The sequence below is a fragment of the Embleya sp. NPDC005971 genome (assembly GCF_040629175.1).
GTDB lineage: Bacteria > Actinomycetota > Actinomycetes > Streptomycetales > Streptomycetaceae > Embleya.
In genome coordinates, this window is the sequence record NZ_JBEXUX010000015.1 from 56,214 (window position 1) to 169,344 (window position 113,131).

Below are 113,131 nucleotides of genomic sequence, written 5' to 3' on the forward strand. Positions count from 1 at the left end.
ACCCGAAGGTGCGCGGTCGCAACACCGGGTTGTCCGGGAACAGTCGCATGATCAGGTAGGCCAGTGCGACCAGGACCGGCAGTGCCATCGACCAGTACCGGGACGCCCCCGGGTCGTCCCGGCCGGCGACGATCATCGGCATCAGACCCAGCAGCACCCAGAAGAGCAGGTACCACCGGTGCAGGTTCCAGATCCGGAATCGGTCGATGGACTGCGGCCGTTCGGACATGCCGATCAGCCTACTTTTTCGGTCGCACGCACCCCGGCGGCGGGGCCCTGCGCGCTGCTCCGGCGCATCCCGATCGACGGCCACCAGCTCCGGTCGCCCAGCAGCAACATCGCGGCGGGCAGGATCATGATCCGGATCACGAACGCGTCCAGCAGGACGGCCGCCGCCAGGCTGAAGCCGAACTGCTTCATCTCGATCAGATGCAGACCCATGAAGCTGGCGAACACGGTCACCATCACGAACGCGGCGCTGGTCACCACGCCGGCCGAGCTGCCGATTCCCTCCAGTACGGCCTGCCGGGTCGGCACCCCGCGCAGCGCGGCCTCCCGGATCCGGCTGATCACGAACACCTGGTAGTCCATCGACAAGCCGAACAGGATCACGAACAGGAACAGCGGCACCCGGGAGCCGATCGACCCGGTCGAGGTGAAGCCGAACAACCCCTCGGCCCAACTGTTCTGGAAGACCACGACCAGCAGCCCCAACGCGGCACCGGCGGACAGCAGGTTCAACAGCACACCGACCAGGCCCAGCACCACCGACCGGAACGCGAACACGGTGATCACGAAGGTCACCAGGAGCAGCGTCGCGATGATCAGCGGCAACTTCCCCTTCTGATGCTCGGGATAGTCCGCGTAGCGAGCCACATCGCCGGTCACCGCGATGTCGACGCCGGCCAACCTGCCCACCGTGGCCGGCACGTAGTCCCGGCGTACCCGCTCCAGCGAGTCCTGCGCCGCATCGGCACCGACGAAGTGCGGTACGCGCAGTTCCAGCATGGTGATCCGGCGGTCCGGCGAGGTGCGCAGCTCGTCGATGTGCGCCAGTGCCGGGTCGGCCTGTGCCCGTCGCTGCAACTCGCGCAGCGCGCCCGCCACCTCGTCGGCGCGGCCGGCGTCGGCTCGGACCACGACCTGGTGCATCGACTTGAGTTCCGGGAACGCCTGGTTCTGCCGGTGCCAGGTCTCCATCGCGGGCAGGCTGCGGGAGTAGGTCTCCCGGCCGATGTCGGTCAGTTTCAGGTCGGCCAGCGGGGCGGCCAGGGCCAGCATGCCGAGCACGGCGACGGCGAGCGTGGCACCGGGGCGGCGGCTGGTGAAACCCAGCACGGCCGAGGTGATCCGGCCGGCTCCGGCGCGCGGTTCCCGGCGCACCGGTACGGCCCGGCCGCGCCGGCTCGCACGCTCGGCCCGGCGGGCCGCCCGACGCTCGGCTCGGGTGCCGAGCTCGACCAGCAGCGCGGGCAGCACGGTCAGCGACCCGAGCACCGCGACCAGGCAGACCACGATGGCCCCCGTGGCGATCGAGGAGAAGATCACGTCGTCGGCGAGGAACAGCGTCGCGCTGGAGGCGGCGACCGCGAGCCCGGACACCACGACGGCATGTCCGGAGGTGGCGGCGGCCAGTTCGACCAACGCCCGCGAGTCGAGTCGGCCGCCGGAGCGGGCCCGTTCCTCACGTTCGCGCTTGAGGTAGAAGAGCGCGTAGTCGACGCCGACCGCCAGGCCGATCAACAGGATGACGTTGGTGCCGACCCCGGCGTCCGGGAACACGTGCGACGCGAGCATCGACAGCCCGATCGACGCCGCGATCGAGGACAGCGCGAGCAGCAGCGGCACGGTGGCCATCGCCGCCGAGCGGAACACGATCAACAGGGTGAGCAGGGTGACCGGCAGCGCGATCAGTTCGGTCCGCGAGAGGTCCTCGCCCCGCTGGCCCTGGACGTCCTTGCTGATCGAGGGGCCGCCGGTCTCCGCGATCCGCAGGCCGGGGTATCCCGCCCGCACCTTCGCGGTTTGCGCCAGCAGCGGGTCGACGTGGTTCTTCCCGTCCAGCTCGGCGCCCTTCATGGTGACGTCCACCCGGATCGCCGTGCCGTCCGCCGAGCGCACCGGCGCGGCCACCGACGACACCTCGGGCAACCTGCCCATCCGGTCCACGATCTCGCCGGCCGCGGCGGTCGCGGCGCGTACGTCCAAGGGTCCGGTTTTCGCGGTGATCAACACCCGCTCCATCGGCCGCTGTTGCAGCCCGCCCTCGGTGGCCAGCGCCTCGCCGCGACCGGCCTCGCCGACCCGGAAGTCGTCCGCCGTGGCCGCGTTGCCCCCGACGGCGATGCCACCGCCGAGGCACAACGCGACAAAGAGAACCCAGCCGGCGATGGCTCGCCAGGGGTGTCCGGCGCTCCACCGCGCCACCCGAACAGGAAGATTCGTCATGCCCGAAATCCTGGTCGCCGGGCCGGTATCGCGGACAGGCTCGACCGATGGAACCCCTCGTCCACCGATCGGTGGACAAGGACCGAGGAACCGGCGGTCAGGACCCCGTCTTCTCGGACCCCGTCTTCCACCGGGTGACGTTCACGGAGAACGTCCGCAATCCCCCGGCACTCGACGGCTCCCGGATGTCGGTCACCCACACCAGCACCACGGTCTTGCGGCTCGTCTCGACGCAGAACCCCATGTCGCGCGCCACCAGGTTCGAGTTGAGCGCGGAGAGCGGCAACGTGTCCGGCAGCGACGCCACGCGGGCCGCGCCGCGGCACTCCTCGACGGTCGCGTCGGGCTTGGCGACCAGGCCCGCGACGGCTCCGGTGTCCAGGAACCGCAGCTCGGCCGTGAGAGAGTCGTTCGAGTCACCGCCCGAATCCGAGTGACACGCCATGTACTTGAGCGTGACCGGCGGCGACACCGCGCTGTCCGCGCACGAGCGTGGTCACCTCGGCACCGCGCCGGCAGCCCTCGATCACCTCCGCGAGCGAAGGCCGGTCGGCGGGATCCTTGGCCAGGCACGCGTCGAGCACGCCCCGCAGCGGCTCGGGGCACGTGCTCAGATCCGGCGCCTCGCCGACGATCCGATACATCAGGGCCTGGGCGTGGCCCTGCCCGAAGGGATGGTCGCCGGTCGCGGCGTAATGACCCACCAGCGCGAGCGAGAACACATCGGACGGGAACCCGACCGGCCTGCCCTGCACCTGCTCCGGCGACATGAACGCCGGTGTGCCGACCGCGACATCGGTGCCGGTGAGCGCGGTGGTGTCGGCCGCGCGGGCGATGCCGAAGTCGATCACCCGCGGTCCGTCCGAGGCCGGCAGCACGGTGGACGGTTTCAGATCACGATGGATGACACCCGCCGCATGCACCGCCTCCAGCGCCTCGGCCACCCCGGCGACCAGCAACAACACCGTCTCGACGGGCAGCGGCCCGTGCACCCTGACCGCCTCCGACAACGGCGGCCCCGCGACGTACGCCCCGGCCGGCCACGGCAGCGGGCCATCGGTGTTGCTGTCCAGCACCGGCGCCGTGTACGGCCCGTACACCCGCCGAGCGGCCTGCACCTCGCGCTCGAACCGCCGACGAAACTCGGGATCCCGCGCCAGATCGGGCCGCACCACCTTGAGCGCGACCGGCTGCCCACCCCGCGTACGACAGGTAGACGCTGCCCATCCCGCCCTGGCCGAGCCGACCCCGCAGCCGATACCCGGCAACCTCCCGAGGATCACCCGGCAACAACGGATCCAACATGCGCAGTCCCCCGTTCGACCGATCCCGATCCCGGCCCCGCGAGGCCGCCGGCCGAATCGAGCCCGGCCCCGATTATGGCCACCCACCCGACCCCACCCACCCACGCCCCGGGACGACCCCGTACGGGCGGAACGACCGCGAGGTCCGACCACCTCGCCCCCGCGCGCCGCAGGCCGGCGCACCCACACACAAGGGCGGCGGCACCCGAGTTGCCCCGGGTACCGCCGCCCACCTGCGTTTTCGCGCATCCGCATCGCTTCCTGCGGAGGACGTGGGATTCGAACCCACGAACAGAGTCACCCCTGTTAGCAGTTTTCAAGACTGCCGCCATCGGCCACTAGGCGAGTCCTCCAGCTCCGCGACCTGGTTGGGGCGCGGGCGGCATCAGTCTCTCATGAGCGGTGGCTCGGATCACTGGGGATTCCGGGCGGGCCCACGGGTGGCCGGAGGCGGGGGTCAGTTGTCGCCCACCCGCTGACCCAGGGTGACCTCGGTGGTGGCCTCCTTGCCGTCGCGCTGGTAGGTGACCTTCACCTTGTCGCCCGGACGGTGGCTCCAGATCTCGCTGAACAGGTCCTCGTAGGAACCGATCGCCCGGGTGTTCAGCTTGGTGATCACGTCGCCGGCCTTCAGGCCCGCGTTCGCCGCCGGGCCGTTCGCGGTGACCGGGTCCTGGCCGTTGGTGCCCTGCGCCATGATCTTGGCGCCGGTGCCGGTGTAGCGCGAGTCGGGCAGGACGCCCATCTGTGCGTAGACCGGCTTGTTGCCCTGGATCAGCGTGTCCGCGACCCAGCGGGCCTGGTTGACCGGGATCGCGAAGCCCAGGCCGATGCTGCCGGACTCCTGCTGCTGGCCGAACGGCGACTGACCGCCGCCGCCGGTCGAGCGGATCGCCGAGTTGATCCCGATCACCTCGCCGGCCGCGTTCAGGAGCGGACCGCCGGAGTTGCCCGGGTTGATCGCCGCGTCGGTCTGGATCGCGTTCATGTACGAGACCTTTTGCTGGTCGCCGGAGGCCACCGGGCGGTCCTTGGCGCTCACGATGCCCGTGGTCACCGTGTTGGACAGGGTGAACGGCGCACCGATCGCGATCACCGGGTCGCCGACCGCGACCTTGTCGTTGTCGCCCAGCGGCAGCGGCTGGATGCCGGCGGGCATGTCGTCGACCTTGATCACCGCGAGGTCGTAACCCTCGGCGCGGCCGACGATCTTGGCCGGCTTGGTGGTGCCGTCGGAGAAGGTCACGCTCAACTCGCCACCGGCGGCGGCCAGCGACACCACGTGGTTGTTGGTCAGGATGTGGCCCTGCTTGTCGTAGACGAAGCCGGCACCGGTGCCGCTCTCGGTGCCCTGGCCGGACACCTTGCCCTTGGTCTTGATCGTCACCGTGCTCGGGACCGCCTGCTTGGCGATGCCCGCCACGCTCGTGGGCGAGCGGTTCAGCGAGGCCGGGTCCACCGGAGAGGAGGACGGGCCGACGCCCGCCGAGGCCGGCTTGTCGTCCCGATCCACGATCCACGCGCCCACCCCGCCGCCGACGCCGCCGGCGAGCAGCGCGGCCACCACGGCCGCGACCAGGATTCCGGACGGCCGACGCTTGGGCTTGGGCGGTGCGCCGAAACCGGGGTAGCCCGGGTAGCCCGGATAGGCGCCGGTCCCCCCGAACGGCGGAGCCCCCGCCCCACCCGCGGCGGGTCCGGCCGCGAACGCGGCGGGCACCTCGGCCGTCGGCTCACCCACCGGCGGCAGCGCCGCGGTCGGCGCCCCGACCTCCCCGTACGCCCCGGCCTCCCCGTGCGGCTGTCCCACGGTCGGCGCCCCGACCGGCTTGGCCGGCACCTCGGTGCGGAACTCCGGCTCCGCCGCCGGGCCGACCCCCGGCTGCGCCGCCTCGGACCCGATCCCCGGCTGCGCCGGCAGTGGTGTGGCGGAGGACGATCCGTGGCCCTCCCCCGGCACCGGTGAACCGACTTCGCCGCCGGTCACGTCGCGGTCGTCGCTCACGGTCTTCCTCCCACACACATCGGAATGTTTGATGAGCACAGACTCCCCGACGCCCTGTCTGAACACCGTAAGCGCCGGACGCGCCGGCCGCCCCTCCCCCTTATCCCGGGGTTATCCGTGCAGGTCCGGCCACGCGCGTCGGCACGGAAATCCCGGCGGAATCACCGAGGATCGGCCCCGAAAGCACCCCGACGACCCGATTCGGGAGCCCGTCCGGGCGCGGGACACCGTCGCCGGACACCCGGCCGTCACCGTGCGCTCACCTCGGGATGGCACGATTGTTCCGTGTCCACCACCGGGGCGCGCCCACTGCGCGCCAACGTGCAGGTCGTCGCCCACCGAGGCGCGTCCGACACCGTCCCAGAGCACACGCTCGCGGCCTACCTCCAGGCCATCGAGGACGGCGCCGACGCCCTGGAATGCGATGTCCGCCTGACCGCCGACGGCCATCTGGTGTGCGTCCACGACCGCAAGGTCGACCGCACCTCCAACGGCAGCGGGATCGTCTCGACGCTGGAGCTCGCGGACCTGTCCGCGCTCGACTTCGGCTCCTGGAAGGAATCCGGCGTCGAACGCGAACGCCCCGACGAACCGGAGGCCCCCGACTGGGACCGCCGCTCGGTGCTCACCCTGGAGCGCCTGCTCGAACTGGTGGTGGACTCGCCCCGCACGGTGCGCCTGGCGATCGAGACCAAGCACCCCACCCGGTACGCGGGCCTGGTCGAGCGCCGCCTGGTCGATCTGCTGGAGCGGTTCGGGCTGACCCGGCCCGCCACCGAGGACCCGTCGCTGATTCGGGTGATGAGCTTCTCCCAGCTGTCCCTGCGCCGGATGCGACTGATGGCGCCCGAGCTGCCCACCGTGTTCCTGATGGAGCACGTGCCGCTGCTGTTCCGCGACGGCACATTGCCCCGCGAGGTGCGCATCGCCGGCCCCAGCATCGACATCGTGCGCGCCCACCCGCGCTACGTCGCCCGCCTGCATCGGGCCGGGCACCGGGTGCACGTGTGGACCGTGGACGCGCCCGAGGACGTCGAGCTGTGCCTGCGGCTCGGCGTGGATGCCATCATCACGAATCGGCCACGACAGGTACTGGCCCAGGTGTCCGGTTAGACCCCATTGGGGGGCGTACGCTGGTGGCCTTTCGAGACGTTATATCCGTCTTGGCGGGATCACATACCCCTATACGCCCCCGAGCGAGTCTCAGCGCACAGCGCCCCGCCGTTTCCCGTCCGTCGGCATCGGGCATCTCAAGCCCGACGCGCGCGAGAGACCTGTGCGCAAGGCAGACGTGTGCACTAAGGAGGCCGGGGGTGGCAATGGTCGTGGCCCGTGGGGTGCCCGATTCCGCGGCGGTGTTGGTACCGCACGCTCCGGTCGGTGTGTCCGCGGCTCGGCACCGCCTGGCCATCGATCTCGACGAACGCGGCATCGCCGGGGCCGTCGTGGACGACGCGGTGTTGATCCTTTCCGAATTGTTGAGCAACGCGCTGCGCCACGCCCGCGCCCTGCCGTCCGGCAACGTGCGCGCGGCCTGGTGGGTGCGTCCCGACGGGTTGTTGGCGATCGAGGTCACCGACGGCGGCAGTTCCACCCGGCCCCGGCAGGCCAGCCCGTCACTGAGCGCACACGGCGGTCGCGGTCTGTCCATCATCGGCACGCTGGCCGCCGACTGGGGCGTGCGCGGCACGCCGGACGAGGTCACCGTGTGGGCGCTGGTCCCGATCGAGTCCCGCGCCGCCGACCACCTGTGGGACGAATTCGACCTGGACGCGGTCGACCCGCTCGACTGAACCCGGCGCGCCCCGGTGCCGCCCGCCCCCGGTCGACCGTCGCGTCGTGCACGCGTTCGAGCGTCCACTCGTGCTCGCGGAACTCAGTACCCTCGGACCTGGTGAGTCGTCGACCACCATCCCCCCGACACCGAGGCGGAGAGACCGCAGCATGGGCAAGAAGGCCGCGCTGAAGGGCCACACCGGCAACAAGACCCAGACCGCAGCCGCCACGGGATCCGTCCCGGTCGTCGGCGGTCGCGAACCGTGCCCGTGCAACTCGGGCCGCCGGTACAAGGCATGTCACGGGCGCGAGGCATCCGTCGCCGCCGAGACGCTCGTCCTGCGTCCCTTCCAGGGGCTGCCGAACGAGTGCGACTGGATCGCGCTGCGCGAATTGGTCCCGGCCGCGACCGCGCGGCTGACCCTGACCGGCGAGCACGCCGACCAGGTGGTCACCCTCGCGACCGTGCTGCCGATGGCCTGGCCCGCGCTGCGGCGCGCCGACGGCGCCATCCTGGTCGGGCTGCAGACCCACACCAGCTCGGGCGACGTCAGCCGGGACATCGCGCACGCCCTCGAACGCGCGCTCGCCCAGGAGGACGGCACCTCGGTCGCTCCCGGCCCGCTGCCCGAGTCCGGCGACCGGCTGCAGGACCTGCTCGACCTGTCCAAGCCGCTCGAGATCACCGTGCACCCGGGCTTCGACTTCTGGGTGGACGACCCGGCCGCGATGAACGCCGAGGTGAGCGCGTCGCTGGAGCGGGCCAACGCGGCGGCCATGCCGACCGTCCGGCTGACCTCGGTGGACGCCGCGTACTGGTGTGGCACCACCGAGAAGAATCACCTGCGCTGGGTCATGCCGCACGCGGAGGAGGAACTGCTCGACGCCATCGCGCGGCTGCACGCGGCCGGCGAGTCGAGCCTGGGCGAGGGCACCCGCTTCGTCGGCTCGTTCCGCGCGCACGGGCTGCTCGTCCCGGTGTGGGACCTGCCGACCGCGATGACCGCCGAGGACGTGGAGAAGCCGGCCCGCGAGTTCGGTGAGCGTCTCGCCGCCGCGATGGCGGACACCAGCCCGCTGACGCCGCGTCAGCGCAGCGCCCGCAACGGTCTGCTGAACCGCCAGATCACGCTGAACTAGGCGACCCCCGGCCGACCCGCCTCGACGTGGGTCGGCCGGGACGAGGGCCGAACGCCCCGGGCACCGGCCACCCGGGGGAACGCGCCTATCGGGATTCCGGGGACACGAGCGCCGGCGGCCGGGTGCCGGCCGCGTCGCCGTCCCGCTCGTCCACCCCGCCACCGGGCCGGCACACGTCGACGTTCGCGGCCGGCAGTTCGATCACGACGGTCAGGCCCGCGCCCGGTTCGGTCTCGACCCGCACACTGCCCCGGTTCGCGGCCACCCCCGCCCAGACGATGGCCATGCCGAGCCCGCTGCCCGTACCCGAACCACTGCCCGAGTCGGCACCGCCCGCCGTACCGGTACGGCCGTGCTCACGCGCGGCCCGGAAGAACCGGTCGAAGATGCGCTCGGCATCCTGCGGTCGCATGCCCGGTCCCTCGTCGCGCACCCGCAACACCGCACGCCGCTCGCCGTCGTCGCCCGCGGTCTCGGACACCGACACGTGCACGTCCGCCGACACCGGCGTGTGTGCCCGGACATTGGCCAGCAGATTGCCGACCACCTGACTCAGCGTCGCCTCGTCGGCCAGCACCACACAGGTGTCCGGCGCGTCCGTATGCACCCGCCGAGTCGCCTGCTGCGCGGACAGATCGGCGACCGCCCCGCGCACCATGCCCACCAGGTCGATCGGGCGCGGTCGCAACTGCGGGCGCTGGTCCAGCCGGGCCAGCGCGAGCAACTCGTCGACCAGCCGGGCCATGCGCTCGGCCTCGCCCCCCATCCGGTTCAGGGCCCGGGTGCGCTCGTCCTCCGAGACGAGCATGCCCTTCTCGTACAACTGCAGATAGCCGCGAATCGCCGCCAACGGTGTACGCAGCTCGTGCGACGCGTCGGCCACGAACCGCTTGAGGTGCGTCGCCGCGTGCTCGCGGATCTCGAACGCCGACTCGACCTGCTGCAACATCGCGTTCAACGCGGTCCGCAACTGCTCGACCTCGCTGAACGACCTCTTGCGCGCCGCCACACGCGCGGACAGGTCGGGCCGGTCCGGACCGCCCTCGGCGATGCCCGACGCCGTCTCGACCATGTCCTCCAACGGCCGCAGCCGCCACCACGCGAGGCAGTAGATGGAACTGCCCAGCAGCACCAGCAGCACGCCGCCGACCATCAGTTCGAAGTGCACGACCCGGTCGACCACGGCGTCGAGCTCCTCGGTCGAGCGGGCCAGCAGGATGTAGCGGCCGTCGCCGAGGCGCACCGCGGCGGACCGGTAGGAATCCCCACCGAGCGAGATGCCGCGCGGCCCGGCATGCGGCATCAGGCCGCGCCCGTCCCGAAACGTCGACGCCAACGCGCGTTGCAGGGCATCCGGCGCCCGGTCGGCGATCGGCAGGGCCACGCCCCGCTCGTCGACCAGCACGAAGACCTTGCCGTGCAGCCCGGCCGACATCAGCACATCGCGCATGCCCGCGGTCGGGCCCGGTTCGGACAACTGCGCACTGGTGATGCCGGTCCGCTCGATGCCGGTCCGGCCGGTGGACAGGTCCTCGTCGACGCCCGACTCCAGATAGTGCCGAACACCCATCATGCTGAACCAGATCAGCAGCGCCAGGCCGGAGGCGAGCAGCGCGATGCTGCTGAGCGCCAGCGTCGCCCGCATCGCCACGATGTGCGGACGCTTGCGCACCGGCCGCGGCAGGAACCGTCGACGGACCCGGCCGGCCCGCCCACTCTCGCCGTTGCCACCACCGGCGGACCTGCCCGCGTCCCCCGGCCGTTGCCCCGGTGCGCCCGGCCCCTCGGTCGACTCGCCCACGTCGCTCCGCTTCATCGGCCCGCCCGTCATGCGCCGTGGCCCGCCGGTCGCAGGCCGTACCCCACGCCCCGCCGCGTCGTGATCAGGGGCGGCCCGTCCGGCACCAGCGGATCGAGCTTGCGGCGCAGATAGCTGATGTACGTCTCGACCACCGTCGACTCCACGACGTGCTCGTACTTCCAGACCTCGCGCAGCAGTTGCTCCTTCGGCACGATGCGATCGCCGTGCCGGATCAGATGGCGCAGGAGGGCGAACTCGGTCGGGGTCAACTCCACGCCGTGCCCGCCCCGGCTCGCGGTGTACGTCGCCTCGTCCAACTCCAGGTCCCCGTGCCGTAGTACCGGCGGACGCGGGACCGGCGGCGCGGCCTCGTCCGGCGCCGGCCGGGTGCGCCGCAGCACCGCGCGGGTGCGAGCGACCAACTCGTCGACGTTGAACGGCTTGGTGATGTAGTCGTCGCCGCCCAGGGTCAGCCCCTTGACGACATCGGCGGGCGCGTCGCGGGCGGTGAGGAACACGATGGCGACGTCCGGTCGTTCGGCGCGCAACACGCGGCACACCTGGCGTCCGTCGCCGTCCGGAAGGGAGATGTCCAACAACACCACGTCGGGCCGCTCCCGGCGGGCGGCGGCCAGGGCCGTGTGTACGCCGTCCGCGGTGACCACCTCGAAGCCGTGGAACCGCAGGGTGATGGCGAGGACGTCGCTGATGCTCGGCTCGTCCTCGACCACCAGGACCGTGGCACCCGCGCGTGGCTGACTGCTGCTCATCTCCCCAGTATCCGGCGGAAGTTTGCGGAAGTTCGGGGGACAGATTGTGAGCTTCCTGTGAGTCCGCCGCCGGCTCGCCGGACCGCCCGCGCGTCGACCGAATCTGGCCTGGAGACGCACGACCGGGCCTGGCGGCCCGCATGAGGAAGGAAACGGCTATGGCGGCCTGGGCGCGATGGTGCCTCAATCACCGGTCGACGGTGATCCTACTCTGGGTGGCCGCACTGTTCGGATCCGTCGCGGCGAGCGTGACGGCGGGCAGTGCGTACTCCAATGTGTTCAAGATCCCCGGAACCGAGTCCTCCAGCGCGTACGAGCGCCTGCAGAAGGCGTTTCCGGACACGGCGGGCGACGTGGACAACGTGGTGTGGCGGACCGAGCAGAGAACCGTGCACGATCCCGCCGTCCGCGAGCGGATGAGCGCGCTGCTCGCCGACATCGCGCGCATGCCCGACGTCGGTCGGGTGGTCGGCCCGTACGACCCGGCCGGCGCCGCGCAGGTCAGCGCCGACGGCCGGATCGCGTTCGCGCAGGTGACCTTCGTCAAGCAGCAGTTCGAGCTGGACACCAAAGACCTCAAGCACCTGATCGAGCGCGCCGAACAGGCGCGGGCACCGGGGTTGCGGGTCGAGCTGGGCGGACCCGCGATCGAGGCCGCCCAGGAGCCGCCGGCCGGGCTCGCCGAGGGCGTGGGCATCATCGCGGCGGGCGTCATCCTCTTCCTCGCCTTCGGATCGTTGTTCGCGATGCTGCTTCCGCTGGTCAGCGGAGTGTTCGCGGTCGGCACCGGGATATCCACGGTCGTCCTGCTCAGCCACGTCACCGACATCCCCGAGACCGCGACGCTGCTGGGCAGCCTGATCGGGCTCGGTGTGGGCATCGACTACGCCCTGTTCATCGTGACGCGGCACCGCAACGGCCTCAAGGCCGGCCTCGCCCCCCGGGAAGCCGCGGTGCGGGCGTTGGACACCTCCGGCCGAGCCGTCGTGTTCGCCGGCGGCACGGTGTGCGTCGCGCTGCTCGCGCTGTTCACCGTCGACATCGCCCTGTTCGACGGAATCGCGGTCGCCACCACCCTCGTCGTGGTGCTCAGCGTGCTCGCGTCCGCCACCCTGCTGCCCGCCCTGCTCGACCTGCTCGGCACGCGGGCGCTCAGCCGCCGCGAACGCCGGGCCCTGGCCGCGCAATCCGCCGCCGGCACCGTGCACAGCGAGGAAGCCGGGCGTACCGCCGTGCGCTGGGCGAGCCTGGTGCAGCGCCGGCCGCGCACCCTGGGCCTGGTCGCACTGGTCGTCATGGCGGCCCTGTCGATCCCGGCCCTCTCGCTCCGCCTGGGCACCAACGACCAGGGCAACCAGCCGACTTCGCAGACGGTTCGACAGGCGTACGACCTGCTCGCCAAGGGCTTCGGCCCCGGCTTCAACGGCCCGCTGCTGATGGTCGCCGAGCTGCACGGCCCGCAGGACCGGCAGGCACTGGACGCCCTGATCGCCGACGTCCGCGGCACCCGCGGCGTGGTGCGGGCCGACGAGGTCCCGGTGCCCGCCGACGCCGGCGGCCTCGCCGCCGGCACCCGGGTCGTGCAGGTCGTGGCCGCGACGTCCCCGCAGGCCGAGGCCACCGACAAGCTGATCGACACGCTGCGCGACCGGACCGTCCCCGCCGCCGCGAAGGGCAGCACGCTCAAGGTGCACATCGGCGGCGACACCGCGCTGCAGAAGGACTTCGCCGCCGTGGTCGGCGATCGTATGCCGGGCTTCATCGCCCTGATCGTGGGGCTGGGCGCGCTGCTCATGCTGGTCGCCTTCCGCAGCCTGCTGGTGCCGCTGACCGCCGCGCTGATGAACCTGATCGCCGCGTGCGCGTCGTTCGGCCTGCTGGTCGCGATCTTCCAGTGGGGCTGGGGCATGGACCTGCTGGGGCTCGGCAAGGAGGGCCCGATCATCTCCTTCCTGCCGGTCATCATGTTGCCGCTGCTGTTCGGGCTCTCGATGGACTACCAGGTGTTCCTGGTCAGTCGCATGCACGAGGAATGGCTGCGCACCGGCGACAACGCCCGGGCGGTACGGGTGGGTCAGGCCGGCACCGGGCGGGTGATCAATTCGGCCGCGCTCATCATGATCTTCGTGTTCGGCTCGTTCGTCCTCAGCGGCGACCGCGGCGGCATGATGGCGGGCCTCGGCCTGGCGGGCGCGGTCGCGCTGGACGCCTTCATCCTGCGCATGTTGCTCGTCCCGGCCATGATGCATCTGCTCGGACGCGCCAACTGGTGGTTGCCCGGATGGCTCGACAAGCGGCTGCCACACCTGGCGGTGGACCCGCCCGACCGGCCCGTGGACGGCCCGTCGGGGGACGCCGAGGGCAGCGCGGACAAGGTGCTCGCACCCAGCCGGTAGCGAATCGGGGGCCGGCGTCGGTGTCCCCGGCGCTCGGCACCCACCGGGTACGACGATCGCCCGCACGCCCGACCACGGGCGTGCGGGATCGGTCGGGGAGGGTCGACGACCGGCCCCGGATTGGAGATCCGCCGGCTTGTTGTTACCTTTGATCCAGCTCGGTCGCTGATGCATCCCCCGTCTTCAGCGGCCGGGCCTCTCACTTTTCCGGGGTCTTTTCCCGGTCCCACCGACCCGGTTTCACGGGCGCGTCGGGGTGGTGCGGGTCAGCGCTGAGCGGTCGCCGAGCCCGAACGCAGCAGCTTGGTCAGGCCGTCCTTGGAGGCCAGCTCGGCCACCGCGGACCAGCCGTCGAGGCCCTTGGGCGCCCGCACCCGCGGGGTGTCGCAGCGACCCGCGTCGTCCTTGGCGGCGACCGTGCAGTTCACCCGCAGGGTGTTGCCGTCCGGCTGCAGGACACTCATCACCAGCAACAGCGGTTCGGGCGTGGGGTTTCGGTAGTAGACCCGGCCCCAGACCTCCGAGCCGTCGCGCTCGACACACGTCTGCGCGCGCACCGCCTTGGCGCCCTCGACCGCCTTGCCACACACGCTCTCGGTGCCCGCGGCCGGCAAAGTGGCGCTTCCCGCCGAGGACTTCGCGGTGGGCTTGCCACCGATCAGTTCGAGCAGGCCGGCCGAGCCGGAGCGATCGCCGTCGCCGACACCGTTGCCGAACTCGGCGGCCTTGACGGCGCTCGGGCGGGTGGTCGGCCCCGAGTCGGCGGTGTGGCGGCCCTTGTCCGGGCCCGCCGAGTCCGCGGAGGCGGCGGCGAGCGGAACGATCAGGGACAGACCCACGACCGCGCCCAGAGCCACCGTGCGGATGTGACCCGTGCGTGGGCGCTGCATGGTGTCTCCTAGCGCGCGAAGCCCCCTTCACGCGCGGCCCGACGAGCGGGAAGTGTTGCGCGGAACGGGGCCGGAATGATCGGCGCGCCGAGCCTATCGCGCCGCCACGACGTGCAGCGATCACCACATGTTGCGGTTACGCCACAACGATCACTCCATCGCGTGACGGCGCGCCTCGATCAGGCTCTGGGCTCGGCGTGTTGGCAGGTGTCCACGAGCGTGCGGACCAGGTCGGCGACGGCCGGCAACCACGGTCCGCCGGCCGTCGGATCCCCGGAGGGAGCCGGTGGCCGGGCCCAGCGCAACACACCGCCCTGCACCCGGGACGGCGGCAGCGCGAGATAGCCGCCACCGCCGTGGAAGCGCAGGGTCGAGGGCACCGTGCCGTACCGATCGAGGCCGTATCGGTCCAGCAACTCGCCCAGTTCGCCCAGCTCGTACGGCTCGACCAGGAACGCGTAGCGGCCCGGCGCGGCGACGACCGGACCGGTACGCACACCGAGCCGGGCGAGTTGGTCGAGCGAACGGGCACCGGCTTCCGACGGCACACTCAACGCCGCCACCCGCCCACCCGTCGCCAGGATCACCGACGCGTCCGGTGTCTGTTCCCACCACCAACGCGCCATGCGTTCGTCACACGTGGCCGCGAGCAGGGGAGGTTCACCCGGATGGGCGCCCGGCACGCGACAATCGGTCGCACCACAACGACACACGCCCGACCAGCGGTCGTATCCGACGCCGGGCACCACGGGCCAGCGCCATCTCGCACACGTCAGCACGGCCGACATCAATGCGGTGCGTTCCCTCCGTCGTCTTCCGAGGATCTCGCGCAGCATGCGCTCGTTCCTTTCCGTGAACGTGGAAGCACTATGCGTGATACTCAGGTACTCCGCAGCCGACCATGACGAGGCCGCTTGGCGGCACATGGCGCGAGGTGGCGCAGGGGTGGCGAATTACGGCGCCCGGTACGGGTGTTGCCCTCGCGAATCGGGCCTCGGGCGGGAGATGGGGGCTCCCGAGCGGACCCTCGTGCCATCCGTTGCTGCGGTTGCGCTGCGGTTGGGTCTGTTGGTCTCTGCCTGGGGCGGCACCGCGTCCGATGCGACGCCGCGCCTGTTCCAGCTCTCCTCACCGAGGACGACGAACGGCCGGCCCTCGGAGGTTCCGCAGATGTCACGAGACCGCGATCACAGGATCCTGGGGGCATCCCCGCGATGTGGCTCTCTTCCGTTGTACCCCCAACGGCGTTGACCTTCACGCCGCCGCGCCGCGTCGTTGGGCAGGACGGGTGGAACCGGCCGGTATCCGGGTCGGCTCGTAGGATCACGCCATGGCGGAGCACACGACCGGCACACCGACCGGCGACACGGCCGTGGTGATCCCGGCTTACGACGAGGCACAACGAATCTCGGCCACGGTCGAGGCGGCGCGATCGATCGCCGGCGTGGATCTCGTGGTGGTGGTGGACGACGGTTCGCGGGACGACACCGCCGCCGCCGCACGGGCGGCGGGCGCGGTGCCGGTGCGCCACGGGCGCAATCGCGGCAAGGCCGGCGCGATGGAGACCGGTGCCGCCGTGGTCGCCGCGATCGACCTGCGCGAGGGCCGGGAACGGCCGCGTCACCTGCTGTTCCTGGACGCCGACCTGGAGCACACGGCCGCCGCCGCGGCACCGCTGATCGACCCGGTGCGGTCCGGGACGGCGGCGATGAGCATCGCGGTGTTGCCGCCCCAGCTTCGCGCCGGCGGCGGCCACGGCTTCGTGGTCCGGGCCGCCCGGGACGGGATCGCCCGGGCCTGCGGGTTCACCGCGACGCAGCCGCTTTCCGGCCAGCGCTGTCTGACCCGGGCGGCGTTCGAGGCGGCGCTGCCGCTCGCGGGGGGCTTCGGCGTCGAGACCGGGCTGACCATCGACCTGGTCCGCAAGGGTTTCCCGGTCGAGGAGGTCGAGGTCGAGTTGCACCACCGGGTGACCGGTACCGACTTCGCCGCGCAGCGCCATCGGGCCCGGCAGTACGCGCACGTGGCCCGGGCCCTGGCCGAGCGAGGCGCGGCGGGCGCGTTGCCCGGGGCGATCCGCGGTCGTGGCTGAACCGGTGGCGGCTCGGCCCGCCGCGGCGCGTCGCCCGTCGATGTTTCACGTGGAACACCCGTTTGGGGCGCTCGCCGTCGGCTTGTGCGCGCTGGCGATCGCCCTGATCGTGCTGACCGGCCTGCTCGGGCCCTCGGCCGCGCAGCCGCCGTTGCCGGGTGGGCCGTCCTGGCTGCCGCCGTACCGGTTCACGGCCCGGCCCGCCGCCGGGGTGGTGACCGGTCTGTTGCTCGCGGCGGCCCTGTCCGGGGCGATCGGCCTCGCGCTTGCGCTGCGCGCGCTGGGCCGGGGCTGGGCGCCGGACCCGGGTCGGCTGACCCTGGGCGGCGCGGTGGCCGCGCTCGCGGTGGTGTGCGTGCCGCCGATGGGCTCGGCCGACCACCTCGTCTACGCCGCGTACGGTCGCCTCGCGGCCACCGGTGGTGATCCCTATCGGGACACCGCGGCGACGCTGGTGCGCGACGGCGACCCGGTCGGTGTCGCGGTCGAGGCGCCGTGGACCGACGTGCCGTCCGTGTACGGGCCGGTGGCCACCGCGGAGCAGTGGTTCGCGGCCCGGATCGGCGGCACCTCGGTGCATACGATCGTGCTGGTGTCGACCCTGCTCGGAGCGGTCGCGTTCGTGCTGACCGGGCTGCTGTTGCAGCGCGCGGCCGGCCCGGATCGGGTCGCCCGGGCCCGGGTGGCGATCCTGTGGTCGCTCAATCCACTGCTGCTGTTCGTGGCGGTGGGCGCCGGCCATCTGGACGCGTTCGCGCTGGTGTTCGCGGTCGGCGCGCTGCTCGCGGTGCGCCGCTCCCCCGTGCTCGCGGGTGTCCTGGTCGGCCTGGCCTGCGCGGCGAAGGTCTCGCTCGGGCTGTATGTACTGGCCCTGGCCTGGGGCCTGCGCGGGCGGCCGAGGGCGCTCGCCGCGATGATCGGGTCGGCGCTCGTGGTCGGCGTCGCGACCTATCTGCCGGTCGGCCTCGGCGCGTTCGATCAAATGCGCGAGAACACCAAGCTGGTCTCGCTCGCGGTGCCGCTGCGACTGGTGCTGAAACCGCTGGAGTCGGCCGTCGGCCACGACACCGCGCGTTCGCTGATCGGCCTGCTCGGCTGGCTGCTCGGCGCGCTGGTGGTGTGGCTGCTGGCCCGAACCGCCGCCCGGGCGCGGCCGGCGGCGATGGCGCACGTGTTGCGGGACAGCGCCGCGGCCGCCGCGCTGTTGTCCCTGGCCTGGTTGCTGACCACGCCGTACAGCCTGCCCTGGTACGACGTCGCGGCCTGGGCGCCGCTCGTGTTGCTCGCGCCCTCCGCGCTCGACGGGCTGCTGTTGGCCCGCAGCACGCTGCTGGTGTGTGCGTACGTCCCCGGCCGGGTGGTCCCGCTGCCGGACGCGGTGGACACCCTGCAGCGCACCCTGCGCGGCACCGTCGGCCCGTGGGCGGGCGCGGCGATCCTGGTCGCGGTGGTGCTGGTCAGTCGGCGCGCGGGCGTCCCTCCGATGCCGCGATCACCGCGATGGCCAGCGGCGCGGCGATCGTGAGCGCGACCGCCGGGATCTGGATGCCGGAGTCGTTCACCGCGTAGCCGACCACCGAGGTCAGCCAGCACGCGATCAGTGTCGAGCGCAGCCACGGCACCGCCTCGAAGGACCGGGCCAGGGCCGGCGCGCGCCACTTGGCCGGATCGCGCACGGCGAGGATGAGCAGCACGAACACGACCGGGATGATCAGCGTGAACGGCGTGGTGAACGAGTGCAGGTTGCCCATGATCTTGCGGTGCAGGGTGTCGCCGGCATCGCCGTCCACGATCTCCTGGACGAACCGCCCCAGGTGCGAGCGGCTCGCCGCCGGGCGAAGCCAGTCCAGCACGGCGATGGTGCCGATCACCACGACCGCGCCCAAGCCGACCAGGGCGACCTTGGCCCACGAGATCCGGGTGCCGGTCAGCAGCAGGCCGAGCACCGCCAGGCCTGGGATCAACGCGAGCACCCCACCGAAGTCGCTGCCGAACGCGGGCCAGCCGTCGGCCACCACCGCGACCGCGCCCACCACCGAGAGCACCACGATCGCCGCCCGTCGGCGGCCTGCGGCGAGCAGCCGGCCCATCGGCCAACCGACGGCGAGCAGCACGGCCATCGCGAAGATCGTCCAGGCGACGTTGCCGAAGCCGTAGAACCGGCCCGCGACCAGCGGGGACAGGCCGAACAGGGTGTTCAGTTGCAGTGGTGAGCCGAGCATCACGTCGCCGGCCAGGATCACCGCGGTGGCTGCGGCGACCACGCCGGCCGGGCCGTACGGCTGATTGCGCCAGGGGCCGAGCAGGGCGAACGCGGCAAGCACGGCGGCGAAGGCGACGGTGAGCCCGAGCAGCGTCCAGGCCGGGTCGCCGGCCTGCTCCCAGGGCACCAGTCCGACCAGGAAGGATCCGCCGGGGACCGCGCCGAAGAACACCCCGATCCCGGTCGCGGCACGTATCACCGTGTGCCGGGCCCGGGTTCGTCCGCTGCGGCCGAACCGCACGGCGAGCCACAACGCGACCGCCGCGCAGGCGATCGGCAGCAGGGTGAGCCAGGTGAAGAAGTACCAGACCTCGCGCACCGTACGAGATGCCTGGGCTCCCGCGTCGAACAGGCGCAGCTCCTCGATCGCGGCGCCGCCGGAGGGACCGGCCACCCGCGTGTACACCGCGCCCACCAGCTCGCTCGGCGCGTCGATGCCCAGCGGCGCGAGCAGGCTCGGAGCCAGGTCGGTGAGCTGGACCAGGCCGTCGTTGCGGGTCGAGGTCGCGGTCAGGTAGCCGGAGTCGAAGGTGGTGCCCGACCCCGTGCCGGGGCCGCCGACCAGGAGCGCGCGCAGGTGCGGGGTGCCGGTGTCGTCGGCGAGGCCGGCCACCACGAGTTGGCTGCGCGGCGGCAGCGCGGCGGCGATCCGGGCCACCTGGGCGTCCACCACCCGCAGCCGGTCGGCCCGGTCGACGCCGGGTCCGGTCAGGCCGCCGAGGTCGACCAGGGTCAGTGCGGAGCGCTCGATCAGCGCGGCGTCCACGGCGGCCGGGTCCGGCAGGTAGGCGCCGCGCACCCGGCCGGTCGGGTCGGCGCTCGCGTAGGCCGCGCCGGGGCCGACCGAGGTGACCGCGCCGCCGTGCTCGGCGACCGAGGCGGCCAGTCGGCCGTACTTGGGGTTGTAGCCGAACTTCTCGTTGCGCTTGACGATCGCGCGCATGTTCGGCACCGTCGCCGTGCCGTCCGGGGCCAGGGTCGGCGGCGGCGGCTCGGCGCACGGTTCGGCGCTCTTGGCGCTGGTGCGGGCATCCGTCGAGCGGGCCCCCGCGCCCGTGGTCAGCCACCCGTCGACGGGACACGCCCGCGGATGCACGGTGCGTACCGACATCGCGGCCGAGGTCGCGTGCCCGGCCAGGTCGGCCAGCGCCGGTGTACCGCGACCGTCGATGTCGGCCCAGGTCAGGCCCGGGATGCCGAGCAGGACGACGTGGTCGGCGGCGGCGGTGCGGGCGGGCGCGGCGCCGGCCGACCCGGGCAGCGCCGACAGCGCGACCACCGCCGTGAGCAGCGCGAGCAGCAACCGGAGGGGACGAGCGATCACGGGTGCCTGCTCCTCGACGTACGCGGCCTACACGGGGACGGATGATCGCCCCAGGCTATGCGCCGCGCCCCGCTGCCATGTTCACGGCAGCAGTCCGGCCGCGTACGCCGCCGCGGTCGCCGCGCCCATCACCACCTTCACCGGTCGGCCCAGCGACGCGGCCGCGGCGGCCACGTCCTCGTACTCCGGCTGGGCGTTGACCACCCTGCCGTCGAACATCGCGGTCTTGATCCGCACCGGCAGGCCCTCCACCTGCACCGTGCCGAACTCGCGGGCCAGCGCCCGCTTGGCCACCGGCAGGACCCGCGCCCCTATCGTCGAGGTCTCCACGAACACCGTGTGCAGCGCGGCGTCCACCCGATCCGCCGGGACCAGCACGCACAACGTGTGGGCGGGGCGGCCCTTCTTCATCAGGATCGGCACCAACCACGCGTCGCCCGCGCCGATCGCGAGCAGCTTGCCCAGCACCGCCGGCCACAGGCGCGGGTCGAGGTCGTCCACGTTGGTCTCGATCAGCACGTCCTCGCCGGTCGGTCGCAACCGGTCCGCCTCGTGCCGCTCGCCGAGCACGACCCGCAGAATGTTGGGCACCTCCTCGATCCGCCGGCTGCCCGCGCCGCTGCCGTCCGCGGTGATCCGCAGGGCCGGCATCGGTCCCCAGGTCCGGCACACCGAGGTGAGCAGGGCGGCGCCGGTGGGCGTGCACATCTCGTACGGGGCCGGGCCCGCGTAGACCGGGGCGGCGGCCACCCGCATCAATTCGAGCACGGCCGGCACCGGCACCGGCAACACGCCGTGGGCGGCCCGTACGCTGCCGCTGCCCAGCGCGACCGGCGACCCGACCGCCTCGTCGATGCCCAGCGCGTGCAACGCGGTGCAGGTGCCGACCACGTCGGCGATCGCGTCCAGCGCGCCGACCTCGTGGAAGTGCACCTCCTCGGGCAGACATCCGTGCGCGCGGGCCTCGGCGTGCGCCAGACGGCCGAACACGTCGTGCGCCCGGGCGTGCACGGGCTCGACCAGATCGGCCCGGTCCAGCAGGTCGCGGACGTCGTTCCAGGTGCGATGCACGTGGCTGGGCACGGTCTTGACCCGGACGTGCGTCGCGACCAACCCGTGTCTGTCGGTGCGTTCGGCGGTGATCAGAATCGGTTCGACGCCCACCGCGTCGACGGCTTGCTGGACGGCCTCCAGCGGGGCACCGGCGTCGATCAGGGCACCGAGCAGCATGTCGCCGCTCGCACCGGCCTGGCACTGGAACCATGCGATGGCCACGCGGCTACCTCCCGTCGCGGCCACTGTCGCAGCCGACGGGGGGTCCTGCCGGGAAACCGATGAAGCGACCGAAACCGACCGCTTTCTTGCGTTTCACGGTTGCCCGGCTTCGGCGCCCGCCTGCCTACGACGTGCCGCCGGTCCGGTCCCCCCGGGCGGAGCGCGCCACCCGGGCCGCGAACACGCCGGCCCCGAAGCCGTTGTCGATGTTGCACACCGCGACCCCGGGCGCACACGAGTTGAGCATCGCCAGCAGCGCCGCGAGGCCGCCGAAGGACGCGCCGTAGCCCACGCTCGTGGGCACCGCGAGCACCGGCACCGACACCAGGCCCGCCACCACGCTGGGCAGTGCGCCCTCCATGCCGGCGACCACGATCAGACAGTCCGCCGCGTCGAGTTCGGCGAGCACCGCGAGCAGCCGATGGATGCCGGCCACGCCCACGTCCTCGATCCGCTCCACCTCGGCACCGAACAACCGCGCGGTGAACGCGGCCTCGCCCGCCACCATCGCGTCCGAGGTACCCGCGGAGACCACCCGGACCAGGCCGCGGGTCGGCGGGGGCGGGCCCACCGCGACGCAGGTGCCGCCGTCGTCGGTGTAGGTCTCGCCGGGAAACGCCGCCCGCACCGCGTCGACCACGTCCGCCGAGGCGCGGGTCGCGAACGCGGGTCGCCGACTCGTCTCGCGCAGTCGGCGAAAGAGCGCGACGGTCTGTTCGGGGGTCTTGCCGGCCGCGAAGACCACCTCGGGGTCACCGGTGCGCAGTTCCCGATGGGTGTCCACCCGGGCGAATCCCAGGTCCGCGAAACCCTGTGCGGGCCCGCGCACGAGATCGTCGAGGGCCTCGTCCACGCCCGCCTCGCCGGCGGCCACGCGGTCGAGCAATTCCCGTAACTCGGCCCGGTCCACTTCCCCGATCGTAACCTTCCACCGGAACTTCCCCGTCCGGCACGGCCGTTGGTGGTCCGTGCCGCTTCGTCCGCAGCTCGCCGGGAGCCGCCGCACAGGTGCTACGACACCGGCACCAGCGCGTCCTTGCGCCAGCGCAGCGTCTTCTCGAAGCGCAACACCGCACCCCGCCTGGGATGGTTGCTGAGCTGCACGTGGTCGGTCATCGCCCGGATCAGCATCAGCCCGCGACCGTTCTCCGCGCCCGGGCCGACCGTCAGCGCCGAGCCGCGCAGCCGCTCGGGCGGAAAGCCCGGGCCGCCGTCGATGATCTCCACCCGACAACAGTCGCCGGTGATACCGGCACGAATCTGATATTCCGAATACGGTCCGCCTCGGGCATGTTCCACCACATTCGCGCACGCTTCGGACAACGCGAGGCCGATCTCCATCGCGATCTCTCGGTCCACCCCTGCGGTCTCCATCGCGCCGACCAAAAGCCTGCGCGCCATCGGCACGCTCGCCGCATCCCGTGGCAGGTGGACAGTCCACCTCATGTCCATGAGCGGCCTTTCGACTTCTCTGGGAGTCCGGCTGAATCCGGCGGATCACACACCTGGTTTTATTGCCGCCGCTCGGTCCCGGTATGCGCACATCACTTGATCGGTCGTCAATAGTCCGTGAAGACGATTCGTTCGGGCGTATCCGGGCCACGCCGGTGCGCGTCCGGGGTGGCGTCGGGGCCGCGGCGGGCGCCGGACGGACATTGTCGGCCCGGCGCACGCGATGCCGTCGTGCGATGAGACGATGGGGCGTCATGCAGGCCGTGTCCGTACCTTTCCGCGCTGTGCGCGCCGCCGTGTTCGCGGCGGTCTGCGCCGCGCTCGCGGCATGCGGTCACGCGTGGATGTCGACCGCGCCGCTGCCGCTGTGGGCGCCCGTCGCCGGCTTCGGTGTGGTGTTCGTCTCGGCCTTCGCCGGCGCCGGTCGGCAACGCTCGCTCGGCTCGATCACCGCACTGCTCGCGGTGGGCCAACTCGCACTGCACTCCCTGTTCGCCGCGGCCGCGAGCGCCGCCGTGCCCACCGGCGCGGCCGGGACCGGCGGCTCGGGAACGAGCTTCCTGCTGGACCGACTGTTGTGCGGCCCGCGCGACTCGGCCGGGCACATCCTGATGCCCTCGGGCTGGACGTCCGAACAGATCATCACCGCGGCGCGGGTGGATCCCGCCATGTTCCCGACCCCGGCGTCGGGCGGGCACCACCACATGTCCGGGTCGGGCCCGATGTTGCTCGACGGCGGCGCCGCGATGCTGGGCGCCCACCTGGTGGCGGCCCTGCTCACCGGTTGGTGGCTGCGCCGCGGCGAAGCCGCGCTGTTCGCGCTGCTCGAACTGGCCGCGGCACCGCTGCGGGTGGTGCTCGCGGTCTTGTACGGCCCGGTGGTCCCGGTCGCACAGACGCCGGGCCGGGTCCGGCGGACCGGCGCGGAGCCGCATCCGATCATCCATCGAACGCTGCTTCGGCACGCGGTGACCCGGCGCGGCCCGCCGGCGGAGTACGCGCTCGCCTGCTGATCCCGGGTGACCCCGCTCGAACGGGTGCCGGATCGGCGGTGGCGCGCGTCCGCCTTCCTGCCGTCCCCTCCCGGACCGAGGTCGACCACGTGTGTCCTCGGCCGGATCACCCATGGAGCAGACACCCCATGACCATGACCACCACGCGCCGCAGGTTGTCCGTGATCGCCGCCTCGGTCGGCGCCGGCATCCTCGTCTTCGCGGGCTCGGCCTCCGCGCACGTGAGCGTGCAGCCGGGCACCGCCGACCAGGGCTCCTACGCCAAGGTCGCCTTCCGGGTCCCCAACGAGCGCGACGACGCGGGGACCACCAAGCTCGAGATCACCCTGCCCGCCGACAAGCCGCTCACGTCGGTGCAGACCCGGGCGATGCCGGGCTGGAAGGCCGAGGTCGAGAAGACCAAGCTCGCCACGCCGATCGACAACCACGGCAAGCCGCTCACCGAGGTGGTCAGCAAGATCACCTGGACCGCGGAGGCCGGCACCCGGGTGAACCCGGGCACCTTCGAGGACTTCGAGGTGTCCATGGGCAAGCTGCCCACCGACACCGACAAGCTCGTCTTCAAGGCCGTGCAGACCTACGACAGCGGCGAGGTCGTGCGCTGGATCGACCTGGCCGGCGCGGACGGCAAGGAGCCGCAGTACCCGGCCCCGACCCTCAAGCTCACCGCCAAGGCGGGCGCCGCCGGCACGCCGTCCGCCGCCGTCTCGGCCAAGCCCTCGACCGACGCCAAGGCGTCCGTCGCCGCGGTCGCCGAGGACAAGAGCGACGACTCGACCGCCCGCACGCTCGGCGTGGTCGGCATCGTGGTCGGCGTGCTCGGCCTGGGCGCCGGTGTGTTCGCCGTCCTGCGCGCGTCGCGTCGGAGCACCTCCGCCTGATCCTCGTGGTCCCGCTTCGGGCCGAGGTCCTGCCACGGTTCCGGGCGCGAACTTCCCGGCCCGGGTACGGGCACCGATGCCATCGGTGCCCGTACCCGGGCCACCGGGTCCACGCCGACGCCGAACGCGTCGGATGCGGGCCCTCGGCAGCAACGACCTGGAGAACGATGAGCAACGCAACGCAATCCCGCGGCCGGACCCGCCGCACCGGCCTTCGCCTCGCCGCGCTGGTCGCGGCCGGGCTGCTCCTGGCCACGGGGTGTGGCGACTCCGACAAGTCCGCCGACGGCTCGCCGGTGAAGGTGCGCGAGGCGAACTCCAAGTACAAGGGCATCGCGGTCGACCCGCCGTGGAGCAAGCCGGAGCTGACCCTGACCGACACCTCCGGGCAGCCGTACGACTTCCGGGCCAAGACGGCCGGGCGCACCACGCTGTTGTACTTCGGCTACACCCACTGCCCGGACGCGTGCCCCACGGTGATGGGCGACATCGTCCGGGCGCTCGGCAAGCTGCCCGCGCCGGACCGGGCCACCGTGGACGTGGTCTTCGTGACCACCGACCCGGAACGCGACACCCAGGCGGCGCTGCGCGAGTGGCTCGACTCGCTGGACAAGTCCTTCGTCGGCCTGACCGGCCCGTTCGACAAGATCCAGGCCGCCGCCCGCCAGGTCGGCGTCTCCATCGACCCGCCGACCGTCGGCCCCGACGGCAAGGTCGTGAGCACCCACGGCACCCAGGTGATCGCCTTCGCGCCCAACAACGAGGGGCCGGTCATGTACAGCGCGAGCAGCGGACTGCTGCCGGACGGCACCGCGAACGGGAACTCGTCCGACGACTTCGCCCATGACCTGCCGCTGCTGATCCACCCCGAGGACGCCAAGAAGTGAAGCTCTTCCCGCTCCCCCGCAAGGCCGTACCACTCGCCGTCGGCGGCGTACTCGCGCTCGGGATCGGCGGTGTGCTGGTGGCCTGCGCCGATTCCGGATCCGGCGACTCCACCGACCGCAAAGCCGCCGCCCCCGCGAACGCGGGCGCCGCCAAGGGCATCCCGCAACTGCGCATCGTCGACCCGTACATCCCGCAGCCCTCGTCGGCGGACGTCGCGGCGGGCTACCTGGTCGTGCAGAACGACGGCGACACCGCCGACCGGCTGCTCTCGGTGACCAGCCCGCTGTCCGGCGAGGTGATGCTGCACCAGACCAGCGGCAACTCGATGCAGCACATCCCGGGTCTGGACGTCCCCGCACACGGCAAGGGCGTGCTGGCGCGCGGCGGCAACCACATCATGTTCATGAATCCGAACAAGGCCGTGAAGAAGGGCGACACCGTGCCGCTCACGCTGACCTTCCAAACCACCGGGCCGGTCACCGTACAGGTGCCCGTACTCGGGGTGACCGAACGCCCCGGGGACGCGCCGGCCCCGGGTGCCTCGTCGGCCGCCCCCGCCGCGGATCCCGCGGGCCATGCGGGTCACTGACCCGGCCGGCCGCCCGGCCGCCGTCCCCGCAGCGCCCCCGTCCCGGGCCGGAACCGGCGGCGGGGCCGGCCGCCGTGCGCTCGCGTGGCTGCTCGCGCTGCCCCTGTTGCTGGCCGCGCTCGTGCTCGGCGGAGCCGGGGCGGCGTCGGCGCACGCCGTGCTGGAGTCGTCCAATCCGGCGTCCGGTTCGACGTTGTCGACCGCGCCCGCGACGGTCACGTTGAGATTCAGCGAGGGCGTGGAGATCGGCCTCGGCGGGGTCAAGGTGTTCGACCCGACCGGCACCCGGGTCGACAACAACCAGACCAAGCACGGGCCGGACGGCGACACCAGCGTGGTCACCCCGCTGCGCGGCGGCCTGCCCACCGGTACCTACACGGTCGCCTGGCGTGCGGTCTCGGCCGACTCGCACCCGATCTCGGGCGCGTTCACCTTCAACATCGGCCAGGCGTCCGGCGGTGTGCAGGTCTCCGACCTGACCGACCAGGGCTCCACCGCGACCGACGTGCTGGAGCGGGCCTCGACCGGGGTCGCCTACCTGTCCTTCGCGGTGCTCGGCGGCGCGGTGCTGTTCCTGCTGCTCGCCCGGCCCGGCGCGATCGGCCGATTCCGGGTCTGGCTGCTGCTCTTCGGTGCGTGGGGCGGGCTGCTGCTGGCCTCGCTCGCGGTGCTGATGTTGCACGGCCCGAACGCCTCCGGCCTGGGGCTGTCCTCGGCCTTCGACGCGGAGGTGCTGCGCGCGACGCTGGACACCAAGCTGGGCAAGGCGATCGCGGTCCGGGTGTTGCTGCTCGGCGCGGCCGGCGCCCTGCTCGGCTGGCTGATCGCCTCGCTCGCGCACGCGGCCGACCGTACCCGGCACATCCTGGTCGGCGTCTGGGCCGTGTTGTGCACCGCGATCGCGATCACCTGGCCGATCGCCGACCACGCGTCGGTGGGCCGTCAGGTGGAACTGGCGATGGCGGCGGACACGCTGCACCTGTTGGCGATGTCCACCTGGCTGGGCGGGCTCGCGGTCGTGGTCACGCTGATCGTGCGCCCGGGCGAGCCGGCGCCGGAGGCGGGGCTGGACGTGCCGACGGTGCGGATCTTCTCCCGGACCGCGTTCGCCTCGGTGTGCGCGCTGGTGGCGACGGGGTTGTACGCGAGTTGGCGGCAGGTGGGCTCCTTCGCCGCGCTGTTCGACACCACGTTCGGTCTGCTGCTGGTCTTCAAGGTCGACCTGGTGCTGCTGATGCTGGCCGGTGCGTGGGTCTCCCGGCGCTGGCTGATGCGCCGGTTGGCGGCGGGCGGCAAGGGTGTGGCGGGCGGGACCACGGCCAAGTCCTCGGGGGGCGGCCCGAAGTGGGCCGTGTTGCGCAAGGCGGTCGCGATCGAGGCGGCGCTGGCGATCGCGGTGCTGGGGGTCACCACGGTGCTCACCGACACCGAACCCGGCCGCACCGCGCACGAGCGCAAACAGTCCGAGGCGGCGGGCCCGGTCAGTCGCACCGTCCCCTTCGACGCCGGCGGCGCGGCGGGCAAGGGCAAGCTCGACATCACCGTCGACCCGGCCCGGGTGGGTCCCAACGAGCTGCACATCTACCTCTCCGATCCGCTCGGGCGGATCCGTGAGGTGGAGGAACTGACCGTGTCGATGGCGCTGCCGGGCAAGGGCATCGACGGCGCGGACGTGCAGGTGCGCCGGGGCGGTCCCGGACATTGGCTCGGCGATCTGTCGATGCCGATGGCGGGACGCTGGGAGTTGTCCTTCGCGATCCGTACCTCCGATGTCGATCGCATCACCGTGACGGTGCCCGTGGAGGTCGAGTGAGGCAGCTACGCCGCCTCGTGCTGCTGTTGGTCGGGGTCTTGGCCTGCACCTGGCTTGCCCCGGCGGGCAGCGCGTTCGCGCAGGAGTTGTCCGGCCAGGGGCCGAGCAATTTCCACACCGTGATGACCTCGCCGAGCGGGCTCGATCCGGGCCTGACGGTGCGGGTGATCGAGAACGGCGCGCGGATGGAGGTACGCAACACCGGTCCGCGGGACGTGATCGTGCTCGGGTACATGAGCGAGCCGTTCCTGCGGATCGGCCCGGGCGGGGTGTTCGAGAACCGCCAATCGCCCGCCGTGCAACTCAGCAGCGAACGCTGGGGCTCGGTCGACGAGAAGTCGAACCTGCAACCGACCGGCGCCCCGCAGTGGCACCGGATCTCCGCCGAGCCGGTGGCCCGCTGGTACGACCAGCGGGTGCACTGGATCGTGCAACAGCGGCTGCCGCCACGGGTGATGGCCGATCCGGATCGCGCCCAGCGGATCTCCACCTGGACCGTGCCGATGCGGATCGGCGACCGGGAGGTGGCCGCCACCGGCGAACTGCGCTGGGTGCCCGGGCCCAGCCCGTGGCCGGGCATCGTCGGGTCGATCGGGCTCGCGCTGGTGGTGCTCGCGGCGGTGTGGCTGCGGCCGGTCCGTCGGCGGGCCCTGCGCGGCTACGGCGTACTCGCGGGGGTGGTCGCGGCGGCGAGCGTGCTGCACCTGGCGCTGGTCGCGGCGGCCCGGGCGGGCGGCTTCGGGGCCTGGGCGGGCACGTTCCTGGCCGGCAACCTGCTGCAACTGTTGTCCTGCGCGGTGGCGTTCGCGGGTGCGGCGCTGCTGGTCCGGGGGCGGGTCGGCGGTGCGTGGTTGGCCGCGCCGGCGCTCGGCGTGTTGGCGCTGCGGGTGGCCGGCTACGACCTGCCGGTGTTGTGGCGCTCGTCGTCGCCGTTCGTGGGCGGGCTCGTGCTGGACCGGGCGCTGACCGTGCTGGTGCTCGGCGCCGGCCTGGGTGCGGCACTCGCGCTGGTCGTGGTGGTGCGCCGGGGGCCCTCCCCGGCCCTGCCGGGCGGCGTGGCCGTGGTGGACGTGGTGGATGTGATGGACGGTGAGCGGGATGCCGAGTGCGTCCGCGAGCCGCAGGAACCTGCGAAGGACGACGTGATGAGCAGCCCGGAATCCTCCGATCGAGCGAGCAGCGGTTCCGCCGTCTCGCGCCGCCGCTTCGTCGGTGTCGCGGGCGCGGCCGGCGCGGGCGGCCTGGTGGTCGGTGCGGCCGGCGGTGCGGCCGCCCTCGCCGGCGAGTCCGACGGCGACGCCGGCCCCGCGCTGGCCCGCGTCGGCACGGCCGTCGTGCCGTTTCACGGGAAACATCAGGCCGGCATCACCACCCCGGCCCAGGCCAAGGGTGTCTTCCTGGGCTGGGACCTGGAACCGGGTGCGGACCGGGCGGCGGTCGCCGCGCTGATGCGGCGCTGGTCGGACGCGGCCGCGGAGCTGACCTCGGGCCGACCGGCGGCGGGCGACGGCCAGGTCGCGGCGGACGCCGGGGCCTGCTCGTTGACGGTGACCTTCGGCTTCGGCACGACCCTGTTCGACAAGGTGGGGCTGGCCGCCCGACGGCCCGCCGCGCTCAAGCCGCTGCCGCCGTTCCCGGACGACGCGTTGGACCCGGCTCGCGGCGACGGCGACCTGTTCGTCCAGGTGTGCGCGGACGACGGTCTGGTCGCCTTCGGCGCGGTCCGCGTGTTGCAGAAACTGGCCAAGGGGGTGGCTCGGGTCCGCTGGCAGATGAACGGCTTCTCCCGCTCGCCCGGAGCCACGGACAAGCCGAGGACGCACCGGAACCTGATGGGCCAGATCGACGGCACCAACAATCCGAAGCCGGCCGATCCCAAGTTCGACGAGAAGATCTTCGTCGCCGCCGGGGTCGGTCCCGAACAGGGCTGGGCCACGGACGGCACGTATGTGGTCTTCCGCCGGATCCGGATGTTGCTCGACACCTGGGACGACCTGGACAAGGGCCATCAGGAGCGGGTGATCGGCCGGGCCAAGGACACCGGCGCGCCGCTGACCGGTGGCGGCGAACACAGCGCCGCCGACTTCGGCAAGCGCGGCCCGAACGGCGAACTGGTGATCACCGCGAACGCGCACATGCGGGTGGCGGCACCGGAGTTCAACCGAGGGGCGACGATGTTGCGCCGCGGCTACTCCTATCACGACGGGTTCGGCACGGACGGCGCTCCGGACGCCGGGCTGCTGTTCGTCGCGTGGCAGCACGATCCGGACGACGGCTTCGTGCCGATCCAGCGCAAGTTGGCTCGTGGCGACGCGCTGTCCCCGTTCCTGCGGCACGAGGCGAGCGCGCTGTTCGTGGTCCCGCCGGGGTGCGCCCCGGGCGGGTATGTCGGTCAATCCCTGCTGGAGGGCTGAGGGCGATGCGACGTCGATGGTTGGCGGGGGCGCTCGCCCTGCCGCTGCTGCTCACCGGCTGCGGGAGTTGGGGCGCGGAGGGCGGTCCCGGTTCGTACATGAGCGAGGCCGAGGCGACCGCGGCGGCGTCCGAGGGGGTCGCGGCGCTGGGCGCCGACGGGGTGCAGCGGATCGAGTTGCGGGTGGACGACAAGCTGCGCTTCTCGCCGTCGGTGATCCGCGCCCGGACCGGGCCGTTGGTGATCACGCTGGCGGACACCGGGATCACCCCGCACCAGATGATCCTGCCCGGCGGTGCGCCGGTCGCACCGTCCGAGGGCGGCAAGTCCCAGGACATCAAGCTGAGTTTCGGCCGGCCGGGCTCGTACACGTTCAACTGCATGTACCACGTGGGCACCGGCATGGCGGGCACGATCGAGATCACCGAGTAGCGGCTGCTCGGCTTCGATCGGCCCGCCTCGCGGCGGTGCGGCGGCAGCGACGGATGCCGCTCAGGGGATCAGCACGATCTTGCCGGTGGTGCGGTTCGCCTCGGCCAGTTCGTGTGCCTTGACCACCTCGGCCAACGGGAACGTCTCGGAGACGATCGGGCGCAGGTCGCCGGCGTCCACCGCCGCCGCGATCAGGGCCAGGCGTTCGGGGTTGGGGTCCAGGTCGAAGGTGAGCCCTCGGCGGCCCGCCGCCTCGGCCTTGGCCGCCGTGACGTCGGCGGCGGGCGGGTTGGTGATGTTGAGCAGCAGGCCGCCGGGGCGGAGCGTGGGCAGCGAGCGGTCCTCGTAGTCGCCGCCGATCAGGTCGAGCACCACGTCGACGTCGCGGACCGTCGTGCCGAAGTCGGTGGTCGTGTAGTCCACCACCTCGTCCACCCCCAGCTCGCGCAGCAGTTCGTGCTTGGCCGCGCTCGCCGTGCCGATCACGTACGCGCCCCGGGACTTGGCGATCTGTACCGCCAGGTGTCCGACCCCGCCCGCCGCCGCGTGGATCAGCACCCGTTGGCCGGGCCCCACCTCGGCGCCCTCGACCAGGGCCTGCCACGCGATGGACGCGGACAGCGGCAACGCGGCGGCGTGCACGTGGTCGAGCGAGGTCGGCTTGGGCGCGAAGGACGCCTCCGAGGCCACCACCAACTCCGCGTAGCCACCGGCCGGGTGCGGGAAGTCCGGGAGGCCGTACACCTCGTCGCCCACCGCGAGGCGTCGCACCCCGTCGCCCACACCGGCGACGACGCCGGAGACGTCCCAGCCGAGCGTGAACGGCGGCACCAGCCACATCCCGCCGGCCCGGATCTTCACGTCGATCGGGTTGACCCCCGCGGCTCGCACTTCGACCAGTACCTCACCCGGTCCGGGCGTGGGTATCGCGGTCTCGATCAGCCGGAGAACCTCCGGGCCGCCGAGCTTGTCCTGATGCACGGTGATCATCTTCGTCGTCATGTGGGCAAGCATCGGCGTGCGGGTACACAGTTGTGAAGAAGGCACTTTCCTGGTACCTGGGTACCTCATGCATACCCCTCCTGACCTGCGCCCTTTCGGTGGTGCCGATGTCTATCTCAGCGACTGCGCGTCGCGCGCAGTGCTGCACCTGATCGCGAACAAGTGGGTGGCGCTCGTCGTCGGGGCGCTGCATCCGGGGACCCTGCGCTATGCCGAACTGCGCCGCCGATTGGGCGGGATCACCAAGAAGATGCTCACCCAGACGCTGCGCGACCTGGAGCGCAACGGCCTGGTCCGGCGCACGGTCCATCCGACCGTCCCGCCGCAGGTCGAATACTCGCTGACCGCACTCGGCGAGAGCGTCAGCGGCCTGATGCAGGAGATCCGGACCTGGTCGGAAAGCCACATCGAGGAGATCGCCGCGGCGCAACTGGCCTACGAGGAAGCGGCGTCGAGCCGCCCCGCGGCGGTCTGACCGTCGCTGCCGCCGCCGATCAGCGCCGATCCCGCGCTTCGCGTTCCGTAGCAGATCTATGTGTGCCCGAGAGCGGACCTACGTACGCCCGAGCGCCTGGAAGCGCCGCACCGCGAGCGGCAGGAAGATCGCGGTGATCAGCAGCGGCCAGAGCATCGCCATCGACAACGCGTGCTGCTCGATCCAGCCGCCGCCGTGTGGTGCCGGGTTCCCGAACAGGTCGCGGATCGCGTTCGCGGTGGAGGAGACCGGGTTCCACATCGCCACCGTGCCCAGCCACTGCGGCATCATCGACGGCGGCGTGAAGACGCTGGAGACGATGCCGAACGGGAAGGCCACCGCGAACAGGCTGCCCGCCGCCTCCGCGTTGGGCACCAGCAGACCCAGGTAGACCCCGACCCAGGTCAACGCGAAGCGCAACAGCAGCAACAGCCCGAAGGCGGCCAGGGTTTCGGGCAGGGTGCCGTCCGGGCGCCAGCCGACGACGAGCGCGATCGCCGCGAGCACGGCGAGGTCCAGGCTCGCGCCGAGCACATCGGCCACCCCACGACCGGTGACCACCGCCGAGGGTGCCATCGGCATCGAGCGATAGCGGTCCATCACCCCGAGTTGGCGGGTGAACGCGACGATGCTCGCGGTGTTCATGAACCCCTGCGCCATGGTCATCGCGAACATCCCGGGCAGTGCGTAGTCCTGGTAGTCGACCGCCCCGCCCACATCCATCGCACTGCCGAAGACGTACACGAACAGCAGCACGGACACGATCGGGAAGCCCAACTGCCAGGCCAGCGCGCTGGGTTGTCGGGCGATGTGCACCAGCTCGTTGCGCACGACGGTCAGACAGTCCGTGATCGCCCAGTACAACCGGCGCTCGGGCGCCTGAATCGGTCCTGCCATGGTCGCGCTCACGGACGGATCGCCTCCTCGACGGGTGCGGCCTGCGGCCGGTTCGGTGTGGACCCGGTGGACGGCGAGTCCGGCTCGTGGGCGCGCCGGCCGGTCAGTCGGAGGAAGACCTCGTCCAGGGTCGGCCGGCGCACACCGATGTCCTCGATCGCGATCCCCGCGTCCTGGCAGGTCCGGGCCACGTGGGTGAGCGCCGCGACCCGATCGCCGACCGGCGCGGTCACCCGTCGTTCCTCGCGGTCGGTCACCGGCTCGCCGCCGCCGTCGGCCACCCGGGCCACCACCTCGACCAGGCGCGGCAGATCGGCCGTGTCGCGTACGACGATCTCGATGCGATCGCCGCCCAGGTCGCGCTTGAGCCGGTCCGGCGTGTCGTCGGCGATCTTGCGGCCGCGATCGAGCACCGCGATCCGGTCCGCCAACTTGTCGGCCTCGTCCAGGTATTGCGTGGTCAACAACACGGCGGTGCCGCCCGCGAGCAACGAACGCACGGCCTCCCAGACCTCGTTGCGCCCACGCGGGTCGAGGCCGGTGGTCGGCTCGTCCAGAAAGAGCACGTCCGGCGCGAGAATCATGCTCACCGCCAGGTCGAGCCGCCGACGCATGCCGCCGCTGTACTGCTTGACCCCCCGGTCGGCGGCCTCGACCAGGCCGAAGCTCTCCAGCAGTTCGTCCGCCCGGCGGGCCGCCCGGCGGCGGTCCAGATGGAACAGCCGTCCGAACAGGGTCAGATTGCGCCGACCCGTCACCGCCTCGTCGACCGCCGGGTGCTGGCCGACCAGCCCGATGTGCCGACGCACCCGGCGGGGATCCCCGGTCACGTCGTGGCCGGCGACCATGGCCCGGCCGCCGTCCGGGCGCAGCAGCGTGGACAGGATCCGGACCGCCGTGGTCTTGCCGGCCCCGTTCGGGCCGAGCAGTCCCTGCACGGTGCCGCGCGGCACGGTCAGGTCGAAATCGTCGAGTGCGTACGTGTCGCCGTAGCGCTTGGTCAGGCCCTGCGCGAGGACCGCGGGGCCCGTTGTCCTGATCGGCCGTTCCGGCTGTGTGCCGAGCGACGTTCCCATCGGTCTCCTTCCCGACCTCCAGTAAACCGAGTACACCGTACCCGATTGCGCGTACGGCGTACTCGGTTTTCGCGGACGGGTTCTGTCGGGACGTCGAGGGGGCGGCGCACCGACCTCGGCGGCCGGTCCGGCTCCTACGATGGGGACACCATGACGAGCACCGACCACACCGGCAGCGGCGACCTCGCCCGCAGCCTCGAGCTGCTGTGGGGCGTGGACCGCAAACCCGCCCGCGGCCCCAAGCCGGCGCTGACCCTGGACCGGATCGTCACGGCCGCGATCGCGGTGGCCGACGCCGAGGGGCTGGACGCGGTCTCGATGCGGCGGGTGGCCGCCGAGATCGGGTCCGGCACGATGTCGCTCTACCGGTACGTCCCGGGCAAGGCCGAGTTGATCGACCTGATGGTCGACAAGGTCAACGCACCCGGCGACTGCGCCGAATTCCCCCCGGGATCGGGCTGGCGCAACGCACTGGAACAGGTCGCGCGCGGCATCTGGCAGATGTACAACCGGCACCCGTGGTTGCTCGGCGTCGATCAGGCCAGGCCGGTCCTGGGCCCCAACTCGCTGCTGGCCCTGGAACTCACGCTGGCCGCGATCGGGGACGCGGCGTTGTCGGACCGGGAGAAGATGACGATCCTGTCGATCATCGACGGCGGCTACGTCAGCGGTATGGCACGCACCCACTTCAACACCGTGCACGCGGAGCAGCGCACCGGCGTCAGCGACGAACAGTTCTGGGCCGCGCAGGCCCCGCTGCTGAACGCGGCGATGACGAGCGGGCGCTATCCGAGACTGGCCGCGCTCGCCGAGGACAGCTTCACCCAGGACGGCGAGGCGGTCTTCGAGTTCGGCCTGCGACTCCTGCTCGACGGCTTGGAGACGTTCATCGACCGCCGATCCTGACGTCCGGTATCCGTCCGATGTCGGATTCGACGGACCGGTCCCCCGAAGCGGAACCGGCCGGCATCATCGTCGGTGCTCGGCTACGGGGAACGGGGATCATGAACTCCAGAATGCTGCGGAAACGGGTCGCGCTCGGGACGGGGATCGGGGCGGTGGTACTGGCGCTGGCGCCGATCGCCCTGGCCGCCCCGGCGACCGGGGCCGCCGGTGCGTCGGTGACCGTGACACCCGGCACGGCGAAGCCCGGGGACGTGGTGGCGATCCGCGGCGCCGGACTGACCGGCTGCGCGCTGAACAAGGTGGACGTATATCTGCTGTCGGCCAACGGTGGCAGTTCCGGGCAGTACCAGGACCTGCTCGCGGCCGACCTGCCCGTGGACACCGCCCACGGCGGCTCGATCGCGTTCCGACACGAGGTTCCGGCCCCGGTCTACAGCTCGAACGCGGCGGGCAGCATCCCCGGGCCGGTGAACCGGATCGCCGTGCGCTGCATCGGCGAGGAGGAGAAGGTCCTCGCGCAGACGCCGATCGAAATCGACACGTACCGGCCCGAGGAGACCCGCAGGGCACCGGCCGACCTGTCCGCGAAGCGGCTGATCCTGGAGCCGGCCACCGGGGCGCCGGGCACCGAGGTCACACTGTGGACGGACCTGCACTGCGGCGTCGACAACGCGAGCGACGACGCGCGGGTGACCTGGGGTGGGCGGGACCTGACCAAGCTCAGCGTGCAGTCCACCGGGAATCGGGGCGAGGCGTACCGCTTCAACGTGCCGGACGGGCCGAATCGCGGCCCGCAGCCGGTCACCGTGAGCTGCTTCGCGCAGGGGCCGACCATGCCCGACAACGGGGTCACCCTGCGTACCGACTTCCGGGTCGCCCAGCCGGAGTTGACCCTGACGCCCACGCAGCCCACCGCCGGGCAACCACTGCGGATCGCGGGCAGCGGATTCGTCGCGTGCGGCCGACCGGTCGACGGGACCGGCACGCTGACGGTGCGTCATGGCACCACCGAGCTGGGTACGGTGCCGGTCGCCGCCGACGGGCGGTTCGCGGGCGAGCTCCGGGTGCCGCGTGAACTGCCGGGCGAAGACGGGACGTTGACAGTCGCCTGCACGGCGGGTGCGGGGTACGACGGCGACTTCTCGGTACGGGTCGCGGTCCTCGGCGCGGCCGCGAGCGCGACTGCGGCGGACCGGTCCGAGGCGGCGATGAACCTGCCGAGCCCGAGCATGTTGTTCGACGAGCCCCGGCCGGTGCTGCTGGCCGGCGCGACGGCGGTGGTGGCCCTGCCCGTGCTGGGCTTCTCGGCCGAACTGTTCAACAAGACCTGGGAACGCAACCACCTGCGGATCCGACGCCGGCTGCGCCCGGGCGCGGCGCGGCCTCGATCGCAGCCGCGAGTACCCGAGTTGCAGGTGCTCGCCTTCATCCTGCTCTCGGCCGCGTTCTGCGTCGCGGTCGAACCGGGCACGGGCTGGAACGCGGGCACCGCCGCACTCGCGCTGGCCCTGGTGGCGGCGGTACCCCTGGGCGTACTGGCGTACGAGGGCTCGGCGGAGGCATACCGACGCCGCGTCTCGCGCATCCGGGCGCTGCCTCGGCTGTTGCCGGGGGCGCTGGGCGTCGCCCTGGTCCTGGCCGCGGCCTCGCGCCTGCTGCATCTGACGCCCGGCTACGTATACGGCCTGTTCCTGGCCTTCACCTCGGCGGGCCTGCGGCGGATGTCACCGGCCGACGAGGGCCGGGCAGTCGCGCTGGGCTCGTGGTCCCTGGCGGGCCTCGCGGTGGTCGCGTGGGTGTGGCGCATCCCGGTCACCCACGTCCTGAACGAATCGGACGGCGCGCCCTTCGGCTGGGTCTTCGCCGAGGACCTGCTCACCCAGTGCTTCGTGGCCGCGGTGGTCGGCCTGGTCTTCGGCCTGCTCCCGATGCGATTCATGGACGGCCACGCCCTGTGGCAATGGAACCGCTGGGCCTGGGCCGCCATCTACGCCCTGGCCATGTTCCTGTTCGTCCTCGCCCTCCTCGACCCCACGGGCGCCGCCGACGGCATCACCAAGGACATGTGGCTCCGCTCCACCATCCTCTTCACCACCGCCGCACTCACCTCCGTGACCTTCTGGGCAATATTCCGCCTCCGGCCACCTAGGACAATCTGACACAAGGCGAGGAAACCCGAACGATTACGCGATTCATCTCCCCAATTGCCTTGACCCAGATTACGTAGTCGTCTTCAGGGTTCTTGGCTCGGATGAGCGTATTATCGACCTCCGGCGGTGCGGCGAAGTCAAGAATCTGCCACTTCTGGAGCAGAAGATACTTGCGCAGCCGGTCAACGGCGGCTCCAATCTCCACCACAGGCAAATCGTCAATTTGCCAAAAATGCGTGACTACTTGCAGGTTAGAGCTCTCAGTCGCCGACTGAAATTCACAGGAAGTCGGGTGAATATCATCCGCATCGCCGTGCCTCCCATGCAAGGCAAGGCCATCGAAAACACGACTTGAGTACCCCCGAAGCGTCCGGTCTGTTTCAGCCCGACTCACGCCACCGTCCAAGTTCTCCGACAGCCCACATCCGACCACAAGAGAAGCCAGAAGAAGAAAGCGCAGGAAGCTCCTCACGGCCGCTCTCCCCACTCCAGGCGAACATCGTGATAGTTTCCCGTAATAATTGCCGCCTGGTTGTTCAAGCTCATCGGGTCAGACGTCGACCAATATTCACTGTGCCCGCTGGAACCGTCGGAGGTGAATCGATTTGCGCCAAACGCTCGAACATCAGGAGTTACGCGCCTATGGACCCTGCCATTCTCCGACATCGGCGCATGCGCCCCCGCGCCAAAATCGGTAACGAGATCACCTTCTGCCGCTCCCACCCATACGTGCCTCGGTGAGATACCGAGGTCTTGCGCTCTAGTAACATGCATACCTGGACTGCCAGCCACGACAATATCCCGCGCAAAGAGTCCACCGCTGTGATGCGCCGCTTGCCCTACAACCACTGATCCGTAGCTATGCCCAATTACGGTGACATGATTGTTTGAACTAATGCCCTGAGCTACTCCCACTCCCCGCAAAAAGCGCGCAAAAACCGGCGCGGCCTCATCCGCATTGGATGTTGACATGGCATGCACCAGGGTGTCGGGGGCGTCATAGTCGATCCAAGCAATGGTGGAAACTTCACCGCCTTGAGACTCCTGCCGTGCTGCCAACCAAAGACTCCGCATCCTGCCGACATCCACGCCAATTTTCGCCAACCCCGATCCCGTCCCCGGGACGTAAACCGCCGTGTGGGCCGCCGTGTCCGGGTTGCCGATGGCGACGATCGCGCGGCCGTCGCCTTTGGCGCTGAAGCCCATCAAGTACAGGTCGCCGCCGGAGCGAAGTGTCGCCTCCAGGCCCTCGATCGCCGCCAAGCGCTCCTTGAGCGCCGTGACGCGGAATCGCCACTTCGCATCGTCCGTGCGCCCCGCCGCATCCCGCTTCGCCCGCGCGGCGGCCAATTCCGCAACCAGCGCGACCTTCGTCTCGGCCAACGCGACCCGATTGGCCCGGTCGCGAACCTCCGTCGGCAACCCGTCCATCGCCCCCAACACCGCCGGATAGCCGGCCAGATACATCGCCCGCTCGGACGGATTCAGCCCCGCCCACCACTTGGCCGCCGCGACGGGATCACCCTTCGGAATGGTGGCGAGGTCCAGGCCCGCCAACGCCGTCACGCACGCGCCGTCCGCAGCCGTATCCGCCCAGTCGGCCGTCCCGGTCGGATGCAACCGGCCCAGCGCCTGCGCACACTGCGCGTCCACCTCGGTCGCGGCCCGAATCGACGTGGCCAACCGCCGCTCCAACTCGTGTCGTCGCGAGTTCATCGCCCCGTCCGCACGCCGTGTCGGATCGGCCGGCTCCACCCGCCCGTCCTCGAACACGGTGAACCCCGAAGCAGCGGCCTCCGCCAGCCCCGCCCACAACTCCTGCTGCGCGACGCGGAGTCGGTCGGCCGCCGTGTCCAGGACGGTCAGCACACAGCGGGCCTCCTGCGCCGCCACCATGACCTGCTCACCCCGCGCGGCCACCCCCCGCTCCGCCGCATCCGCATCCGCGCCCTCCCAGCGCGAGGCCCGCAACGGCCCATCGACACCCGTCGTCGCCCGCCCGACCAACCCGTCCAACGCGGACGCCAGTTCGGTCCACTCGGCCACCGCCCGATCAAGCCCGCCCAAAGCGGCGTCGCGCAGTTGCGTCAGCGTCACCATCGGCGCCGCGCCTCCGCGAACGCACCCGCCGCCGCCTGATCGGTGCGATCGTGCGCGTCGGCGTTCGCCGTCAGCACCTCACCCAGCCCGCCGTACCCATCCGCGAGCGCCCGCAGGTGATCCGCCCACGCCGCCGTCAACGCGCCGGCCGCCGCCGCAACCGCGAACCCGGGACACCCGACGACCGCCACCCCCGGCTTGCCGGCCGCCTGCCGCAACGCCCCGGCCACCTCACGAGCCGCCGCCGCCCCCTGCCGCAGCGCCCCCGTCTCGACCCGAACCCGCGCCGAGCCGCCCCCACCGACACTGCCCCCACCAGCCAAGATCCCTCCCAGCGACCGCTCTATTACCTACTGCAACCAAACGATACCCATCGAAATCAACCGCCCGACCACCGAATTCCGCGAATCCCCCAAGAGCGAACAGATTCACCAACCAACGCGTAACCAGATCGCAAGCCGACTCGTTCATACGTATGGGCGAACGAAGTGAGCCGTTCGGGGGACGCGGGGGGTGCCGCAACAAAAGCCGACGGCGCACCAAGCACGATCCCGCTCGCCCGAAAACCGCAGGTCAGACGGGTTCCGCGTCAAAAGGACATGGAACTAATCAGAATAATTCACAACAAACGAGCCAGGAGTCGAAGTGAGCCACCCGAACATCGTCGAGATCTTCACCTACGGAACCCACGGAGGGGAAAGCCAAGTGCGCGTCGTCATGATCGACGACGACCCATGGTTCTGTGCCCGCGACGTGTGCGCAGTGCTGGAGCACACCAACTCACGGATGGCGGTGACCAACCTCGATCACGACGAGAAGACCAGCATCCGTGTTGAGAAAACCGCAGGTCAGAGGTCTTCCGTAAGCAATCCTTACGGAACCTCCGACCCGGGCGGCAACCCGAACATGACCTTCATCAGCGAGGCCGGTCTCTACTCACTGATCCTGCGAAGCAACAAGGCAACGGCCAAGCCCTTCCGACGCTGGGTCACCCACGACGTCCTCCCCACCATCCGTCGCACCGGCCGCTACATCCCCGCCACCAGCGAAAACATGGATGACCTGCTCTCCCGCGCGATCGGCTCGATCACCGATCTCGCCGCCCGTACCGGGGACCTGACCAAAGCTGTGGAGATCAACACGATGGCCGTGTCCCGCCTCACCGCCGGGTTCGAGTCGGCGACCCAGTTGTCCACAGCTACTGCTCACACGACCCCTCCCACCTCGGAAACCCACAACCCGGCCCAAGTTCTCCACAGCGATTTCCACAGGGTTATCCACAGGCCCGTCCCCCTCCCCACACCCGGTGATCGACGTCGCCTCACCCCCGAGGTCGTCGCCGAGTGTCGGCGCTTGGCGCGGGACGGGGTGTCGGTCTATCGGCTCGCCCGCCGGCACGGCGTGAGTGACTCGACCATGCGCTCGGCGGTGCGCGGCCAGACCTACCGCTACGTGCCCGAGCCCCCCGTGGGCCCCTGACCCGACTCCGTCCGCGCCGGCCCCCGCCCCGCGCGACCGCCTCGATGGTCCAGACCACCGCCACCACCCGCGCCGAAGCAGCCCCCGCGCCCCGATCACCTCCACCGCCCACGCCGGCAGTGCCATCGCCCAGCCGAGCGGCCGGCCCACGCAAGCCCCGGCAGGGTCACCGACCCGCCGTCCCGCCCCGGCCCGAAGCCCGGACCGGAACCCCGACCCAGCCTCCCGGCGACTCCCCCCTCGCCGCGTCGCAACCGGTGAAACCCCAGGTCAGAGCCGATTCACGCACACCGTGACGGCATGTCGAATCCCCGGGCGCCCGCCACCCTCACCGGCCCCGTCACGGTCCCCGTGCCCCCGCTCGCGCCGCCCGCGATCGGAATCGGCCCAACGCCCCGACCGGCGGCGGACCGAACACCCAGCGCAAGCCGGGTGCGGCCCCCTCGCCGTCACGATCGGCACCACTCCTCGAAACAACCATCGGTTCGCCGCCACCCACCCGGCCACCGACAGGGACCCCGACGGTGCGCGTCCCCACCCCGCACCGACCCACGAAGCCGACCCGCCCCAGCACGCGTGTGACGACGAACAGCCCCGCCGACAACCGCCCCGTCGCCCGAACCCCGAACCCCACCAGCACCCGGTCGAAGCCCCGTCGCGCCACCCCCACCACGACCGGCCCGGCGACCGGGAGCAGCCCGGCGACGCCCCCGGGCCCGCAGTCCCCGACAACCAGCCTCGCCGCGTTTTCCACAGGCTCACCCGCACCCTCGCGGCGGCACCACACACCGCGACCGTCCACACCACGGAACACGACCGGAGCACGCCGGCCGGCTCAGTACAGTGACGACATGTCCGACGCCCGCACGCCCGCCGCCGCGCCCCGCTGGACCTACCTCGGCCCTGCGGGCACCTTTACCGAGGCCGCCCTGCGCATGCTGCCGGGCGCGGAGCACGCCGAGGTCACCCCGATGGAGTCGGTGCCCGCCGCCCTGGACGCGGTCCGCCGCGGCGACGCCGACGGTGCGGTGGTCGCGCTGGAGAACTCGGTCGAGGGTGCCGTGTCCATCACGCTGGACGAACTGGCCACCGGCGCCCCGCTGGTGATCACCGCCGAGATCCTGCTGCCGATCGCCTTCGCGCTGCTGGTCCGTCCCGGGGTGACCCTGGCCGACATCAAGACCCTTTCCAGCCACTCGCACGCCCAGCCGCAGGTGCGCAACTGGCTCTCGACCAACCTGCCCGACGCGCACTGGTACTCGTCCGCGTCCAACGCCGACGCCGCCCGCCTGGTCCAGGAGGGTCGCTACGACGCGGCCCTGGCCGGCGAGTTCGCCGCCGGGCCCTACGGCCTGGTGCCGCTGATCACCGACATCCACGACGTCGAGGGCGCGGTCACCCGGTTCGTCCTGGTCGAGCGCCCGGACCGGCCCACCGTGCCCACCGGCGCCGACCGCACCACCGTGGTCGCGTACATCGTGGACGACCACCCGGGCGCGCTCCTGGAGATCCTCCAGGAGTTCGCCGTCCGCGGGGTCAACCTGACCCGGATCGAGTCACGGCCGACCGGGGACGGGCTCGGGCACTACTTCTTCTCGATGGACGCCGAGGGCCACGTCGCCGACGCCCGGGTCGGCGAGGCGCTGATGGGGCTGCGGCGGGTGTGCGCGGCGGTGCGCTTCCTCGGGTCCTACCCGCGCGCCGACCGGGTGCGTCCGCAATTGCGCCGGGGCACCTCGGACGCCGAGTTCGCCAACGCGAGCGAATGGCTGGCCCGCGCCCGCGGCGGTGGCGGGATCTGAATCGGTACGGCGCCGCCCCTCAGGGCACCCGCACCGTGAGCGAGCCGGGCCGGATCCGCACCGCGAGCCGGGTGCCGGGCCCGATCGCATCGCCGTCCAGCTCGCGCGGCTCCGGCCGATCGGTCTCGATCAGCACCCGTCGGCCGGTGAAGTGCTCGATCGGGCGCAGCCGTTGCTGCTTGACCGGCACCACGGCCGGCTCCTGGGAGCGGCGCCGGCCTATCACCCGGACCGTGGCGTGTGCCCAACCGGTCATCCCGTAAGGCGCGAACACCACCACGTCCAACAGCCCGTCGTCCGGCGCCGCTCCCGGCAACAACTGCATGCCGGCCTGGAGCGCGCCCACGTTGCCGACCAGCACCATCCGGGCCCGTCGCCGGATCGGCTCACCGTCGTCCACGGTCAGCGTCACCCGCATCCGCCGATCGCGCAGGTGCCGGGCACCGGAGACCACGTAGGCGGGCCAGCCGACCTTCTTCTTGAGCGCGTCCGGCGCGTCCGCGACCATCGCCGCGTCCAGCCCGATGCCGGCCATCGCGGTGAAGCAGCGCGGCTCGGTGCCCGCCGTGACGGCGAGTTCGTCGTCCGGGTCCACCGTGCCCAGGTCGATCCGCCGATCCCGCCCGTGCATCGCCACATGCAACGCGTCGGCGATGTCGATCGGCAGGCCCAGGTTGCGCGCGAGCAGGTTGCCGGTGCCCGCCGGGATCACCGCGAGCGGGGTGTCCGTACCGGCCAGCGCACCGGCGCACTCGCGGATCGTGCCGTCGCCGCCCGCCGCGATGACCAGGTCGACCCCCTCGGCCAACGCCTTCGCGGTCACCCCGGCGCCCGGATCGAGCACCGTCGTCTCCAGCCACAGCGGTTCGGCCCACCCGGCGTCGTACATGATCCGGTCGATCCGGGTGCGCGACTCGGCCACGTCGAGCTTGATCGGATTGACCACCAGCGCCGCCCGCGGCAGCCCGCCGTCGGCCCCCTGCGGGGCCTCGCGTCGCCGGGACCGATAGCCCCAGACCGACTTCGGGGACAGCAGGGCGCGGTTCATCACCACCAGCACGACGCTCGCGTACACCATCGACAGCAGCACGTCGCTGGGGTGGTGCATGCCGCGGTACATCCGGCTCCCGGCCACCGCGAGCGGTATCGCGCCGAGCAACACCCAGACCAGGACCGCCGGCCGGCGCCCGCGCAGCCGACCGGTGAGCAGCACCGCCAGCCCGCCGTACAGCGCGAACGCCGCGCCGGTGTGCCCGAACGGGAAGCTCGACGTCGCGGCGGCCGCGTCCAGGCGCGGGACGTCCGGGCGATCGCGCGCGACGAAGAGCTGGACGAGGAAGAACACCAGCGCCTGCCCGGCCACCGAACAGGCCAGGAACATCGGACCGCGCCAGGAGTGGCCGACGATGCGGGCCACCACGACCGCGAGCAGCGTGGTGGCGATGATCACACGGGTGTCGGCCAGTGTGGAGAACAACCGCGTGACGTCGTTCCAGCCGCCCGAACGATGCTCGGCGAAGGTGCGATCGAGGTCGTCCTCGACGGTGAACGGCCAGACGCCGTCGAGGGTCTTGGTGATCAGCAGACCGAGGCCGACCATGACGAACGTCAATATCGCGAGGGGCAGGACGATACGGCGCAGGAACCGTCCTGCTTCGGTGAGCATGACCGACATTCTTACCCGGCCGTGCTTCCTTCAGTTCCGCCGATCCGAGGAGTGCCCGTCGGTTCCGGGTCGAATGTGTGAAATCTCCGGATCGAGGTCGTGCCCCTCGATCTCCGGTTCCAGGCCCTCCTCGGTCGCGTCCACGTCCCGTAGACCGGCGTCGCGGCGCCACCATTCGAAGACCGCGGAGGTCGCGGCGAGCACGATCAGGCCGAGCACCCAGCCACCGACCACGTCCGTGACGTAGTGCACGCCGAGCGCGACCCGGGTGAAGCCGACGCCGATCGCCGAGCCGATCGCGACCACCCAGGCGATCGGCCGATACACCCGAGGTATCAGCGGCAACAGCGCCAGCAGCAGCACCCCCGGGCCGACCACACCCATCAGCGCGTGCCCGGACGGGAAGGACCAGCCGCCTGCGTGGTCGACCGGGTTGGGCAGATTCGGCCGGGCCCGGGTGAAGACGAGCTTGAGCCCCGCACCGAGCAGGCCGCCGATCACCATGGTGGCCACCGCCCACACCACCAGTCGGCGGGCGCCGCGCCACCAGAGCCAGACGCACATGACGGCGACCAGCAGCCGGTACATGTTCGGATCCCAGACCCAGTCGCTGAGGATCCGCAGCGCGTGTTGCCAGTCGGGATGTTCGCGGACCCAGTCGTTGAGGCCGGTCGCGACGTCCTTGTCCAGGTCGAGCAACGGCGACCACTTGGTCTCCACCAGCAGCGCGAGCAGCCCGAACGGCACGGCGCCCACCAGCAGCGCGAGGGCGACCAGGGTCAGCCTGAGGCCGAATCGCCGGTCCGGGTCGAGGCGCTTCCTGGTCCAGGTGGGAGTGCTCATCTCTCATTCTTAGCCCGGATTCGGGCCGGCACGTGTGTTTGCGGGTGGTCGGCTTCGTCGCACTCGCGAAATCCGTTGGCGGGGCCCCGGTAGGCTTTGGCCGTGATCGACCTGCGACTGCTCCGTGAGGATCCCGACCGTGTCCGCGCTTCGCAGCGCGCCCGCGGCGAGGACGAGACCATCGTCGACGCGCTGCTCGCCGCGGACGAGCTCCGCCGCTCGTCCGGTTCCCGGTTCGACGCGCTGCGCAACGAGCAGAAGTCGATGGGCAAGCAGGTCTCCAAGGCCAAGGGCGACGAGCGGCAGGAGCTGCTGACCCGGGCCCAGGCGCTGGCCGCCGAGGTCAAGACCGCGGACGCGGAGCAGGCCGAGGCCAAGGCCGAGACCGACCGACTGCTCAAGGCGCTGGCCAACCTGATCGACCCGGACGCGCCGGTCGGTGGCGAAGAGGACTTCGTCACGCTCGAGGAGATCGGCACGCCGCGCGATTTCGCGGCCGAGGGCTTCGAGCCGCGCGACCACGTCGAGCTGGGTCGGATGCTCAAGGCGATCGACGTCGAGCGGGCCGCGAAGGTGTCCGGCTCGCGCTTCTACTACCTCACCGGCGTCGGCGCGCTGCTCGAACTCGCGCTGGTCAACATGGCCATCGCGCAGGCGACCGAGGCCGGCTTCACGCCGATGTTGACGCCCGCCCTGGTGCGTCCGCACGCGATGGAGGGCACCGGCTTCCTCGGCCAGGCCGCGGAGAACGTGTTCCACCTGGAGGCCGACGACTACTACCTCGTGGGCACCGCCGAGGTGCCGCTCGCGGCGTACCACATGGACGAGATCATCCCGGCCGCCGAACTGCCGCTGCGCTACGCGGGCTTCTCGCCGTGCTTCCGCCGCGAGGCGGGCACCTACGGCAAGGACACGCGCGGCATCATCCGGGTGCACCAGTTCGACAAGGTGGAGATGTTCTGCTTCGTCGCGCCGGAGGAGGCCGAGGCGGAGCACCGGCGCCTGGTGGCGTGGGAGAAGGAGTTCCTGAACCGGCTCGAACTGCCGTACCGGGTGATCGACGTCGCGTCCGGCGACCTCGGCGCCTCGGCCGCGCGCAAGTTCGACATCGAGGCGTGGATCCCGACCCAGGGCAAGTACCGCGAGGTCACCTCGACCTCGAACTGCACCGAGTTCCAGGCCCGCCGGCTTCAGGTGCGGATGCGCGACGAGCAGGGCACCCGCCCGCTGGCCACGCTCAACGGCACGCTGTGCGCGGTGCCGCGCACGATCGTGGCGATCCTGGAGAACCACCAGCAGCCGGACGGCTCGGTGGTCGTGCCGGCGGCGCTGCGTCCGTTCCTCGGCGGCCGTGAGGTGCTGGAACCGGTGCAGGCGTGACCTTCTCGCTGGTCGCCACCGACCTGGACGGCACGCTCCTGCGCGAGGACCACACCGTCTCGGCGCGCAACCGTGCGGCGCTGGCCCGGGTCACCGCGGCCGGTGCGAAGCACGTGATAGTGACCGGGCGCGCGGTGTCCTGGACGCGTCCGGTGTTCGAGGCGTTGGGCTACCGGGGGCTCGCGGTGTGCGGGCAGGGCGCGCAGGTCTACCACGCGGGCGAGCAGCGGCTGCTCACGTCGGTCACGCTGGACCGGGCACTGGCCAGGCTGGCCACCGAGCGGTTGACCGAGGAACTGGGCGACGTACGGTTCGCGGTCAGCCGGGACGGGTTGACCGGCGAGGTCGCGGTGGAGCGCGGTTATCCGTACAACCCGGTGTTGCCGGTGCACGTGCTCCGTGACCGCGACGAGCTGTGGTCGGAGCCGATCCTCAAGCTCTACCTGCACCACGACGACTACGACGACGACCGGCTGACTGCGTGCGCCCGCAAGATCTGCGCCGGTCTGGTGGACGTCACGCATGCCGGCACGAACATCGTCGAGTTGTTGCCGCTGGGCCTGAGCAAGGCGGTCGGCCTGTCCCTGGCCGCGCGCAGGCTGGGCGTCAAGGCCGCCGACACCATCGCGTTCGGCGACATGCCCAACGACGTCACCATGTTCAAGTGGGCCGCCCACGGCGTGGCCATGGCCAACGCCCACACCGAACTGCTCGCCGTCGCGGACGAGGTGACCCTGTCCAACATGGACGACGGCGTCGCGGTGGTCCTGGAGCGGCTGTTCCCGGCCTGAGTCAGCCGACGGGTGGCCCGGCGGGCACCGAAACCTCCCGCGCCACGCGCACGTGGATCGGCCGCGAGGCGCCCACCCCGCAGACCAGCGCGCACCCGGACAACACCAGCATCAGCACGATCGGCACCGTCCACCCGCCCGTGGCCTGGTGCAGCGCCCCGGCGGCCAACGGCCCGAACGCGGCGAGCACGTAGCCGACCGCCTGCGCCATCCCGGACAATTGCGCGGCCGTGTTCGGATCCGGCGAGCGCAGCACGATCAGGGTCAGCGCGAGCGACACCGCGGCGCCCTGGCCCAAGCCCAGGATGGCCGCCCACGCCCACGCCCCGCCGGTGGGCGCGACCATCAGCCCCACATAGCCGACCACGATCAGGCCGACCGAGCCGAACACCAGCGGGCTCTGGTTGCGCATCCGACCGGCCAGGATCGACCCGACGAACGAGGCCGGGATCTGCACGAACGTGCTGAACGCGAAGATCGTCGCCGCGGTGCCCTTGCTCATCCCGTTGTCGGTGAGGATGGTCGGCATCCAGGCGAGCAGTACGTAGAACAGCAACGACTGCAGGCCCATGAAGCCGGTCACCAGCCAGGCCAACGACGACTTCCACAGGCCCGGCACGTGCGGCATCGCGGCCGGGACACTCCCGCGCCGGCGGCGCACGTGCGGCAGCCAGACGGCCACCGCCACGAAGGCCAGGAGCGCCCAGACGCCGAGCGCCGGCTGCCAGCCGTGTCCGATGGTGTTCTCCAGCGGCACGGTCGCACCCGCCGACACGGCGGCGCCGAACACCATGGCGGCGCTGTACACGCCGATCATCGCCGCCGCCCGGTGCGGGAACTCGCGCTTGACCACGCCCGGCATCAGCACGTTGAGCACCGCGATCCCGGAACCGACCAGCGCGCCGCCCGCGAACAGCGCGGTCAGGTCCGGAACCACGCGCAGCAGGATGCCGAGGCCGACCACGACCAGCGCACCGAGCAGCACGAGTTCGGTGCCGTACCGGCGGGCCGCGATCGGCGCGAGCGGCGAGATCAGGCCCAGGAACAGCACCGGTATCGCGGTGATCAGGCTGCCCGTGGTCGCGGACAGATGGAACACCTCGCGCAGTTCGCCCACCAGTGGGGACACGCTGGAGAGCCCGGCCCGCATGTTGAGCGCGATCAGCACGATGCCGGCGAGCAACAACGCGCCACCGGTCGCCCGGGCGGTGCCGCCGGCGACCTTGCCGGTCGGGGGTATGCGCAGCTCGGTCGTGCTCATGCGTCGTGCTCCCTGCGGTGGTGCTTCGTCGGGTCGTGCAGCAGTGCGTCGAGGGCGAACACGGCGGGTTCGAGGATGCGGCGCACGGCCGACTCGGCCGCGTCCGGATCGGCGGCCTCGATCGCCTCGGCCAGCGCCACGTGCAGGCCGTGCGACGCGTCCGGGAGGGTGCCGTCGCCGACCACCGTGCGAATGGCGCGCCACAACGAGTCGCTGAACCAGCGGTAGGTGGCGACCATCGCCGAGTTGTGCGACGCGATCGCGATCGCGGTGTGGAAGGCCACGTCCTGTTCGACCAGGTCGTCCAGCTCGCCCTCGGCCGGCTCGCCCCGGTCGAAGTCGTGCGGCTCCGGGCTGTCCGCGCTGCCGTCCGCCGCGCCGCGACGGATCAGTGCGCGGCGGATCCGGTCCAGGTCCTCGGCGGTGCGGCGCTGGGCGGCGAGCCGGGCGGCCTCCACGTCCAGCGCACGGCGCATCTCGAAGATGTCCCGCAGGTCGGCGTGCTCGATCCGGCGGACCAGGTCGCCGGGGTCGGTGGTGGAGCGTACGTAGGTCCCGTCGCCCTGGCGCGACTCCAGCATCCCGGCGTGCACGAGCACGCGGATGGCCTCGCGCACGGTGTTCCGACCGACCCGCAGCCGTTCGGCGATCACGCTCTCGCTGGGAATGCGCGCGCCGACCGGCCAGGTGCCGGCGGTCAGTTGGGCGCGGAGCTGATCGATCGCATCGTCGACGAGGGAACGTCTACCGGCTGCCTGGAGCGACATGGACTCTCCCGAATTCGTGGGGTTGCCCAGTCATCCTACAAGTAGCTGCACAATGCATGCACCGGGGATCGCTCAGCGGCCCGTCGTCGCCGGGACGATCCGGAAGTCCCGCCGGAAGACCAGGTTGTGCAGGTCCGCGGCGGCGATCGCGCGCAGCGTGGGCAGTTCCTCGGCGGCGTCCTCGGGAGTGAACACGTTCAGCGGCCAGTCGCCGACCGTGCCGCCGCGCAGGTGCGGGTGGTGGAAACCGGCGCCGTAGTACGCCCGCAGGAGGATCGGCGCGAGGCCGGCCGCGCGTTGTCGCGGCCAGGACAGCTCCCAGACCGCCTCCAGGCCGCCGTCCCGCGCGGGTCGCACGCCGGTGGCGGTGCACTCGCCGGTGCCCAGCAGCAGATCGTGGTCCAGGTCCGCCAGGGCCCGGCGGGCGTGCGGGTCGAGCAGCGCGACGGCCGCGCGGAACAGCGCCTCCTTGTCCGCACGCGAGACCGCGTCGCCGTGGGTGCCATCGCGCAGGTCCGCGAAGTGCCGAAGCAGAGCGCCGTTGTTCATCGGTTCCTCCGGGTGGGTCGGGCCGCGTGGTGGGTCGCCGCGTACGCGGTGCCCAGGCGGTGTCGAAAGCTCGGGTCGGTCAGGAAGGCGCCGTGGCCGGTGCCGGCGGGTTCGTGCAGTTCGACCGGGACACCGGCGGCGCGCAGTCGTCGGGCGTGGTCGCGCACGTCGTCCACGACCGGGTCCAACGCGCCGGCCGCGAGGATCGCGGGGGCGACCCCGGCGAGGTCGGCGGCCTCGCGCGGGGTGCTGTACAGCGCTCGCGCGCCGACGGCGGCCGGGTGAACCGACGCCTGTCCCCGGTACGCCCGCCAGGCCGAGCCGAGCGCGGCCCGGGACGGGAAGGCGGTGGGTCGGCTGCGGTAGGACTCGGCGCGGCGGTCCGGGTCGATCGGCGGGTAGGCGAGCAGTTGCGCGGTGAGCGGCCGGCCCCGGTCGCGCCGGACCAGTGCGGCGCAGGCGGCGATCGTGGCGCCCGCGCTGTCCCCACCGACCGAGAGCGGCTCGGCGCCGACCCGGTCACCGGCCCAGTCCAGCACGGTGAGCAGGTCGAGCAGGGCGGCGGGGTGCGGGTGTTCGGGGGCCAACCGGTAGTCGACGCCGACCACCGTGGTCGAGGCGACCCGGGCCAGGTGGGCCAGCGCGGGCGCCCAGTCCTCGGTGCCCCCCGAGTGCCAACTCCCGCCGTGCGCCCAGACCAGGAGGCCGGCCGTGCCGGGGCCGCCGGCGAAGATCCGGACCGGGACGTCGTGGTCGGCACCGGGCAGGGTGATCGCCGGCGGCAGGGTGTCGAAGGCGGCGTGGGTCGCGGTCATGACGGATCTCCTCGGTCTGCTCGGCGGCACTGGGTCGAGACTCGCCCGGCCATCGCTCAGGTGGCCGAGCGCCCGGTCCGACGCGGGGCCAGGAACAGGCCCGCCAGCAGCGCGCCGAGCAGGACCAGGGCCGAGTCGACCAGGATCGCCACGCCGACCCCGGACAGGACCGCGTCGGGTCCGGTGCTGCCGAGCGAGTTCATCCGCGCGGTGGCGATCGCGCTCATGATCGGGATGCCCATCGTGATGCCCACCTGCTGGGTCATCGTGGCCAGACCGGTGGCCAGGCCCTGTTCGTCGTCCGGCAGGCCGGAGGTCGCGGTGATCATGAAGCCGACGATCATCAGCATGTTGCCCACACCGCCGACGAAGGTCGCCGCGAGCAGCAGCCAGATCCAGCCGCCCGAGCTGCCCAGGGCGACCAGCGACACGGTGGCCAGGGCCTGGACCACGCCGCCGGCGACGATCGTGGTGCGGGTGCCGAACCGGCCCACCACCCGGCCGCCGAGGGTGCCGCCGAGGACCGTGCCGATGCCCAGCACGCCGAAGGCGAGCCCGGTGGCCAGCGGCGAGTAGTCCAGGACCTCCTGGAGGTAGAGCGTGAGCAGGAAGACCAGCGAGGTCTCGGTCACGAACGCGATCAGACCGGTGAGGTTGCCCCACAACACCGAGCGGCGCTTCATGATGCCGACCGGGACCAGCGGCGAGGCGGCGCGGCGCTCGATGAACCAGAAGGCGACCAGGAGCACGACGCCGGCGACCAGCGAGCCGAGCGTGCCGGCCTCGCCCCAGCCCTCGGCGCCCGCCTGGGTCAACCCGAAGACCAGGGCCAGCAGGCCGCCGGTGACCGCGATCGCACCGGGCACGTCGAGCCTGGGCCGGTGGGTCGGCCGGGCGTCGGTGATCACCGACGGCGCGAGAATCAACACCAACGCGGCCACCGGCACGTTGACGAAGAAGGCCCAGCGCCAGGACAACATGTCGGTGAGCAGGCCGCCCAGCACCGCGCCCGCGGTGAATCCGGCCGACATCAGCGCGCCGTTCAGGCCCAGCGCCCGGTCCCGCAGCGGCCCTTCCCGGAAGGCGGTGGTCAACAACGACAGACCCGCCGGAGTCACCGCCGCGGTGGCCAGTCCCTGGAGCACCCGGGCGGTCAGCAACATCTCGGGCGACGTGGCGAAGCCGCCGAGCGCGGAGGAGGCGCCGAGCAGCGCCATCCCGCCCAGGAACAGTCGCTTGCGGCCGAACAGGTCCGCGACCCGGCCGAACAGCAGGGTGAAGCCGGCGGCGGTCAGCGCGAACGCGGTGGCCACCCATTGCAGGTTGTTCAGCGAGAAGCCGAGGCCCTCGCCGACCACGGGCAGGGCGACGTTCAGGATCGAGAAGTCCACCGCGATCATGAACTGGGCGCCGAGAAGGAGGGTGAGGATCAGCTTCTGCCGGCCGGTCATCGAGCTGCGCTCGGTGTCGGGTACGGCGGTGGGTGGGGCCGCGACCGGCCTGTCGGTGTGCTCGAGCGTGGACATGTGAATCTCCCGAGATGCTCTAACGGGTCTACTTTCCCGTTAAGATGCTCCGAAGGTAGCACGCTGGAACGACTTAATGGAACAGGAGTCCCGTTATGACCTCGGACGGTCTCGCCGGCGATCCCCCTCCCGGCTCCGCAGGCCATCCCCCGGCGCCGGGAGAGGGGCCGGCCGACCCCGGCACGGTCCGCCCCGGCGGGCGCACCGCCCGGGTCCGCGAGGCGGTGCTGCGCGCGGCCGGGGACGCCCTCGCCGAGCGCGGCTTCGCCGGCCTGGACCTGGCCGACGTCGCGCAGCGGGCCGAGGTCGGCAAGACCACCGTCTACCGACGCTGGGGCAGCACCACCGCGCTCGTCGCCGAGCTGCTCGTGGACATGGCCGAGAGCTCGGTCGCGCGCACCGAGACCGGCTCACTGCTCGGCGATCTGCGGGCCAACGCGCACCTGGTGCGCCGCACCCTCACCGACGAGCGGCAGGGCGCGCTGTTCAAGGCGGTGATCGCCGCGGCGACCTGCGACGCCCGCACCTCGGACGCGCTGCACGCGTTCTACGCCACCCGGATCAAGGAGTGGGCGCCGTGTGTGGAGGCCGCGATCACCCGCGGCGAGGCGCCGGCCGGAACGGACCCGCACGAGGTGATCCGGGCCGTGTCGGCGCCGCTGTACTACCGACTGCTGGCGAGCGGCGACCCATTGGACGAGGCGAGTGCGGAACTCGCCGCGACGGCCGCCGCCGCCGCGGCCCGGGCGGGGGCGTACGTGCGCTGACCGAACCGCGGCGCCGGCCCGTCGCGGGGTCGGCGCCGCGGGCACGTATGGTCGAGCGATGCGTTTGAGCACTGTGATCCTCCCGATCCACCGCTGGACCGAGGGCCGAAAGGTGTGGCGTCGCGCCGAAGACCTCGGGTTTCACGCCGCCTACACCTATGACCACCTGTCCTGGCGCAGCTTCCGCGAGCTTCCGTGGTTCGGGGCGGTACCCACCCTCACCGCCGCCGCGACGGCCACCGAGCGGCTGCGGCTGGGCACCATGGTCACCTCGCCCAACTTCCGCCACCCGGTCACCCTGGCCAAGGACCTCGCCGCCATCGACGACATCAGCGACGGCCGGTTGATCGCGGGCATCGGCGCCGGCGGCACCGGCTTCGACGCCACCGCGCTGGGCCAACGGTCGTGGTCCCCCCGCGAGCGGGCCGACCGGCTCGCCGAGTTCGTCCCGCTGATGGATCGCCTGCTCAGCGAACCGGCGGTGACCCAGGAGGGCACCTACTACACCGCGCACGACGTGCGGATGATCCCGGCCGGCCGGCAACAGCCCCGGGTGCCGATGTACATCGCGGCGACCGGTCCCCGAGGCATGCGCCTGACCGCACGGCACGGCGAGGGCTGGATCACCTACGGCGACCCCCGCGGCCCCAAGGACGTCTCGGCCCAGGACTGCCCGGCCGTGATCGCCGAACAGCTCGCCCGCCTCTCCGACGTCTGCGCGGCCGAGGGCCGCAAGCCCGACGAGTTGGCGAAGGTGCTGCTGCAGGGCTCGACCCTGGAGCGACCGCTGGACTCGCTGGACGCGTTCGTCGACTACGCGGGCCGCTACCGCGAGCTGGGTATCACCGAACTGGTGCTGCACTGGCCGGTGCCGGACTCCGTCTTCGCGGCCGACCCGGTCGTCTTCGAACGCATCGCCACCGAGGGACTGCGCCAACTCGACTGAGCGATCCGGTCCCGCGCACCGGGCGCCCGGACACCGCGCCCGGCCCCGTGGACCCGACGAATCGTTTCTGAGCGAGGATGTACCCGTGACGATCACGAATCGCCCACGCCTAGTGGCCACCGACCTCGACGGCACCATCGTGCGCGACGACGGGTCCATCTCCGAACGCACCCTCGCCGCGCTGGAACTGGTCGAGTCCGCCGGCGCCGAGGTGGTCTTCGTGACCGGCCGTCCACCGCGCTGGATGAACCGCGTCGCCGAGGTCACCGGCCATCACGGCCTGGCCATCTGCGGCAACGGCGCGGTCGTGTACGACCTGCGCGCCGAGCGGATCGTGGGCACCCACACGATGGACGTGACCGCCGCCCGCAAGGTCACCGAGCTGCTTCGCGAGGCGGTGCCGGACGTGTGCTTCGCGGTGGAGACCGAGACCGGGTTCATGCACGAGCCGGACTACCCCGCGGTGGAGCGCGACGTGTCGATCGTGCACGCGGTCGGCCCGGTCGAGGAACTGTTGACCGGGCCGGTGCTCAAGCTGCTCGCCCGGCACCACAGCCTGGACCCGGACGTGTTCCTCGCGCTGGCCCGCGAACGGGCGGGCGCGTACGCGGAATTCACCCACTCCTCGGCGATCGCCCTGGTGGAGATCAGCGCCTTGGGCATCAGCAAGGCCAGTACCCTGGCCTGGTTCTGCGCGCAGCGCGGGATCCGTACCGAGGACGTGGTGGCGTTCGGCGACATGCCCAACGATCTGCCGCTGTTGGCCTGGGCCGGACAGGCGTACGCGGTGGCCAACGCGCACCCCGACGTGCTGGCCGCGGTGGCTCGGCACACCGGCAGCAATCAGGAGGACGGCGTCGCCCAGGTCCTGGAAAAGTTGTTCGGCTGAGTCGGGCCGGCGCCGGTCGGTATCGGTGTACGCACCGGCCGACTCCTCGAACGCGTGACAACAAAAACACGCTTACGCGTGAAGGTTGCACAGTGTAGTTACTCGATTGCTTTCCGTGACATAGATTGGCGCCGTGTACACCCCCTCCCGGCCAGGGTCCCCACTGGCTGTGACGATCGACCGTTACCGGGTCGGCGAGGCTCTCTCGTTCCGGCCCATCGCCGAGGGCCTCCTCAACCGAGGCTACGAGGTCGTCACCACCAGGGGACGCTGGTTTCTCAAGCACTATCTGGACCAACGACCCGACACCATCCGCTTCCAGCACCACATCACCCAGCGGCTCGCCGTCTGCGGGATACCCGCGCTCCCGCCGGTGGCCGACCGGCGCGGGCGCACCGTGCTCACCTCGCGGGGCCGCTGGTTCGCGCTCTACCCCTGGGTGGAGGGCACCCACCGACGCGGCACCGAGCTCGACGCCCGGGGCTGTGCCCGGGTGGGTGCGCTGCTCGGCGGCGTGCACGTGACGTTGCCCAAGCTGCTCCCGCCTGTCCAACAACCGCTGCTGGTGCCCACCGCCGACCCGCACGAATCGTTGGCCACCGTCGAGCGCCTGCTCACCCGGATCCGCACCCGATCCGAGCCGAGCGCGTTCGACCGGCTCGCCGAACTGCGGCTGATCGAACGGCGCGCGATGTTGCTGCGGCACGCGCACCGACGGCCACGCGACCACGAGGCACCGCGCACCGGCTACGTGCACGGCGACTTCCACCCGCTGAACCTGCTGTATCAGGGCACCGAGCCGGTGGCGATCATCGACTGGGATCGGCTGGCGGCCCTGCCCGACACCGAGGAGCTGGTGCGGGCCGCGCTGATCTTCTTCACCGACCCGATCTCGGGCACCCTCGACCTCGATCGGGTCCGCGACTACGTGGCCGGCTACCGAGGCGTGGTCGACCCGGGACCCACCCAACTCGCCGCCGCCGTGCACCGACTGTGGTGGGAACGACTGAACGACTTCTGGATGCTCACCCGGCACTACCTCGAACACGACCCGCGCTGTGCCCCGCTGTTTCCCGCCTCCGCCGCACTGATCGTGTGGTGGACGATGGCCTACGACGAGGTCCTGAAGGCGTTCCTGGGCTGACGACCGACCCGGTACGCGAAAACCCGCGGGCGCCACGATTCGTGGCGCCCGCGGGTTCGCAGGCTCGGATCAGGGGGTCGTGCCGGTGCCCGGATTGCCCGGACCACTGCCACCGCCACCGACCGGGTCCGGCGGCTTCGTCCCGCCACCCTTGGTCGGTGTGGTGGACGTGGTCGGGCGCGTCGTCTCGGACGGCTTGGTCGGCGGTGGCGAGGTCGGCGGGTGCGTCTGGCCCGTGGTCGTCCCGCCCGGATCCCGCGTGTTGCCGAACGTCGGGTTCGAACGCCACGTCTGCGTCGGAGGGGACGTGACCGTACCCGACGTCGCCTTGCCCGCGTCGGGCTTGTTGCTCGTAGCCGGCTGGGCGACACCGTTGTCGCTCGTCGTGGCGGCGGGCGACTCCCGCTTCGTCGACGGACTGTCGCCGCCCCCGAACCCCTTGGCCAGGAACACCGCCCCGACCGCCACCAGGACCACCGCGAGCGCGGCCACCAGGAAGACCGGCAGCCTGCGCTTGGGCGGCGGGTCGTGCGGCAGGATCGGCAGCGGCCCGGTGCCGCCGTCGTTGGCGGACTGCCCGGGCAGCGTGCCGGTGCCGGGGTGCCCCGCGAGCGGCGGCATCGCGGCGGTGGCCTCGGCCGAGCCGGAGTGCGCCGAGCCCACCGCCGTACCCGCGGCGGCCTGGCTCCACGAACCGAACTCGGGCCGCGGCGCCTGCTGGGTCGGCACCCGCGGCGGAACCGCGACCGAGACCTGCTGACCGGCCAGCGCCCGGCGGATGTCCATCCGCATCTCGTCGGCGGTCTGGTACCGGTCGTCGGGGTTCTTCGCCAGCGCCTTCAACGCGATCGCGTCCAGGTGCGGAGGCACCCGCGGATCCATCATCGACGGCGGCCGGGGATCGTCCTGGACGTGCTGATACACCACCGACAGCGGCGTATCGCCGTTGAACGGCGGGCGCAGGGCCAGCAGTTCGTAGAGCAGGCAACCGCTGGAGTACAGGTCGCTGCGCGCGTCGACGGTCCGGCCCAGGGCCTGCTCCGGCGACAGGTACTGCGGCGTGCCCATGACCATGCCGGTCTGGGTCATCGTGGTCGCCGCGCTGTGCATCGCGCGGGCGATGCCGAAGTCCATCACCTTGACCGCGCCCGAGTTGGTGATGATCACGTTCGCGGGCTTGATGTCGCGGTGGATGATGCCGTGCCGGTGGCTGTACTCGAGCGCCTCCAGGATGCCCTCGGTGACCCGCAGGGCCTGCTCCAGCGGTATCGGGTTGCCCTCGCCGAGCAGTTCGCGCACCGTGCGGCCCTCGACGCACTCCATCACGATGAACGGCACCAGCTCTTCGCCGACCCGGTCCTCGCCCGTGTCGTAGACCGACACGATCGCGGGATGGTTCAGCGACGCCGCGTTCTGCGCCTCGCGGCCGAAACGCGAGCGGGCCACCGGGTCCTGCGCGAGGTCCGGGCGCAGCGTCTTGACCGCGACCGTGCGGCCCAGCCGTACGTCGTGGGCCATCAACACCTCGGCCATGCCGCCGCGACCGAGCTGGCGACCGAGTTCGTAGCGGCCGGATCCGACCGTCTTCACCTGTGTGCCGGACGCCTCGTGCTCGTCCGGTCCCTGCGGCGGGGTCATCGCTCCTCGCCCTGTGCGTCGGGGCGGCCCGCCCGGGGCCGCCGAACTGGGGCGATGGAGTCCGCCGCGTGCAGATCGGAGCGGAAAACACCACGGGAGCGGGGGAGCACGACGGTTCCAACGATCGGCCGGCCACAAAGGCACGCCGACTCGGACGTCAGGGTGGTGGCCGGGGACTCGGCGATCATCCTCGGCAGTCCCCTCACGTGGCGCCCGGGGGTGAACCCGCGCCGAAGTGCAGATGAAATGTGGTGCTTCCTCGGTTCAAGTCCCGAAACGATACCGGGATCGGTGGTACTCCCGGGTGAAGAGCCCATGGTAACGGGATTCCGGCACCCCGGCCGATGCCTTGGGCGGCTGCCGGCACCGGACCGCGCGATCGTGCCCGTCGCGAATCAGCGCAACATCAGGATCGACGCGAGCACGGCCAGCACACCCAGCACGGTCGCCGCGAACGCGGCACCCGCACCGCTCCTGCGACCGTAGGCTCCCGGCGCACTGTGCGCGCCCGCCGAGCGGGCCCTGGGCCCGAACCCGGACAACATCCGCACCCACGGCGGACCGCCGCCCGGCGGCCGCGTCGGCCGCTGCCCCATCGGCCCCGCCGACATCGCCGGTGCCGGCGGTCCCGGCGGCGGCGCCGGGACGCCGGCCCCGTAGAGCACCGAATCCCACACGTCCGCGGGCAGGATCCGGCGCACCGACTCGCGCATCCGCCCGGCGGTGTCGAAGCGCAGACGCGGGTCCTTGCGCAGCGCGTGCAACACCAGATCGTCCACCGCGCCGGGCACGTCGGGCCGGTACGCGGAGGGCGGGGTCGGCTCCTCGCGCATGTGCCGATACGCGATGTGCACGGCCGTACCGCCGTCGAACGGCGGCACCCCGACCAGCAGTTCGTGCAGCAGGCAGCCCACCGAATACAGGTCGCTGCGGGTGGACGCGGGATGGCCGAACGCCTGTTCGGGGGAGAAGTACTGCGGGGTGCCCATGATCCGACCGGGGTCGGTGAGCGCACCGTCGGTGACGAACAGCGCGCGGGCGATGCCGAAGTCCATCACCTTGACCTCGCCGCTCGGCGTGATCATCACGTTGACCGGCTTGATGTCGCGGTGCACCAGGCCGCGGTCGTGGCTGTACTCCAGCGCGTCGAGCACCTTCGCGGTGATCGCCAGGGCACGCGGCCACGGCACCGGGCCGTGCGCCTCCAGCAGATCGCGCAGGGTCAGGCCCTGGATCAGCTCCATCACGATCCACGGCACCAGCACGCCGTCCTCACCGGGATCGGCGCCGGTGTCGAACACGGAGACGATCGTGGGGTGGTTCAGCGCGGCGGCGTGCTCGGCCTCGCGGGCGAAGCGCGAGCGCGCGACGGTGTCCTCGGCCAGGTCGCTGCGCAGGCGTTTGACCGCGACGATGCGATCGAGCAACAGATCGTGCGCCTCGTGCACGACGGCCATGCCGCCACCGCCGATCCGGCGCCCGGTGCGATATCGCCCACCGCCGAAGACACGCCCGCTCGCCCGAGCCGGGTCCCCCGAAACGGTCACCGTCAGGCCGCCCTCCACGCCGCACGACTCGCGCACGCCCTCGGCCCGAGTCGACCTACCGAAAAGCGCTCCCGTCGCATCGCCGACAGCCTGTCAGAGACACGACGAGAGCGCAGCGGGTCGGTGCCATCGCGCACCGACCCGGGGTACGCCCCTACCGGAACGCTAGAGGTAGGGACCCGACTGGGTGTGTGGCGGTTCGCCCTGACCGCCCGGAGCCATGCCGGGCGGCAACGCCCGGCGCATCGTCTCCAGTTGTGCGCGCGCCGCCATCTGCTGCGCGAACAGCGCGGTCTGGATGCCGTGGAACAGGCCCTCCAGCCAGCCCACCAACTGTGCCTGGGCGATCCGCAGCTCGGACTCGCTGGGCACCGAATCGTGGGTGAACGGCAACGAGAGCCGATCCAGCTCCTCCACCAGCTCCGGCGCGAGCCCCTTCTCCAGCTCCTTGATCGAGCTGGCGTGGATCTCCTTGAGGCGTACCCGGCTCGCCTCGTCGAGAGGAGCCGCGCGCACCTCCTCCAAAAGCTGCTTGATCATGCTGCCGATGCGCATGACCTTCGCGGGTTGTTCGACCATGTCGGTCACCGCGAGTTCACCGCCCTCTTCACCGAGGCCGCCGCCGAGCGCCATGCCATCCGGCCCGACGATCACCACCTGCGGGTTTTCACCATTCGCTTCGTTGTTCGGCGTATCCATACATCTCATCCTAGGAGCGCCGGAGGGTTATCCCGTCCTGCTGCGCACCACCGCGCGCGATCGTGTCAAAAGCGCCGCGAGCAGGGCCGCGAGGATCGGCAGCACGATCAGCGCGAGACCCATCCGGGTCCATGGAATCACCAGTTCGGGAGCATGCAGCCGGCTCTTCGCGTCGGCCGGCATCGCGTCCCACAGCGCCGACTTCTGTCCTCGCCGCACGACCACCCCCGCCAGCACCCCGGCCGCCAGCCCCAGCGCGGTGCCCAGCAACGCGATCACCCCGCTCTGGAAGGCGGACAACCGGCGCCGCACGCTCGGCGGCGCGCCCACCGCGCCCAGGGTGGCCAGATCCTTCTGCGCGTCGGCCAGGGCCAGTCCGGTGGCCACGCCGGACGCGCCGACCGTGATCACCAGCGCGAACACCGCGAGCAGCAACATGCGCGCGTCGCTCGTCGGCTGGAAGCCCCGCTCGACGAAGACGAAGCTCTGTTCGGAGACCTTGGCCACCTGGTCCTCCAGCCGCTGCTTCTGCACGTCCGAGGGCGAACGCCCGGCGTCGTAGACCAGACCGGCCGGCTCGACCGCGGCCCCGAGCACCCGAGCCGCCTCGGGCGAGGCGAACATGCCCGACAGACCGAAGGGGCCTCGCACCGCCACGGCGGGCAGCCGGACACCGGGCGCATCCGCTGGAACCCGGTTCGGGGAGGACGGCCGGACCGGTCCGGTGACGACGAACGTCTCCTGCGCCTTGACCTCGACCATGCCGTCCGGCCCGACGTATCCGTCCTCGAACAGCACGACCCCGCCCCGGGACAACACCTCCACGGCGCGCGGGTCGTCCGCGCCGGTCAGCATGCGCAGCAGACTCGCGTCCCCGACGACCGATTGGAAGAAGCCGTTCTGGGACCGCGTCTCCAGCCGGCATCGCGGATCGTCGCGCCACCGCTGCCCGTCCTCGCCGCTGCGGGCCGGGCAGCGGGCCTCGGGCAACTTCTCCGGCCGATAGGTGACGCACCGGCCCGCACCCGTACAGGGAGCGCCCACGGTGCCCAACACGCCGCCCTTCGCGTCGGGCAGGATCCGCTCCACGGCCTGCCGGACGTCCTCGGCCTGTGCGGCACTCACCCCCGTCTCACCCGGTATCCCGCTCATCGGTATCCGCCCGGGGAAGCCGATCAACACGTGGTTCTCCCGGGCATTGGGGTGGTACTTGTTGCGCTCGTCCGCGTTCTCGCTCGACCAGACCACCGCGATCACCACCGAACCCGCCACCGCGGCCATCACCGCGGCCATCGCGGGCGCGCTGCGCGGACGACTGCGGGCCGCGTCGCGCAGCGCCAACCGGGGTGTCAGCGGCAGGAATCGACCGAGCCTGGCCGTCGCACCGATCAGCGCCGGACAACACGCGACCAGGCCCAGTTCGGCCGCCACCACCCCGGCGATGATGATCGTGTCGTCCGCCCGATCCGCGCCGAACAACGCGACGCCGACCCCGAGCGCGGTGACCGCGGCCCCGATGAGCGGCAACACGCGCGAGCCGCGCCGCACCCCCCGACGCCCGGTCAACGAAGCGGCGATGTCCTCGCGGGAGGCCAGATAGGCCGGGACGAGCGCGGCGAGCACACCGACGGTGACGCCCACCGCCCCGATGCCGAGCAACTCCGGCGCTCGCACGTCGTAGCGACCGGACAGCGCGCCGGAGCGCTCGGCGATCCGCGTCCGGATCGCCGCCGCGACGCCCAGGCCCACCGCTGTGCCGAGCACGGCGCCGACCACGCCCAGGACCAGCCCGCCGCCGAGCACCACCGCGCCGATGTGCCGACGGCCGCCACCTGCAACCCCGATCAGCCCGAGTTCGCGTCGCTTGCGGCGGGCACCCACCGCGAAGGCCGGGCCGGCGAGCAGGATCATCTCCAGCAGACCCAGGCCCAGGCCGATGCCGCCGAGCCTGAGGGCCCGCGAGTCGGCCCACTGGCGCGGGCTGTCGAAGGTCCAATCCGCCCTGGCCGGCGGGTCCCGCAACACCGCGGCGGATCTGATCAACAGACCCTGCCGGTTGGCGGCCGACACCTTGGACCACGGCATGCCGCCCTGGACCCGGATCAGCGTGAAGTTGTCCATGCCGAAGACCCTGATCGCGCCCGGACGCGCGTGCATCTCGTCGATCAGGGCGCCCGGCGCGGCCATCACCAGGTGCTCGCGCAGGCGGCTCGGCAGCACGATCGTGCCGACGATGCGGAAGGTCTTGTTCGTGGTCTTCTCGGTCAGCGTGCCGCCGACCCGGTAGCCCGCGGATCGGCGCAACTCCTCGGTGACCACGACCTCGTCCGGGGCGCGGGGAGCCCGCCCCGCGCGTTGCACGACCATGCCCTTCGCGATCGGCGAGGTGTAGTCGAGTTCGCGGATCCGCACGTCGGTCCGGCCGTGCGCGGTGGACACCGCGCCGAAGGTGGAGCGGTCGACCAGCTTCTCGGTGACACCGGGGATCATCGAGGTCGGGTCGCGAGGCGGCGGCTCGGTCGGCTCCGCCTCGGCCTGCCCGGACCCGGCCGGTGGAAATTCCCCGTTCGCGTCCGCGGGCCGCCACTCGTCACCGGTCGGATCCTGGCGAATCGCGACCGAACGATTCCCGTTTTGGGAGTTCCCTCGCTCCGCGGTGTCCGACACCAGCGCGTCCGCCCGCCCCATCGAGCGGGAGATCACCTCGTCGGTGTCCAACTGCACGCTCCGCCAGGTCACATCGGCCGCGCTCATGCCCAGCACCGGGACCGCGATCATCGCGACGATCAGCGCGCTGCGGCCCTTGGCCCGCAGCGCGTCCCGACGGGCGATCCGCAGCGTCGCCCGCCACGAGCTCACGCTCATCGCGAACCGCCCCGGGACAGCAGCGACTCGGCGTCGGCCGAGGGGCCGGTGTCGTCCACGAGCCGACCGTCGCGCAGGAACACGATCCGGTCCGCCCAGGCCGCGTGCCGGGCCTCGTGGGTCACCAGGACCACCGCCGCGCCGGACTCGCAGCGCGCGCGTAACACCCGCAGCACCGCCTCGCCGGTGGTCGAGTCGAGCGCGCCGGTGGGCTCGTCGGCCAGCACCAACCGGCGCTCGCCCACCAAAGCCCGGGCTATCGCCACCCGTTGTTGTTGGCCGCCGGACATGTCGTCGGGAAATCGCTCGCCGAAGTGTTGCAGGCCGACCTCGGTCAGCGCCTCGTGCGCGGCCTGCCGGGCCCGGCGGGTCGACATGCCGTCGAGTTCGAGCGGCAGCGCGACGTTCTCCGCGGCGGTCAGCGCCGGCACCAGGTTGAGGTCCTGGAAGACGTAGCCGATGCTGCGTCTGCGCAGCGCGGCCATCCGGCGCCGATTGAGCCCGCCCAGCGGCCGGCCCTCGACCAGCACCTCGCCGTCGGTGGGCCGGTCCAGACCGCCCGCGAGCATCAACAGGGTCGACTTGCCCGAGCCGCTCGGTCCCATCACGGCGAGCATCTCGCCCGGTACGACGGCCAGATCCACCCCGGCCAGGGCTTCGACGCGGACGTCGCCCCGACCGTGGACGCGGCCCACCGACCGGAGTTCCAGTATCGGTTCCACAGTGCCCCCTGTAGCCGTGGTCATCGGCGCGCGCCGCGCCTGCGGACGGGTGTGGGCCGCTCGTCCGGCGCGGGCGCGGCCGGCTCCCGCTCGGCCGCCCGGCGGGCCAGCCGCGCCTCGCAGTGGTCGAGCCAGCGCACCTCGGCCTCCGCGTGGAAGATCAGTGATTCCAGGACGAGTTGCCACGCCATGTCGTCCTGGGCCGCGCGGGTCTTGAGCCGGGTGTAGTCCTGCAGCGCCCGCAGCGTGTGGGTGCGCTGTCCCTGGACCACCACCCCGACGTCGATGCCGGGCACGGTGACGGCCATCGCGAGCTTGATCGCGAGTTCGTCCCGCGGCGGGTTGGTCCGCGACACCGGCGCCTCGAACCACGCGCGCAGTTCGAGCCGACCTTCGTCGGTGATCCGGTAGAAGACGTGCCCTTCGTCGTCCTCGCCGTCCGGCGCGACCAGTCCGTCGCGGTCCAACCGGCCGAGTGTGGTGTAGACCTGACCGACGTTGAGCGGCCAGGTGGATCCGGTCCGGGCCTCGAACTCGCTCCGGAGCTGATAGCCGTAACGAGGGCCCTGATCGAGCAGTGCGAGCAGACCGTGCTTGATGGACATACCGAGTATGTATACCCGGTATGCTCGACGGCGCAAGACGGCACGCGGTCGGAAAGGTGGGTGCGAGGTGCCGGATCGGCCGGCGAACGGGCCAGTCGTCAGTTGTCGTTGGGGATTCCGACGCGGCAATTGAAGTCGAACGTGTACCGCTCGGTCTGCGCGTTGGCGACCGGTTGCAGGATCAGCAGTTGCACGACCCCGTTCACGTCGCCGAACAGTTGCGGCGGGATGCGCCAGGTGACCGCGATGCTCTGCTGGCGCGGGCCGCTGCCGGTGAAGTGCAGGATGTCCTGCGGATACACGAACACCTTCTCGTACACCCACTGGAAGACCACGTCCCCCGGGCCCGCCCCGTCCACGAGCACGGTCCCGAGGAACTCCACCTGATCGATGCCGTTGCAGCGCACCCAGGAGCCGTTCGCCCGGTCCGCGCCCAGCCGCACGTCGCTCACCCGGAACCGCTGGCCCAACGGCGGTGGCGGGGTCGGCGAGGCACCACCGGGGCCGGCCGTCGTGGGACCCCCGCTCGATCCGCCGGACGGTCCGCCCGGGGCCGAGGTGGCGGGCGGGTTGCCCGGTCGGTCGCCCGAGCCCGGGGAGTTCCCGGGCGGGGCGGTCACCGTCTCGGTCACCGTGACCGTGGGCACCGGGACCGGCTGCCCGTTCGTGGTCGGCGAACCGGCCGACGTGGGTGCGCCGCCGGTCGGCGCGGGGGTGCCCTCGATGCTCTGGTCCTGGGCGGGCAGTTGCGGCGGGATGTCCGCGGGTGTGGGTGCGGATCCGTTGTGGCGGGCCGGCATGCCGGGGCCGGAGCCGCAGATGTTGGTGAGCACCAGCAAGGTGATCAGGGTCAGCGCGATGATCGTCGGGCCCAGCGGTATGCGCCGGTGAAATCCGCCGATCGACCCCATCACGCCTCCTTCCCCACCACCGGTCGGACGTTCCCGGAAGGTACCGCCGCCTCGGGACGCGTCCTCGACGAGCCTGCACCCTTCATTCCCGATGCGCCAGACACACAGTCTGCCCGGCGGAACCGACGCCCGTCCCGCCGCTCAGTGTCCGCTCAGTGTCGTCGCGGCGCCGGGAAACACCGGATGAGCAGTCCACCGGCGCAGACGATACCGGCTCCTCCGAGGGCAATCAGAGTCAAATTCACAACGGATGGACCGGTTCTGGGCAGCGTGGGCGGCGCATCGAAGGCCCAAGGGGTGACAGGAGCGGAGGTGTCGGTCGAGCCGATCGGGTCGGACTCGATCAGATACCGCGCCACGACGCGCCCGCCGGAGCGCACGGCGTACACCCCGGGCCGATCGTCGCGGGTGATCTCCGCCCCCCAGGAACGGAGTTCGTCCAGGCCGTCGGTGCCGCCGGTGAGCAGGAGTTCCCGCTCGACGTCGAGCACCGCCCGGCCCGATTCGTCGGTCACCGGACGGGCGCCGTGGGCGGCCAGCCGGTCCAGGAGTCGATCCCACTCCTGTTGGGTGGGCGGATCGGTGACCGGGGCGGGCTTCGGCGGGCCGGTGGGCTCGGCCGGCGCGTGTCCGTGCACCGCCGGGTCGGGATGCAGTGCGGCCGTGCCCGGCGCCCGCCCGCGTGGGGAGGCACCCGATTCCGCATCGCCGGGCGGGGGCGTCACGGGCGGCGACCCGTCGGTCGGGGCGGGCGTCCCGGCACCGGTCGGCATCGACGCGCCGGCGATGACCGGGGCACCGGGGAGGGCAAGGGCCGCCGCGAGCACACACCCGGCAGCCAATCGACGCGCGAAGCCGCCGGGGGTAGGCATGTCGTCAGACTAAGGAATATCGACAAAAGACCCATCCAGCGACATTCGCCTCGGCGGACCGATCATCCGATTTTCATTCATCCGGCGGCAGGTCGCACCGACCCACCGCACGGACACCACCCGCGGCGACCCGCCGACCCCTCGGGACTCACGCCCGCCTGCGGGGACCCGCAGCCGCGACCCGCGTCCCGGCGGGTCAACGCACCTTCAGCAGCACCTTGCCGATGTGCCCGCTCTCCTCGACCACACGGTGCGCGTCGGCCGCCTCCGCCATCGGCATGATGCGGTCGACGATCGGCCGCACCCGCCCCGCGTCCAGGAGCGGCCACACGTGCTCGCGAACGGCCGCCACGATCGCGGACTTCTCCGTCGTCGGGCGGCCGCGCAGCGAGGTCGCCGCGATCGCGGCCCGCTTCGTCAGCAGCTTGCTCAGGTCCAGTTCGCCCCGAGCACCGCCCTGGAGGCCGATCACCACGAGTCGGCCGTTGACCGCGAGCGCGTCCACGTTGCGATCGAGGTACTTGGCGCCCATGTTGTCCAGGATCACGTCCACCCCGGCCCCGTCGGTGGCCTCGCGGACCCGGGCCACGAAGTCCTCGTCCCGATAGTTGATCGTGACGTCGGCGCCCAGTTCGCGGCAGCGCGCCAGCTTGGCCGCCGATCCCGCGGTGGTGAACACCCGGGCGCCCGCGGCCGCGGCCAACTGGATCGCCATCGTGCCGATGCCGCTGGACCCGCCGTGCACCAGGAAGGTCTCGCCCTTGCGCAGATGGGCGACCATGAACACGTTCGACCAGACCGTGCAGACCACCTCGGGCAGCGCGGCGGCCGAGACCAGGTCCACCCCCTCGGGCACGGGCAGCAGTTGACCGGTGGGCACCCGGACCCGCTCGGCGTACCCGCCGCCCGCGAGCAGCGCGCACACCTCGTCGCCGACCGCCCAGCCGGACACCCCGGCACCGACCTCGACGATCCGGCCGGAGGCCTCCAGGCCGGGATGGGGCGATGCGCCCGCGGGTGGATGGTAGAACCCCTGGCGCTGCAACAGGTCGGCCCGATTGACCGCCGACGCGGCCACCTCCACCAGCACCTCGCCGGGTTCGGGTTTCTCGTCCGGGACCTCGGTCCAGGTCAGTACCTCGGGTCCGCCCGGCTCGGCAATCGTGATCGCGTACATGGCATCCAGCCTATGAGTCGCCCGTTTTCGGCTGCGGTTTGTGCGATTTGATCACCACGAGTCGGTCACCCGCACCGAGCACCGCCGCCTCAGGGTCATCGTGCCGCAACGTACGGTGTCCGCGCACCACGGCCACCACCAGATCGCCGCATTCGCTCGGCGACTTGCCCGCCTCGCGCTTGTCGATCGGCCGCTCGACCAGATCCATGCCCTCGCCGTAGTGCATGAGGTCCTCCATCACCTCGCCGACGTTCGGGCTGAGCATCGAGAGCCCGAGCAGCCGACCCGCCGCGCTCGCGGTGGTGACCACCGAGTCGGCCCCGCTCTGCCGGATCAGCGGCGCGTTCTCGTCCTCGCGGACCGCGACCACGATCCAGGCCCGCCGATTCAACTGCCGTGCGGTCAGCGTGACCAGGGCGGCGGTGTCGTCCCGGTTGACCGAGACGATGATGTTCCGCGCCCGCTCCACCTCGGCCCGGCGCAGCACCTCGGCCCGGGTCGCGTCGCCGGAGACCACCACCAGCTTGTCGTCGTCGCTCGCCTCGGTGACCGCCTCGGGGTCCGAGTCGACGACGACGATGTTCTCGCGCGAGACGCCCTGTGCCATCAGCGTGTGCACCGCGCTGTACCCGGTCGTGCCGTATCCGACCAGGATCGTGTGGTCGCGCAACGTGGACCTCCAACGGTTGAGCCGCAGCAGCTCCCGTGTGCGCTCGGTGAGCACCTCCAGGGTCGTGCCGACCAGGATGATCAGGAAGATCACCCGCAGCGGGGTGATCAGGACGACGTTCACCAGCCGGGCGCTGTCACTCGCGGGGGTGATGTCGCCGTAGCCGGTCGTGGAGAGGGTGACCGTCGCGTAGTACACCGCGTCGAGCAGCGAGACGTGCTCGTCCACCGTGTCGCGGTAGCCGTCCCGATCCAGGTAGACCACCGCGATGGTGACCGCCAGCACCAGCAGCGCCATCCCGAACCGGCGCAACACCTGGACCAGCGGGCCGGGCCGGTCCTTGGGGATGTGTACGCTCGCGCCCGCCTGACCGGCCAAGCCCGCCGGTTCGTCGGTGTTCCGCTTGAGCGTCGGCAGCGGTCGGGCGAGCGAACCGCGCGGCCCGCGGCGATCGGCCGGCCGGTCGTCCGGAAAGCGCACGGTCTTCATCGCGGCGCCCCGAGCACCTCGACCCGATCACCCGCGCGCACGCCGCCCGGCGGCACCACCGCGATGCCGTCGGCGACCGCGAGCCCGCGCAACATCGCCGGGCCGGAGAAGGCCAGCGGGCGATCCGCGCGCATCGGCACCAGGCGGGTGTCGTGCGGGTGGCCGGCGATGTCGGCGCCGACCCGGATCCGGCGCGGGCGCGGTTCCGGGCGGCCGGAGAGTCGGCGCAGCAGCGGCACCGCGAGGGTGAGCATGCCGGCCACCGCGGCCAGCGGGTTGCCGGGCAGGCCGACCAGATAGCGGCCCGCGCCGGGGCGCTCACCGGGCAGGTGGGCGAGCAACATCGGATGCCCGGGGCGGACCGCGACGCCGTCCACCAGGACGTCCGCCGCCAGCTCGGCGAGCAGCCGGTGCACGTGATCGCGCGGACCGTCGGCGGTGCCGCCGGTGGTGATCACCACGTCGGCGCGGGACGCGCTCACGTGTCCGCGCAGCGTGTCCGGGTTGTCCCCCACTCGGCGAACCCGCAACAGGTCGGCGCCGAGCGTACGCAACCACGGCGTGATCAGCGGGCCGAGCGCGTCCCGGATCCGCCCCTCCCGGGGCAACCCCGCGTCGAGCAACTCGTCGCCCAGCACCAGGAGTTCCACCCGGGGCCGGTCGACCACCACGAGTTCGTCGTAGCCGGAGGCGGCGGCCAGCCCGGTGACCCCGGGGGTGACCGTGGTGCCGGCCGGCAACAACTCGTCGCCGCGCCGGCATTCCTGGCCGCACGCGCGAATGTCGGTGCCCTGCTGGATGTGCACGTCGCCGAACAACGTGCGGCCCTCGACCCGGCTCTGTTCGCTGCGCAGCACGGCGGTGGCCCCGTGCGGGACCCGGGCGCCGGTGGCGATCTCGACCGCGTCCCCGTCCCGCATCACGCCGATCTCCGTACCGGCGTCACCCGCGAGCAGCCGCCCGCGCACCCGCCACGGCCCGGGGCCGGCGACCGCCCACCCGTCCATCGCCGAGGTGTCGAAGGAGGGCAGGTCGGTGAGCGCGACGATGGGCCGGGCCAGCACGTGGTCGCGGGCGTGGTGCAGCGTGCGCGAGACCGCGGGCAGCGCTCGCCCGGCCGCACGGGCGGTGGCGCGGGCCTCGGGCCAACCCAGCGCGTGCTGCGGGTGTGGCTCGGCACGCGGCATGGTCCGACTCTCCCCAGGGATCATCAGGCGCCCGGCTCGGCGCCCGGGCCGCGACGCTCGGCGAGGTCCTGTGCCTGGCGCAGTGCCTCGGCCACCGCCGCAGCACCGCCGCCCCGACTCGCCGCCGCGTAACCGACCAGGAAGGAGGTGAGCGGCGCGGCCGGTCGCTGTACGTTGTGCGCCGCCACCCGGGTCATGTCCAGCAGCGCCGTGATGTCCACGTCCAGTTCGATGCCCAGTTCCTGCTTGACCGCTTCGGTCCACTCTTCCAGGCCAGTCATGTCTCTCCTCTTCGGGGCTGTGTCCATCCTCCCCGACCGTGTACGCGCCTCGCGCACATCCGCCCAGGTGTCGCAGTCGAACACGGCGCCGGGCTCGGCCCGGATCCGGCGCACCGTGAGCGGCCCGACCACCCGGCGCAGCGGCGCCCCGGCCGGTTCGGCCAGGGTCGCGACGCCGGCCCGCAGGGCCGCACTGCGATAGGCGGCGAGCAGGATCTGGTCACGCCCGTCGGCGTCGACCGCGACCGCGCCCGCCGATCCGGGGTCCGCGTCCAGCGCGGCCACCAGGCGCTCGATCAACTCGCCGGGCACGAACGGCAGATCGGCCGCGAGCAGGACGACCACCTCGGCCCGCACCAGCGGCAGTGCGGCGGCCAGCGCGGCCACCGGGCCCCCGCCGGGCGGTTCCTCGCGCACCCACACCACCGGGCGCCCGGTGGCTCGGCGCGGCCCGGCGACCACGATCCGCTCGGCCCCGGCGACCGCGGCGAGCACCCGGTCGAGCAACGAGACGCCCGCCACCAGCAGTCCGGGCTTGTCCGCGCCGGCCAGCCGACGGGCCGCGCCGCCGGCCAGGACGACCGCGTCGTAGCGGCTCACGTCGGTGCGTTCGCGGAGGTCGTGGACCAGCGGAAGAGCGTCATCCCGACGCTGGTCGCGAGGTTGTAGCTGGACACCCTGGGCCGCATCGGGATGGCCACGAGCAGGTCCGCGCGCTCGCGCAGCGCCGCCGAGACGCCGTGGCGCTCGGTGCCGAACGCCAGGATCGCGTCGTCCGGGATCTCGGTCGTGCGCAGGTCGACGCCCTCGGGGTCGAGCACCAGGATCGGTCCGGCCGGCAATGTCTCCGGGCCCACCCGCGCGACCGCGGTCGCGAAGTGCAGCCCCGCACTACCCCGGACCACGTGCGGGTGCCACGGGTCCAGGTCGCCGGTGGTGAGCACGGCGGCGACGCCGAAACCGGCGGCCAGCCGCACCACCGCGCCGACGTTGCCCAGGTTGCGCGGGTTCTCCAGGAGCACGATCGGCGCGGTTCGGGCCCGCCCCGACGCGAGGTCGGACTCGGGTCGACCGGCGAGTGCCACCACCCCGGTCCGGCCGGCGCGCGGGACCAGGTCGCGCAGGAACGGCTCGGACACCTCCTGCGCCGTCTCCTCCAGAAAACCGCCCACGTCGGCCGCGAGTTCGTCGGCCAGGGCCCGCACGGCCGCCCGGTCGGTGGTCACCACGAGTCTGATCTCGGCGCCGAACCGCACCGCGTGCTTGACCGCGTGGAAGCCGTCGAGCAGCACCGCCCCGGGCGAGGCGGCCCGCCACAGCGCGAGGGTCTGCATCTCGTGGGGGTTCATGACAGCAGCGTAGGACCTGTCCGAGCGGGTCCCGGACGCTCGGCGGCGGCATCGCGCCGCCGAGCGCCGGGGCCTTGTTCGAGCGGCCGGATCAGGCCCGACCCGAGGCCGTGGCCACTCCCTCGAGTCCGTCGGAGGGGTCCGGAGCCGATGCTTTCGGGTCGACCGCGGCGGCCGGTTTCGCGGCGGCCGGCCTGCGGCGCAGCCGCGCCGTCAGCCGGGCGATCACCCGCGATCGGGTCCAGATCAGGAACGCGGTGGGCAGGAACAGCGCGTCGCCCACCGACATGGACGCGGAGAACGCGGGCAGGCCCAGCAGGATCGCGATGCCGATGTGCATGCCGATCAGAACCACGATCGCGGCGTACTTGACCCGCTTGGCGAACAGCATGAACACGAAGCCGACCTGGATGAACACCGTGAGGTAGCCGATCAGCACGCCCATCTCGGCGTTCTCGGCGAGCCGGTGGCTGAGCCCGGGCCACGGCGCGAAGTACTCCAGGTTCAGCACGTAGTGCATCGCCGTGCCGTCCTGCCAGTACGAGCCCTGCACCTTGTACAGCCCGGCCGCGCCGTAGATGAAGCACACCTCGGCGGCGATCACGAACAGCGCGCAGTTGTGCACGACGGTCACCAGGCCGGCCCGCACCTGCTCGACCTGCCGCGGCAATCGCCACAGCGCGCCGAAGGCGACCGCTATCCCGGGGACCCAGATCCATTGGCAGACGAACGCGAAGGAGAACTCGGGATCCGGAGTCCACGAATCGGCGCGGCAGGTGGTGCCGAGCGCGACCATCGCGAGCAGCGCGACCAGCACGCCGACCTCGTGTCCGGGGCCGGTGCCGGGTCGGATTCCGGTGCGCCTGGCCCGGCGCGCGTCCAGCGACCAGACCCGTCCGCACGCGGTGAAGGCGAGGTAGATCGCCATCAGCAGCAGCACCGTGTCGCCGCCGTCGGTCATCAGGATGGACCGGCTGTTGAACGACACGACCATGATCGCGAACAGGATGCTCATCGCCCGGGTGTGCCACCCGAGCACGAACAGCGCGGAGATCACGATCGCCGCGAGGTAGACGCCCTCGAACCACAGGCGCGAGTCGCTCTCCAGGAGCAGGCTGACCCCGCCGATGCCGCCCAGCAACTCCCGGGCCATGTCCGGCGACCAGGCCGACTGGTCGCCCCAGATCTCCCGGCGGTTGAAGTACTCGCGGATCAGGCCGACCAGGAAGACCAGGCCGTAGCCGATCCGCAGCAGGGCCGACTGGTGCACGGCGAAGGTACGGGTGCTGACGGTGTCGAGGGTGCGCACCAGCCACGCGCCGACGGCGTCCTCCGCCCGGCGGTACACGCTCGCCGCGACGCGCGGCTGCGGCTCAGCGGAAGTCATCGGGCTTCGTCTCCCACCAGCCGAGCGTGCGGTACGCGGTTTCCGGCTCGGGCTTGCCGCCGGGCTTGCCGACCGGCGTGGTCGCGACCCGGATCCGGATGGATTCGAGCCTGCGGTCGGCTCCCGCGTCCTGGAAGCGGTGCACCACGATCCGGCGCAGGTAGCGCTGGGTCAGCGGGCCGCGGGTGCCGATCGCCGTCTCGTCCTTGGCCTCGTGCGCGTCGGTGTAGCTCGACCACGCGCGCCGGATCATGTTCTGGTCGGCCTTGCTGGGATAGGGATTGCCCCGGATGTGCTTCAGGTCGTCCCCGGTCAGGTCGGACCAGCCGGACTCGACGACGGTGCCGTCCGCGTTGCGCACCCGCGACTGGGCCTGCAGGCGGAAGTTCTCCGACATCGGATTGGGCGCGAACAGCGCCCAGTTCTGCTCGAAGTACGGATAGACCCAGGTGCCGGTCTCCTTGCGGTAGTCCTGGGACAGCGTGTTGCTGGGCGCGACGTGCAGGAACACGAAGAACACGTGGACCAGCGTCACCAGGATCGCGAGTATGGCGAACAGCGCGGAGATCGAACGCACCGCGGTCGAGCGGCGCTCGTCCGAGGGCACCGCCGTCTCGGTCGGTGTGTCGACGGGGGCGCGCTCCCCCGCCTGGGCCGGGATCCGGGCCGAGGCCGGGTCCGGTTCCGGCACCGGAGCTCGGTCCGCCGCGTCGGCGGTCGAGGTGCCCACCGCCGTCGTACCGGCCTGGGGGCCGGGCTGCGACCGATCCGCCGGTTGCCCGGGCGCCGCGTCGTCAGGCGACTGCATGCCTCTCCCGTGGTCGATGGGTCCGCCGGTCCGGACCCGTGCTGCCGGCACGCTACCGGGTCGAGTCCGCCGGACGTGTCGAAACCGCTGCCAACCACCCGGTCGGGACGGTTTCCGTGACCATAGAACGTGTTCTACTCTGAGCGCCGGTGCGATCCCGACCCCGCGGCGATGTCCGGCACGGGGGTGCGGACATGCCGGGCCGGGATCGCACCGTCACGGCCGACTCACAGGTCCAGCACGCCCTCGCGGTCGTACGCCCGGTAACGGCCGAGGAGTTCCTCGCGCCCCGCGTCGTCGAGCAACCGGTAGTCCGCGCCCCGCTCGGGCCGCCACCACACCTGTCCCGCCGCCCGAAAGCCCGCCCGACGCAGGCCGACCTTGTGCACCTTGTTGGTCGCGGTGGTGGGCACCTCGTCCACCACCCGGACGAACACCGGCGCCATCTTGGTGCCCAGATCCGGCTGCTCGGCCATGAACGCGGCGAACTCGCCCGGGTCGAACTCGGCCCCCTCGCGCACCTGTACGCACGCCATCACCTGATCCCCGGTGACCGGATCCGGGACCCCGTACACCACCACGACCTCGAACGGGGCGAAGCGCGCGAGGATGCCCTCGATGCCCGCCACCGCCAGGTTCTCGCCGTCCACCCGCAACTTGTCGTCGGCGCGGGCGGCGAAGTAGAGGTATCCGGCCGCGTCCCGGTAGAAGTGGTCGCCCGTCCAGTACTGCCCGTCGCGCGCCCGGGCCGCCGACGCCTCCTCGTTGCGCCAGTACCCCTCGAATCCGTTGCGCCCGGTGTTGACCAACTCCCCGATCGCCGCGTCCCCGTTGACCAACCGACCCGCCGCGTCGAACTCGGCCCGCGCGCACTCCGCCCCGGTCGCCGGATCCAGCACCGCGGCGTGCTCGGGACACGGTCCGACGGCGCCCGCGGGCGTGCCCGGCCGCCAGTTGACGCTCATCCCGCCCTCCGAGGAGCCGTATCCCTCGGTGAGCGCACAGCCGAACCGGGCCTCGAAGCGCGCCATGTCCACCGCACCCGCCTCGGTGCCGAACCCGGCGCGCAGCGGGTTGTCCCGATCGTCCGGCCGCTCCGGGGTGGCCAGCAGATAGGAGATCGCCCGGCCCACGTAGGTGAAGTAGGACGCGCCGTAACGACGGATGTCGGGCAGGAACGCGGACGCGGAGAAGCGCCGACGCAACGCGACCGCGCCGCCCGCCCGCAGCGCCGGCGACCAGTTCGCCATCAACGCGTTGCCGTGGAACATCGGCATGCAGATGTAGTTGACGTCGTCCGGCCCGAAGCCGAACTGCTCGGACAACACCGTCCCGGCACCCGCCAGCCGGCCCTGCGAGCAGACCACGCCCTTGGGCGCACCGGTGGACCCGGAGGTGAACACGATCAACAGGCGGTCGGCGGGGTCCGCGACCAGGGCGGGCAGCGCCGCGTCCGCGTACGGGCGCAGCAGTTCGTCGTACGCGGGGTCGTCGACCACCAGGATCCGCTCCGCCGGGATACCCAGGTCGAGCCCTTCGAGCAGCGGCAGATGCGCGCGCTCGGTGACGATCACCCCGCACTCGGCGTGCGTGATGTCGCGTGCCAGCTCGGCGCCGCGCCGAGTCGAGTTCACCCCCACCAGGGTGGCGCCCGCCACCGCCGCACCGGAGAGCCAGTGCGGGAACTCGGGCACGTTGTCGAGCAGGACGCCCACGTGCGGCTCGACCCCGCGCGGCAGCAGGTCGGTGAGCAGCGCCGCCCGCGCGGCGGCGGCCCGGGCCAGCTCGTGATGCGTCCAGGTTCGATCCTCGAAGTGGAGCCCGGTCCGTTGGTCGCCCCATTGGTGATGGACGAGTTCCGCGATCGTCACCATGCCGCACTCCCTCACCGAGATCCGCTCAGGCCGGATCTGATAGACCGTTAGATCTGATGCACCGTCATATTCTTTGCCCGCATTCTTGGCAAGATCAAGAAAAGTGTCACGGAGGTACGGGTATGAACTCGAACACCAGGCCGCTGCCGCCGGCCTCGGCCACCGCGCTCGCCGAGCTGATGGCCGGCACGCTGCCCGACCCCTCGACCGTGACCGCGGAGGCGCTGGACCTCGCGGATCGGGTCCGGGACCTGGTCGAGGCGGTGGTGTGGACGGACGTGGACGCGGCGGTGCGCGCGGACGCGGCCCGACGGGTCGCCGAACTGACCGAGTTGCTGAGCGCCGCCCGGCGCCCGCAGGCGGTGTCGCTCATCCGGTATCCGAACGGCCGACTGGAGCACCTGACCCAGATGGGCTCGGGACGGCTCAACCCGCAGGCGCCCAGGCTGATCTTCGAGGACGTGGAGCCCCGGCCGGACGCCGCCGCCGACCCGGAGTCGGTACAGATCCGCGCGCACTGCACGCTGACCGCGGCGCACGGCGGGCCGCCCGCCCGGGCGCACGGCGGGATCGTGGCGGTCGTCCTCGACCAGTTGCTCGGCGTCGCCGCGTCCGCGGCCGGCGCCCCCGGGCTGACCGCCGGGCTGGACATCCGCTACCGCCGGGCCACGCCCTACGACGTGCCGTTGGAGCTGACCGGGCGCTGGACCGGTCGCGAAGGCCGCAAGAGCTTCGCGACCGGTGAGATCCGCGCCGACGGCGAGGTGACCGCCGAGGCGACCGCGGTGTTCATCGCGGAACGCCGATCCTGACCGGTCCCGCGAAACCGGTCCGCGGGTCAGACCACCGCCGGGGCGGCCGTCGTCTCGCTGACCATCGGCCGTCCGGCGGCCTCCCAGGCCAGCATCCCGCCGTCGACGTTGACCGCGTCCCACCCCTGCTGCCCCAGGTAGTGGGTGACCTGGGCGGACCGGCCGCCGACCCGGCACATCACGTATACGCGGGTGTCGTGCGGGACCTCGGCGATCCGCTCCAGGAGCGTGCTCATCGGGATGTGCCGGGCGCCGGCCACATGACCGGCGTCCCATTCGTGCACCTCCCGTACGTCCAAAACGAAGGCGTCGTCAGGGACCGCGGCGGCGGGCACGGCCGGCGGGGGCGACAGGTGCATCACATCTCCGGGAGTTCGGGCGTCCGGAACCCGTCCGGCCGCGCTCATCGCACATTGTCGACCATCGGCGCCGGGCACCCGCGCCTCGCACGAGCGAACGATCGAGTCCGCCGCGCCGGGCCGGGGGTCGCGGGTCAGGGGTCGACCAGCGTGCCGAGCACCTTCTCCTTCTCCGCGATGTCGTGCAGGAGCTGATCGGCCAGGTGCTCGAGCAACCCGTCCGGGTCGTTCGGGGCGAGCTGGAGCAGTTGCCCCATCGCGCCCTCCATGAGCTGATCGCGCAGACCCGACAGCTCGGCCCGCCGGTGGGTGAGCCAGGCCAGTCGGCTGCGCAGCCACTGCCCGCGACTCTCCGCGTCCGGCCCGGTCGCGCCCTGCGGGGAGGTGGCCCATTCGGTACCCAGGGCCAGCAGCTCGGTCACGTCGCCGCGCGCGTAGGCGGCGTTCACCCGGGCGATGAAGGTGCCTCGACGCTGCTTCTCCTCGGGATCCTGGACCAGGTCGGGGTGCGCCCGGCGGGCCAGCTCGCGAAAAAGTTTGCGTGCCTCGGCACCGGGACTGACCCGGTGTACCTCGGGCACCGGCATCGGCTCGTCGGCCGCCTCGCCGGCGCCGCCCGTCGCCCCGCCCGCACCGTCGAGGGCGCCCAGCAGCGAGTCCAGGTCCGGCATATCCGTGACCACACCACGCAACTCGACCGCGCGCCGGATGTCCGCCGGGTCGCCGGTGTGCGCCGCGATCGCCTCCGCGATCAGGGCGTCCAGCTCGTCGAGTCGCTCGTAGAGCGGTCCCAGCCGGCGGTGGTGCACGATCGCCAGGTTGTCCAGCTCGACCTGAAGGGTCGTCACATCCACTTCGTCGTCGAGCAGCGCCGTCTCCGCGGCGGCGACCTGTTGCTCCAACTCGGCGATTTCGGGGTCCGACCAGGGGGTCGGCGCGCTGACCTCGTCCATCACGTCCCTTGTGTGCTGTTCTGTTCCCGCGCGACACCGGCCGGCGGGCGCGTCTGCCGGACTTTGAAGATCAAATCACTCGCAACACCCCCCAGCAGCCTATGTGGTAGGGCAGCATGGTCAGGCCGTCCCTGGCCAGTCGATCCAACAAAGCAGTTGGCTAGAGGGGATAAGATCCAGCCATGCCGCCCGACACCGCACGCACCCGAGCCAAACTTCTCGACGCCGCCCGCGCGGAGTTCGCCGAGCACGGCATCGCCGGCGCCCGCGTCGACCGCATCGCCCTGCGCGCCGGGGTGAACAAGGAGCGCATCTACGCGTACTTCGGCAACAAGGAGCAGCTCTTCCAGCACGTGCTGACGGAGTCGCTCCAGGAGCTCAACACGGTCGTCACGATGCCCAACGACGACCCGGCCGAATACATCGCCCAGGTCTACGACTTCTACTGCGCCCGCCCGGAGCTGCTCCGGCTGCTGGTGTGGGAGGCGTTGTACTACGGCCACGACCCGGTTCCGGACGAGGAGCGGCGAGTCACGAGCTACGCCGCGAAACTTCAGGAGTTCGCCGATCATCTCGGCGTGAAGCCCTCGCCCGACGTCGCCCAACTGCTCTTCTCGCTCATCGGCGTCGCCGCCTGGCAACAGACGATGCCGCAGATGTCGCGGGTACTGCTGGGGGCCGACTCGGAATCCGAGGAGGCCCGGGCGAACCGGCGCAAGCACCTCATCGAGTTCACGCGAGCGTCCATCGCATCGATGAAGCAGTCCTAGGGCGCACGGCCGGATGAAGGGTCCACCCTTCATCCGGCATGCCCACGCGATACCGCTCTTCCCGCGGCTCCACCGGACGGCCCGCGAATTCCCGCACCGTCACCCGTATCCTTCGCAGCCCGACGCCACATCCGGTGGAGATCCCGCGCTGCTCGTCGGCGGGCAGGTCCGGGACCTGCCCGCCGACGTCCCGGGCGGCCGCCGCGCACGGCCGACCCGGGATCAGACCCCGGTCTCGGCGGGCAGCCGCCCCGACCGCACGGCCGCGAGCAGTTGTTCGTGATCGGCCTCGGTGCGATCCGCGTAGCGCACCGCGAACCGGGCGAACGCGTCGTCCAGCCGGTCGCTCTTGCCGCAATAACCCGCAAGCACCTTGGGGTCCACCGAGTGGCTGTGCGCGCGGGCCAGCAGCGCGCCGGTCATCCGGGCGTAGTCGTCTATCTCGTGCGCGGCCAGCACGCTCGGGTCGATGCTCCCCTTCATATTGCGGAACCGGCGCACCATGTACGCCCGCCCGTCGATCGAGGTCCACCCGAGCAACGAATCGGTGCCGGCCTGCATCCACTTCTGGCCCACCACGACCCGGCGCCCCTCGTGCTCGACGTGCGCGGGCGGCAGATACGGCGCCAGCGCCGAGGGCCGCGCCTCCTTCACCTGGAGCACCAGCGGCTCGTCGCCGTTGCCCAACAACAGCACCACGTAGGCCCGGGTGCCGACACTGCCGGTGCCCACCACCCGAAACGCCACGTCCTCGACCGCGAACCGGGCCAACAGCGGCCGACGTTCGGTGGAGAGCGTGTCCACATAACTCTCCAGGCCCGCCGCCACCGCGTGCGCGAGCGCGTCGTCCACCGCGGTGAGCACCGGCGGCTCCGGCACGAAGTGCCAGGTGCCGTCGGAGCGCCGCCGGGTCGCCTTGGCCGCGAACCGGGCGCTGGTGTTGCGCCGCGCCTTCGCGGTGACCTGGGCCAGCAGACCGGACAACTCGGCCGCGTCCGCGTGCGCCACCAGCGACTCGTCGGCGATCGCGTGCCACGCCTGCAACACCGGCATCCGGGCCAGCACCGACATCGTCCTGCGATACGAGGCCGCCGCGTCGAAGGCGGCCTTGTGGCACGCGTCCGCGTCCAGGCCACCGACCCGGCCGGCCACCACGAGCGAGGCGGTCAGCCGCTTGAGGTCCCACTCCCACGGGCCCTGGACCGTCTCGTCGAAGTCGTTGAGGTCCATCACCAGCCGACCCTCGGCGGTGCCGAACACCCCGAAGTTCCCGGCGTGCGCGTCGCCGCAGATCTGCCCGGTCAATCCGGTGACCGGCTGCGCCGCGAGATCCGCCGCCATCAACCCGGCGGAGCCGCGCAGGAACGCGAACGGCGAGGCCGCCATGCGTGCGATCCGCAGCGGCACCAGATGATCGAGCCGCCCGATATTGGCCCGCTCGACGCTCTCCACCACGTCGGGCCGATCCACCGCGGGTTCGAAGTTCGCGTGCGCGGCCCGCGACACCCGCTCGCGCAGGCCCTTGCCCAGCGCCTTCGACGCCACATCAGACCTGTCCCGAAAACCCGGAACGGTGAATTCCCGCCCCACCGAAGTCCCCGACATGTACCGATCCTCCTCCGGAGCCTGTGCCCGGCCCACACCCAGAGACGACCGGACCGGCAAGCAGTCCGGACGCACGGACATACAGAAAGGCCCCAGGTCGATGACCTGGGGCCTTTGCTCGGTGCGCGAGGGGGGAGTTGAACCCCCACGCCCTTTCGGGCACTGGAACCTGAATCCAGCGCGTCTGCCTATTCCGCCACCCGCGCGAGCAATCAAAGATTAGCACGGGCCCAAGGTCCGATACGAATCCATACCCGCGGGCCCCACCGCTCACACCATGAGCATCCGTATGGACACCCTGAGCAACCAACGGTTCATCTTTGTGGACCGGGATCCCCACGACCCCCGCCTCTCCGGCATGCTTGCCCTGCACCGTACGGTGAACGGGCTTCGACCCCGGCCACGCACACGGTCGCGGCACAACTACTGCAAGCGAGCCACGGAGGAGCCAACAGGGTGTAGGAATCCCTGTGAAAGCCAACACTCCTTACAGTGGCCACGGTAGGGAACCGCGCCCGTTTCCCACGCGTGGATACGATCAGTGAGCAGACTGTAGGACCGGACCGGCCGATCGCGTACGGAAGGAGGTGCCCGTGGGTCCCCTGAAGAAGTTCGAGCAACGGCTTGAGGGCCTGGTCAACGGCGCCTTCGCCAAGGCGTTCAAGTCGGATGTCCAGCCCGTCGAGATCGCCAGCGCGCTCAAGCGCGAGTGCGACAACAACGCGACGATCTGGAACCGCGACCGAACCATGGTCCCGAACGACTTCGTCGTCGAGCTCGGCCAACACGACTATGAGCGCCTGAGCCCGTACGTGCAGCAACTCGGCGGCGAGCTGGCGACCGTGGTGCGGGACTATGCGCAACAACAGCGCTATTCCTTCATCGGTCCGGTCGAGGTCCACTTCGAGCATGCCGACGACCTCGACACGGGTCTGTACCGTGTGCGTAGTCAGGCGCTCGCGGGCAGTCAGTCGCACCATGAACAACAACAGCCCCCACAACAACCGCCCTTCCCGGGCGGGGGGCCGCAACCGGAGCAGCCACCACAGGGTTATGGATACGGTCGACCCGGCGGGCCACCCCCGCCCGGGGTGCCCGCGCCACCACCCTTCGGCCCGCCCGGAACCCCGGGAACGCCGACGCCTCCCCGGCCGCAGCCGGGGGAGCAGGGCGCCTACGGTCAGAATCCGCCGCCGGCACCACGGCTGCGAACCTGGCTGGAGGTCAACGGGGTGCGTCACGAGCTCACTGCCCCGGTCGTGAAGTTGGGCCGCAGCACCGATGTGGAAGTTCGCGTGGACGATCCGAGCGTCTCGCGACACCACGCCGAGATCCGCATCGGCGCTCCGGCGTCGATCACGGACCTCGGTTCGACCAACGGGATCGTCGTCGACGGCCAGCACTGTCAGCGTGCAGGCCTGCGAGACGGATCGCGCATCGTGCTCGGCAGCACCACTGTCGTGTTCCGCCAAGCCGAGGGGTGACAACGGGCGCATGTCTGAGCTGACCCTCACCGTTATGCGGTTGGGTTTCCTCGCTGTGCTGTGGTTGTTCGTGATCGTCGCCGTACAGGTGATCCGTAGCGACCTCTTCGGCACACGCGTGACCCAACGACCCGCGCGGCGCAGAACCGCCGCGCCCGCCGCCGGTGGAGGAGGTGCCGCTCCGCCTCAGCAGGCGCAGCCGGCCCCGCCCCCGCAGCGGCAACAGGCCCGGCCTCGCCGCGGCCAGCGCAACAATCCCAGCAAGCTGGTGATCACCGAGGGCTCGCTGACCGGCACGACGATAAATCTGACGGACCAGCAGATCACCATCGGCCGGGCCCACGATTCGACCATCGTGCTCGACGACGACTACGCGTCGAGTCGGCACGCCCGCATCTACCCTGCGCCCGACGGCAGCTGGGTGGTCGAAGACCTCGGGTCGACGAACGGTACCTACTTGGACCGTACGCGCCTGACCGGTCCGACCCCCGTGCCACTCGGAGCGCCGATCCGTATCGGCAAGACCGTTATCGAGCTGCGCAGGTAGCCTGAATGAGCCTCTCTCTCCGCTTCGCCGCCGGATCCCACAAGGGCATGATCCGAGAAGGCAACGAGGACTCCGGCTACGCCGGACCTCGCCTGCTCGCGGTCGCCGACGGCATGGGCGGGCAGGCAGCGGGCGAAGTCGCCAGCTCCGAAGTCCTGTCCACCATCGTCGAACTCGACGAGGACGTGCCCGGAGCCGACCTGCTGGACGCGCTGCGTTCGGCGGTCGATCGCGCCAACGACCGACTGCGTGTGATGGTCGACGACGATCCCCAGCTCGAAGGCATGGGGACCACGTTGACCGCGCTGTTGTGGACGGGGAGCCGACTCGGCCTCGCCCACATCGGCGACTCCCGTGCCTACCTCCTGCGTGACGGCGCCCTGGAACAGATCACCCAGGACCACACCTGGGTGCAGCGCCTGGTCGACGAGGGCCGCATCACCGAGGAGGAAGCCGACCACCATCCGCAGCGCTCGCTGCTGATGCGGGCCCTGGACGGGCGCGGCCACGTCGAGCCGGACCTGTCCGTGCGCGAGGCCCGGCCCGGCGATCGTTACCTGATCTGCAGCGACGGCCTGTCCGGGGTGGTCAGTCGGGAGACGATGGAGGGCACCCTCCTGACCTACGGCAACCCCGGCGACGCGGTGCAGGAGCTGATCCAGCTCGCGCTGCGCGGCGGCGGCCCGGACAACATCACCTGCATCGTCGCGGACGTGGTGGACCCGGCCGATCAGCCCTCGGACAGCCCGATCGTGGTCGGCGCGGTGGCCAGCGTGGTGGACGACACCACGACGCTGCCGACCACCCCGGCGTCCCGGGCCCGGGAGTTGACCGCCGGCGAGTACGAGACCGAGGCCCTGGTCTCCGAGCCGGGCAGTCGGCGCAAGCCCAAACCGAAGTCCACGCTGCGCCGGACGCTCCCGATCTGGGGCGGCATCGCGGTGCTCGTGGCGGCCGTCGGCGGCGCGTACTACTGGACGCAGACCCAATACTTCGTGGCCGACAAAGGAGACCACGTCGCGATCTATCGGGGCATCGACTCGAAGATCCTGGGTCTCAACCTCGCGAGCACCTACCAGAGCTACGACGACCTGAAGCTCACCATGATCGGCCAGCCCAACCGGGACGCGGTCAACAGCACGCTCGACGCGGCCAGCCTGACCGAGGCCCGGCACACCATCGACCGGCTCAGGCGGCAGGCCGACGTGTGTCGCAAGGCGTATGCGAGCGAGGACGCGAAGAAGGCGGCGGAGGGCACCCCCGGCGCCCAACCGGCGGGCAGCGTGAACCTGTTCCCGCAGCAGAACCCGGGCCTGCCGGCCACGCTGAACAGCAACGCGCCGGGCGCCAAACACACGCCGACCACCGCGTCCCGAAGCACCCGGAGCTCGTCGACCTCGTCGGCCGACCCGGGGTCCAAGGGCAGAGGCAGCTCGACGACGAGTCCGACCGCACCGGCGAGTTCGGCCCCGCCGAGTACCTCGCCGCCCGCCGCGGTGCCGGAGGCGCCCGGAACGGGGCTCTCCGCCGAAGAGGCCGACCTGGCCAAGCAGTGCTATCCGCGACCGCCCGGAACCACCGGAACAAACTGAGGGGAGCGCCGTGAGCAACACGACGATCACCCCCCAAGCCGCACCGAATCGCCGCAACACCGAGTTGATGATGCTCGGCTTCGCGGTGCTGGTGCCGATGCTGGCTTATGCCAACGTGGGACTGGCGGGGGACGGGTCACTGCCGGTGGGGAGCCTGGTCAAGTACGGGTTCGGCCTCGGCGTCTTCGCGGGCCTCGCCCACCTGCTGGTGCGCAAGTTCGCGCCGTATGCCGACCCGCTGCTGCTGCCGTTGGCGACCTTCCTCAACGGCATGGGCCTGATGTTCATCAATCGGCTCGACCTGGACATCGTCAAGGGGATCGGCCTCCCCAACAACGTCAAGGGCACCGCGGCGGCCACGTCCCAGCTCATGTACTCGGCGATCGGCATCGCGCTGTTCGCGGTGGTCGTGGTGATCCTGAAGGACCACCGGCTGTTGCAGCGCTACACCTACTCGTTCATGGCGCTCGCGCTGGTCCTGTTGGTGTCGCCGATCCCGTTCCCGGGCGACATGTACGGCGCCAAGATCTGGATCCGGCTCGGCCCGTTCAACTTCCAGCCCGGCGAGTTCACCAAGATCGTGCTGACGATCTTCTTCGCGGGCTACCTGATGGCCAAGCGGGACGCGCTCGCGCTGGCCAGCCGCAAGGTGATGGGCCTGTACTTCCCCCGCGGTCGGGACATGGGCCCGATCGTGGTGGTCTGGCTGCTGAGCATCCTGATCCTGGTCTTCGAGCGCGACCTGGGCACCTCGCTGCTGTTCTTCGGCCTGTTCGTGGTGATGCTCTACGTCGCCACCGAGCGCACCAGTTGGCTGCTGTTCGGCGTGATCATGGCGGTCGGCGGCGCGACCATCGTCGGCACCTTCGAGCCGCACGTGCACGACCGCGTGGCGGCCTGGCTGGACCCGCTGGCGGTCTACAACGGCGACGGCTCGGTGCAGTCCGAGCAGCTCGCCCAGGCGCTGTTCGGCTACGGCACCGGCGGCCTGCTGGGTACCGGCCTCAACCAGGGCCACCCGACCGAGATCGGCTTCGCCGCACGCAGCGACTTCATCCTCACCACGGTCGGCGAAGAGCTGGGCCTGGCCGGGATGATGGCCATCTTCATGGTGTACGCGCTGCTGATCGAGCGTGGTCTGCGTACCTCGCTGGCCGCCCGCGACCCGTTCGGCAAGCTGCTCGCGGCCGGCCTCTCGGTCTCCATCGCGCTCCAGGTCTTCGTGGTCGCGGGCGGCGTGACCGGCCTGATCCCGCTGACCGGCATGACGATGCCCTTCCTCGCGCAGGGTGGTTCGTCCGTGATCACCAACTGGGCCCTGGTCGCGATCCTGATCCGGATCAGCGACACGGCCCGGCGACCCGCGCCGCCGGCGGGCGCGTTCGACCCGAGCGAAGGCGTCGCGCCGCGGCGCGGCTCGCACGCCTCGGGCCGGAGCAACACCCCCGCCGCCGGCTCCACCCCACCGCCGCCGAGCTCGACGCCGGCCGAGGGCTCCGCCTCTCCCGAGGCGCTGACCGTGGCGGGCGGAGTGCCCGCCGCACCGGGTGGGCCGGCGCCCTCGGGCGGGTCCCCGACACCACCCAGACCATTCGTTCCCCCGCCGAACCCCGGCGGCGGAACGCCATACGGCCCACCGGGCCAGAGCGGCCCCGGCGGGCAGCAATCATGACGGCCGCCGCAACGCACGCCCAGGGGAGGGACATACCGTGAACAAGCCTTTGAGGCGGGTCTCCGTCTTCTGCCTGATCCTGGTCGCGGCGCTGATGCTGCGGGCCAACTGGGTCCAGGTCGTCAAGGCCGACGACTACTCGAACAACAAGCACAACAAGCGCGCCGCGTACGAGAAGTACTCCCATCCGCGCGGTGACTTCCTGGTCGAGGGCAAGCCGATCACCAGCTCGGTCAAGACCGACGACCGACAGTTCGAATACCTGCGCAAGTACGAATTCGGCCCGATGTACGCGCCGATCACCGGCTTCATCTCGCCCTTCGTCGGCAGCAACCTGCTGGAGAACCTCGAGGACGACATCCTCAGCGGCAAGGACAGCCGGCTGTTCGTGCGCAAGGTGCTCGACACCGTGACGAACAAGGGCACCCGGGGCGGCAACGTCGCACTGACCATCAACGCCAAGGCGCAGGAGGCCGCGTTCAACGGCCTCGACGGCAAGACCGGCGCCGCGGTCGCGATCGACCCCGACACCGGCAAGGTGCTCGCGATGGCCAGCACGCCGTCCTACGACCCCAACGCGCTGGCCTCGAACGACCGCAACGCGGCGTCGAAGGCGTACGACGAGTTGACCTACGACAAGAACAAGAAGGACGACAAGTTCGACCCGAAGAAGCCGATGGACAACCGGGCGATCCGGTACACCTACGCACCGGGCTCGACCTTCAAGTTGGTCACCGCCGCGGCGGCGCTGTCCTCGGGTCAGTTCAAGCCGGACACTGTGCCCAACGTCCCGCTCCAGGGCGGCAAGCTGTTCTACCCGAACTCGACCCAGTTCCTCCCGGACTCGCACCCGGAGGAATGCGCCGGCGCGACGATGCAGAAGGCTCTCGAGCTGTCCTGCAACACCGTGTTCGCCAGCGTCGGCCAGCAGTTGTCCCAGGAGAAGGTTAAGGCGCAGGCCGACGCGTTCGGCTTCAACAACTTCGGCAAGGGCACCACCCAGAACCCGCTCGACATCCCGAGCCGGGTCTCGCCCAGCGTATTCCCGGCCGGCCTGGACACAGGCCAGCTCATGCGCTCGTCGATCGGCCAGGACAGCGTTGCCTCGACCCCGATGCAGATGGCCATGGTCGTCGCCGGGATCGTGAACAACGGCAAGGTGATGAAGCCCTACCTCGTGGACGAGTTGCGCGCGCAGAACCTCTCGGTGCTGGAGAAGACCCAGCCGCAGGTGGCCAGTCAGGCGGTCACCCCCGAGGTCGCGCAGATGCTCCAGGACATGATGAAGGGCGTCGTCGAGAACGGCACCGGCAAGGCCGCCAAGATTCCCGGGGTCACCGTCGGTGGCAAGACCGGCACCGCGCAGCGCGGCGTCAAGAACAGCGAACCGCCCTACGCGTGGTTCGTCTCCTACGCCAAGGGCGCCGACGGCAAGAAGGTCGCCGTCGCGGTCGTGGTCGAGGACAGTGACGCCGAGCGCAACGAGGTCAGCGGCAGCAGCCTCGCCGCTCCGATCGCCAAGGCAATGATGGAAGCCGTGGTCAAGAAGTGAGCCATGGCCCGCGATCACACCGTTAGAGACTCCGACCACTACTGCAATCAGATACCGACGTGTCCTCGTGACTCGGGTGTGGCGACCCCCCGGGCCGTCACACCGGTACCGTGTCGGAGAACGTGCCGGACCGGTCGGGCAACCGCCCCGGTCTCGGCCGGCCGAAGACCGAAGGCCGTGGACCGGTAAGGGAAGGGCTGGAAGTTATGGAAGAGCCGCGTCGCCTCGGCGACCGGTACGAGATCGGCGCGGTCCTCGGCCGTGGTGGCATGGCCGAGGTTTACATGGGCCGTGACATTCGTCTGGGACGCAGTGTGGCGGTCAAGACACTGCGCGCCGATCTCGCCCGTGACCCTACGTTCCAGGCCCGGTTCCGACGCGAGGCGCAATCCGCCGCCTCGCTGAACCACCCGGCGATCGTCGCGGTCTACGACACCGGTGAGGACTACATCGACGGGATCTCGATCCCGTACATCGTGATGGAGTACGTGGACGGCTCGACGCTGCGCGAGCTGTTGCACTCCGGCCGCCGATTGTTGCCGGAACGGGCGCTGGAGATGACGGCCGGCGTGCTCCAGGCCCTGGAGTACAGCCACCGCAACGGCATCATCCACCGCGACATCAAGCCCGCCAACGTCATGCTGACGCGGCAGGGCACGGTCAAGGTGATGGACTTCGGCATCGCCCGGTCCATGGCCGACAACGGCATGACGATGACCCAGACCGCGGCCGTGATCGGCACCGCCCAGTACCTCTCCCCGGAGCAGGCCCGCGGCGAGACCGTGGACGCCCGCACCGACCTGTACTCCACCGGCTGCCTGCTCTACGAACTGCTCACCGAACGGCCGCCGTTCATCGGCGACTCGCCGGTCGCGGTGGCCTATCAGCACGTCCGCGAGGACCCGCTGCCGCCGAGCACGTTCGATCCGGAGGTCTCGCCGACGATCGACTCGATCGTGCTCAAGTCGCTGGCGAAGAACCCGGACAACCGGTACCAGAGCGCCGACGAGATGCGGGCCGACATCGAGCGGGCCCTGCACGGGCTCCCGGTGGGCGCGCCGAGCGTGATGGCCGCGCCGATGGGAGCCGACCCGGCGACGCAGTACCTGCCGCCGACCGCGGGCGGGGCGACCCAGGTCATCCCGGCGCACGGTCGCGGACCGAACACCGGTCAGTACGAACTCGACGACAACGATCGCCGCCGGGACGAGCCCAGGAAGTCCCGGGGCGGCGCCTGGATCCTGCTCGCCCTGGCCTGTGTCGCCGTCCTGATCGCCGCGTTCTTCGTGGGCAAGACCCTGATGGGCGACGGCGAGGACAAGTCGGCGAGCGCGCCGAGCCTGATCGGCAAGAACCTCGAGGAAGCTCGCACGGCGGCGCAGAACGCCGACTTCAAGGTCAACATGAACGACGACCCGAGCAAGTGCCCGACCGGCGCCACCGGGACGAAGGGGAACATCTGCAAGCAGACCCCCGAGGCCGGGGCGAGTGCCAAGAAGGGCGACACGATCCAGGTCTGGGCCTTCGGCGGCCCGAAGAAGGCCACCGTGCCCACCGGCCTCAAGGGCTTGTCCGAGGAAGAGGCCACGGCCAAGCTCAAGGCCGCGAACCTGGTGGGTGTACCGCAGCGCAGCCAGACGCTGACCAACTGCCAGCGCGACACGGTGTGTTCGACCAGCCCCGATGCCGGCCAGGAGCTGAACGAGGGCGACCAGGTCACCCTGAACATCTTCAGCGGCAAGCCCCAGCACGACATGCCGAACGTGGTCGGCGCCTCGTACGAGGACGCCAAGGTCCAGCTCGAGAACCTGCAGCTCAAGGTCACCAAGTCCGACCAGTACAGCGCGGACAAGCCGGTGGGCACCGTGATCAAGCAGAGCCAGACCGCAGGCTCGAAGATCACCGAGGGCAACGGGGTCAACCTGACCGTCTCCAAGGGCCCGCAGCCGGTCAACACCTCGCCACCGCCGACCAACTCGACGGGCTCCCCCGGCGGCAACCCCGGCACCACCCCGCCCCCGTCCGGCGACAACCGCGGTGGCGGCAACCCGATCATGGGCGGCGACCTCCGCGGCGGCCACGGCGGCCTGCCCGACTGACCCGCAGCGCCGAGTCACCCACGCCGACGCCGAAGGCCCCGGAAGCAACCGCTCCCGGGGCCTTCGGCGTTGCCGACCCCATCCGTCGCACCGATCGCCGCGCGTGCCGTCGATCGGGGCCTGACCGGGGGTTTCGGTATTGGTCGGTGCCTCGGTGCACCTGTTATTGTCGAGCCCAACCCGACCGCGGCGCCCCAGGCGTGCGGACAGGTGCACGAACGTCACTCGCAGGACGGAGAGGCCACGCTGATGAAGAAGCTGATCCTGGTGGCTTTGGCTGCTGTAGGTGGCCTGTTGGTCTACCGCCAGATCCAGGCGGATCGGGCCGAGCAGGATCTGTGGACCGAGGCGACGGACGCGGTTCCGGCGGGCACTGCCACTCGCTGAGCAGATCCTGTGGGAGATCCCGCAGAGGCTTGAACCCGCCCGGGGAAACGCGCGTTTCACGTGAAACGTCCGTTTCCTCGGGTGAGGTGTCGTCCACGCCGAACCGGATTACCGGTAATCTGGTGCGGACACCGAGGGGCCTTAGCTCAGCTGGTAGAGCGCTGCCTTTGCAAGGCAGATGTCAGGGGTTCGACTCCCCTAGGCTCCACAACCGTTGGACCGCGACACGACGAAGGGCCCGGCGCACCATCCGGTGCGCCGGGCCCTTCGTCGTGCGGTGCGCCGGTCAGTCGGTCTTCGGCGCCGTCGAACGGAACTCGTCCTCGGCCGGCTTGACCTCGTTGTGCGTCGAACCGGCCGGCCGCCGGATGGTCGCCGTCTCCGGCGGCATGGTCTCCGGCTCGTCGGTCAGCCACTCCGGCTGCGCGTTGTGCCGACGCCACCACGTCAGGGCCACGAAGCCGCCGCCCACGACCACGGTGATCAGCAGCAGGCGCCGGCCGCGGCCGCGGCGTCGCTTCTTTCGGGCGACCTTCTCGATCTCCGCCGCGGTCACCTCGCCCTTGATCACCGAAAGCGCCGCGCCGGCCCGGGACCAGGCCTCGTCGCGGACCGGCTCGGCGGCGACCCGGGCCTGATCGACCGCCTGATACACGCGCGGCACCACGTCGTGGCGGACCCGGTGCCGGGCCACCTCCACGGCGTGCTCGACGCGTGGAGCGGCGTTGTCCTTGGCGTGGACCAGGGCGGGAACCACACGTTCGCGCGTGGTCTCGACCGCCCGATCACGTGCCGCGCCCGCGTAGTGGGCCGCCGCGTCCTTCGCGTTGGCGGCGTGTGGGGCGAGCCGCTCCCTGGTCCTACCGGTCGCCTCACGTACCGGATCCATGCGGGTCACGACATCCTCCTACTCGCCGGGTTCATCCGCTATCTGTTCCCGACGATCCCTGGATCATGCACCGCTCGACGGGCGGGGATCCGTACGGTGGAACGGTGCCCGGGGCCCTGTCGTGGCAGGAGCCGGCCGCGGCATGCGAGGATTTCGAGGATTCAAGAACACCGTCCGTGTAACCGTAGGGAAGGCGCAACAGTGGCCGAGGATCTTTTCGCCACCATCAAGACCAACCACGGGGACATCCGTATCCGCTTGTTCCCGAATCACGCGCCGAAGACGGTCGCGAACTTCGTGGAGCTCTCCCAGGGCCGGCGCGAGTGGGTGCACCCCGGCAAGGGCCAGAAGACCACCGATCGCTTGTACGACGGCACCGTCTTCCACCGCGTCATCTCCGGCTTCATGATCCAGGGCGGTGACCCGCTGGGCACCGGCACCGGCGGCCCGGGCTACCGCTTCGCCGACGAGTTCCACCCGGATCTGCAGTTCTCCAAGCCGTACCTCCTGGCGATGGCGAACGCGGGACCGGGCACCAACGGCTCCCAGTTCTTCGTCACCGTGGGTGCCACGCCGCACCTGAACCGCAAGCACACCATCTTCGGCGAGGTCGCCGACGCGGAGAGCCGCAAGGTCGTCGACGCGATCGCCGGTACCGAGACCGACATGCGCGACCGCCCGACCTCCGATGTCCTGATCAACACCGTCGAGGTCGAGACCGTCACGTCCTGAACCCCGAGCACGCGGGCCGGGGCCTTCGGGTCCCGGCCCGCGTCACGTGTTTGAAGGTGAGCATGAGCCCCGACGAACAACCACCGGCCGCGACCGGACCGGCCGGTCCGCCCGTGTGTTACCGGCATCCCGACCGTGAGTCGAACATTCGCTGCACCCGCTGCGAGCGGCCGGTGTGCGGCGATTGCATGGTGAGCGCGTCGGTCGGTTTCCAGTGCCCGGATTGTGTCCGCCAGGGCACCGGTCGAGTCCGTGAGGCGCGCACCGTGGCCGGCGGCCGGATCTCGTCCACGACCGCGAACGCGGTGGTGACCAAGACCCTGATCGGGCTCAACCTCGCGGTCTTCCTGCTGGTCCTGGTGATCGGCGACAAGTTCGTCGACAAGATGATCCTGGTCGGCCGGTTCTTCGACGGGGGCGAGTGGCAGGGGGTCGCCGAGGGCCAGTGGTACCGCCTGCTCACCGCGGCGTTCCTGCATCAGCAGGTGTGGCACATCGGGTTGAACATGGTCGGCCTGTGGATGCTGGGCCCTCCGCTGGAGGCCGCGCTCGGCCGGACCCGGTTCATCGCCCTCTACCTGGTCTCCGCGCTCGGCGGCACCGCGCTGTCGTATCTGATCGCCGACCCGCGGCAGGGCTCGCTGGGGGCCTCCGGGGCCCTGTTCGGGCTGTTCGGCGCGATGATCGTGCTCGGTCGCCGACTTCGGTACGACCTGCGGCCGCTGACCATCCTGCTCGTGCTCAACCTGATGATCACGTTTCTCAACATGGGCACGATCGACTGGCGTGCGCACATCGGCGGCCTGGTCGCCGGCACCCTGGCCGCGATCGGCCTGGTCTACGCACCGCAGCGAAATCGCACGGCGATCCAGGTGGGCAGCCTGCTCGCGGTGTCCGCGGTGATCGTGGCGATCGTGGCGATCCGGACCGCGCAGATCCTCTGATCGAGCGCCCGGCACGGTCGCGGGGTGGTCACGCGGCGATCACGCAGTGAATCATCCTAATGACCCATGGTGATGAATCCGGGATGCGAGCCGTTACCCGCATCCCGGTCGCTCGTTGGACCGTGAAGGGTTATCCACAGGATCTGCCTGGTTATCCCCACTGTGGATAACTCTGTGGAGTCTTCCCCGGAAAGCTCGCTGAGCTGCGTCGATGCGCTATTTCCACTGGGTGGACACGCCGAAGCCGGCGGCGATGAAGCCGAAGCCGACCACGATGTTCCAGTTCTTCAGGGACTCGACCGGGAAGCGCATGTCGGTCACGTAGAAGACCACGATCCACAGCAGGCCGATCGCGAAGAGAGCCAGCATGAACGGCGCCACCCAGCGGCGCGAGTCCAGCTTTATGGTCGTCTTCTTGGGCGGCGGCGGGGTGAAGTCGTCCTTCTTACGGATCCGGGACTTCGGCACGAGAGTCTCTCCTGTCGATGTAGCCGGACGAGTGGGTGCGCAGCACACGCGACACGATCCGGTGATGTGTCGGTTAGCGTAGTCGCTGTCAGGTCCGGAAGGAGGGTACGGCGACGTGCGTATCTTCGCCATGCGGCCAACCGGAACGTCTTGGCGAGCGATCGTACCCCGGTTGTCCGCTCTTGTGGTGTTCGCCCTGGCCGGACTGCTGTTCTGGATCAGCGCGGACACCTCGCACGGCACCAATCTGCGCAGCGACGCGCAAATGCTTCGGCTGTCCGATGTGATCCGGGACCAGGGTCGGCGCAACGAGAGTGCCCAGCACGATCTGTCCGAGCTGCAAAAGGACGTGGACTCGCTCGTCCAGGAGCAGGCCAACGACCCGCAGGCCCGCGGTCGCATCGACGCGGTCGCGGATCCGGCCGGGGTCACCCCGGTGTCCGGGGAGGGCCTCACGGTGACCCTGACCGACGCCCCGCCGGACGCGAAGTCGCGGGTGCCCGGGGTGCGCGAGCCCACCGCGGACGACCTGGTGGTGCACCAGCAGGACATCCAGGGCGTGGTGAACGCGCTGTGGAGCGGCGGCGCCCGGGCGATCCAGATCATGGACCAGCGAATCGTGGCCACCTCCGCCGTGCGGTGTGTCGGCAACACGCTGATCCTGCACGGCCGGGTCTACTCGCCGCCGTACGTGATTTCGGCGGTGGGCGACACCAATGTCCTGCGACGCGCGTTGGACCAGAGCAAGAGCGTGTCCAACTACACCGACTACGTCGAGGCGTTCGGACTCGGCTGGAAGGTCGAGGACAAGAAGCGCCTGGATGCGCCGGGGTATACGGGGCCCCTTGGCCTGGAGTATGCGAAAGTCTCCGGGACGTGATCGGCAGCGGTGAACCGAGGGGAGTCTGACGACAGTGTTGCGGACCACGATGCGGGGCCTCGGGGAGGTCTTCATCACGCTGGGCGTCGTCATCCTGTTGTTCGTCGTCTATCAGCTCTACTGGACCGGCGTGCTGGCCGATCGGGCGCGGGCCGACGAGATGCACAAGCTGGACGAGGCGCGCAAGCGGATCGTGGCGACCAAGCCCAAGGACGTACCGGTCGCGCAGATGCCGGCGCAGGCTCCGTACCACGACGACGAGCCGTTCGGCACGATGTACGTGCCGCGCTTCGGGAGCAACTGGTACAAGACGATCCGTCCCGGGGTCACGCCCAAGGAGCTGCAGAGGGGCCTGGGCTGGTACAAGGGCAGCGCGCAGGCGGGCGAGGACGGCAACTTCGCGATCGCCGGGCACCGCAAGACCTACGGCGACCCGTTCCTGAACGTGCCCAAGTTGCAGGTGGGCGACAAGATCGTGATCGAGGGCATCTCCGAGTGGTTCGTCTACACGATCGACAAGCCGGTCAGCCTCAGCGGTGACAAGGCGGTCCTGAAGACCATCCCCGAGGACGTGCACGTGCTCGACGCGGTCCCGGAGAAGGCCTACAAGACTCCCGGGAAATACATCACTCTGACCACCTGCGAACCTGAGTTCGGCAGCACGCACCGGTTGATCGTCTGGGGTCACCTGGAGTCGCGTACACCGTTGGCGGCGGGCAAGCCGGCGGCGTTGCAGGGATGAGCGAGTCGAGCCGCGCGGGCGGCGAGCGAGAGAGGGCCTGGGCCTGATGTACGGCTGGATCTGGCGCACTCTGCCGGGTAACGCGTGGGTGAAGCTGTTGATCTCCCTGCTCCTGGTGTTGGCGACCGTGTACGCGCTGTTCACGTGGGTCTTCCCGTGGGCGGAACCCCTGCTCCCGTTCAGCGATGTGACGGTCGATCAGGAGAACGTCACGAGCACCACCGGCCCCGGCGGCGCACCGCGCCCCACCGGTGCGGGCGGGGCGACTTCCCCCGCGGCGTTGCCGGGAGGGCTGCCCGGATGAGCGCGCGCATTCTCGTCGTGGACAACTACGACAGCTTCGTCTTCAACCTCGTGCAGTACCTGTACCAGCTCGGCGCGACCTGCGAGGTGCGCCGCAACGACGCGGTGACCGTCGAAGAGGCCGAGGAGTTCGACGGCGTACTGCTCTCGCCCGGCCCGGGGACACCCGAGGATGCCGGGATCTGCATGGAGATGGTGCGCCGCGAGGGCGGCCGGGTGCCGGTCTTCGGCGTGTGCCTGGGGATGCAGTCCATCGCGGCGGCGCACGGCGCTACCGTTGGCCGGGCACCCGAGCTCCTGCACGGCAAGACCAGCCCTGTGGTGCATGAGGGGGCGGGCGTCTTCGCCGGCCTGCCGTCGCCGTTCACCGCGACGCGCTATCACTCACTCGCGGTGGATCCGGACACGATTCCGGCCGAACTGGAGGTGACCGCATGGACCGGGACCGGCGTGATCATGGGCCTGCGGCACCGCGCCCGACCGGTCGAAGGCGTGCAGTTCCACCCGGAGTCGGTGCTGACGGAGTACGGCCACCTGATGCTGGCGAACTGGCTGGTGAGGTGCGGGGACCCGACGGCGCCGGCCCGGTCGGCGGGTCTGGCTCCCGTCGTCGGGCGCACGCCGCTCCCGGCCTGACCGAGACGCCGATACCCGAGGTCGAGTACGGATCGGCCGAGATCGCCCCGTACGCGCCCGGAGCGTACTCGGGCGAGTTGGTCCAGCCCGGCTTCGCGGAACCGCCCGCAGCGGCCCTCCCCGCCGTTTCCGAGCCGAGTCCCGGTGGTCGCGCGGCGCGCCGGCGGGCCGCGCAGCTCCGGGCGGCCGAGGCCGGGGCGCAGACTCCGGCCCGGGAGCCGTTCACGGGGACACCACCGCTCGGGACGACGCAGCGGTTCTCGCTGCCGCCGGGAACGGTGGCGGGGCCGCCCGCCGTTCGACCGCCGGCGTCCGAGTCCGCGACCGGGCCGGACGCGTGGTTTCGCACCGACACGGAGACGCCGGTCGAGGCACCGGGCGAGCGGGCGTTCGATCCGTCGCTCGCCCCGGCCGTGCGGTCGGGTACGACGACCGGGAGCGCCGGCCCGACCGCGCCTGCGGCCGGTGGGCGGGCGGCCCGGCGCAAGGCGCAGCGCGGGAAGCCCGGGCGCGGCGGCGGCCGACCACCCGCGAGCCCGGCGGTGGCCGAGGGCGCCGGTCGGGCCGCCCGACGTCGGGCGGCCAAGCCGTCCACGGGTGCGCGGATCCTGACCGCGAGCGCCCGCCTGGTCGGCGAACTCGCCATGACGGTGGGCGTGCTGCTGGTCCTGTACGTGGTCTACCTGACCTGGTGGACGAACGTGGTGGCGGCGGAGAAGGCCCGCGACGAGGCGCACGACATACAACAGAGCTGGAACGACCCGACCGGGGTGGACCCGCGCAATCCCGGTCAGTTCGTGGCCCCGAACAAGGGGTTCGCGCTGTTGTACATCCCCAGGATCGGGATGGAGAAGCAGGCGATAGCGGAGGGCACCGATCGGGCCAAGGTGCTCAACAACGGCCTGGTGGGCCACTACACGGACCCGCAGACGGCGATGCCGTGGGATGCCCAGGGCAACTTCGCGGTGGCCGCACACCGCAACGGGCACGGTGAGCCGTTCCGTTACATCAACAAGCTCAAGCCCGGCGACAAGGTGGTCGTGGAGACCGCCACGACGTACTTCACGTACACCATCGACGCCGACCTGCCGCAGACCTCGCCGCAGCACATCGAGGTGATCGACCCGATCCCGGACCGCGGCCCGTACAAGAAGGCCGGCCGCTACATCACCCTCACCACGTGCACCCCCGACGGCGCGTCCACATACCGGCTGATCGTCTGGGGACATCTGGAGGAGGAACGACCCCGGACGCAGGGGAAGCCGGACGCGCTGCTCGCCGCCGCCAAGTGACGGCTCATCACATTCCGGTCTCCGGGGCCTGACCAAACTGCTTGTCTGTGCCAAGCTGTCGACCCATGGGCGTTGTACGCAAGACGATTCGCGTCGGAGCGGAACTCCTCCTGACGCTCGGCCTGATCGGTCTGCTGTTGTGTGTCCACCAGCTCTACTGGACCAACTTCGAGGCCCAGGCCGAGGCCCGGAGCGAAGTGGAGCAACTGCGCAAGGACTGGGCCAAGGCACCGGTGGCGGACGCCGAGCCGCCTGCGGCGCTACCGCCCAGCGACGTCCAGGACGGCCCCACCGACGTGAGCGTCGACGGCGGCCGGGACGGCCAGCGGGTGCCGGGTTCGTACAGCATCCGCGGCGAGACGCTGGCCATCCTGTGGATCCCCCGACTCGGCTCGGACTGGGCGCAACCGATCATCGAGGGATCCAGCCTGGCGTCCCTGTCCAAGGGCGTCGGCCACTACACCTACCCGCCCTACATCGGCCCCGGCGGCCCCGGCAACTTCGGGCTCGCGGGGCACCGCAACGGCCACGGCGAGCCGTTTCGCCACCTGAACCGGCTCAAGGCGGGCGACAAGGTGGTCGTCGAGACCAAGACCCAGTGGTTCACCTACACGATCGTCAAGGGCCCGTTCATCACCAAGCCCTCCAACGGCTCGGTGCTCACCGCGCAGCCGCCGGACCTGGGCGGCCCGGCCGGCCGCCGCCTGATCACCCTGACCACCTGCGATCCGGAGTTCACCTCCCGGAACCGAATGATCTACTGGGGCGAACTCACCACCACCGACCCCAAACAGGGCAACACCAAGCCGGCCGCCCTCCGCAACTGACGGGCGGCTCGGCCCGCATCCCCCACGCCACTCCCGCCCGACCCCGGAAACGCTCAAGGGCCCTTCCCCGAACCACGGGGAAGGGCCCTTGAGCCATGTGCGCGAAGTGGGCCTAACAGGACTTGAACCTGTGGCCTCTTCCTTATCAGGGAAGCGCTCTAACCGTCTGAGCTATAGGCCCGCGTGCGTGCTCAGAGAGCGTACCGCACCGCTTGCCCGCCTCCAAAATCCTTAGTCCTCCTCGGCCAGCGTGACCTCGATGCCGCCCGTGAACGACGCGGTGAGGTTGTAGAGGAACGCTCCGAGCGTGGCCAACGCGGTCACCAGGATCACGTCGACGATGGCCACGACGCCGCTGAAGAAGAGGGTGTTCTTCAGCGACAGGAGGTGTTGGAGGTCGAAGCCGTTGTTGTTCTCCGACTGGGTCGCTTCCTTGACCGTGTCCCCGACCGAGGCGAACACGCCCAGGCCGTCCAGGACCAGCCACAGCACGGTCACCGCGACCAGCAGCACCACGCCCAGTGCCAGGGACAGCAGGAAACCGACCTTCATCACCGACCACGGGTCCACCCGCGCCGCCCGCAACCGGGCCCGGCGGGTGCGCGCGATCGGTCGGGGCTGTGGCTCCGGACCGGTCCGCCCCTGCTGCGCCATGGACTGCCCCACTCGGTGAGCGGTCGACGGGACGCCGCCGGCCGGGGTGCCCCGGGTCGGGCGCGGTGAGGTCATCGTGCCGCCGCCCGTCGGGCGGGCGGCCTTGCTGCCGTTGACCGCGGCCGGCGGCCGCTCCGTACCCTCGCCCGCCGCTGCCGCGGGCGGGAAGGGGGACGTGAACGGAGTGGGCGCGGGACGCGGCGGGCGAGCCGCCGCGTCCCCGGTGGGCCCAGCTCCGTGCACGGGGGGTGGGGCTGCCGGCTTCGGCGGCACCGGCCCCGTGGGGGGCGGTGTCGCAGCGCTGCGGCTCGTGCTGTCAGCGCGCCCGCCGGCCCGACCCCGGTCGGCGCGCTCGCCTCTCCCGCCGGCCGACTTCCGGTCTGTGCTCACGCGTCACCCTTCCTGCCCGCCGGGCGCGACCTCCCCTTCGACGGTGGAGGTCGGCTCGTGCGTGCCATCGGCCGCACCGGCTTCGGCCCCGTCGACCTCTGGGTCGATCTCGGCCTCGGGCTCAGGTTCGGCGTTACGTGCGATGCCGACAACGGCGTCGCCCTTACCCAGGTTGATCAGCTGCACACCCATCGTGTCACGTCCGGTGTGCCGGACACCCGCGGCGCGGGTGCGGATCACTCCACCGCCGAGCGTGATGGCGAGGATTTCATCCGTGTCGTCCACGACGAGTGCCCCGACGAGTGAACCTCGGTCCTCGACGATCTTGGCGGCCTTGATACCGAGGCCCCCACGTCCCTGGACGCGATACTCGTCCACACTGGTTCGCTTTGCGAAGCCCCCATCGGTGGCGGTGAACACGAACGTGCCCGCACGCACCACGTTCATCGACAACAGTTCGTCGCCTTCGCGGAAGCTCATCCCCTTCACCCCGGATGTCGCCCGACCCATCGGCCGCAGCGTCTCGTCCGTGGCGGTGAACCGGATCGACTGCGCCTTGCGGCTCACGAGCAGCAGGTCGTCGTCCGCGGAGACCAGTTCGGCGCCGATCACCTCGTCGTCGTCACCGGCCTCGTCCGAGCGCAGGTTGATCGCGATCACGCCGGCCGCGCGGTTGGTGTCGTACTCCTTGAGCGCGGTCTTCTTCACCAGACCGGCCTTGGTCGCCAACACCAGGTACGGCGCGACCTCGTAGTCGCGCAGGTCGAGCACCTGGGCGATCTTCTCGTCCGGCTGGAACGCGAGCAGGTTCGCCACGTGTTGACCACGCGCGTCGCGACCGGTGTCCGGCAGCTCGTACGCCTTCGCCCGATAGACCCGGCCCTTGTTCGTGAAGAACAGGATCCAGTGGTGCGTGGTGGTCACGAAGAAGTGGTCGACGATGTCGTCCTGCTTCAGTTGCGCGCCGCGCACCCCCTTGCCGCCGCGCTTCTGCGAGCGGTACAGGTCGGTCCGGGTGCGCTTGACGTAGCCGCCGCGCGTGATGGTGATGACGATGTCCTCTTCGGCGATCAGGTCCTCGATGGACATGTCACCGTCGAAGGGCACCAGCGCGCTGCGCCGGTCGTCGCCGAACTTGTCGACGATCGCCGCCAGTTCCTCACTGATGATCTGCCGCTGCCGGTCCGGCGAGGCCAGGATCGCCTGGTAGTCGGTGATCTTCGCCATCAGCTCGTCGTGCTCGGCGGTGATCTTCCGGTGCTCCAGGGCGGCCAGCCGGCGAAGCTGCATCTCCAGGATCGCGTTGGCCTGGATCTCGTCGATCTCCAGGAGCCCGATCAGGCCGGTGCGCGCCTCGTCGACCGTGTTCGAGGCCCGGATCAGCGCGATGACCTCCTCGATCGCGTCCAGGGCCTTGAGCAGACCACGCAGGATGTGGGCGCGCTCCTCGGCCTTGCGCAGCCGGAAGCGGGTCCGCCGGACGATCACCTCGATCTGGTGCTCCACCCAGTTGCGGATGAAGAGGTCGATCGAGAGCGTGCGCGGGACGCCGTCCACCAGCGCGAGCATGTTCGCGCCGAAGGTGTCCTGCAACTGGGTGTGCTTGTACAGGTTGTTCAGCACGACCTTGGCCACCGCGTCGCGCTTGAGCACGATCACCAGGCGCTGGCCGGTACGCGAGGAGGTCTCGTCGCGGACGTCGGCGATGCCGCCGATCTTGCCGTCCTTGACCAGGTCGGCGATCTTCTGCGCGAGGTTGTCCGGGTTGACCTGGTAGGGCAGTTCGGTGACCACCAGGCACTGCCGGTTCTGGATCTCCTCGACCTCGACCACCGCACGCATGGTGATCGAGCCGCGGCCGGTGCGGTACGCGTCCTCGATCCCGCGTCGGCCGACGACGAGCGCACCGCTGGGGAAGTCCGGGCCCTTGATCCGCTCGATCAGGGCGTCCTGGAGTTCCTCCGCCGACACGTCGGGGTTCTGCAGGAACCACTGCGCGCCGGAGGCGACCTCGCGCAGGTTGTGCGGCGGGATGTTGGTCGCCATGCCGACCGCGATGCCCGCGGACCCGTTGACGAGCAGGTTCGGGAAACGGGCCGGCAGGACCGTCGGCTCCTGGTTGCGGCCGTCGTAGTTGTCCTGGAGATCGACGGTGTCCTCGTCGATGTCCCGGAGCATCTCCATGGACAGCCACTTGAGCTTGCACTCGGTGTACCGCATGGCCGCGGCCGGGTCGTTGCCCGGCGAGCCGAAGTTGCCGTTGCTGTCCACCAGCGGCATCCGCATCGACCACGGCTGGGCCAACCGGACCAGCGCGTCGTAGATCGAGGTGTCGCCGTGCGGGTGATAGGTGCCCATCACGTCGCCGACGACGCGGGCGCACTTGTAGAAGCCCTTCTCGGGCCGGTAGCCGCCGTCGTACATCGCGTAGAGCACGCGGCGGTGCACCGGCTTGAGACCGTCGCGCACGTCGGGCAGGGCGCGCGAGACGATCACGCTCATCGCGTAGTCGAGGTAGCTGCGCTGCATCTCGGTTTCGAGCCCGACGGGCTCGATCCGCAGACCGCCGGTGCTGTTCACCGCGTCCGCCGGGTCGCCTTCGGGCGCCGGGGTGTTCTCTTCGGCCATTGCTGGTCAAAGTCCTTTCGAGGTGTGGCGTGGGGCCGACTCGGATGTGGACATCCGCGCTGCGGCGGATCCCCCCGGCGGGTCAGATGTCCAGGAACCTGACGTCCTTGGCGTTTCGCTGGATGAAGGAACGGCGAGCCTCGACGTCCTCACCCATGAGCACCGAGAACAACTCGTCGGCCTGGGCCGCGTCGTCGAGCGTGACCTGGCCCAGGACCCGGTGGTCGATGTCCATGGTGGTCACCCGAAGCTCCTCGGCGTTCATCTCGCCGAGGCCCTTGAAGCGCTGGATCGAGTCGTCCTTCGCGCGCTTGCCGGCCTGCCGGCCGAGTTCGAGCAGCGCGTCGCGCTCGCGGTCGGAGTAGGCGTACTCGAAGTCGTCCCGGCTCCACTTGATCTTGTAGAGCGGCGGACGGGAGAGGTACACGTGCCCGGCCTCGACCAGCGGCCGCATGAAGCGGAACAGGAAGGTCAGCAGCAGCGTGTTGATGTGCTGGCCGTCGACGTCGGCGTCCGCCATCAGGATGATCTTGTGATAGCGGAGCTTCTCGATGTCGAAGTCCTCGTGCACACCGGTGCCGAACGCCGAGATGAGCGCCTGGACCTCGGTGTTCTGCAGGATCTTGTCGATCCTGGCCTTCTCGACGTTCAGGATCTTGCCGCGAATCGGCAGGATCGCCTGGTACATCGGGTCCCGGCCGGACTTGGCCGAGCCACCGGCCGAGTCGCCCTCGACGATGAAGATCTCGCACTTGGACGGGTCGTTGCTCTGGCAGTCGCTCAGCTTGCCCGGCAGCGACGCGGTCTCCAGCAGGCCCTTGCGTCGGGTCAGGTCGCGCGCCTTGCGGGCGGCCATCCGCGCGGTGGCGGCCTGGATCGACTTGCGGATGATGTCCGCGGCCTCACTCGGGTTGCGGTCGAGCCAGTCGGTGAGGTGCTCGTGCACGACCCGCTGCACGAAGGTCTTGGCCTCGGTGTTGCCCAGCTTGTCCTTGGTCTGGCCCTCGAACTGCGGGTCGCCGAGCTTGACCGAGATGATCGCGGTCAGACCCTCGCGGATGTCCTCGCCGGCGAGGTTCTCGTCCTTCTCCTTGAGCAGCTTCTTCTCCCGCGCGTAGCGGTTGATCAGCGCGGTCAGCGCGGATCGGAAGCCCTCTTCGTGGGTGCCGCCGCCGTGCGTGTGGATGGTGTTCGCGAAGCTGTGCACACCCTCGGTGTACTGCGAGTTCCACTGCATCGCGACTTCCACCGAGATGGTCCGGGACTTGTCCTCGGCCTCGATGTCGATCACCGACGGGTGCACCAGCTCGCCCTTGCGCGAGTTGAGGTAGCGCACGAAGTCGGCGATGCCGCCCTCGTAGTGGTACGTGACCGAGAGCTGCTCGCCCTTGTCGTTCACGTGGTCCGGACGCTCGTCGGTGAGCGAGATGGTCAGGCCCTTGTTGAGGAAGGCCATCTCCTGGAAGCGCCGGGAGAGCGTCTCGAACGAGTAGACCGTGGTCTCGAAGATGTCCGCGTCGGCCCAGAAGGTGACCTGGGTGCCCGTCTCGGCGGTCGCCTCGTGCCGCTCCAGCGGCGCGGTCGGCGTGCCCAGCTTGTAGTCCTGCGTCCAGCGGTAGCCGTCGCGGCGGATGTCCACCGCCAGGCGCGAGGACAGCGCGTTGACCACCGAGACGCCGACGCCGTGCAGACCGCCGGAGACCGAGTAGCCGCCGCCGCCGAACTTGCCGCCCGCGTGCAGGATGGTCAGCACGACCTCGACCGCGGGCTTCTTCTCCACCGGGTGCATGTCGACCGGGATGCCACGCCCGTTGTCGACCACCCGCACGCCGCCGTCGGCGAGAATGGTCGCCTCGATGTGTGTCGCGTGCCCTGCGAGCGCCTCGTCGACCGAGTTGTCCACGACCTCGTAGACAAGGTGGTGCAGGCCGCGCTCACCGGTGGAACCGATGTACATGCCCGGGCGCTTCCGGACCGCGTCGAGGCCCTCCAGGACCTGGATGTCACTCGCGCCGTACGACGGCGAGTCGAGCGCGGCAGAGGTTTCCGGCGAGCCGGCCACGTCATTCTCCTTGGGGTTGCCGGAATCGGCCACGAAGCGCCCTTTCTGGCACAGCACGGCTCCCTGCCCGGGAGCAGGATCGGCAGGGTGTGTCGAACGGCAGGCAGCCGGCCCGACACGCCCCCGGGCACGGAGCCGCGGAAGTCGAAACAGGATCCGCATGAGCGGTATTGCTGCTTCAGTCTACCGGTCGGGGCGACACAAAGATGGGTTCCCAAGGGGCCTGGGTTCGCGTGTGGCGCCCTGATGTGCCCTGTCGCATGTCCCCCTACTTGCCCCGGGGTCCCGAATCGCTCTCATGCCTGTCCACGCGGTGCGACCGACCCGGACGGTAACAGCGTGTCAGACCGGTATGACACCGGACACATCGCCCCCGCCGGCGCGACCGAGCGGGCACGTGGGCGTGCGCGGGCGCATTCGGGGGCGCATTCGAGCGGTACCGGTCGTGGCCGAAAATCGCCTACGGCTGTGCGCGCCACTGGCCCCGGCGACGCTCCTGCGCGGGGCCGAGCACCCGGATGAAGGTGACGGTGCCGTCGCCCAGCTCCTGATTGAGGCGGGCGAGCAGTTTCGGCGCGAGCCAGCGCACGTGGGTCGCGTAGTTGTCGGACTCGGCGCGAACCACCAGTTCGCCGTCCTCGAAGCGCTCCGGGCGACAGTTGGCCGCCATTGCCGGGCCGACGATTTCCGGCCAGCGCTGGAGCACGCCGTGCACCGCCGCGGGAGTCTGCCACCCGCGCTCGGTGACCAGGCGTCCCATGATCTGCCGCAACGGCTGCGGGTCGCGGTCGTCGGGCCCCGAACCACTACGTTTCAAGCCACGACGGGCCTGACCCTGGTCCTGCCGAAGATCGTGCCGGGTCCGGGCCTGGGCACGGGCCTGGGTCAGCGCCGCGCGGGCCAGATCGATGCCGCGCGTCGGCTCGGCGGGAGGCTGCTCGGCCCGCCCGGGCCCGCCGGCGGGCCCGATGTGGGACTCGTCACTCATCCTCGACCCTTCGCACCTCGCCCGCGGCGACGTCGTAGCGCGCACCCGCGAGCGCGGGCGGCACATCCTCGGCCACCGCGGCGGTGACCAGCACCTGCTCGCCGTGCGCGACCATCTCGGCCAGCCGCGCGCGACGCGTGACGTCGAGTTCGGCGAACACGTCGTCGAGCACCAGGACCGGCTCGCCGCCGTCCGCGCGCAGCAGTTCGTAGGAGCCCAGCCGCAGCGCCAGTGCGTACGACCAGGACTCGCCGTGGCTGGCGTAGCCCTTGGCGGGCAACGGGCCCAGCCGCAACACGAGATCGTCGCGATGCGGGCCGACCAGCGTCTGACCGCGCTCGACCTCGGCCGCCCGACCGGCGGCGATCGCCGCCGTGAGCACCGCGTGGATGCCGGCCCGGTCGGTGGGCAGCGGATCCTCCGACATCGAACTGCGGTAGTCCAGCACGATCGGTCCACCGCCTGTGGACAACGCGTCGTAGGACTTGTCCACCAGCGGTTGCAGCGCGGCCACCAGATCGAGCCGGGCGAAGGTGAGTTCGGCCCCCGCCGCGGCCAGGTGCTCGTCCCATACGTCCAACGTGCTCAACGCACCGCTGCGCCCACCGCCCGCCCGCCGGGCCAGGGCCGCGGTGCGCAGCAGCGTGTTGCGCTGCTTGAGCACCCGGTCGTAGTCCTGGCGCACGCCGAGCAGGCGCGGGGTGCGCGCGGTCAACAACTCGTCCAGAAACCTGCGGCGTTCGCCCGGATCGCCCTTGACCAGGGCCAGGTCCTCCGGCGCGAACAGCACGGTGCGCAGCAGGCCGAGCAGGTCGCGCGGCCGGGTCGCGGGCGAGCGGTTGATCCGGGCCCGGTTGGCCTTGCCGGGGTTGATCTCCAACTCGGCCAGCGCGCTGCGGCCGTCCTCGCGCACGATGCTGGCCCGTACGTACGCCCGTTCGGCGCCGAGTCGGACCAGGGGCGCGTCCGAGGCGACCCGGTGGCTGCCGAGCGTGGCCAGATAGCCGATCGCCTCGACGAGGTTGGTCTTGCCCTGGCCGTTGGGTCCCACGAATGCGGTCACGCCCGGTTCGAGGGGTACCTCGACCCGGGCGTACGACCGATAGTCGACGAGAGACAGATGCGCTACATGCATGGGCGGGCGGGCCGATTGCTCAGCCCGCGTCGGCCTCCTTCGGCGGCGAGACGTCGGCGCCCGGGGCGTCGGCGCCCTTGTGCGTCGACGCGGCGGTGACCGCGTGCCCACCGAACTGATTGCGCAGCGCGGCGACCATCTTCATCTGCGGCGAGTCGTCCTGACGGGAGGCGAATCGGGCGAACAGCGACGCGGTGATCGCGGGCAGCGGAACGGCGTGGTCGATCGCCGCCTCCACGGTCCAGCGGCCCTCGCCGGAGTCCTCCGCGTAGCCGCGCAGGCCCTCCAGGTGCTCGTCCTCGTCCATCGCGCGCACGGCCAGGTCCAGCAGCCACGAGCGGATGACGGTGCCCTCCTGCCAACTGCGGAACACCTCGCGGACGTCGGTGACCACGTCGGCGGCCTCCAGCAGTTCCCAGCCCTCGGCGTACGCCTGCATGAGCGCGTACTCGATGCCGTTGTGCACCATCTTCGCGAAGTGCCCGGCGCCGACCTTGCCCGCGTGCACGAAACCGGCCGGGCCCTCGGGCTTGAGCGCGTCGAAGATCGGCTGGACCTTCTCGATGTTCGCGGCGTCGCCGCCGCACATCAGCGCATAGCCGTTGTCCCGACCCCAAACGCCGCCGGAGACACCGCAGTCGACGAAGCCGATGTTCTTCGCGGCCAGCGCCTCGGCGTGCTTGATGTCGTCCGTCCAGCGCGAGTTGCCGCCGTCGACGACCACGTCACCGGGGGACAACAGTTCGCCGAGCTCGTCGACCGTGGCCTGGGTCGGTGCACCCGCGGGCACCATCACCCACACCACGCGCGGTGTCGGGAGGGCGTCCACAAGTTCCTTGAGGCTGTGCACATCCGCGATCTCCGCGTTGCGGTCGTAGCCCACCACCGTGTGGCCCGCGCGGCGCAGACGCTCGCGCATGTTGCCACCCATCTTGCCGAGGCCAACGAGTCCGAGCTGCATCCTGAAATCCTTCGTTCGCTGCTGCGATGCCGGGTGGGGCACCGCCGAGGCCGCTGTCCACACCCCTTGTGGGGGCTTTTCACCGCGTCGACGGTACGCGGGTAGCGGTTGCCCGTGCTGCTGCGGGGTCATGCACGGTGGATGAGCCCGAACCCGGGTGCCCATTCGGCCGGATCGACCGCGGCCCGATCGGCCGCGGGTGCGAGCCGATTCGGCCGCGGCCCGGATCAACCGGAGAGGCGCACCGGCATGATCAGGTAGCGGTACTCGTCGGTGGCCTCGGCCTCGACGTCCGGCTTGCCGGTCATCACGGCCGGCTTCGTGGACGTGGTGAAGGAGATCTGGGCGACCGGGGAGCCGATCGCGCTGAGCCCTTCGAGCAGGAACGTCGGGTTGAAGGCGATCGAGATCTCCTCGCCCTCCAGCGTCGCGTCGATCGCCTCGGAGGCCTGCGCCTCGTCGCCGGAACCGGCTTCGAGCACCAGTCGGCCGTCGGAGAAGGACAGCCGCACCGGGGTGTTGCGCTCGGCGACCAGGGACACGCGCTTGACCGCGTCCACGAACGGCGCGGTCTCCACCGTCGCGACGGTCTCCGACTGCTCCGGGAACAGCGCGCGGTACTTGGGGAATTCGCCTTCGAGCAGGCGGGTGGTGGTACGCCGACCGGCACCCTCGAAGCCGATCATGCCCTCGCCGATCTTGTCCCCGGACAGCGCGATCTGCACGCTGTCGCCCTGGGTCAGCGACTTGGCGGTGTCGTTGAGGGTCTTGGCGGGCACCAGTGCCACCGCCGAGGAGAGGCCGTCGGCCTCGGGCTTCCAGTGGAACTGGCGGACCGCGAGCCGGTATCGGTCGGTGGCGGCGAGGGTGACCAGGTCGCCCTCGATCTCGACCCGGACGCCGGTCAGCATCGGCAGCGTGTCGTCGCGGCCGGCCGCGATGGCCACCTGGGCCACGGCGGCGGCGAACACGTCGCCCTCGACGGACCCTGCGGCGGTGGGCATGTCCGGCAGCGCCGGGTAGTCCTCCACCGGGAGGGTGGGCAGGGTGAACCGAGCGCTGCCACAGACCACGGTCACCTTGGCGCCGTCGGTGGACACCTCGACGGGGCGGTTCGGCAGGCTCTTGGAGATGTCGGCGAGCAGTCGCCCGGACACCAGCACCCGGCCCGGCTCGTCGATCTCGGCCTCGACGCCGCCGCGGGCGGAGACCTCGTAGTCGAAGCTGGACAGCGTCAGTCGCTGGTCCGCCGCTTCCAGGAGCAGTCCGGCGAGGACGGGAACCGCCGGCCGCGCCGGGAGACTGCGTGCGGTCCACGCCACCGCATCAGCGAGAACGTCACGCTCGACCCGGAACTTCACCGGTTCACCGCCTCCTGCCGTTACCGGCCGTCTGTCTGTCGTGTGTCTGCCGTTCGTTCGTTCGGCATCGGTGACGGGCCGTCGGGGCCTACCACCGGGACACAGTCTGACGCACCGCGCCGACAGCCCGCGCAGCCCCCGGCAAACCGGCAGTCCACAGATTCGGCCCGACCCGACCGTTTTCCGTGGATCTCTCTTGAACTACGTGTGGTCGTAATAGTAGGGGGTGTGGATACCGTGGATAACCGGTATACGCGCAGGTCAGGGCCGGTTTTTTGTCCACTTCGAGGTGTGGGTGAACCCGTGGATAAACCCCCTGTGTCTGTGGATGCCCGAATTGGCTCCACAGACCGTCCCCAGGCGTACCCGCACTTGTCCCCAGACAATCCCCAGGTCGGGGACCACTTGTCCCCACCCCTGGCGGACGCCACTCGGCTCGGGATTCACCGTAAGGGGTGAAACCGGCCCGACTGTGGACAGATCCGTGGACAACCTGGGGACAAGCCCCGAATTTCGGTGGACGGGACGTGGACAACCAGACAACACGGTGGTGGACGGTGTGCGGCCGAAAAGTTATCCACAGTCTGTGGAGGAATCCATTCCACATCACCACAGGAACCTGACCTGCCGGCTCGCCGGCTTTTTCCCCAGGTTCCCGAAGTCATTGTGGGGAACTTGGGGACCGATGCGTCATCCCCACGGTGTGGATGTCCCGGACGGCGCCGATCGGTGGATAACTCGGCCCCGATTCGGGCGTTGTGACCAAGCTCACACCGCACATGTGAAGGCCGGCGGCCCCAAAGGGGAACGCCGGCCGGTTCTCAGCGGTGTGCGGGTGCCGATTCAGCTCTTGATGCGGTTCGTCAACTCCGTCACCTGGTTGTAGATCGAGCGCCGTTCGGCCATCAACGAACGAATCTTGCGGTCCGCGTGCATCACCGTCGTGTGGTCACGCCCGCCGAACTGGGCGCCGATCTTGGGCAGCGACAGGTCGGTCAGCTCGCGGCACAGATACATCGCGATCTGGCGGGCGGTGACCAGCACCCGGCTGCGCGAGGTGCCGCACAGGTCCTCGACGGACAGACCGAAGTAGGCGGCGGTGTGCGCCATGATCGTGGTCGCGGTGATCTCGGGTCCCGCGCTGTCCGGGATCAGGTCCTTGAGCACGATCTCGGTGAGCTGCAGATCCACCGGCTGCCGGTTCAGACTGGCGAACGCGGTCACCCGGATCAGCGCGCCCTCCAGCTCGCGGATGTTCCGGGAGATCTTGCTGGCGATGTACTCCAGGACGTCCGGCGGCGCGTTGAGCCCCTCCTGGATCGCCTTCTTGCGCAAGATCGCGATCCGGGTCTCCAACTCGGGCGGCTGGACGTCGGTCAACAGCCCCCACTCGAACCGGTTCCGCAGCCGGTCCTCCAGCGTGACGAGCTGCTTGGGCGGCCGGTCGGAGGAGATGACGATCTGCTTGTTCGCGTTGTGCAGCGTATTGAAGGTGTGGAAGAACTCCTCCTGGGTCTGCTCCTTGGTCTCCAGGAACTGGATGTCGTCCACGAGCAGCACATCGACATCTCGATAACGTCGGCGAAAGCCGTCGGCCTTGCCGTCACGGATCGAGTTGATGAATTCGTTGGTGAACTCCTCCGAGCTCACGTAACGCACCCGGGTGCCCGGATACAGGCTCTTCGCGTAATGCCCGATCGCGTGCAACAGGTGGGTCTTGCCCAGCCCCGACTCGCCGTAGATGAACAGCGGGTTGTACGCCTTCGCCGGCGCCTCGGCGACCGCCACCGCGGCCGCGTGCGCGAAGCGGTTGCTGGAGCCGATGACGAACGTCTCGAACAGGTACTTGGGATTCAGCCGGGCGGCCGGCTCGTGTTCCACCACACCGTGCTCGCGCCCGGTGCCCGGCCGGGCCAGCCGCAGCGGTCGCCCGCCGGGCACGTCGACCGGCGGCACGGGCGGGGACTGGTGCGGCGGCGGGACCTGCTGTGGAGCCTGCGGGGCACCCGAAGACTGGTCCCTGTCGCCGGATTGATGTGTCGAATTATCCACAAAGCTGTGGACGGACGGTGTGGAAAAGCCGGGCGGCCCGAACAGATCCTCGCGATCGGCGAAGAGGGTCCCGTCGGAAGGCGGGATTCCCGGGTGATCGGATACGCCGTTCGCATTTCCCCCGTAGCCATATTGGTCACGAGCGTCCCGCGGATCGCGCGGATCACGAGCGTCCCGGGACTCGCGCGGTTCCCGGGGATCACGCAGATCGCGCTGCTCACGGGCATCACGCGCGTCCCGTGGATCACGGGGGTCCCTGGCGTCGCGCGGGTCGCGCGGGTCGCGCGGGTCGCGCTGATCCCGATACGGTCCGGGCGCGTAGCGGTCGTGCGGGTAGTCCTGCTGATACTGCGGCTCGGCGTACGGATCGCGGTCCTGGCGGTACGGCTGCTGGCCGTACGGCTCCTGCGGATAGCCGTCGCGGCCGTACCGGTCGCCGCCATAGGAGGAGCGACCGTAGGGGCCGGGGTTGTACTCGTCGTGCCGGGGTGCACGCTCGTGCCGTTCGGGTTCCGGCTCGCCCGCACCGGGCTCGACACTGACCGCGAACCGGATCGGCCGCCCGAAACCGTGGCTCAGCGCGTCCGTCACCACCTGGCGAAGCCGAGTCTCCAGGACTTCCTTGGCAAACTCGTTCGGCACCGCGAGCAGTGCGGTGTCGGAGAAGAGGGTCAGCGGCTGGGTGCGCTGGAGCCATCCCTTGTCCTTGGCCGTGACCGAGTCGTCGGTGGCCAGTCGTTCCAGGAACCGTGCCCAGACTGCGGCGAGGTCGCTGGTGATGTCAGCCACAGTGCACGCTCTTTCATTGCATCGACGCAGGTCTCGGGAGGGCTCCCAGTGTCCCGGACCCCGGGCGCGAGCGCTCCGGTCCGACCCACCTGTTCACGGTAGTGGCGCCCACCGGCCTGCTCAACCCGTTGTCCACAGGCTGTGTACAGCCTGCCCGAGACTGCGTTTTCGCAGGTGGGCGACGTGCCCCGGATCCCCCATTTGACCCCGTCGCCTGTTGGTACGTACCGTGGGCCGGTCTAGTTGTCTGACGACCGCTGCCGCATGTCCGAGATCATGTCGATGCGGACGTACGGTGGTGGCCGGCGGTCTTTTCTGCCGGCCCACGATTCAAATCCTGGAGCCCCCGAGTGAGCAAGCGCACCTTCCAGCCGAACAACCGTCGCCGGGCGAAGACCCACGGGTTCCGGCTGCGCATGCGCACCCGTGCCGGTCGCGCCATCCTTGCTGCCCGCCGCCGCAAGGGCCGCGCGGAGCTTTCCGCCTGAGTTCGCGGATCTCTCCGTGCTGCCTGCCGATAACCGGCTGAGGCGGCGCGAGGACTTCGCGATCGCGGTTCGCCGCGGGCGTCGAGCCGGCCGTCCGAATCTGGTCGTCCACCTGCATCGACAGGAGACGAGCGGGTCCGTGACGTCCGAACGCGCCCCGGCGACCGCGCAGCCGTCCGAGCCGGACACCCTGCGCCAATCCGTGGCAGAGGACCCGCACGCGGTGGTGGAGCACGCTCCACCACCGCGTGCGGGTTTCGTCGTGAGCAAGGCTGTCGGCCCCGCAGTTGTCCGTAACGTCGTCAAGCGTCGGCTTCGCCACCTCATACACGATCGGATGGCCCTGCTTCCGGCAGGTAGCCTGGTCGTGGTACGGGCATTGCCACCCGCGGCCAAGGCGGAGCACTCCGACCTGGCCCGGGATCTGGACGCAGCGTTCGACCGGCTTCTGGGCCGGGCCGGGCGCCCTGTCGCGGTCCGCCCGCAACGGCCCGCGGCCAAGCCGGGAGCGACGGCGTGAAGTACCTGTTCATGGGGTTCATTCGGGTCTATCAGTGGACGATCAGCCCGATGCTGGGGCCGGTGTGTCGCTTCTACCCGTCGTGCTCGCATTATGGGTATGAGGCGATGTCCGTTCATGGCGCGTTCAAGGGCACCTACCTCACCGTGTGGCGCATCCTGCGCTGCAACCCCTGGAACTCTGGCGGTGTCGATCCTGTGCCGCCGCGCACACGCCGACCGTGGCGACTCCCCGAGCGGAAGTCGCGCTCGGAGTCGGAGCCGCACGAGCGGCAGCAGACGTCCAGCACCGGCCGTACCGAGCCCGCGCCCGGTGCGAACACCACCGCCCGAGGAGCTTGACCGTGGGGATTCTTGACCCCCTATACACCGCTGTCTCCTGGATCATCGTTCAGTTCCACTCGTTGTTCAGCCCGATCTTCGGCAAGGACAGCGGTTGGTCCTGGGGCTTGTCCATCGTCTGCCTCGTGGTCGTCATCCGGATCTGCCTGATCCCGCTCTTCGTGAAGCAGATCAAGGCGACCCGTGGACTGCAAGCACTGCAGCCGCGGATCAAGGAGGTCCAGAAGCGGTACAAGGACGACCGTGAGCGTCAGTCCCAGGAAATGATGAAGCTCTACAAGGAGACGGGTACCAACCCGCTCTCGAGCTGTCTTCCGATCCTGGTCCAGTCGCCGTTCTTCTTCGCCCTGTTCCACGTGCTGCAGCGGGTCTCGCAGAACCGCACGGTCGGCGTGATCGACCGCGACCTGGTGAACAGCGCCCAGCAGGCGCACATCTTCGGCGCCCCCATCGCCGCCAAGTTCACCGACTCGGCGGCGAAGATCGCCAGCCTCGGCGCCGACCTGACCACCGTGCGGATCGTCACCATCGTGATGATCGTGCTGATGTCCGGGTCGCAGTTCTTCACGCAGCGCCAGTTGATGACGAAGAACACCGACCCTGCTTCGCTCGTGGGCAACCCGTTCGCGAAGCAGCAGAAGCTGATGATGTACGCGTTCCCGATCATGTTCGCGGTCTTCGGCATCAACTTCCCGGTCGGCGTGCTGGTCTACTGGCTCACCACCAACGTGTGGACGATGGGTCAGCAGCTCTTCGTGATCAACCGCAACCCCACCCCCGGCAGCCCGGCGTACAAGGTGCGGCAGGAGAAGTTGTCGGAGAAGGCGCGCAAGCAGGGCAAGGTGCTGCTTCCCGACGGGAAGCTGATGGACCAGGCCGAGTACGACGCCCAGCAGGCCGAGATCAAGGCCCAGGCCGCCCGGCGCCAGCAGCCGACCAGGCTCACCAAGTCGCAGCGCAAGGCCCGGGCCCGAGAGGACGCGGACACCGCCGTCGGCGAGGACGCGGAGACCGCGGAGAGCGGTACGGCGGCGAGCAACGGCACCTCCGGCACCGCGCGCTCGAACGGCTCGGTGAAGGGCTCGACCGCGCGGACGCCGCACTCCGGTGCGCGTAACGCCGGCCCGCGCAAGCAGACCCAGAGCCGGAAGCACCCGAGGAAGAAGTGACCGCCCTCGACGGGCCGGCCGCCCCCTCCATCGACTCGCTCACTCGTCCACAAAGGAGTTCCCCTGTGACGGAAGGCACGACCCCCGCCGTCGACTCACCCGCCGCCTCGCGTCGGATCACGCTCACCGCGGAGGAGATCAGCCGGCTGGAGCAGGAGGGTGAGATCGCCGCGGACTACCTGGAGGCCCTGCTCGACATCGCCGACCTCGACGGCGACATCGACATGGACGTCGAAGGCGGGCGCGCGTCGGTCTCGGTGATCGCCGGCGACGAGAGCGCGTCCTCCGGCGCCGACCTCAAGCGGCTCGTCGGTCGCGACGGCGAGGTCCTGGAAGCCCTCCAGGAGCTGACCCGGCTGGCCGTGCACCGCGAGACCGGTGAGCGCAGCCGGCTGATGCTCGACGTGGACGGCTTCCGTGCCGCCAAGCGGGCGAACCTGGCGGAGATCGCGACCGAGGCGGTGGAAGAGGTCAAGGCGGCGGGTACGTCCCTCAAGCTGAAGCCGATGACCCCGTTCGAGCGCAAGGTCGTGCACGACACCGTCGCGGAGGCCGGACTGCGCAGCGAGTCGGAGGGCGAGGAGCCCAATCGCTGCGTCGTCGTCCTGCCCGCCTGATCGGATCCCCGGATCCGTTTCCGCAAACCGTCGCGCCGGCCCCACCCGTCACGGGTGGGCCGCGCCGAGCGCGCTCGCCCCCGCGGCGGCCGGGACGGACACGGTGACGCCGGCCGGGGTGGTGCCGCTGATCTTGTATTCGAGTTCCAGGATG

The 113,131-nt window shown here is 71.0% G+C and carries 100 protein-coding genes, 4 tRNA genes and 1 pseudogene (1 of these 105 running past the window's edge); 47 read left to right on the top strand and 58 right to left on the bottom strand.

The window, feature by feature from the left end:
* From ABZ374_RS15810 to ABZ374_RS15835, 6 genes are all read right to left on the bottom strand, one after another.
* A protein-coding gene (locus ABZ374_RS15810) for a sensor histidine kinase (protein WP_360311159.1) crosses the window boundary here: on the bottom strand, positions 1-229 show its 5' end (the start). The gene continues 956 nt to the left of window position 1, outside the view; the window shows 229 of its 1,185 coding nt (coding positions 1-229); its start codon is at positions 227-229; its stop codon lies beyond the left edge, outside the window.
* Positions 230-234: 5 nt separating this feature from the next.
* Positions 235-2,448, bottom strand: coding sequence for an MMPL family transporter (locus tag ABZ374_RS15815; RefSeq protein WP_360311161.1), 2,214 nt, complete (start codon positions 2,446-2,448; stop codon positions 235-237).
* Between the two features lie 97 nt (positions 2,449-2,545).
* The gene (locus ABZ374_RS15820; protein ID WP_360311163.1) at positions 2,546-2,893 is read right to left on the bottom strand and encodes a hypothetical protein; all 348 of its coding nucleotides are present in this window, start codon (positions 2,891-2,893) and stop codon (positions 2,546-2,548) included.
* Complete coding sequence (locus ABZ374_RS15825) at positions 2,865-4,007, bottom strand: serine/threonine-protein kinase (RefSeq protein WP_360311165.1); 1,143 nt, start codon at positions 4,005-4,007, stop codon at positions 2,865-2,867. Before ABZ374_RS15825 ends, ABZ374_RS15820 begins: the two co-directional genes overlap by 29 nt.
* Positions 4,008-4,016: 9 nt before the next feature.
* Positions 4,017-4,105, bottom strand: a tRNA-Ser gene (locus ABZ374_RS15830).
* A gap of 104 nt (positions 4,106-4,209) precedes the next feature.
* Complete coding sequence (locus ABZ374_RS15835; RefSeq protein WP_360311167.1) at positions 4,210-5,757, bottom strand: trypsin-like peptidase domain-containing protein; 1,548 nt, start codon at positions 5,755-5,757, stop codon at positions 4,210-4,212.
* 285 nt (positions 5,758-6,042) lie between these two features.
* Here ABZ374_RS15835 and ABZ374_RS15840 point away from each other — a divergent pair, with 285 nt between their 5' ends.
* The 3 genes from ABZ374_RS15840 (at position 6,043) to ABZ374_RS15850 (ending at position 8,673) form a co-directional block, all read left to right on the top strand.
* Positions 6,043-6,870 carry a glycerophosphodiester phosphodiesterase gene (locus tag ABZ374_RS15840; protein WP_360311169.1) on the top strand — a complete coding sequence of 276 codons (828 nt, stop codon included), beginning with the start codon at positions 6,043-6,045 and terminating at the stop codon, positions 6,868-6,870.
* A 206-nt stretch (positions 6,871-7,076) separates the two neighbouring features.
* The gene (locus tag ABZ374_RS15845) at positions 7,077-7,550 is read left to right on the top strand and encodes an ATP-binding protein (RefSeq protein WP_360311339.1); all 474 of its coding nucleotides are present in this window, start codon (positions 7,077-7,079) and stop codon (positions 7,548-7,550) included.
* Between the two features lie 151 nt (positions 7,551-7,701).
* Positions 7,702-8,673, top strand: coding sequence for a DUF5926 family protein (locus ABZ374_RS15850; RefSeq protein ID WP_360311171.1), 972 nt, complete (start codon positions 7,702-7,704; stop codon positions 8,671-8,673).
* A gap of 85 nt (positions 8,674-8,758) precedes the next feature.
* Here ABZ374_RS15850 and ABZ374_RS15855 read toward each other — a convergent pair whose 3' ends face one another.
* Entirely contained in the window at positions 8,759-10,489 is a 1,731-nt protein-coding gene (locus ABZ374_RS15855; RefSeq protein WP_360311173.1) for a HAMP domain-containing sensor histidine kinase, read from the bottom strand.
* An 11-nt stretch (positions 10,490-10,500) separates the two neighbouring features.
* Positions 10,501-11,244 carry a response regulator transcription factor gene (locus ABZ374_RS15860; RefSeq protein WP_360311175.1) on the bottom strand — a complete coding sequence of 248 codons (744 nt, stop codon included), beginning with the start codon at positions 11,242-11,244 and terminating at the stop codon, positions 10,501-10,503.
* Between the two features lie 158 nt (positions 11,245-11,402).
* Here ABZ374_RS15860 and ABZ374_RS15865 point away from each other — a divergent pair, with 158 nt between their 5' ends.
* Positions 11,403-13,640 carry an MMPL family transporter gene (locus tag ABZ374_RS15865; RefSeq protein WP_360311177.1) on the top strand — a complete coding sequence of 746 codons (2,238 nt, stop codon included), beginning with the start codon at positions 11,403-11,405 and terminating at the stop codon, positions 13,638-13,640.
* 266 nt (positions 13,641-13,906) lie between these two features.
* Here ABZ374_RS15865 and ABZ374_RS15870 read toward each other — a convergent pair whose 3' ends face one another.
* Positions 13,907-14,530, bottom strand: a complete 624-nt coding sequence (locus ABZ374_RS15870) for a hypothetical protein (RefSeq protein WP_360311179.1) — start codon at positions 14,528-14,530, stop codon at positions 13,907-13,909.
* 179 nt (positions 14,531-14,709) lie between these two features.
* The gene (locus ABZ374_RS15875) at positions 14,710-15,363 is read right to left on the bottom strand and encodes a bifunctional DNA primase/polymerase (RefSeq protein ID WP_360311341.1); all 654 of its coding nucleotides are present in this window, start codon (positions 15,361-15,363) and stop codon (positions 14,710-14,712) included.
* Positions 15,364-15,860: 497 nt separating this feature from the next.
* Between ABZ374_RS15875 and ABZ374_RS15880 the strand changes: the two genes are divergently transcribed.
* Positions 15,861-16,622 carry a glycosyltransferase gene (locus ABZ374_RS15880; protein WP_360311181.1) on the top strand — a complete coding sequence of 254 codons (762 nt, stop codon included), beginning with the start codon at positions 15,861-15,863 and terminating at the stop codon, positions 16,620-16,622.
* 49 nt (positions 16,623-16,671) lie between these two features.
* Entirely contained in the window at positions 16,672-18,147 is a 1,476-nt protein-coding gene (locus tag ABZ374_RS15885; RefSeq protein WP_360311183.1) for a glycosyltransferase family 87 protein, read from the top strand.
* Here the strand turns inward: ABZ374_RS15885 and ABZ374_RS15890 are convergent.
* From ABZ374_RS15890 to ABZ374_RS15905, 4 genes are all read right to left on the bottom strand, one after another.
* Complete coding sequence (locus ABZ374_RS15890) at positions 18,080-20,209, bottom strand: hypothetical protein (protein ID WP_360311185.1); 2,130 nt, start codon at positions 20,207-20,209, stop codon at positions 18,080-18,082. The genes ABZ374_RS15885 and ABZ374_RS15890 overlap by 68 nt on opposite strands.
* Positions 20,210-20,290: 81 nt before the next feature.
* Positions 20,291-21,484, bottom strand: coding sequence for a nickel pincer cofactor biosynthesis protein LarC (larC, locus tag ABZ374_RS15895; RefSeq protein WP_360311187.1), 1,194 nt, complete (start codon positions 21,482-21,484; stop codon positions 20,291-20,293).
* A 124-nt stretch (positions 21,485-21,608) separates the two neighbouring features.
* Positions 21,609-22,394 (bottom strand): nickel pincer cofactor biosynthesis protein LarB, encoded by a 786-nt coding sequence (gene larB, locus ABZ374_RS15900; RefSeq protein ID WP_360311189.1) that lies wholly within the window; start codon positions 22,392-22,394, stop codon positions 21,609-21,611.
* A gap of 101 nt (positions 22,395-22,495) precedes the next feature.
* Entirely contained in the window at positions 22,496-22,936 is a 441-nt protein-coding gene (locus ABZ374_RS15905) for an ATP-binding protein (protein WP_360311191.1), read from the bottom strand.
* A gap of 284 nt (positions 22,937-23,220) precedes the next feature.
* On the opposite strand from ABZ374_RS15905, the gene ABZ374_RS15910 reads away from it, so the two are divergent.
* The 7 genes from ABZ374_RS15910 (at position 23,221) to ABZ374_RS15940 (ending at position 30,965) form a co-directional block, all read left to right on the top strand.
* Complete coding sequence (locus ABZ374_RS15910; RefSeq protein WP_360311193.1) at positions 23,221-23,949, top strand: hypothetical protein; 729 nt, start codon at positions 23,221-23,223, stop codon at positions 23,947-23,949.
* Positions 23,950-24,077: 128 nt separating this feature from the next.
* On the top strand, positions 24,078-24,830 hold the full coding sequence (locus ABZ374_RS15915) for a YcnI family protein (RefSeq protein WP_360311195.1): 753 nt from the start codon (positions 24,078-24,080) through the stop codon (positions 24,828-24,830).
* Between the two features lie 167 nt (positions 24,831-24,997).
* Positions 24,998-25,717, top strand: a complete 720-nt coding sequence (locus tag ABZ374_RS15920; RefSeq protein WP_360311197.1) for an SCO family protein — start codon at positions 24,998-25,000, stop codon at positions 25,715-25,717.
* Complete coding sequence (locus ABZ374_RS15925; protein WP_360311199.1) at positions 25,714-26,307, top strand: copper chaperone PCu(A)C; 594 nt, start codon at positions 25,714-25,716, stop codon at positions 26,305-26,307. The genes ABZ374_RS15920 and ABZ374_RS15925 overlap by 4 nt, the downstream gene beginning before the upstream one ends.
* On the top strand, positions 26,294-28,120 hold the full coding sequence (locus tag ABZ374_RS15930; protein WP_360311201.1) for a copper resistance protein CopC: 1,827 nt from the start codon (positions 26,294-26,296) through the stop codon (positions 28,118-28,120). The genes ABZ374_RS15925 and ABZ374_RS15930 overlap by 14 nt, the downstream gene beginning before the upstream one ends.
* Positions 28,121-29,265: 1,145 nt before the next feature.
* Positions 29,266-30,534, top strand: a complete 1,269-nt coding sequence (efeB, locus tag ABZ374_RS15935; RefSeq protein WP_360311343.1) for an iron uptake transporter deferrochelatase/peroxidase subunit — start codon at positions 29,266-29,268, stop codon at positions 30,532-30,534.
* Between the two features lie 5 nt (positions 30,535-30,539).
* Entirely contained in the window at positions 30,540-30,965 is a 426-nt protein-coding gene (locus tag ABZ374_RS15940) for a hypothetical protein (protein ID WP_360311203.1), read from the top strand.
* Positions 30,966-31,025: 60 nt separating this feature from the next.
* Here the strand turns inward: ABZ374_RS15940 and ABZ374_RS15945 are convergent, their stop codons facing one another.
* Positions 31,026-31,967, bottom strand: a complete 942-nt coding sequence (locus ABZ374_RS15945) for an NADP-dependent oxidoreductase (RefSeq protein WP_360311205.1) — start codon at positions 31,965-31,967, stop codon at positions 31,026-31,028.
* A 67-nt stretch (positions 31,968-32,034) separates the two neighbouring features.
* On the opposite strand from ABZ374_RS15945, the gene ABZ374_RS15950 reads away from it, so the two are divergent.
* Positions 32,035-32,442: a helix-turn-helix domain-containing protein gene (locus ABZ374_RS15950; RefSeq protein ID WP_360311207.1), complete on the top strand. Its 408-nt coding sequence runs from the start codon at positions 32,035-32,037 to the stop codon at positions 32,440-32,442.
* 78 nt (positions 32,443-32,520) lie between these two features.
* Here the strand turns inward: ABZ374_RS15950 and ABZ374_RS15955 are convergent, their stop codons facing one another.
* Positions 32,521-33,339, bottom strand: a complete 819-nt coding sequence (locus ABZ374_RS15955) for an ABC transporter permease (protein ID WP_360311345.1) — start codon at positions 33,337-33,339, stop codon at positions 32,521-32,523.
* Positions 33,340-33,347: 8 nt separating this feature from the next.
* Positions 33,348-34,415: an ATP-binding cassette domain-containing protein gene (locus ABZ374_RS15960; protein WP_360311209.1), complete on the bottom strand. Its 1,068-nt coding sequence runs from the start codon at positions 34,413-34,415 to the stop codon at positions 33,348-33,350.
* 150 nt (positions 34,416-34,565) lie between these two features.
* Between ABZ374_RS15960 and ABZ374_RS15965 the strand changes: the two genes are divergently transcribed.
* A complete protein-coding gene (locus ABZ374_RS15965) occupies positions 34,566-35,321 on the top strand; it encodes a TetR/AcrR family transcriptional regulator (protein ID WP_360311211.1) in 756 nt (251 codons plus the stop codon).
* 98 nt (positions 35,322-35,419) lie between these two features.
* A complete protein-coding gene (locus ABZ374_RS15970) occupies positions 35,420-37,480 on the top strand; it encodes an FGLLP motif-containing membrane protein (RefSeq protein WP_360311213.1) in 2,061 nt (686 codons plus the stop codon).
* On the opposite strand, the gene ABZ374_RS15975 is transcribed toward ABZ374_RS15970, so the two are convergent.
* The 3 genes from ABZ374_RS15975 to ABZ374_RS15985 are packed head-to-tail and all read right to left on the bottom strand — an operon-like array spanning position 37,467 to position 39,894.
* The gene (locus ABZ374_RS15975) at positions 37,467-37,943 is read right to left on the bottom strand and encodes a hypothetical protein (RefSeq protein WP_360311215.1); all 477 of its coding nucleotides are present in this window, start codon (positions 37,941-37,943) and stop codon (positions 37,467-37,469) included. The two genes, ABZ374_RS15970 and ABZ374_RS15975, sit on opposite strands and share 14 nt — an antisense overlap.
* Complete coding sequence (locus ABZ374_RS15980; protein ID WP_360311217.1) at positions 37,940-39,571, bottom strand: alpha/beta hydrolase; 1,632 nt, start codon at positions 39,569-39,571, stop codon at positions 37,940-37,942. The genes ABZ374_RS15975 and ABZ374_RS15980 overlap by 4 nt, the downstream gene beginning before the upstream one ends.
* On the bottom strand, positions 39,565-39,894 hold the full coding sequence (locus ABZ374_RS15985) for a hypothetical protein (RefSeq protein WP_360311219.1): 330 nt from the start codon (positions 39,892-39,894) through the stop codon (positions 39,565-39,567). The genes ABZ374_RS15980 and ABZ374_RS15985 overlap by 7 nt, the downstream gene beginning before the upstream one ends.
* Before the next feature lie 322 nt (positions 39,895-40,216).
* On the opposite strand from ABZ374_RS15985, the gene ABZ374_RS15990 reads away from it, so the two are divergent.
* Positions 40,217-41,050 carry a BRO family protein gene (locus tag ABZ374_RS15990; RefSeq protein ID WP_360311221.1) on the top strand — a complete coding sequence of 278 codons (834 nt, stop codon included), beginning with the start codon at positions 40,217-40,219 and terminating at the stop codon, positions 41,048-41,050.
* 851 nt (positions 41,051-41,901) lie between these two features.
* Positions 41,902-42,852 carry a prephenate dehydratase gene (pheA, locus tag ABZ374_RS15995; RefSeq protein WP_360311223.1) on the top strand — a complete coding sequence of 317 codons (951 nt, stop codon included), beginning with the start codon at positions 41,902-41,904 and terminating at the stop codon, positions 42,850-42,852.
* Between the two features lie 19 nt (positions 42,853-42,871).
* Here pheA and ABZ374_RS16000 read toward each other — a convergent pair whose 3' ends face one another.
* Positions 42,872-44,518, bottom strand: coding sequence for a diacylglycerol kinase family protein (locus ABZ374_RS16000; protein ID WP_360311225.1), 1,647 nt, complete (start codon positions 44,516-44,518; stop codon positions 42,872-42,874).
* 30 nt (positions 44,519-44,548) lie between these two features.
* Complete coding sequence (locus ABZ374_RS16005; RefSeq protein WP_360311227.1) at positions 44,549-45,361, bottom strand: phosphatase PAP2 family protein; 813 nt, start codon at positions 45,359-45,361, stop codon at positions 44,549-44,551.
* Positions 45,362-45,463: 102 nt separating this feature from the next.
* Here ABZ374_RS16005 and serS point away from each other — a divergent pair, with 102 nt between their 5' ends.
* Together serS and ABZ374_RS16015 are read left to right on the top strand one after the other, a co-directional pair.
* Positions 45,464-46,741, top strand: coding sequence for a serine--tRNA ligase (gene serS, locus ABZ374_RS16010; protein ID WP_360311229.1), 1,278 nt, complete (start codon positions 45,464-45,466; stop codon positions 46,739-46,741).
* The gene (locus ABZ374_RS16015) at positions 46,738-47,532 is read left to right on the top strand and encodes an HAD family hydrolase (RefSeq protein WP_360311231.1); all 795 of its coding nucleotides are present in this window, start codon (positions 46,738-46,740) and stop codon (positions 47,530-47,532) included. The genes serS and ABZ374_RS16015 overlap by 4 nt, the downstream gene beginning before the upstream one ends.
* Before the next feature lies 1 nt (position 47,533).
* On the opposite strand, the gene ABZ374_RS16020 is transcribed toward ABZ374_RS16015, so the two are convergent.
* The 5 genes from ABZ374_RS16020 to ABZ374_RS16040 all read right to left on the bottom strand — a co-directional run bounded on the left by ABZ374_RS16020 (position 47,534) and on the right by ABZ374_RS16040 (position 52,375).
* Positions 47,534-48,793: an MFS transporter gene (locus ABZ374_RS16020; protein WP_360311233.1), complete on the bottom strand. Its 1,260-nt coding sequence runs from the start codon at positions 48,791-48,793 to the stop codon at positions 47,534-47,536.
* Complete coding sequence (locus ABZ374_RS16025) at positions 48,790-49,560, bottom strand: FadR/GntR family transcriptional regulator (RefSeq protein ID WP_360311235.1); 771 nt, start codon at positions 49,558-49,560, stop codon at positions 48,790-48,792. The genes ABZ374_RS16020 and ABZ374_RS16025 overlap by 4 nt, the downstream gene beginning before the upstream one ends.
* Before the next feature lie 72 nt (positions 49,561-49,632).
* The gene (locus tag ABZ374_RS16030) at positions 49,633-50,109 is read right to left on the bottom strand and encodes a hypothetical protein (RefSeq protein ID WP_360311237.1); all 477 of its coding nucleotides are present in this window, start codon (positions 50,107-50,109) and stop codon (positions 49,633-49,635) included.
* Complete coding sequence (locus ABZ374_RS16035) at positions 50,106-50,924, bottom strand: alpha/beta hydrolase fold domain-containing protein (RefSeq protein ID WP_360311239.1); 819 nt, start codon at positions 50,922-50,924, stop codon at positions 50,106-50,108. Before ABZ374_RS16035 ends, ABZ374_RS16030 begins: the two co-directional genes overlap by 4 nt.
* 56 nt (positions 50,925-50,980) lie before the next feature.
* On the bottom strand, positions 50,981-52,375 hold the full coding sequence (locus ABZ374_RS16040; RefSeq protein WP_360311347.1) for an MFS transporter: 1,395 nt from the start codon (positions 52,373-52,375) through the stop codon (positions 50,981-50,983).
* A 170-nt stretch (positions 52,376-52,545) separates the two neighbouring features.
* Here ABZ374_RS16040 and ABZ374_RS16045 point away from each other — a divergent pair, with 170 nt between their 5' ends.
* The 4 genes from ABZ374_RS16045 (at position 52,546) to ABZ374_RS16060 (ending at position 56,196) form a co-directional block, all read left to right on the top strand.
* On the top strand, positions 52,546-53,217 hold the full coding sequence (locus ABZ374_RS16045) for a TetR/AcrR family transcriptional regulator (protein ID WP_360311241.1): 672 nt from the start codon (positions 52,546-52,548) through the stop codon (positions 53,215-53,217).
* A gap of 58 nt (positions 53,218-53,275) precedes the next feature.
* Entirely contained in the window at positions 53,276-54,163 is an 888-nt protein-coding gene (locus ABZ374_RS16050) for an LLM class flavin-dependent oxidoreductase (protein WP_360311243.1), read from the top strand.
* An 85-nt stretch (positions 54,164-54,248) separates the two neighbouring features.
* Positions 54,249-55,052, top strand: a complete 804-nt coding sequence (locus ABZ374_RS16055; RefSeq protein WP_360311245.1) for an HAD-IIB family hydrolase — start codon at positions 54,249-54,251, stop codon at positions 55,050-55,052.
* Positions 55,053-55,221: 169 nt separating this feature from the next.
* Complete coding sequence (locus tag ABZ374_RS16060; RefSeq protein ID WP_360311247.1) at positions 55,222-56,196, top strand: phosphotransferase; 975 nt, start codon at positions 55,222-55,224, stop codon at positions 56,194-56,196.
* Positions 56,197-56,265: 69 nt separating this feature from the next.
* On the opposite strand, the gene ABZ374_RS16065 is transcribed toward ABZ374_RS16060, so the two are convergent.
* The 16 genes from ABZ374_RS16065 to ABZ374_RS16140 all read right to left on the bottom strand — a co-directional run bounded on the left by ABZ374_RS16065 (position 56,266) and on the right by ABZ374_RS16140 (position 75,277).
* Complete coding sequence (locus tag ABZ374_RS16065; protein ID WP_360311249.1) at positions 56,266-57,834, bottom strand: protein kinase; 1,569 nt, start codon at positions 57,832-57,834, stop codon at positions 56,266-56,268.
* Positions 57,835-58,229: 395 nt separating this feature from the next.
* The gene (locus tag ABZ374_RS16070) at positions 58,230-59,381 is read right to left on the bottom strand and encodes a protein kinase (protein WP_360311251.1); all 1,152 of its coding nucleotides are present in this window, start codon (positions 59,379-59,381) and stop codon (positions 58,230-58,232) included.
* A 165-nt stretch (positions 59,382-59,546) separates the two neighbouring features.
* Positions 59,547-60,080, bottom strand: coding sequence for a bacterial proteasome activator family protein (locus ABZ374_RS16075; RefSeq protein ID WP_360311253.1), 534 nt, complete (start codon positions 60,078-60,080; stop codon positions 59,547-59,549).
* A gap of 27 nt (positions 60,081-60,107) precedes the next feature.
* Positions 60,108-62,945 (bottom strand): FtsX-like permease family protein, encoded by a 2,838-nt coding sequence (locus tag ABZ374_RS16080; RefSeq protein ID WP_360311255.1) that lies wholly within the window; start codon positions 62,943-62,945, stop codon positions 60,108-60,110.
* Complete coding sequence (locus tag ABZ374_RS16085) at positions 62,942-63,691, bottom strand: ABC transporter ATP-binding protein (protein WP_360311257.1); 750 nt, start codon at positions 63,689-63,691, stop codon at positions 62,942-62,944. The genes ABZ374_RS16080 and ABZ374_RS16085 overlap by 4 nt, the downstream gene beginning before the upstream one ends.
* On the bottom strand, positions 63,688-64,272 hold the full coding sequence (locus ABZ374_RS16090) for a PadR family transcriptional regulator (RefSeq protein ID WP_360311259.1): 585 nt from the start codon (positions 64,270-64,272) through the stop codon (positions 63,688-63,690). Before ABZ374_RS16090 ends, ABZ374_RS16085 begins: the two co-directional genes overlap by 4 nt.
* A gap of 98 nt (positions 64,273-64,370) precedes the next feature.
* Positions 64,371-65,183: a hypothetical protein gene (locus ABZ374_RS16095; RefSeq protein WP_360311261.1), complete on the bottom strand. Its 813-nt coding sequence runs from the start codon at positions 65,181-65,183 to the stop codon at positions 64,371-64,373.
* Positions 65,184-65,335: 152 nt separating this feature from the next.
* Positions 65,336-66,055, bottom strand: coding sequence for a hypothetical protein (locus ABZ374_RS16100; protein WP_360311263.1), 720 nt, complete (start codon positions 66,053-66,055; stop codon positions 65,336-65,338).
* 196 nt (positions 66,056-66,251) lie between these two features.
* Positions 66,252-67,232 carry an NAD(P)H-quinone oxidoreductase gene (locus ABZ374_RS16105; protein WP_360311265.1) on the bottom strand — a complete coding sequence of 327 codons (981 nt, stop codon included), beginning with the start codon at positions 67,230-67,232 and terminating at the stop codon, positions 66,252-66,254.
* Between the two features lie 10 nt (positions 67,233-67,242).
* A complete protein-coding gene (locus ABZ374_RS16110) occupies positions 67,243-68,391 on the bottom strand; it encodes a potassium channel family protein (RefSeq protein WP_360311267.1) in 1,149 nt (382 codons plus the stop codon).
* A complete protein-coding gene (locus ABZ374_RS16115; protein ID WP_360311269.1) occupies positions 68,388-69,578 on the bottom strand; it encodes a molybdopterin molybdotransferase MoeA in 1,191 nt (396 codons plus the stop codon). The genes ABZ374_RS16110 and ABZ374_RS16115 overlap by 4 nt, the downstream gene beginning before the upstream one ends.
* A 23-nt stretch (positions 69,579-69,601) precedes the next feature.
* Positions 69,602-70,459 carry a DUF6457 domain-containing protein gene (locus tag ABZ374_RS16120; protein ID WP_360311271.1) on the bottom strand — a complete coding sequence of 286 codons (858 nt, stop codon included), beginning with the start codon at positions 70,457-70,459 and terminating at the stop codon, positions 69,602-69,604.
* The gene (locus tag ABZ374_RS16125; protein ID WP_360311273.1) at positions 70,456-71,208 is read right to left on the bottom strand and encodes a TrmH family RNA methyltransferase; all 753 of its coding nucleotides are present in this window, start codon (positions 71,206-71,208) and stop codon (positions 70,456-70,458) included. The genes ABZ374_RS16120 and ABZ374_RS16125 overlap by 4 nt, the downstream gene beginning before the upstream one ends.
* A 91-nt stretch (positions 71,209-71,299) precedes the next feature.
* Positions 71,300-72,595: an HTTM domain-containing protein gene (locus ABZ374_RS16130; protein ID WP_360311275.1), complete on the bottom strand. Its 1,296-nt coding sequence runs from the start codon at positions 72,593-72,595 to the stop codon at positions 71,300-71,302.
* Positions 72,582-73,403: a DUF5819 family protein gene (locus ABZ374_RS16135; protein WP_360311277.1), complete on the bottom strand. Its 822-nt coding sequence runs from the start codon at positions 73,401-73,403 to the stop codon at positions 72,582-72,584. Before ABZ374_RS16135 ends, ABZ374_RS16130 begins: the two co-directional genes overlap by 14 nt.
* 227 nt (positions 73,404-73,630) lie before the next feature.
* Entirely contained in the window at positions 73,631-75,277 is a 1,647-nt protein-coding gene (locus ABZ374_RS16140) for a long-chain-fatty-acid--CoA ligase (RefSeq protein WP_360311279.1), read from the bottom strand.
* Between the two features lie 122 nt (positions 75,278-75,399).
* On the opposite strand from ABZ374_RS16140, the gene ABZ374_RS16145 reads away from it, so the two are divergent.
* Entirely contained in the window at positions 75,400-76,089 is a 690-nt protein-coding gene (locus ABZ374_RS16145; RefSeq protein WP_360311281.1) for a PaaI family thioesterase, read from the top strand.
* 26 nt (positions 76,090-76,115) lie between these two features.
* Here ABZ374_RS16145 and ABZ374_RS16150 read toward each other — a convergent pair whose 3' ends face one another.
* Both ABZ374_RS16150 and ABZ374_RS16155 read right to left on the bottom strand, forming a co-directional pair.
* Positions 76,116-76,448: a rhodanese-like domain-containing protein gene (locus ABZ374_RS16150; RefSeq protein WP_360311283.1), complete on the bottom strand. Its 333-nt coding sequence runs from the start codon at positions 76,446-76,448 to the stop codon at positions 76,116-76,118.
* A 134-nt stretch (positions 76,449-76,582) separates the two neighbouring features.
* Positions 76,583-77,401, bottom strand: coding sequence for a hypothetical protein (locus ABZ374_RS16155; protein ID WP_360311285.1), 819 nt, complete (start codon positions 77,399-77,401; stop codon positions 76,583-76,585).
* A 182-nt stretch (positions 77,402-77,583) separates the two neighbouring features.
* On the opposite strand from ABZ374_RS16155, the gene ABZ374_RS16160 reads away from it, so the two are divergent.
* Positions 77,584-78,171: a TetR family transcriptional regulator gene (locus ABZ374_RS16160; protein WP_020557109.1), complete on the top strand. Its 588-nt coding sequence runs from the start codon at positions 77,584-77,586 to the stop codon at positions 78,169-78,171.
* A gap of 222 nt (positions 78,172-78,393) precedes the next feature.
* Here the strand turns inward: ABZ374_RS16160 and ABZ374_RS16165 are convergent, their stop codons facing one another.
* Both ABZ374_RS16165 and ABZ374_RS16170 read right to left on the bottom strand, forming a co-directional pair.
* Positions 78,394-79,776: a DUF2252 domain-containing protein gene (locus ABZ374_RS16165; protein ID WP_360311287.1), complete on the bottom strand. Its 1,383-nt coding sequence runs from the start codon at positions 79,774-79,776 to the stop codon at positions 78,394-78,396.
* A gap of 122 nt (positions 79,777-79,898) precedes the next feature.
* Positions 79,899-79,982, bottom strand: a tRNA-Leu gene (locus tag ABZ374_RS16170).
* 387 nt (positions 79,983-80,369) lie between these two features.
* On the opposite strand from ABZ374_RS16170, the gene ABZ374_RS16175 reads away from it, so the two are divergent.
* The 8 genes from ABZ374_RS16175 (at position 80,370) to ABZ374_RS16210 (ending at position 89,317) form a co-directional block, all read left to right on the top strand.
* Entirely contained in the window at positions 80,370-81,260 is an 891-nt protein-coding gene (locus ABZ374_RS16175) for a DUF3662 and FHA domain-containing protein (protein ID WP_360311289.1), read from the top strand.
* A 10-nt stretch (positions 81,261-81,270) separates the two neighbouring features.
* Positions 81,271-81,807 (top strand): FHA domain-containing protein, encoded by a 537-nt coding sequence (locus ABZ374_RS16180; RefSeq protein WP_360311291.1) that lies wholly within the window; start codon positions 81,271-81,273, stop codon positions 81,805-81,807.
* Between the two features lie 5 nt (positions 81,808-81,812).
* The gene (locus tag ABZ374_RS16185) at positions 81,813-83,399 is read left to right on the top strand and encodes a PP2C family serine/threonine-protein phosphatase (protein WP_360311293.1); all 1,587 of its coding nucleotides are present in this window, start codon (positions 81,813-81,815) and stop codon (positions 83,397-83,399) included.
* A 10-nt stretch (positions 83,400-83,409) separates the two neighbouring features.
* Positions 83,410-85,071, top strand: coding sequence for an FtsW/RodA/SpoVE family cell cycle protein (locus ABZ374_RS16190; RefSeq protein ID WP_360311295.1), 1,662 nt, complete (start codon positions 83,410-83,412; stop codon positions 85,069-85,071).
* 37 nt (positions 85,072-85,108) lie between these two features.
* Entirely contained in the window at positions 85,109-86,623 is a 1,515-nt protein-coding gene (locus tag ABZ374_RS16195; RefSeq protein WP_360311297.1) for a penicillin-binding transpeptidase domain-containing protein, read from the top strand.
* Positions 86,624-86,829: 206 nt separating this feature from the next.
* On the top strand, positions 86,830-88,722 hold the full coding sequence (gene pknB, locus ABZ374_RS16200) for a Stk1 family PASTA domain-containing Ser/Thr kinase (protein WP_360311299.1): 1,893 nt from the start codon (positions 86,830-86,832) through the stop codon (positions 88,720-88,722).
* A gap of 249 nt (positions 88,723-88,971) precedes the next feature.
* Positions 88,972-89,109, top strand: a complete 138-nt coding sequence (locus ABZ374_RS16205) for a DLW-39 family protein (RefSeq protein ID WP_020557117.1) — start codon at positions 88,972-88,974, stop codon at positions 89,107-89,109.
* A gap of 135 nt (positions 89,110-89,244) precedes the next feature.
* Positions 89,245-89,317 (top strand) — tRNA-Ala (locus tag ABZ374_RS16210).
* A gap of 78 nt (positions 89,318-89,395) precedes the next feature.
* On the opposite strand, the gene ABZ374_RS16215 is transcribed toward ABZ374_RS16210, so the two are convergent.
* Complete coding sequence (locus tag ABZ374_RS16215) at positions 89,396-89,998, bottom strand: DUF5324 family protein (RefSeq protein WP_360311349.1); 603 nt, start codon at positions 89,996-89,998, stop codon at positions 89,396-89,398.
* Positions 89,999-90,199: 201 nt separating this feature from the next.
* Between ABZ374_RS16215 and ABZ374_RS16220 the strand changes: the two genes are divergently transcribed.
* A complete protein-coding gene (locus tag ABZ374_RS16220; RefSeq protein ID WP_360311301.1) occupies positions 90,200-90,730 on the top strand; it encodes a peptidylprolyl isomerase in 531 nt (176 codons plus the stop codon).
* Between the two features lie 62 nt (positions 90,731-90,792).
* A complete protein-coding gene (locus ABZ374_RS16225) occupies positions 90,793-91,674 on the top strand; it encodes a rhomboid family intramembrane serine protease (RefSeq protein ID WP_360311303.1) in 882 nt (293 codons plus the stop codon).
* Between the two features lie 216 nt (positions 91,675-91,890).
* On the opposite strand, the gene crgA is transcribed toward ABZ374_RS16225, so the two are convergent.
* On the bottom strand, positions 91,891-92,142 hold the full coding sequence (gene crgA, locus ABZ374_RS16230) for a cell division protein CrgA (RefSeq protein WP_020557121.1): 252 nt from the start codon (positions 92,140-92,142) through the stop codon (positions 91,891-91,893).
* 130 nt (positions 92,143-92,272) lie between these two features.
* Between crgA and ABZ374_RS16235 the strand changes: the two genes are divergently transcribed.
* The 6 genes from ABZ374_RS16235 to ABZ374_RS16260 all read left to right on the top strand — a co-directional run bounded on the left by ABZ374_RS16235 (position 92,273) and on the right by ABZ374_RS16260 (position 96,822).
* A complete protein-coding gene (locus ABZ374_RS16235; RefSeq protein WP_360311351.1) occupies positions 92,273-93,022 on the top strand; it encodes a DUF881 domain-containing protein in 750 nt (249 codons plus the stop codon).
* Positions 93,023-93,056: 34 nt separating this feature from the next.
* Positions 93,057-93,764, top strand: coding sequence for a class E sortase (locus tag ABZ374_RS16240; protein WP_360311306.1), 708 nt, complete (start codon positions 93,057-93,059; stop codon positions 93,762-93,764).
* A 46-nt stretch (positions 93,765-93,810) separates the two neighbouring features.
* The gene (locus ABZ374_RS16245) at positions 93,811-94,068 is read left to right on the top strand and encodes a hypothetical protein (RefSeq protein WP_360311308.1); all 258 of its coding nucleotides are present in this window, start codon (positions 93,811-93,813) and stop codon (positions 94,066-94,068) included.
* Positions 94,065-94,703, top strand: a complete 639-nt coding sequence (locus tag ABZ374_RS16250; RefSeq protein ID WP_360311310.1) for an aminodeoxychorismate/anthranilate synthase component II — start codon at positions 94,065-94,067, stop codon at positions 94,701-94,703. Before ABZ374_RS16245 ends, ABZ374_RS16250 begins: the two co-directional genes overlap by 4 nt.
* On the top strand, positions 94,628-95,995 hold the full coding sequence (locus ABZ374_RS16255; RefSeq protein ID WP_360311312.1) for a class E sortase: 1,368 nt from the start codon (positions 94,628-94,630) through the stop codon (positions 95,993-95,995). Before ABZ374_RS16250 ends, ABZ374_RS16255 begins: the two co-directional genes overlap by 76 nt.
* 65 nt (positions 95,996-96,060) lie before the next feature.
* On the top strand, positions 96,061-96,822 hold the full coding sequence (locus ABZ374_RS16260) for a class E sortase (RefSeq protein ID WP_360311314.1): 762 nt from the start codon (positions 96,061-96,063) through the stop codon (positions 96,820-96,822).
* 107 nt (positions 96,823-96,929) lie between these two features.
* Here the strand turns inward: ABZ374_RS16260 and ABZ374_RS16265 are convergent.
* From ABZ374_RS16265 to dnaA, 9 genes and pseudogenes are all read right to left on the bottom strand, one after another.
* Positions 96,930-97,003 (bottom strand) — tRNA-Ile (locus ABZ374_RS16265).
* A 50-nt stretch (positions 97,004-97,053) separates the two neighbouring features.
* A pseudogene (locus tag ABZ374_RS16270) lies at positions 97,054-97,425 on the bottom strand (DUF3566 domain-containing protein); the annotation flags it as partial.
* 444 nt (positions 97,426-97,869) lie between these two features.
* A complete protein-coding gene (gene gyrA, locus ABZ374_RS16275; RefSeq protein WP_360311316.1) occupies positions 97,870-100,494 on the bottom strand; it encodes a DNA gyrase subunit A in 2,625 nt (874 codons plus the stop codon).
* Positions 100,495-100,576: 82 nt separating this feature from the next.
* Positions 100,577-102,613, bottom strand: coding sequence for a DNA topoisomerase (ATP-hydrolyzing) subunit B (gene gyrB / locus ABZ374_RS16280; RefSeq protein WP_360311318.1), 2,037 nt, complete (start codon positions 102,611-102,613; stop codon positions 100,577-100,579).
* Between the two features lie 403 nt (positions 102,614-103,016).
* Complete coding sequence (locus ABZ374_RS16285) at positions 103,017-103,544, bottom strand: DciA family protein (RefSeq protein WP_360311320.1); 528 nt, start codon at positions 103,542-103,544, stop codon at positions 103,017-103,019.
* Positions 103,537-104,679 carry a DNA replication/repair protein RecF gene (recF, locus tag ABZ374_RS16290; RefSeq protein WP_360311322.1) on the bottom strand — a complete coding sequence of 381 codons (1,143 nt, stop codon included), beginning with the start codon at positions 104,677-104,679 and terminating at the stop codon, positions 103,537-103,539. Before recF ends, ABZ374_RS16285 begins: the two co-directional genes overlap by 8 nt.
* A 19-nt stretch (positions 104,680-104,698) precedes the next feature.
* Positions 104,699-105,640: a phosphogluconate dehydrogenase (NAD(+)-dependent, decarboxylating) gene (gnd, locus tag ABZ374_RS16295; RefSeq protein ID WP_360311324.1), complete on the bottom strand. Its 942-nt coding sequence runs from the start codon at positions 105,638-105,640 to the stop codon at positions 104,699-104,701.
* 227 nt (positions 105,641-105,867) lie between these two features.
* The gene (gene dnaN / locus ABZ374_RS16300; protein ID WP_360311326.1) at positions 105,868-107,001 is read right to left on the bottom strand and encodes a DNA polymerase III subunit beta; all 1,134 of its coding nucleotides are present in this window, start codon (positions 106,999-107,001) and stop codon (positions 105,868-105,870) included.
* A gap of 843 nt (positions 107,002-107,844) precedes the next feature.
* Complete coding sequence (dnaA, locus tag ABZ374_RS16305) at positions 107,845-109,842, bottom strand: chromosomal replication initiator protein DnaA (protein ID WP_360311328.1); 1,998 nt, start codon at positions 109,840-109,842, stop codon at positions 107,845-107,847.
* Between the two features lie 350 nt (positions 109,843-110,192).
* Between dnaA and rpmH the strand changes: the two genes are divergently transcribed.
* From rpmH to ABZ374_RS16330, 5 genes are all read left to right on the top strand, one after another.
* On the top strand, positions 110,193-110,330 hold the full coding sequence (gene rpmH / locus ABZ374_RS16310; RefSeq protein ID WP_010849920.1) for a 50S ribosomal protein L34: 138 nt from the start codon (positions 110,193-110,195) through the stop codon (positions 110,328-110,330).
* A 16-nt stretch (positions 110,331-110,346) separates the two neighbouring features.
* Positions 110,347-110,850, top strand: coding sequence for a ribonuclease P protein component (gene rnpA, locus ABZ374_RS16315; protein WP_360311331.1), 504 nt, complete (start codon positions 110,347-110,349; stop codon positions 110,848-110,850).
* Positions 110,847-111,191 (top strand): membrane protein insertion efficiency factor YidD, encoded by a 345-nt coding sequence (gene yidD / locus ABZ374_RS16320; protein ID WP_020557146.1) that lies wholly within the window; start codon positions 110,847-110,849, stop codon positions 111,189-111,191. Before rnpA ends, yidD begins: the two co-directional genes overlap by 4 nt.
* A 2-nt stretch (positions 111,192-111,193) precedes the next feature.
* On the top strand, positions 111,194-112,360 hold the full coding sequence (gene yidC, locus ABZ374_RS16325) for a membrane protein insertase YidC (protein ID WP_360311333.1): 1,167 nt from the start codon (positions 111,194-111,196) through the stop codon (positions 112,358-112,360).
* 116 nt (positions 112,361-112,476) lie between these two features.
* Positions 112,477-112,977: a R3H domain-containing nucleic acid-binding protein gene (locus tag ABZ374_RS16330; RefSeq protein WP_360311353.1), complete on the top strand. Its 501-nt coding sequence runs from the start codon at positions 112,477-112,479 to the stop codon at positions 112,975-112,977.
* The last annotated feature ends 154 nt before the right edge of the window (positions 112,978-113,131 follow it).

Excerpts from the sequence above, each read along its gene's own strand:
- ABZ374_RS15815 (WP_360311161.1), bottom strand. The coding sequence starts at position 2,448 with ATGACGAATCTTCCTGTTCGGGTGGCGCGGTGGAGCGCCGGACACCCC.
- ABZ374_RS15820 (WP_360311163.1), bottom strand. The coding sequence starts at position 2,893 with ATGGCGTGTCACTCGGATTCGGGCGGTGACTCGAACGACTCTCTCACG.
- ABZ374_RS15825 (WP_360311165.1), bottom strand. The coding sequence starts at position 4,007 with ATGCGGATGCGCGAAAACGCAGGTGGGCGGCGGTACCCGGGGCAACTC.
- ABZ374_RS15845 (WP_360311339.1), top strand. The coding sequence starts at position 7,077 with ATGGTCGTGGCCCGTGGGGTGCCCGATTCCGCGGCGGTGTTGGTACCG.
- ABZ374_RS15850 (WP_360311171.1), top strand. The coding sequence starts at position 7,702 with ATGGGCAAGAAGGCCGCGCTGAAGGGCCACACCGGCAACAAGACCCAG.
- ABZ374_RS15855 (WP_360311173.1), bottom strand. The coding sequence starts at position 10,489 with ATGAAGCGGAGCGACGTGGGCGAGTCGACCGAGGGGCCGGGCGCACCG.
- ABZ374_RS15860 (WP_360311175.1), bottom strand. The coding sequence starts at position 11,244 with ATGAGCAGCAGTCAGCCACGCGCGGGTGCCACGGTCCTGGTGGTCGAG.
- ABZ374_RS15865 (WP_360311177.1), top strand. The coding sequence starts at position 11,403 with ATGGCGGCCTGGGCGCGATGGTGCCTCAATCACCGGTCGACGGTGATC.
- ABZ374_RS15870 (WP_360311179.1), bottom strand. The coding sequence starts at position 14,530 with ATGCAGCGCCCACGCACGGGTCACATCCGCACGGTGGCTCTGGGCGCG.
- ABZ374_RS15880 (WP_360311181.1), top strand. The coding sequence starts at position 15,861 with ATGGCGGAGCACACGACCGGCACACCGACCGGCGACACGGCCGTGGTG.
- ABZ374_RS15905 (WP_360311191.1), bottom strand. The coding sequence starts at position 22,936 with ATGGACATGAGGTGGACTGTCCACCTGCCACGGGATGCGGCGAGCGTG.
- ABZ374_RS15915 (WP_360311195.1), top strand. The coding sequence starts at position 24,078 with ATGACCATGACCACCACGCGCCGCAGGTTGTCCGTGATCGCCGCCTCG.
- ABZ374_RS15920 (WP_360311197.1), top strand. The coding sequence starts at position 24,998 with ATGAGCAACGCAACGCAATCCCGCGGCCGGACCCGCCGCACCGGCCTT.
- ABZ374_RS15930 (WP_360311201.1), top strand. The coding sequence starts at position 26,294 with ATGCGGGTCACTGACCCGGCCGGCCGCCCGGCCGCCGTCCCCGCAGCG.
- efeB (WP_360311343.1), top strand. The coding sequence starts at position 29,266 with ATGAGCAGCCCGGAATCCTCCGATCGAGCGAGCAGCGGTTCCGCCGTC.
- ABZ374_RS15940 (WP_360311203.1), top strand. The coding sequence starts at position 30,540 with ATGCGACGTCGATGGTTGGCGGGGGCGCTCGCCCTGCCGCTGCTGCTC.
- ABZ374_RS15945 (WP_360311205.1), bottom strand. The coding sequence starts at position 31,967 with ATGACGACGAAGATGATCACCGTGCATCAGGACAAGCTCGGCGGCCCG.
- ABZ374_RS15950 (WP_360311207.1), top strand. The coding sequence starts at position 32,035 with ATGCATACCCCTCCTGACCTGCGCCCTTTCGGTGGTGCCGATGTCTAT.
- ABZ374_RS15955 (WP_360311345.1), bottom strand. The coding sequence starts at position 33,339 with ATGGCAGGACCGATTCAGGCGCCCGAGCGCCGGTTGTACTGGGCGATC.
- ABZ374_RS15960 (WP_360311209.1), bottom strand. The coding sequence starts at position 34,415 with ATGGGAACGTCGCTCGGCACACAGCCGGAACGGCCGATCAGGACAACG.
- ABZ374_RS15965 (WP_360311211.1), top strand. The coding sequence starts at position 34,566 with ATGACGAGCACCGACCACACCGGCAGCGGCGACCTCGCCCGCAGCCTC.
- ABZ374_RS15970 (WP_360311213.1), top strand. The coding sequence starts at position 35,420 with ATGAACTCCAGAATGCTGCGGAAACGGGTCGCGCTCGGGACGGGGATC.
- ABZ374_RS15980 (WP_360311217.1), bottom strand. The coding sequence starts at position 39,571 with ATGGTGACGCTGACGCAACTGCGCGACGCCGCTTTGGGCGGGCTTGAT.
- pheA (WP_360311223.1), top strand. The coding sequence starts at position 41,902 with ATGTCCGACGCCCGCACGCCCGCCGCCGCGCCCCGCTGGACCTACCTC.
- ABZ374_RS16000 (WP_360311225.1), bottom strand. The coding sequence starts at position 44,518 with ATGCTCACCGAAGCAGGACGGTTCCTGCGCCGTATCGTCCTGCCCCTC.
- ABZ374_RS16005 (WP_360311227.1), bottom strand. The coding sequence starts at position 45,361 with ATGAGCACTCCCACCTGGACCAGGAAGCGCCTCGACCCGGACCGGCGA.
- ABZ374_RS16020 (WP_360311233.1), bottom strand. The coding sequence starts at position 48,793 with ATGAGCACGACCGAGCTGCGCATACCCCCGACCGGCAAGGTCGCCGGC.
- ABZ374_RS16025 (WP_360311235.1), bottom strand. The coding sequence starts at position 49,560 with ATGTCGCTCCAGGCAGCCGGTAGACGTTCCCTCGTCGACGATGCGATC.
- ABZ374_RS16030 (WP_360311237.1), bottom strand. The coding sequence starts at position 50,109 with ATGAACAACGGCGCTCTGCTTCGGCACTTCGCGGACCTGCGCGATGGC.
- ABZ374_RS16035 (WP_360311239.1), bottom strand. The coding sequence starts at position 50,924 with ATGACCGCGACCCACGCCGCCTTCGACACCCTGCCGCCGGCGATCACC.
- ABZ374_RS16040 (WP_360311347.1), bottom strand. The coding sequence starts at position 52,375 with ATGACCGGCCGGCAGAAGCTGATCCTCACCCTCCTTCTCGGCGCCCAG.
- ABZ374_RS16045 (WP_360311241.1), top strand. The coding sequence starts at position 52,546 with ATGACCTCGGACGGTCTCGCCGGCGATCCCCCTCCCGGCTCCGCAGGC.
- ABZ374_RS16050 (WP_360311243.1), top strand. The coding sequence starts at position 53,276 with ATGCGTTTGAGCACTGTGATCCTCCCGATCCACCGCTGGACCGAGGGC.
- ABZ374_RS16065 (WP_360311249.1), bottom strand. The coding sequence starts at position 57,834 with ATGACCCCGCCGCAGGGACCGGACGAGCACGAGGCGTCCGGCACACAG.
- ABZ374_RS16075 (WP_360311253.1), bottom strand. The coding sequence starts at position 60,080 with ATGGATACGCCGAACAACGAAGCGAATGGTGAAAACCCGCAGGTGGTG.
- ABZ374_RS16080 (WP_360311255.1), bottom strand. The coding sequence starts at position 62,945 with ATGAGCGTGAGCTCGTGGCGGGCGACGCTGCGGATCGCCCGTCGGGAC.
- ABZ374_RS16085 (WP_360311257.1), bottom strand. The coding sequence starts at position 63,691 with ATGACCACGGCTACAGGGGGCACTGTGGAACCGATACTGGAACTCCGG.
- ABZ374_RS16090 (WP_360311259.1), bottom strand. The coding sequence starts at position 64,272 with ATGTCCATCAAGCACGGTCTGCTCGCACTGCTCGATCAGGGCCCTCGT.
- ABZ374_RS16095 (WP_360311261.1), bottom strand. The coding sequence starts at position 65,183 with ATGGGGTCGATCGGCGGATTTCACCGGCGCATACCGCTGGGCCCGACG.
- ABZ374_RS16100 (WP_360311263.1), bottom strand. The coding sequence starts at position 66,055 with ATGCCTACCCCCGGCGGCTTCGCGCGTCGATTGGCTGCCGGGTGTGTG.
- ABZ374_RS16105 (WP_360311265.1), bottom strand. The coding sequence starts at position 67,232 with ATGTACGCGATCACGATTGCCGAGCCGGGCGGACCCGAGGTACTGACC.
- ABZ374_RS16110 (WP_360311267.1), bottom strand. The coding sequence starts at position 68,391 with ATGAAGACCGTGCGCTTTCCGGACGACCGGCCGGCCGATCGCCGCGGG.
- ABZ374_RS16115 (WP_360311269.1), bottom strand. The coding sequence starts at position 69,578 with ATGCCGCGTGCCGAGCCACACCCGCAGCACGCGCTGGGTTGGCCCGAG.
- ABZ374_RS16125 (WP_360311273.1), bottom strand. The coding sequence starts at position 71,208 with ATGAACCCCCACGAGATGCAGACCCTCGCGCTGTGGCGGGCCGCCTCG.
- ABZ374_RS16130 (WP_360311275.1), bottom strand. The coding sequence starts at position 72,595 with ATGACTTCCGCTGAGCCGCAGCCGCGCGTCGCGGCGAGCGTGTACCGC.
- ABZ374_RS16135 (WP_360311277.1), bottom strand. The coding sequence starts at position 73,403 with ATGCAGTCGCCTGACGACGCGGCGCCCGGGCAACCGGCGGATCGGTCG.
- ABZ374_RS16140 (WP_360311279.1), bottom strand. The coding sequence starts at position 75,277 with ATGGTGACGATCGCGGAACTCGTCCATCACCAATGGGGCGACCAACGG.
- ABZ374_RS16145 (WP_360311281.1), top strand. The coding sequence starts at position 75,400 with ATGAACTCGAACACCAGGCCGCTGCCGCCGGCCTCGGCCACCGCGCTC.
- ABZ374_RS16150 (WP_360311283.1), bottom strand. The coding sequence starts at position 76,448 with ATGCACCTGTCGCCCCCGCCGGCCGTGCCCGCCGCCGCGGTCCCTGAC.
- ABZ374_RS16155 (WP_360311285.1), bottom strand. The coding sequence starts at position 77,401 with ATGGACGAGGTCAGCGCGCCGACCCCCTGGTCGGACCCCGAAATCGCC.
- ABZ374_RS16160 (WP_020557109.1), top strand. The coding sequence starts at position 77,584 with ATGCCGCCCGACACCGCACGCACCCGAGCCAAACTTCTCGACGCCGCC.
- ABZ374_RS16165 (WP_360311287.1), bottom strand. The coding sequence starts at position 79,776 with ATGTCGGGGACTTCGGTGGGGCGGGAATTCACCGTTCCGGGTTTTCGG.
- ABZ374_RS16180 (WP_360311291.1), top strand. The coding sequence starts at position 81,271 with ATGTCTGAGCTGACCCTCACCGTTATGCGGTTGGGTTTCCTCGCTGTG.
- ABZ374_RS16185 (WP_360311293.1), top strand. The coding sequence starts at position 81,813 with ATGAGCCTCTCTCTCCGCTTCGCCGCCGGATCCCACAAGGGCATGATC.
- pknB (WP_360311299.1), top strand. The coding sequence starts at position 86,830 with ATGGAAGAGCCGCGTCGCCTCGGCGACCGGTACGAGATCGGCGCGGTC.
- ABZ374_RS16205 (WP_020557117.1), top strand. The coding sequence starts at position 88,972 with ATGAAGAAGCTGATCCTGGTGGCTTTGGCTGCTGTAGGTGGCCTGTTG.
- ABZ374_RS16215 (WP_360311349.1), bottom strand. The coding sequence starts at position 89,998 with ATGGATCCGGTACGTGAGGCGACCGGTAGGACCAGGGAGCGGCTCGCC.
- ABZ374_RS16225 (WP_360311303.1), top strand. The coding sequence starts at position 90,793 with ATGAGCCCCGACGAACAACCACCGGCCGCGACCGGACCGGCCGGTCCG.
- ABZ374_RS16235 (WP_360311351.1), top strand. The coding sequence starts at position 92,273 with ATGCGGCCAACCGGAACGTCTTGGCGAGCGATCGTACCCCGGTTGTCC.
- ABZ374_RS16245 (WP_360311308.1), top strand. The coding sequence starts at position 93,811 with ATGTACGGCTGGATCTGGCGCACTCTGCCGGGTAACGCGTGGGTGAAG.
- ABZ374_RS16250 (WP_360311310.1), top strand. The coding sequence starts at position 94,065 with ATGAGCGCGCGCATTCTCGTCGTGGACAACTACGACAGCTTCGTCTTC.
- ABZ374_RS16260 (WP_360311314.1), top strand. The coding sequence starts at position 96,061 with ATGGGCGTTGTACGCAAGACGATTCGCGTCGGAGCGGAACTCCTCCTG.
- gyrA (WP_360311316.1), bottom strand. The coding sequence starts at position 100,494 with ATGGCCGAAGAGAACACCCCGGCGCCCGAAGGCGACCCGGCGGACGCG.
- ABZ374_RS16285 (WP_360311320.1), bottom strand. The coding sequence starts at position 103,544 with ATGAGTGACGAGTCCCACATCGGGCCCGCCGGCGGGCCCGGGCGGGCC.
- recF (WP_360311322.1), bottom strand. The coding sequence starts at position 104,679 with ATGCATGTAGCGCATCTGTCTCTCGTCGACTATCGGTCGTACGCCCGG.
- gnd (WP_360311324.1), bottom strand. The coding sequence starts at position 105,640 with ATGCAGCTCGGACTCGTTGGCCTCGGCAAGATGGGTGGCAACATGCGC.